Here is a 112,251-nt window from a genome sequence, read left to right as displayed (position 1 = left end):
GGTGCTGGAAGGCGTCGCCAAGTCGGGCAAGCCGCTGCTGATCGTGGCTGAAGAAGTCGAAGGCGAAGCGCTGGCGACCCTGGTGGTCAACACCATCCGCGGCATCGTCAAGGTCGTGGCCGTGAAGGCTCCGGGCTTCGGCGACCGTCGCAAGGCGATGCTGGAAGACATGGCCGTGCTGACCGGCGGCACCGTGATCTCCGAAGAAGTGGGCCTGTCGCTGGAGAAGGCCACCATCACCGACCTGGGCCGCGCCAAGAAGGTGCAGGTTTCCAAGGAAAACACCATCATCATCGACGGTGCCGGCGACGCTGCAGGCATCCAGGCGCGCGTGACCCAGATCAAGACCCAGATCGAAGACACCTCGTCCGATTACGACCGTGAGAAGCTGCAGGAGCGCGTGGCCAAGCTGGCCGGTGGCGTTGCAGTGATCAAGGTCGGCGCATCGACCGAAATCGAAATGAAGGAAAAGAAGGCCCGCGTTGAAGACGCCCTGCACGCAACCCGCGCAGCCGTCGAAGAAGGCGTGGTCCCGGGCGGCGGTGTGGCCCTGGTGCGTGCGCTGGTCGCCGTTGGCGATCTGAAGGGTGCCAACGAAGACCAGACCCACGGCATCCAGATCGCCCTGCGCGCCATGGAAGCCCCGCTGCGCGAGATCGTGTCCAACGCCGGTGAAGAGCCGTCGGTCATCCTGAACAAGGTGAAGGAAGGTACCGGCAACTACGGCTACAACGCCGGCAACGGCGAGTTCGGCGACATGGTCGAGTTCGGCATCCTGGATCCGACCAAGGTGACCCGTTCGGCCCTGCAGAACGCCGCTTCCATCGCTGGCCTGATGATCACCACCGAAGCCATGGTGGCCGAAGCCCCGCGCAAGGAAGAAGCTGCCGGCGGCGCCGGTGGTGGCATGGGCGGCATGGGTGGCATGGGCGGCATGGACTTCTAAGTCCAGCGCGTCCCGTAGCACCTGCATCATCAAGAACCCCGCCGGAAACGGCGGGGTTTTTTTGTGGGCGCTACATGCCTCGGTGGGTGACGACCGTTGGTCATCACGCTGTCGACTCCCGTTCCGGCACCGCGATGCCGGGCACACGCCGCGCTCCGCGCTCGCCGAGCACGGCTCGGCGCTACCACGCTGCGGTTTTCCAGCAGGGTGGATCAAGCCCGCGAACCCGCCTGAACCTTTCCCGCAGTTGCCGATGTAACAGTTGGCAGGCCTGAAACCCTGTGTTATCAATACTCCCCAATGAACGCACGCCACGCCAACTCGTACTTTTGGTATTACTTTCCGAAGCCACCGGCGGAGGAAGGACTGCGTTCACCCTGAAGAAACCCTTCAGCCGCATTCCCGAAAGCCGCCAGCGACCCTGGCGGCTTTTTTGTTGCCGCCACGCTGGGGACCCCCACACGTTCGAGAGACCCCCGCCATGCCCCCCCATACCGACGACCTCCGCATCCGCAAGATCGAACCCCTGACCCCGCCGGCGCAGCTGCTGGCGATGCTGCCCTGCGACGATGAAGCGTCCGCTACGGTCACTGCCTCGCGCGCGGCGCTGCACGCCATCCTGCACGGGGCCGATGACCGCCTGGCCGTGGTGGTCGGGCCGTGTTCGATCCACGACCCGGCCGCGGCCATCGAGTACGCCCAGAAGCTGAAGCCCCTGCGCGATGCGCTGGCCGGCGAACTGGAGATCGTCATGCGCGTGTACTTCGAAAAGCCGCGCACCACGGTGGGCTGGAAGGGCCTGATCAACGATCCGGACCTGGATGGCAGCTTCAACATCAACAAGGGCCTGCGCATCGCGCGTGGCCTGCTGCGCGACATCAACAAGCTGGGCCTGCCGGCCGGCGTCGAGTTCCTCGATGTGATCTCGCCGCAGTACATCGCCGACCTGGTGGCCTGGGGCGCGATCGGTGCGCGTACCACCGAAAGCCAGGTGCATCGCGAACTGGCCTCGGGCCTGTCGTGCCCGGTAGGCTTCAAGAACGGTACCGACGGCAACATCAAGATCGCCGCCGATGCGGTGGGCGCGGCGACCAACCCGCATCATTTCCTGTCGGTGACCAAGCAGGGCGACACGGCCATCGTGGCCACCGCCGGCAACCCGGATTGCCATGTGATCCTGCGCGGCGGCAAGCAGCCGAACTACGATGCGGCCAGCATTGCCGATGCCTGCCAGGTGCTGGCCAAGGCCAGGCTGCCGACGCGCCTGATGGTCGATGCCAGCCATGCCAACAGCCTGAAGAATCCGGACAACCAGCCGAAGGTGGTCCAGGACATCGCCGTGCAGATGGAAGGCGGCGAGCAGCGCATCGTCGGGGTGATGATCGAAAGCAACCTGGTCGGCGGACGCCAGGAACTGGTGGAAGGCCAGCCGCTGGTGCATGGCCAGAGCATCACCGATGGCTGCATCGACTGGGCGACCACCGAAGTCGTGCTGGAACGCTTGGCGGCTGCCGTGCGCGCACGCCGCGAAGCGATCGCGGTGATCGCCGAACAAGTGGAAACCGAAGCCGCCTGAGCGGTGCAACGGGTGTGGGTGACGGCTGCTGCCTGCGGGGGCGCGCCGTCATCAGCGGTGGCTGGCGGAGTTGGCAGCCACCGCAGCCGCACCGGCGATGCGCCTGGCGCTGGGCAATGACCCGGCGCCAGGTCCATCGCCGGGGTGGGGCCGGTCCGTGTTGCCCGGGTAATGCAATCGCATTACCATGCGGGTATCCCGTATGGTGGCCCGCCATGATCGCTCCCCTGGATGTCGAATCCACCCTGACCGACCGCTACCAGACCACCGTGCCGGAAACCGTGCGGCGCGCGCTTCGCCTCGGCAAGCGCGACCGCATTCATTACTCGATCCGCGCGGATGGCCAAGTGGTGCTCACCCGTGCGGCCGATCAGGTGACCGATGATCCCTCGCTGCTGCCGTTCCTGGCCTTGCTGGCACAGGACATCGCCCAGCACCCGCAGCACCTGCAGGCGCTTGATGCCGGGCTTGCGCAGCGGCTGCAGAAGCTGGTGGGTGAGGCCGAGATCGACCTGGATGCCGCGCTTGCCGCGGATGATGAATGACGATCACCCCGCCGTTGACCTTGCACGGCTGGACGATCTTCGCCCATCCCTTGTTCCTGGCGCAGCTGGAATCACTGACCGCGCAGGTGGAAGCCCTGAGGGCCAGGGATCCGGCCGGCTACCTGAAGAAGAACGCGAGCAAGCGGCTGGCGGCGATCGTGCGGTTGGCCTTCGACATCATTCCGCAGGACCCGACGCGCGCGGAGTATCGACAGGGCACCACGCTGGGCGATGAGCACAAGCACTGGTTCAGGGCGAAGTTCTTCCAGCAGTACCGGCTGTTCTTCCGCTACCACGCAGCCAGCCGGATCATCGTGCTGGTGTGGGTCAACGATGAACACAGCAAACGCGCCTATGACCGCCATGACGACGCTTACCGGGTATTCCGTCGCATGCTGGACAGCGGCCATCCCCCAGACGTATGGGCTGCCCTGCTGGCAGAAGCGCGTGCGGAAGCGGAGCGGCTTGGGCAGGTGACGCGTCCGCTTACGCTGCATGAGGCCCCCCGATGAGGCCGCTGCATGCGCACGAACGCCTGCTGATCGAGGCGGTCGCCGCCGTGTTGCCTGCCGAACCTGCAGCGCAGCTGCGCGCTGATGTGGGCGTTGCGATGGCGGTGGATGAAAGCGCCTTGCTGGTGGGCTTCGTGCTGGCCGACCATGCGCGTCCAAGACCGCACGGCGATCATCCCTATCCGGTGGAAATCGAGGTGCCCGACGCCGATGGCGAGGCGCTGAGCATCATCCTGTTCGCCGATGAAGATGGCCGGCTGCTGCAGCTGGAGATCATCCGCTGGGACGACGAAGCGGTGACGGCGCCGAAGTGGGATGAGGCCACGTTCGCGGCATAGGCCTGTACGGATGGGGTCAGCGAACCCGGGTCAGCGCGGATTCCGGCGCAGCCTGGCCAGCGCCAGGTACATCGCCGGCGTGGTGTACAGGGTCAGCAGCTGGCTGACCAGCAGCCCGCCGACGATGGCGATGCCGAGCGGGCGCCGCAGCTCCCAGCCTTCGCCGCCACCCAGCATCAAGGGCAGCGTGCCCAGCAGCGCGGCGACGGAGGTCATCAGGATCGGCCGCAGGCGCAGCCGCGCAGCCTCCAGCACCGCCTCGTGGGCGCTCAATCCACGCCGCTCGCCGGCCAGTGCGAAGTCGACCAGCAGGATGGTGTTCTTCATCACCACGCCCACCAGCAGGAACAGGCCGAGCAGCGAGATCAGGTTCAATTCGTTGTTGAACAGCAGCAGCGCCAGCAGCGCCCCCACGCCGGCCGACGGCAGCGTGGACAGGATCACCAGCGGCTGCAGGAAGCTTTCGTACAGCACGCCCAGCACCAGGTACACCGCCAGCGTGGCGCCGAGCAGCAGCCACAGCTGGCGTGCGCGCATCTGCTCCAGCCCGGCGGCTTCGCCGGACAGCTTGGCCTGCACCGTGCGCGGCAGCATCAAGGCCGCCATCGCGCCGTTGATGGCGGTCACCGCCTGCTCCAGCCCGACCCCCGGTGCCAGCGCGAACTCGATCCAGATCGAAGCGAACTGCTGGCTGTGCGAGACACGGTCCGAGGCCATGCCGTAACGCCAGCTGGCGATGCTGGACAACGGAATGCGCCGGCCTTCGCCATCCAGCACCTGCAGTTGCTGCAGGGTGGTCGGGTCCTGGGTATGCCGCGGATCCAGTTCCATCACCACCCGGTACTGGTTGAGGTTGTCGTACAGCGTGGCGACCTGGCGCTGGCTGAAGGAATTGTTGAGCACGGTGGCGATCGTGCGCAGGTCCACGCCATGCCGCGCGGCGGCTTCGCGGTCGATGTCCAGCACCACCTGGCGCATGCCGGCTTCGCCCTGCGCTTCCACGTCGACCAGCTCCGGCAGCGCCTTCAGGGCCGCACTGACCTTGGGCGCCCACTCGCGCAGCGGCGCCAGGTCGGCAGCCATCAGCTGCAGTTCCTGGTTGCCGCTGTCACCGGCGCCTTCCAGGCGGATGTCCTGGTCCACCCACAGGTACAGGTTGCCGCCCGGCAGCGGCGGCAGGTTCGCACGCAGCCGGTCGATGACCTGTTGGCTGGAGACCCTGCGCTCGGCCAGCGGCTTCATCTTGATCATGATGAAGGCGTTGTTGACCCCCATGCCACCCCCGATGTACCCGATGATGTCCTCGATCGCCGGATCGTCCAGCAGCAGCTGGCGGTAGGCGCTGATCTTGGGCTGCATGGCCTGGAACGAAAGACCATCATCGCCGCGGGCAAAGCCGCGCAGCTGCGCGGTGTCCTGCTGCGGCACCATGCCCTTGGGCACTTTCTGGAACAGCCAGGCGTTCAGCGCGATCACCGCGACGAAGGCCAGCAGCGGCCAGCGCAGGCGCAGCAGGCCCTTGTCCAGGGTGCGCAGGTATGCCTCGCGCACACGTTCGAACAGCGCATTGCTGGCACGCTGCCACCGCGACGGTGCGTGGTCTGCATCGGTGAACAGACGCGCGCACAGCATCGGCACCAGGCTCAGCGCCACCACCACCGATACCGCCATCGCCGCCACCAGGGTCAGCGAGAATTCGCGGAACAGGCGTTCGACGAAGTCATCCATGAACAGGATCGAGACGAACACCACCGCCAACGCAAGATTCATCGAGATCAGCGTCGCGCCGACTTCGCCGGCGCCGCGGATCGCCGCCTGCCAGCGGTCCGCGCCCAGCTCGCGATGGCGGGCGATGTTTTCCAGCACCACGATCGCATCGTCCACCACCAGTACGGCGGCCACGATCAACGCCATCAGCGAAAGCGTATTGAGCGAAAAACCGAGCAACGCGATCAACGCCAGCGTGCCGAACAGCACCACCGGGATCGCCACGCTGGGCACCAGCGCTGCGCGCCAGTGGCCGAGGAAGCCGAGCACCACCAGCACCACCAGCACGATCGCCAGCAGCAGGGTCAGTTCGGCTTCGTGCAGGGTGGCGCGGATCACCGGCGATCGGTCCATCACCAGCTGCATGTCCACGTTGGCCGGCAGCAGCGCATGCAGTTGCGGCAGCTGCTGCTGGATGGCATCCACGGTGGCGATGATGTTGGCGCCGGGTTGCCGGCTGACGATCAGCAGCACCGCCGGGCGTTCGTTGTGGAAGCCGCTGGAATAGCGGTCTTCCACGCCGTCGGCGACCTGTGCGACATCGCCCAGCCGCAGCGGGCGGCCCTCCTTGATGGCCAGCGCCAGGTCGCGGTACTGCGCGGCCTCGCGCAGTTGCAGGGGCGCTTCCAGCTGCCACTGCCGCGCATCGCTGCCAACAGCGCCCAGCGGGCGCAGCGCATTGGCACGCGCGATCGCCTGGGCCACGTCATCCAGCGCCAGCCCGGCATGGTTCAGTGCATTGGGGTCCAGCGACACGCGCACGGCGGGCAATGCGCTGCCACCGACCTGCACTTCGCCCACGCCCGGGACCTGCGACAGCTTCTGCGCCAGTACGGTGGAACCGATGTCATACAGCTGGCCGGGCGACAGTACGTCCGAGGTCAGTGCCAGTGCCAGGATCGGCGCCTGCGAGGGATTGACCTTGCGGTACTCGGGCATGCCCGGCATGCCGCTGGGCAGCTGTCCGCGCGCGGCGTTGATGGCGGCCTGCACTTCGCGGGCGGCTTCGTCGATGTTGCGGTCGAGCACGAACTCCAGTTCGATCTCGGTCTGGCCCTGCGAGCTGGACGACTCCAGGTTGGTGATGCCGGGGATGCTGCCGAGGGCGCGTTCCAGCGGCGTGGCCACCGTGGAGGCCATCGATTCCGGCGATGCACCGGGCAGGCTGGCACTGATTTCGATGGCCGGATAATCCACCTGCGGCAGCGGTGCCACCGGCAGCAGGCGCAGCGCCATCAGGCCGGCCAGCACCAGTGCCACGGCCAGCAGCAGGGTCGCCACCGGCCGCTGCACGCAGGCCTGGGCGATGCGCGCGGCCAGGTTCATGCGCCGGCCCCGTCGCCTGCGCTGCGGGTGTCCACGCGGGCAGCCGGACGGCGCCGCTGCAGGCGGTCGAACGCCAGGTAGATCACCGGCGTGGTGAACAGGGTCAGCACCTGGCTGACCAGCAGCCCGCCGACCATCACCCAGCCCAGCGGCTGGCGCAGCTCAGCACCCGAGCCGGTGGCCAGCATCAGCGGCACCGCACCGAACAGGGCGGCCAGGGTGGTCATCAGAATCGGCCTGAAGCGCAGCAGCGCGGCCTGGTGGATGGCCTCGCGCGGGGCCATGCCGCGCGTCCGCTGCGCGTCCAGCGCGAAGTCGATCATCATGATCGCGTTCTTCTTGACCAGCCCGATCAGCAGGATGATGCCGATCACCGCGATCAGGTCCAGGCTGCGCCCACTGAGCCACAACGCGGCCAGGGCGCCCACCGTCGCAGAGGGCAGGGTGGACAGGATGGTGATCGGGTGGATGAAGCTCTCATAGAGCACGCCCAGCACGATGTACATCACCACCACCGCGGCCAGGATCAGCCACAGCGTGCTCGACAGCGAGCCGTTGAACGCGGCTGCCGCGCCCTGCAGGCGCAGGTCGATGCTGGCGGGCAGCTTGATCGTGGTGCGCGCCGCCTCCACCGCGGCCACCGCCTCGCCCAACGATGCACCGGGGGCCAGGTTGAACGACAGCGTGGCCGCCGGGAACTGCCCGACATGGTTGCGCAGCAGCGGCGCCGGGCCCTGTTCGATGCGCGCTACCGCGCCCAGCGGCACCGCCTGTTCCTGCGCATTGCGCACGCGCAGCCCGGCGATCGCTTCCGGTCCGGGTTGCCGGGCCGGGTCGGCCTCCAGCACCACGCGGTACTGGCTGGCCTGGGTGAAGATGGTGGAGATCTGGCGCTGGCCGTAGGCGTCGTACAACGCATCGGCCACCGCCTCCACGGACACGCCCAGGCGCGCGGCGGCATCGCGGTCGATCACCACGCGCGCCTGCCGTCCCTGCATCTGCAGGTCACTGGCCACCTCACGCAGGGCCGGCGAACGACGCAGCTCCTCCAGCAGGATCGGCGTCCATTGCTGCAGGGTGTCCACGTCGGGGCTGGTCAGGGTGAACTGGTACTGGCTGCGGCTGATGCGGTCCTCGATGCCCAGCTCCTGCACCGGTTGCAGGTACAGGGTGATGCCGGGGATGCCGGCCACGCGCTGTTGCAGGCGCGCCATGACGCTGGCGATGTCACCGGCGTCGCCGCCCCGCTCGCCGTGTGGCTTGAGTTCGATCAGCAGCCGGCCGGTGTTGAGCGCAGCGTTGTTGCCGTCCACGCCGATGTACGAGGACAGGCTGGCCACCGCCGGGTCCTGTTCGATCGCCGCGGCCAGGGCGAGCTGGCGCTGGCGCATGGCCTGGAAGGAAATGGCCTGCGGCGCTTCGCTGATGCCCTGCACCAGGCCGGCATCCTGCACCGGGAAGAAGCCCTTCGGCACCGCCAGGTACAGCGCCACGGTGAGCAGCAGCGTCGCCACGGTGGCGACCAGCATCAACGGTTGGCGCTGCAGCACCCAGTGCAGCTGGCGGTCGTAGAGGGCGATGATGCGGTCGAAGATGTCGCCCTTCTGCCCACCGACGCCTTCGTGCCGGTGCGCGCCCGGCCGCAGGAAGCGTGCGCACAGCATCGGGGTCAGTGTCAGCGACACCAGCAACGAGATCCCGATGGCGACCGCTAGGGTGATCGCGAACTCGTGGAACAGCGCACCGACCAGGTCGGCCATGAACAACAGCGGTATCAATACCGCGATCAGCGAAACGGTCAGCGAGATCAGCGTGAATCCGATTTCCTGCGCGCCCTTCAGCGCGGCGCTCATCGGTGTCTGGCCTTCCTCCAGGTGCCGGGCGATGTTTTCCAGCATCACGATGGCATCGTCCACCACGAAGCCGGTGGCGATGGTCAGGGCCATCAAGGTGAGGTTGTTGAGCGAGAAGCCGGCCAGCAGCATCACCGCGAAAGTGCCCACCAGCGACAGCGGCACGGCGATGCTGGGGATCAGCGTGGCCGACAGGCTGCGCAGGAACACGAAGGTCACCAGCACCACCAGCCCGATCGCCAGCACCAGTTCCTTCTGCACGCCACGCACCGAGGCACGGATCGATTCGGTGCGGTCGCTCAGCACCTCCAGTTTCACCCCGGCCGGCATCGACGCCTGCAGCTGCGGCAGCAGCAGGCGGACCTGTTCCACCACCGCGATGACATTGGCGCCGGGCTGGCGCTGGATGTTCACCAGCACCGCCGGGGTGGTGCCCGACCAGGCCGCGAGCTGGCGGTTTTCGGCCCCGTCGGTGATGTTGGCCACGTCGCCCAGCCGCAGCGGCGCGCCGTCGCGCCAGCTCAGCACCAGCGCGCGGTATTCGTCCACGCTGCGCATCTGGTCGTTGGCATCGAGCATCACCGCGCGGATCGGGCCGTCGAAGCTGCCCTTGGGCAGGTTGACGTTGGCCGCGGCGATGGCGGTACGGATGTGGTCCATGCCCAACCCGTTGGCGGCCAGCGCCGACGGGTTGACCTGGATGCGCACGGCAGGGCGCTGGCCACCGGCCAGGCTGACCAGACCGACGCCGGGCAGCTGCGCCAACCGCTGCGCCACGCGGGTGTCCACCAGGTCATGCACCTGCGGCAGGGCCATGCCCTGCGAGGTCACCGCCAGGGTCAGGATCGGGGTGTCGGCCGGATTGACCTTGCGGTACACCGGCGGCACCGGCAGGTCATCGGGCAGGAATCCGCCGGCCGCGTTGATCGCCGCCTGCACGTCCTGTTCGGCGACGCCCAGCGATACCGCCAGGTCGAACTGCAGGGTCACCACCGATGCCCCGCCGGAGCTGGTGGAGGACATCTGCTTCAGCCCGGGAATCTGCCCCAGCTGTTTTTCCAGCGGCGCGGTGACCATCCGCGTGGTCAGTTCCGGGCTGGCCCCGGGATACAGCGTGGTGACCTGGATGATCGGGTAGTCGACCTGCGGCAGGGCAGCCACCGGCAAGAGCCGGTAGGCCAGCACGCCGGCCAGCAGCAGCGCCACCATCAGCAGCGTGGTCGCCACCGGACGCAGGATGAAGGCGCGCGACAGGTTCATGCGCCGGCCTGCGCAGCGTCCTCGCTGATGATGCGCACGGCGCTGCCGTCTTCGAGCCCGTCGATGCCTTCCACCACCACTTTCTCGCCGGCCTTCAGGCCGCTGCGCACGGAGACGCGCGTGCCGTCGGCCGGGCCCAGCACCACGTCGCGGCGCTGGGCCTTGTCGTCCTTGTCGATGACGTGCACGTAGTTGCCCTTGCTGCCGAACTGCACCGCGGCATCGGGGATCACCACCGCGTCCTGCGCACCCAGCTGCAGGCGGATGTTGACGAACTGGTTGGGGAACAGCGCGTCGTCGGCATTGGCGAACTGTGCACGCAGCTTCAGCGTGCCGGTGGCGGTGTCGATCACGTTGTCCACGCTGGACAGTTCGCCGCTGCCCAGCGCAGCGCGTTCTTCGCGGGCCCAGGCCTGCACCGCCAGGGCGGGCTGGCTGCGCACGGCGTCCAGCAGGGCCGGCAGCTCCGGTTCGGGCACGGTGAACAGCACGCTGATCGGCGCAGTCTGCGCCAGCGTCACCAGGCCGTCGGCATCGCTGCTGCGGATCAGGTTGCCGACGTCCACGCGGCGCAGGCCGACGCGGCCACTGACCGGTGCGGTGATGCGGGTGTACTGCAGCTGCAGCTTCGCTTCATCCACCGTCGCCTGGTCGCTCATGCGGCGGCCCTGCAACTGGCGCACCTTGCTCTGCTGGTCGCTCAGTTCCTGCCCGGAGACGTAGTTCTGCGCATGCAGTTCGCCGAAGCGCCGCAGCTGGCGTTCGGCGTTTTCCAGTTCGGCCAGGTTCTGCTGCTGGGTGCCCTGCGCCTGTGCCAGCCGGACCTCGTACGGACGCGGATCGATCTGCGCCAGCAGGTCGCCGGCCTTCACGTGCTGGCCTTCGTTGAAATGCAGTTTCAGCAGTTCGCCATCCACGCGGCTGCGCACCACCACGCTGTGCAACGGGGTCACCGTGCCGATCGCCTTCAGCCGCAGCTGCAGCGGTTCAGCGCTGGCACGGGCGATGCGGACCGGGGTCGGCTTGCGCCCGCCGGCATCGTCTGCCGCCACGTCGGCGCGCGGCCACGCCCACCATGCCAGCAGCGCGGCAAGCATCACGAAGGAAGCTGCCAGCAGCAGCGTGCGGTTACGGCGGGGGCGCGACGGTGGGTCAAGCGGCATGGGGCATCCTGCACCCTGCGATGGCGCAGGGAAGTGCTGCGCCAGGATCCGTCACTGCAGGCCTGGCAACGTGGGGAGGGTTGTCTGGCGGGGCCGCCGAAGCAGCGTGGCTGGATGCCGCCGCTTGCGCGACGGGGCCGCCATGGTAGCCAATTGCGCGACAGGTTTCCGCATGACCTTGGTCATGGGCGCACGCATCCCGGTAGTGACGGCCGCTGGCCGTCAACCGCAATCCGGTAGTGACGGCCGCTGGCCGTCAACGTAGATCCGTCAATGCACTTCGTCGTGGTACACGAACTTCGGCATTTCCCAGCGGTAGTGGATTGCCAGCAGGCGCAGCGCGAAGCCCCCGGCCAGGCAGCACAGGATGGCGGTGTTGTCGGCCACGTTCCAGCGCAGCAGCAGCAGGTAGGCCGCACCGGTCAGCAGCGAAATGATCGCGTACAGCTCCTTCTGGAAGATCAGCGGCACTTCGTTGCACAGGATGTCGCGCAGCACCCCACCGAAGGCGCCGGTCAGCATGCCGGCGATCAGCACGATCGGCGTGGCGTGGCCACCATCGCGGGCGATCGCACAGCCGATCAGGGTGAAGGCGATCAGGCCCAGCCCGTCCAGCACCAGGAAGGTGCGGCGGAAATGGTGCATCCAGCGCGCGACCCAGGTGGCGATCAGCGCGGCGCACACGGTGAATCCGAGGTATTCGGGATGCTTCACCCAGGCCAGCGGATAGTGGCCGAGGATGATGTCGCGCAGCGATCCACCGCCGAGGGCGGTGACGCAGGCGATCATCACCACGCCGAACAGGTCCATGCGGCGGCGGCCGGCGGACAGCGCACCGGTCATGGCTTCGGCGGAAATGGCGATCAGGTAGATGATGGACAGCAACATGGGCAGGCTCCGGACGCGGTGGGGCCGGCCACGCAGCACGCAGCGCCGATGCCGGGGCAGCGACGTACGAAGGTGACCGGTGCCGCTCCCGCTGTCCTTTTGCCTGAGAGTTCAGCGGACGAGTCCGCGTGCCCCTTCGGCGGATCCCTGCGGATCTCTCTCCAGCTCGGCGATTCGGATACATGGTTGGTGGAATGCCATTCCACCGGCCTGAGCGATCATGGGAGCCTGCGCCTTCGGCGGGTGCCAGCGTGGCACCACTCTCCTGCATCCGGCGCGTAGTGTAGCCGCTGGCGGCGGTTGGGCGATAATCGCAGCATGGCCCGCCCCGACACGCCCTGGTTCCTGTACCTGCTCGAATGCCGGGACGGCAGCTATTACGCAGGCATCAGCACGGATGTGCAGGCACGGTTCGCCGCCCACCTGGCCGGCAAGGGCGCGCGCTACACCCGGGCGCGCCCGCCGCTGCAGATCCTCGCGGTGCGCCAGTACCCGGACCGCGCCGAAGCCTCGCGCGCGGAGTGGCAGCTGAAGCAGCAGCCCCGCGCGCGCAAGCTGGCGTGGCTGAGCGAGGCGTTGTAGCGCCAGCGTCCGTCCGCCGAGCCTGGCTCGGCGCTACCGGCATCGCTCTCTAGCGCCGACCCATGGTCGGCGGGCGCCGCTCACCCGCGCGGCGGGTCCTTGGGCGGTTTCACGTCGCCGAAGATGATCCGCGCGCTGCGCTGGTAGCTCCAGTACGCAACCGCCCAGTTCAACAGCACCACCATGCGGTTGCGGAAGCCGATCAGGAAGAACACGTGGGCGGCCAGCCAGAACCACCACGCGAGCAGCCCGGACAACTGCAGTTTTCCCAGGTGCACGATCGCGGCCATGCGCCCGATGGTGGCCAGGTTGCCGTAGTCGGCGTACTTGAACGGACCCGGCGCCGGCTTGCCGTGCAGGCGCGCACGAATGGTGTCGGCCACGTGCTTGCCCATCTGCTTGGCGGCGGGCGCCACGCCGGGCACCGGCCGGCCATCGGCCTGGGTCAGGGCGGCCAGGTCGCCGGCCACGAACAGTTCCGGGTGGCCGGGCAGGGTCAGGTCGGGCTGCACCAGTACGCGTCCGGCGCGGTCCAGCGGCGTTTCCAGCGTGGCGCCGAGCGGCGATGCCGCCACGCCGGCGGCCCAGACCACGGTTCGCGCGGGGACGAACTGCTCGCCCAGCTGGAAGCCCAGGCTGTCGATGGCCGTCACCGGCGTACCGGTCAGTACCTCCACGCCGAGCTTTTCCAGTTGGCGACGCGCCTTCAGCGAAAGCACGTCCGGGAAGGTGGACAGCACGCGCGGCCCGGCTTCCACCAGCCGCACCCGGGCCGAGGCCGGGTCGATGTGGCGGAACTCGTTGCGCAGGGTGTGGCGGGCGATCTCGGCCAGGGTGCCGGCCAGTTCGACACCGGTGGGGCCGCCGCCGACCACCGCGAAACTGAGCCAGGCGGCTTTCTTTTCCGGGTCCGGCTCGGCCTCTGCACGCTCGAAGGCGAGCAGCAGCTTGCGGCGCAGGGCAATGGCGTCGTCCAGTGTTTTCAGGCCCGGCGCATCCTTGGCCCATTCGTCGTGACCGAAGTAGGCGTGGGTGGCACCGCTGGCCAGCAGCAGGGTGTCGTACTCCAGCGATGTGCCATCGACCAACTGCACGCTGCGCGCCTGCTTGTCGATGCGGGTGACTTCGCCCAGGCGCACTTCCACGTTGCGCTGGTGGCCAAGGATATGCCGCAGCGGGGCGGCGATGTCCGGGGCGGACAACCCGGCGGTGGCCACCTGGTAAAGCAGCGGTTGGAACAGATGGTGGTTGCGGCGATCGACCAGGGTGATACGGATGCGCTCGCTGGCCAGGGCGCGGGTCGCCCAGAGGCCGGCGAAACCACCGCCGACGATGACCAGGTGGGGGGTGCGCTCGCGCGTCATTCGCGTGGCTCCAGTAGGGGGGCGTTGGGATGATCGCATGTCACACGGCGCGCTGCCGGTGTGGAACATACTGTCCGAACACCATCGTCAGCCTGGAGCAGGTATGTCCGAGCCGGAAAAGCGCATTGCCCTGTTGATCGACGCCGACAACGCGCCCGCATCGAAGATCGAGGAGGTGCTGGCCGAAGTGGCCCGGCACGGCGTGGCCAACGTCCGTCGCGCCTACGGCAACTGGAAGAGCCCGAGCCTCAAAGGCTGGGAAGCGGTGCTGCACGAGTACGCGATCCGTCCGATCCAGCAGTTCGCCTACAGCCGCGGCAAGAACGCGTCGGACATGGCGATGGTGATCGATGCCATGGACCTGCTGTACGCACGCAACCTGGATGGTTTCGCGATCGTGTCCAGCGATGCCGACTTCACGCCGCTGGTGATGCGACTGCTCACCGACGGGGTCAAGGTGTATGGCTTCGGCGAGAAGAAGACCCCGGATCCGTTCGTCAACGCGTGTTCGAAATTCACCTACCTGGAAGCCTTGGGGCAGGCCCACGCCAGTCCGCCGGATGCCCATCCGGAAGGCGCGACCACCGGCGAGGCGGGCGAGGCCGGCAGCGAGGCACGACCGCGCAAGACCGGTGCGGAAATGCGCAGCGATACCAAGCTGGTCAACCTGCTGCGCCGTGCGGTGGCCTCGGCCGAAGGCGAGGACGGCTGGTCGCACCTGGGGCCGGTGGGCAGCCAGATCGGCAACCAGGCCTCGTTCGATCCGCGCAACTACGGCTACGGCAAGCTCAGCGACCTGCTGGCGGCGATCGGCCTGTTCGAGATGAAGAAGGACGGCAAATCGTCGTACGTGCGGGCACTGGCGAAGAAGCCGGTGGCCACGCAGGCAACCAAAAGGGCCGCCAAGACCGGCAACACCACGCCAGCCTGACCGGCGTATCGTAGCGGTCCCGCGCCACGCCGGCGCACGTTTGCCTGCAAGGAAAACCACATGCTGAAGATCTGGGGCCGCCGCAATTCCAGCAACGTGCGCAAGGTGCTGTGGTGTGCCGAGGAAATCGGGCTGGCGTATGAGTCGATCGAAGTCGGCGGCAGTTTCGGCGGCACCCAGGCCGCCGAGTACCAAGCCATGAATCCCAACGGGCTGGTGCCGGCGATCGAAGACAACGGCCTGCCGTTGTGGGAATCCAATGCGATCGTGCGCTATCTGTCGGCGCGTTATGCGCTGGGCACGCTGTACCTGGAAGATGCGGCCGAGCGCGCGCACGGCGAGAAGTGGATGGACTGGACCACCTCGCGCATGGCACCGCTGTACAGCGAGCTGATCTGGGGCGTGATGCGGACCGCACCGGCGGATCGCGATGAGGTCCGCATCAACGCGGCGCTGGTCAAGGCCGGCGACCTGCTGGCGATGGCCGATACCGCGTTGTCCAGGCAGCCGTGGCTGTCCGGCGACCGCTTCGCGATGGGCGATATTCCGTTGGGCGCGCTGGTGTATGCGTGGTTCGAGATGCCTATCCAGCGCCCTGACCTTCCGCACCTGGCGGACTGGTATGCACGCCTGCGCGAACGTCCGGCGTACCAGCGCGGCGTGATGACCGGGATGAGCTGACGGCGGGTAGTGCCGAAGGCAGCGGCAGGAGCCGCTGCCAATGTCGCTTGCGACGGCCCGCAGGGTGCCGGTCAGGACGACCGGCATAGCCATGCGCGGCGAGCGCAGCGGGAACAGCTTGACGGCCAGCGGCCGTCACTACCAACGGCCGTCAGTACAGGTCCACCGGATCCACGTCCAGCGACCAGCGCACCTTGCGTGCCTCCGGCAGGCCCTGCAGCAAGGGTGCCACGTGGTCCAGCACGGCATGCAGCGCGGGGCGCTGCGCGCTGGACAGCAGCAACTGCGTGCGCTGGTAGCCTGCCCGCCGTGGCATCGGTGCGGGCATCGGCCCGAAGGCTTCCAGGTGCGGCTGTTCGCCCACCAGCGCACGCACGGCCAGCAGGAACGCATTGGCATGTTCGACCTGCTGCGCTTCGGCGCGCAGCAGCGCCAGATGGGCGAACGGCGGGAAGCCGGCGGCCTGGCGCTGGTTGAGTTCGGCCGCAGCGAACGGGTGGTAGCCGCCGTTGACCAGGGTTTCCAGCAGCGGGTGGCCCGGATGGTGGGTCTGCAGCCAGACCTCGCCGGGATCGCGCGCGCGCCCGGCGCGGCCGGCCACCTGGATCAACTGCTGGGCCAGCTTCTCCGTCGCGCGGAAGTCGGAAGAAAACAGGCCTTCGTCGATGCCCACCACCACCACCAGCGTCAGCTTGGGCAGGTCGTGGCCCTTGGCCAGGATCTGCGTGCCGACCAGGATGCCGGGCTGGTCACCGAGCCGGGCCAACTGTTGTTCCAGTGCATCGCGGCGCGAAGTGGTGCTGCGGTCGATGCGCAGCACCGGCACGTCCGGGAAGGCCTGCACCAGGTGTTCCTCCAGCCGTTCGGTGCCGATGCCCTGCGGCTGCAGCGCCAGGCTGGCGCAGGCCGGGCACGCCAACGGGGCGGCCTGCCGCGCACCGCAGTGGTGGCACTGCAGGCGCCGGCCCGCGCCGTGCACGGTCATCGGCGCATCACAGCGCTGGCAGGGCGCGGTCCAGCCGCAGTCGTGGCACAACAGCACCGGCGCATAGCCGCGGCGGTTCTTGAACACCAGCACCTGCTGGCCGTTGCGCAGGTGCTCGGCGATGCCTTCCAGCACCTGCGGTGACAGGCCATCGCGAAGCGGACGCTTGCGCACATCCAGGATGCGGACGCGCGGCGGCATGGCATCGCCGGCACGCACCTTCAACCGCAGGTGGGTGAAGCGGCCGGCATGCGCGTTGTGCAGGGTTTCCATCGCCGGGGTGGCGCTGCCCAGCACCACCGGAATGCCGAGCGCCTTGGCCCGCACCAGGGCGAAATCGCGGGCGTGGTAGCGGATGCCGTCCTGCTGCTTGTAGCTGTTGTCGTGTTCCTCATCCACGATCAGCAGGCCTGCTTCGGGCAGCGGCATGAAGATCGCCGAGCGCGTACCCACGATCACCCGCGCTTCGCCACGCGAGGCCGCCGCCCAGACCCGCGCGCGTTCGTTGTCGTTGAGGCCGGAGTGGAAGGCGTGCACGGCAATCCCGAGGCGGCCGCGGAAGCGTGCCAGGGTCTGCGGGGTAAGGCCGATTTCCGGCACCAGCACCAGCGCCTGCCGGCCCTGCGCCAGGCACTGGATGATCGCCTGCAGGTAGACCTCGGTCTTGCCGCTGCCGGTGACCCCGTCCAGCAGGAACGGCGCGAAGCCCTGCGCGGCGGTGATCGCCTGCACCGCGGTGGCCTGCTCCGGGTTCAGGGTCGGGCCGCCCAGCGGACTGGCCTGCAACGGCGCCACCGCCAACGCCACGCGCTCGGCAAGACCGCGCTTGGCCAGGCTGCGTGCCGCTGTGCGCCAATCGTCCATCCGCGCGGCGATCACGTCTTCATCGACCACCGCATCGGCCAGCAGTTCGGCCAGTTGGCGCGGTCGGCTGCCGGCGCGCAGGCTGCCCCGCTGTTCGCGCCCATCGGTAGAAAGCTGCCAGCCCCAGTGGTGGGTTTCCGGCATCGGCTCGCCATGCCGCAGCGGGCCGGGCAGGGCGGTGGACAGCACTTCCCCCAGCGGCGCGTGGGTGTAACGGGCCAGCCATTGCAGGCTGTGCCACAACTCGGCCTGCAGCAGCGGCGCCGGGTCCAGCCAGGTGAGGGCCTGGCGCAGGCTGGCCGCTGGATCGGCGCTGCCCTGTTCCACCACCACGCCCACCAGTTCGCGCGGGCCGAACGGCACCCGGATCCGGCAGCCGACGACCACGTCCGGTGCCGCGCCCTCCGGTGGCAGGTAGTCGAACAGCTGCGGCAACGGGACCGGCAGGGCAATGCGCAGGGTGGGCAGGGGAGCATCCATCTGGGCAGTGTACCGACCCGCTGAACGTCCCCGCAGAGCGCATTCAGGGGCGTCACTCCTCAGTGAAGAGACCCTAAACACGAGGTAAATATCGGAGTCCATTGGAGATTCAGGGTTATCCACATCTTTTGTGGATAAGTCTGTGCGTTAGCTTGGGTGGAAGGCGGCAAGTGCCGATGCCGACAGCCTTGATCTTGTCATGGTCAAAAATTAGCCACACAATATTAATATTCAAAATCAATGGCTTATGTGTTAAATGCCGCTGAAACATAAGGTCCGGGCGGCATGGGCATCAGCGGACGACCGATTTCTTGACGCTGTGCACAACGTGCAGCACGAACGCCCGTGACTAGCAAGCCCTCGGCGTCGCTGGTTGGGAGCAGCTATCATTCCGCGTGAATTCCTGGAGTCCCTGATGACGGCAGCGTCCGCCTCTTTATCCCCTACTGCGGCCGGTGCGTTGTCGGCATTTCTTCGTGGCGTTGAACGTCGTGCGCTGGTGGTCGCCGAACTGCAGACCGGTGATGCCGCACGCGCTGAACAGGCGTTGGTCGCGGTCATGCGCGCGTTTGCCGCGGTCGCCAGCGATCTGCCGATGGCACAGTGGCCGCCGCGCTTCTGGGCGCTGCTGGCGGCCCGCCAGGCGCTGCGCGAAACACCTACCGGCCGCTGGGAGGGCACCCTGGCCCACCTGGGCAGCCTGCAGCCGCTGGTCCGCCTGGCCCTGCTGCTGCGGATCGGCGCAGGTTTGGACGAAGATACCGCCGCGCGCCTGCTGGATACCGATGTAGACGGTTACCAGGAAGCGTTGGCTGCCGCCTGTCCGCGCGATGCACACGGCAACCCGGACGCGCAGGCGTGGCGGGTGCTGGCCGAACAGGTGCAGCAGCAGATCCGCGAACTGCCTGCCCAGCGCCTGAAGGAACTGCAGCAGCCGGTGGCGGCGGGCAGGAAAGAGGAGGCGCCCAAGACCTGGCGTGCCCCGGCGGCCGAGCCGCGCACGTCTGCAACGCCACCACGGCGGCGGTCGTCGCAGCAGCGCCGCTGGCGCGGGCCGGCGATCCTGCTGGGCACCGTGCTGGTGCTGTTGCTGGCCGGGCTCGGCTGGCGCGCCTGGCAGTCACATGTGCCCGATGCGCCCGCGGTGGTCCCCGACGGCGCGGTAGGCGAGGCCGGTCCGGTCACGGTCGAAGCCCTGGAGGGTGACCCGCCGAAGGTGGCCGCCGCCGCTGCCGATCCGATGGCGACCGAAGATGCGGCGATGCTCGCCGACCGTGATTTCCCGCTGCTGGCCGATGCCGACCTGCATGCCTGGTCGGCCGCGGGCGGCCCGCTGCCGGTCGACGAATCGCAGGCCAGGCCGACCCGACCCGAACCGGTCGCGGCCGCGCTGGAAACGGCGGCCGCCGATGAGTAAGCGTCACTGCCTGCTGGTGTTGCTGGGCGCCGCCGGGCTGGTACACGCCGCTCCGGACCGCACCGCGCTGCCGCTGTCGGTGCCTGCAGGGCCCGGCGCCATCGGCAGTCCCGCTGCCCCGGCGGCGATGCCGTGGCAGCAGCTCGGTGCGGAGCAGAAGCGCCAGCGCCGCAGCGAATACGCCGCGTGGCGGGCGATGAGCGAGTCCGAACGGGCGCGCGTGCGCCAGGCCGCCGAGCGTTTTGCCGCCCTTCCATTGGCCAAGCAACAGGAGCTGCGTGACCAGTTCAACGCACAGGACCAGGCGTTCCGCGATGGTTGGCGCCTGGGGCCGCTGCTGGGCGAGCATTTCAGCCGGCTGCAGGGCATGTTCGGCTACGTGCCGGAAAACCAGCGCGATGCCACCCTGGCGATGCTGCGGCAGCTGACCCCGGCACAGGTGTCGCAATTGACGCTGGTCGCGCAGCGCACGCCGCCGCAGCAGCGCGATACGGTGCGGACCGAATTCCTGTCCGTGGCGCCGGCCCAGCGCGATGCGTGGCTGGCCCGTCAGGTGGGGCGCTGATCCTTCGCGCCGCCTGATGGCGGGCGCGGGAGGGGCGTGACGACCAACGGTCGTCACCCACTGGGGAGGTGTTCACCCACCGGGGGGCGTCACCCACCGGGGCAGTAGTCACCCACCGGGGCGGTCATCACCTGCCAGCAATCGGTCATCCGCCGGCAGGCACCATCGCCGTCTCCACGGAACGGGTAAGATGTCGGCCCGCAACCCGGTGTCTGTGCCCTTCGCGCGCAGCCGTAGTCGCCGACCCTCTGCAGCACCATGTCCATCGCATCCCCCGCCCCGCGCTTCAGCCGAGAAGTGCGCGCCACCGGCATCCTCGCGTTGCCGCTGGTCCTCGGCCACGTCTCCACCGGCCTGATCTCCTTCGTCGACAACGTGATCGCCGGCCACCATGGCACCCACACGCTGGCTGCGGTGACCATCGGTACCGCGTTGCTGTGGCTGCCGATGCTGATCCCGATCGGCACGCTGATTTCGCTGACCGCCTCGGTATCGCAGCTGCACGGCGCCGGCCGCGAGCGTGAAATCGGCCCGCTGTTCCGCCAGGCCCTGTGGCTGGCGCTGGGCCTGGGCCTGATCATGTTCACCTTCCTCAGCGTGGTGCCCCCGCTGCTGCCTGCCTTCGGCATCGCAGCGGACATCGTGCCGGGCGCCACCGCCTTCCTGCATGCGGTGCGCTGGGGCGGGCCGGCGCTGACCCTGTACTTCTGCATGCGCTACCTCAGCGAAGGCATGCACTGGACCCTGCCGACCATGCTGATCGGTTTCGGCGGACTGCTGGTGCTGGCGCCGATGGGCTACGTCCTGGCCAATGGCAGGCTGGGTTTCCCGGAGCTGGGCGCCGAAGGCCTCGGGATCGCGTCGGCGATCATGATGTGGCTGCAGGCGCTGTGCTTCGGCGCCTATCTATGGAAAACCAAGCGCTTCGCACACCTGCAGTTGTTCAGCCATTTCGAGGGCCCGCGCTGGCGCGCGATCTGGGACCTGCTGCGTACCGGCCTGCCGATCGGCATCACCGTGCTGATGGAGGGCGGTCTGTTCATCGTCACTGCGCTGCTGATCGGGCGGCTGGGCGCCAACGAGGCCGCCGCGCACCAGATCGCCATCAACGTCGCCCAGCTGTGCTTCATGATCCCGATGGGCGTGGCCGAGGCGACCACGGTGCGGGTGGGGCACTCGGTCGGGCGCGGCGATGGCCACGGCGTCCGGCGCGCGGCATGGGCCGGCTACGCGATCATCATGGGCACCCAGACCGTGTCCGCGCTGGCACTGCTGTTCGGCCACGATGCCATCGTCGGGGTGTACACCAATGACCTGGCGGTCGCCGGGTTGGCCTCCACGCTGCTGCTGTACGCGGCCGCCTTCCAGTTCCCGGATGGCATCCAGGTGTTGTCGGCCGGCGCGCTGCGTGGCCTGAAGGACACCCGCGTGCCGATGTTCATCGCCATGTTCGCGTACTGGGGGCTGGGCATGCCGCTGGGCGCCGGGCTCGGCCTGGCGCTGGGCATGGGGCCGCAGGGCATGTGGATCGGGCTGATCGTCGGGCTCACCGCTGCCGCCATCCTGATGGGCTGGCGCCTGCACCGCAGCGGCGCCCGCGTGGGGCAGTCCGCGCTGTCCTGAATGCCGGCACTGCGCGCGCCACTTCACGGTGGCCCCCTTACTTGTGTCCGATGCTGCGCGCAACCACACCCGTTATGCTGACCCCGCAATTTCCACGGCAAGACGCCAACCGGAGCAATCCATGAACCAAACCGTGCCACCGCTGCCCCCCGCGCGACGCAATCCCATCGCGGCGTTCTTCGTCGGGCTGTGGGACGTGATGAACTTCACGCGGCGGCTGATCCTCAACGTGCTGTTCTTCGGCCTGCTGTTCTTCATCCTGGTCGCGCTGGTCGTGGCGGCCGGCATGGGCGCGGGCGCAAGCAAATCGCTGCAGGACCGCACCACCCTGGTGATCGCACCGGAAGGCCGGCTGGTCGAACAGTTCAGCGCCGATCCGGTCAGCCGCGCCTTTGCCAAGGCGATGGGCGATACCAGTGCCGAAGAGATCCAGCTGCGCGACCTGATCCGTGCGATCGATGCGGCGCGCGAAGACAAGAAGATCGAGCGGGTGGTGCTGGAACTGGACAAGCTGCAGCCGTCCGGCTTCGCTTCGCTGCGTGAAGTCGCCGCTTCGCTGCAGCAGCTGCGTGCGTCCGGCAAGCAGCTGGTGGCCTACAGCGAAAGCATGGGCCAGTCGCAGTACCTGCTGGCCGCACAGGCCGACGAGGTCTACCTTGACCCGATGGGCGCGGTACTGCTGGAAGGCCTCGGCCGTTATCGCCAGTACTTCCGCACCGGCCTGCAGGACAAGCTGGGCGTGGACGTGCACCTGTTCAAGGTGGGCGAATACAAGTCCGCCGCCGAACCGTACGTACTGGACGCGGCATCGCCGCAGGCCAAGGAAGCGGACCTGTACTGGATGAACGATGTCTGGCAGCGCTACCTCGGTGACATCGCCAAGGCACGTCGCCTGGATCCGGCCCAGCTGGCTGCCGGCATCGATACGTTGCCGGAAGGCGTGGCCGCCGCCGGCGGCGACCTGGCCAAGTTCGCGCTGCAGCAGAAGCTGGTCACCGCGCTGAAGACCCGCGAAGAATTCGACGACCTGATGGTCGAACGCGGCGTGGCCGACGGCGATGCCGATGGCGGCTTCCGCAACATCAACCTGGGGGCTTACCTGGGCCAGATCGACGCACGTCGCAGCCCGGTGGATTCGCGTCCGCAGGTGGCGGTGGTGGTGGCGTCGGGCGAGATCAGCGGCGGTGACCTGCCGGCCGGTCGCATCGGCGGCGAGTCGACCTCCGCGCTGCTGCGCGAAGCCCGCGACGACAACGATGTGAAGGCCGTGGTGCTGCGCGTGGACTCCCCGGGCGGCGAAGTGTTCGCTTCCGAGCAGATCCGCCGCGAAGTGGTGGCCCTGCAGGCCGCCGGCAAGCCGGTGGTGGTGTCGATGGGTGACCTGGCCGCATCCGGTGGCTACTGGATCAGCATGAATGCCGACCGCATCTATGCCGATGCCTCGACCATCACCGGTTCGATCGGCATCTTCGGCATGGTGCCGAACGTGGCGCGCGCGCTGGACAAGATCGGCGTGCATACCGACGGCGTGGGCACCACCCGTTTCGCCGGCGCGTTCGACATGACCAAGCCGCTGGACCCGGCCGTGGGCCAGGTGATCCAGTCGGTGATCGACAAGGGGTACGCGGACTTCACCGGCCGCGTGGCCGATGCGCGCAAGAAGCCGGTCGAGGCCGTGGACGAAGTGGCGCGTGGCCGCGTCTGGTCCGGTGCCCAGGCCAAGGAGCGCGGCCTGGTCGATGCCTTCGGTGGCCTGAAGGATGCCGTGGCCGATGCCGCCGGCCGGGCCAAGCTCGGTGCGGACGACAAGTACCGCGTGCGCTACATCGAAAAGCCCGCCACCCCGTTTGCCCAGTTCCTTGGCGGTTTCGCCGGCAGCCACGCCGGTGCCTGGATGCTGGCCGAATCCGGCGTGGGCCGGATGGTGCTGGCGCGGACGATGCCGGAAGTGGATACCCAGCTGCGCTTCGTGCAGAACGCCGCGCGCGAGCAGGGCAAGGGCACCCCGGTGAAGGCGCTGGCCTACTGCTTCTGCGGCTTCTGACCGCCGCCCGACGGTAGCAGCCGACCGGGGTCGGCTCTACCTGGCACCGCGTTATTCCTTCTCGGCGCGCTCTTCCTGGGCGCGCCGTTGTTTTTCCGCATCATCCAGCGTCTGCTGCACGCCACGGGCTTTCTCCAGTGGCGCCTGCACGCTGCGCGCCAGTGCCTTGGGCTCCGGCGGCTTGTCCTGCGGCGGTACCGCCGGGCGCTGGCAGGCGGCCAGCGCGGCCAGCGTGATGATCAGGGCGATGGTTTTCATGCGGTGCATCGAAGATCTCCCGGCGACGGCGCTATGCTTGCCGCATCGTTACACGGGCAGCGCCCGGATGGGAGTTCAAGATCGTGACTGCGCAGCGCTGGCGGCTGGATGGACAGACCGCCCTCATCACCGGGGCCAGTGCCGGCATCGGCCTGGCCATCGCGCGTGAACTACTCGGCTTCGGTGCCGATGTGATGATCGTGGGCCGCGACATCGACATGCTGGAGAGTGCCCGCGACGACCTCGCCGATGAGTACCCGGCCCAGGCGATCCATGCCCTGGCCGCCGATGTATCCGACGACGAGGACCGGCGCGAGATCCTGGACTGGGTGGAAGACCACGCCGACGGCCTGCACATCCTGGTCAACAATGCCGGCGGCAACATCACCCGTCCGGCCATTGATTACACCGAAGACGAATGGCGCAACATCTTCGAGACCAACCTGTTTTCGGCCTTTGAACTGTCGCGCTATGCGCATCCGCTGCTGGCGCGGCATGCGGCATCGGCCATCGTCAACGTGGGCAGCGTGTCCGGCCTGACCCATGTGCGCAGCGGCGCGGTGTATGGCATGACCAAGGCGGCCATGCACCAGATGACCCGCAACCTGGCCGTGGAATGGGCCGAAGACGGTATCCGGGTGAATGCCGTGGCGCCGTGGTACATCCGCACCCGGCGCACCTCCGGGCCGCTGTCCGATCCGGATTACTACGAGCAGGTGATCGAGCGCACGCCGATGCGCCGGATCGGCGAGCCGGAAGAGGTCGCCTCCGCGGTGGGCTTCCTGTGCCTGCCTGCCGCCAGCTATGTCACCGGTGAGTGCATCGCGGTGGACGGCGGCTTCCTGCGTTACGGGTTCTGAGCGCTCAGGGCACCGGGCAGCTGCTGGCTTCCAGCACCGCCTGCACGCGCAGGCGCTCGGCGTGGGCCTGTGGCTGGGTGTCCGGCGTGGCAAAGCTTTCGCGCCCGCGTGCATCGCGCAGCCGTTGCTGCCAGGCACCGCAGCGCTGTGCCAGCTCCACTTCGCTGCAGGCATCGCGCACCATTTCGCAGCTGGCCGCGGTACCGGGCGCGATGCTGCCCCCCAGCCCGCTGATCGACATCACCACGCAGCGCGGCGGGGCCGCTTCGTATTCGTGGAAATACTGGCCGCCACCGCCACCGCCACCGCTGGCGGTGCAGCGGAAGATGACCGGCGGCGCAGGCCGGTCCGGTCCGGCGGCGGCGCTGGCCTGGGCATCGGCGGCGGCGCGTGCGCGGATCACGTCGCTGTCCAGGATGGCATCGCCACTGCCTGCGGCGGCGCCGGGCTGCGGGGCGGTGAGCAGGTCGCTGTCGAGCACGGCGGGCGCCGGCGCCGGCGAGTCGCCCAACGCGGTGGAGGCCGTGGATGCGCTGGACGCGCCGCGCCGCTGGATGATCTGCGCGGTGCCGGACGGGCACGGTGCATCCTGCACGCTCACCTTGCCGTTGGCATCGGTGCAGCGGAACACGATGTCTTCGTTGGCGAACGCCGGCAGGGCGGTCGGCAGCAGCGCCGCCAGGCAGATCCAGGTCTTCATCCGCCGATTGTAGCGGTGCACGCTGCTGTCAGCGTCCGCCGCAGTCCTGCCCCAGCCGCGCATCGATGCCGCGCTGTTCGCGGGTGATCGCCTGGCGCTCGCCCTGCAGGGCACTGTTGTAGCGTCGGTCCAGGTCCCAGCGCTGGTCACGCAGGCGCGCACAGACCTCCTGCGGGGGCAATGCGTTGCAGGTGTCGCGCACCAGGATGTTGCCGGCCGGGAAACTGATGCCGTGGCCGATGCCATGTGGCGGCCGCTGTCCGGGGCCCGCGTTGCCGCGGCCCTCCGCGCGGATCGGCGGCAGTCCAGGTTGACCCGGGCCGTTCCATGCACGGTGCCCGCCGCCGACCCACGCGCTGGTCCACAGGGGCACCCAGCGCGGATTGCCCTCGTTGCTGTCACTGAGGTAGCGCCGCCCCTCTTCGGTCACGCATTCGTACATCGGCTGCGGCGGCTGCACGTAGACATGGCGGACTTCGCGCTGCACCTGCGCGCTGGGGGCCGCTGGCGTGGCGACGTCGTCGGTGCTGGCGCGGCGCGGCGGCGGATCCTGCGGTCGCTGCATCTGCCGCACTTCCTGCCGGCCGCTGGTGCACGGGCTGTCCTGCAGCGTGACCGCCCCACTGCTGCCGACACAGCGGTAGATCCGCACGCTGTCAGCGGCAGGTCGTGCCGGGGCTGCCAAGGCAAGCACCGGCAGCAGGAACAGAGGCAGGGCAGGGGATGCGCGCATGGCCCATCGTGCGGTATCGGGCGCGACGGCGCCAGCGGATCAGAAGCGCAGCACGTTGCCGCTCAGGCCATCGCGGATCGGGGTGGGCTGGGCCAGCCCGCCGGTATCGCCATCCAGCAGGCCGTCGAGCAGCGACAGCAGCCGTGGGTCCAGGTCGGCACGGGTGCGTGCCGGCGGCTCACCGGCCAGGTTGGCGCTGGTGGACACCAGCGGGCCGCCCCATGCCCGGCACAGCGCCGCCACCAGGGGGTGGGCGCTGATGCGCACGGCCAGCCCGCTGTGTTCCCCGGTGACCCACTTCGGGGCGCGCGGGCCTGCGGGCAGGATCCAGGTGTTGGCGCCCGGCCAGCTGGCCAGCACTTCGCGCTGTCGTTCGTCCGGCAAGGCGTCCAGCACGGCCCAGCCCTGCAGTTGCTCCAGTTCGGCGGCGACCAGGATCATGCCTTTCTCCACCGGCCGCTGTTTCAGCTTGAGCAGCGCATGCACCGCCATCTGGTGGCCCGGATCGCAGCCCAGGCCCCACACCGCTTCGGTGGGATAGGCGATGACACCCCCCGCCCGCAGGCTGGCGACCGCACTGATCAGGTTGAGCTCTTTCATGGGAGAAGTATCCCCCTGCCGCGCGCAAAGAGGTAGCGCCGAGCAGGCGATCCTGGGTGACGACCGTTGGTCCTGGTCCTGGTGGGTGACGACCGTTGGTCGTCACGCTTGCGCTCCCCGCCGAGCATGGCCCGGCGCTACCACGACCTTCCGGGTCAGCCGGCGGTCTTCTTCGCCGCGGCCTTCTTGGCGACCTTCTTCACCGCTTTCTTGGCGGTCTTCTTGGTCGCTTTCTTGGTGGCCTTCTTCACCGGAATCTTCTTGGCGGCGACCTTTTTCGGCGCGGCCTCCTTCTTCACGGTTTTCTTGGCGGCTTTCTTGCCGAAGCCCTTGCGCACCGGCTTGCCGGTTTCTTCCATGAACTGCTGCGCTTCAGCCAGGGTCAGCGAGGCCGGCTCGCGATCCTTGGGGATCTTGCCGTTGAACTTGCCATCACTCAGGTAGGGGCCGAAGCGGCCGTTCAGCACCTGGATCTCGCTGCCGTCGAATTCCTTGATGATCCGGTTGCGCGCGATCTCTTCCTTTTCCTCGATCAGGAAGACCGCACGGTCCAGGTCGATCGTGTACGGATCGTCTTCCTTCTTCAGCGAGGCGTAGGTGCTGCCGCGCTTGGCGAACGGACCAAAGCGACCGATGCCGACGCTGACGTCCTCGCCCTTGTCTTGGCCCAGCGCGCGCGGCATCAGGAACAGCTCCAGCGCGTCTTCCAGGCTGATGGTGTGCATGCTCTGGCCGGGACGCAGCGAAGCGAACTTCGGCTTGTCTTCGGCGTCTTCGGCAGTGCTGCCGATGGCCGCATAGGGCCCGAACCGGCCCAGCCGCACGCTGACCGGCTTGCCGGTCTTGGGGTCGGTGCCGAGCTCACGCGCGCCACTGGCCTCGGCACGGTCGACCGATTCGTTCTTTTCCAGCACCAGCTTGTTGAACGGTTCCCAGAAGCGGGCCATCAACGGGATCCAGTCCTCTTCGCCACGCGACACCGCATCCAGCTCGTCCTCGAGCTTGGCGGTGAAGTCGTAATCGACGTACTGGGTGAAGTGGCTGGACAGGAACTTGGAGACCGCGCGGCCGACGTCGGACGGGCGGAAGCTGCGGCCTTCCATTTCCACGTACTTGCGGAACTGCAGGGTCTGGATGATCGAGGCGTAGGTCGACGGGCGGCCGATGCCATATTCTTCCAGCGCCTTCACCAGCGCCGCTTCGGTGAAGCGCGGCGGCGGCTGGGTGAAGTGCTGGTCGGCCACGATGCGGTCCAGCGGCACGCGGTCGCCGGGCTTCATCAGCGGCAGCTTGCGGCCTTCGTCTTCGTCGTCGGCGCTCTTGGTGTCCTTGCCTTCTTCGTACACGGCCAGGAAGCCGGCGACCACCACGGTGGTGCCGCTGGCGCGGAACACGTGTTCGCTGCCGGCCGACAGGTCCACGCTGACGGTGTTGAGCGTGGCCGGGATCATCTGGCAGGCCACCGAACGCTTCCAGATCAACTCATACAGCTTGCGCTCGTCGTCGGTCAGGAAGCGCGCCACCTGCGCCGGGGTCCGCAGCGCAGAGGTCGGGCGCACCGCTTCGTGGGCTTCCTGGGCGTTCTTGGACTTGGTCTGGTAGGTGTTGGGCTGGTCCGGCAGCGAGGCGATGCCGTAGTCGCGGGCGATCACGTCGCGGATTTCGGCCAGTGCGTCCTGCGACAGGTTGACCGAGTCGGTACGCATGTAGGAAATCAGGCCGACCGTGCCTTCCTCGCCGATCGCCACGCCTTCGTACAGCTTCTGCGCGACCTGCATGGTCTTGCGCGTGGTGAAGCCCAGCTTGCGCGAGGCTTCCTGCTGCAGCGTGGAGGTGGTGAAGGGCGGTGCCGGGCGGCGCTTGCGCTCCTTGCTGGCCACGTCGGTGACATGCAGGCTGCCCTGGGCGGCCTGCTGGATGCGCAGCCGCGCAGCTTCGGCGGTGTCGCCGTCGGTGACGGTGAACTGTTCGAACTTCTGCCCGTCCAGCTTGATCAGCTTGGCGTTGAACGGCTGCGAAGGATGCGCGCAGGCCGCGGCGATGGACCAGTACTCGCGGGCGATGAAGGCTTCGATCTCTTCCTCGCGCTCCACGATCATGCGCAGCGCCGGGCTCTGCACGCGGCCGGCGGACAGGCCGCGCTGCACCTTGCGCCACAGCACCGGGGACAGGTTGAAGCCGACCAGGTAGTCCAGCGCGCGGCGGGCCTGCTGCGCATCGACCAGGTCGGCGGCAATGGCGCGCGGCTGGTTCATGGCCTCCTTGATGGCCCGCGGGGTGATCTCGGTGAACACCACCCGCTGCATCGGCTTGTCGCCGACCAGGCCGCGTTCCTTCAGGATCTCGGCGATATGCCAGCTGATCGCTTCACCCTCGCGATCCGGATCGGTCGCCAGGAAGATGTCGTCGGCGCCCTTTGCGGCTTTGGCGATGGCATCGACGTGCTTTTCGTTCTTGTCGATGACGTCGTAACGCATCGCGAAGTTGTTGTCCGGGTCGACCGCGCCTTCCTTGGGTATCAGGTCGCGCACATGCCCATACGAGGCCAGGACGGTGTAGTCCTTGCCGAGGTATTTGTTGATCGTCTTGGCCTTGGCGGGCGATTCGACGATGAGCAGGTGCTTGGGCATGAGGTCGCTTTTGTGTGCGCACGGCCGGGAAGGGCCGCTAGGGTGGAGCAAATGGCCGCATTAGTGAAGCGGCACTCTCGATTTCCATAAACTGAACGCCCGGGGATGAGCCGGGCGTTCAGCTTTTACCTTATTAGAGGAATCACGTCGTGAGCGCTCTGTCAAGCGCCCGCGCCGTATCCGCCAGTATTCAGCCGGCCATCCCGGCGATCGCCCCAACAGCTACCACCATCGCGATGATCAGGCCGATGAACAGGATGCCGGTCAGCACCAGCACCACCACGCCCACCGCGCCGAGCTGCGGACGCTGCAGGTGCGGCTGGTCGGTGAAGGCCCATTTATCCACGACGACGGTGTCGCAGATCATGTCGTGCAGGGCCTGCTTGCGCTCGGTGAAGGCGGCCATGATGTAGCCGATCAGCAGGGTCAGGCTGCTCAGCAGGGTCGCGAAATAGCGCCCGACCGAACGCGCGCCGGAGATCCGGTCGCCATCGCTGCGCACCACCTTGATGCCCAGCGCCATCTTGCCCGGCGTCGCACCGCCCACGGAGGCGTGGAACCAGCCGTAGTAAGCCAGGCTGATGCCGAAGCCGATCAGCGCGCCGAGCAGCTGGCTGAGTACGCCGGCCGTGGTCGAACCGCCGCCGGCCAGGCTGGCCGCGCCCCCGATGCCCAGTCCCACGATCGCGCCGATGATCATCGAGCTGGCGGTCAGGATGACGTAGTCGATCATGTAAGCGGCAAACCGCTTCCAGAAGCCCGCGTACAGCACCTCGGCACCGTGTACCGGCACGGCACTGCCATAGGCCACCGATGCGGCGGATGCGCCGTACGGCGATGCGCTGAGCGGGCCACTGCCGGGCAGCGGCGCGGTGCCGTTGTCGATGGCGGCATAGTCGCCGCGCAGGTCGAAACCGGTGCTCGGCTCGGCGGCCACCGTGGCCAAGGTCTGCAGCTGCAGCTCATCGACCACCGTGCGCAGCGCGGCCCATTGCCCCATGCCCTCGCGCCATACCAGCGTGTCCAGGCTGATCTGGCTGCGCTGGAACAGCTGGCGGATCTCCTGCTCGCCTACCGGGCCCTGGCGTTGCTGGCCTTCGGCGTAATACCACTCACTCATCATCGTCCCCTGTGGGTCTTCCTTGGAAATCGGTTCCATCCCCGCGCGCCGGCTCAGTCGCGGCAGTTCACGGGCAGGTATTTATCGGTGCTGTCGCCGCTGCATTCCCAACGGGACGTGGCCGGATCGTACTCCTGCCAGAGCAGGTCGCCATCGACGCGTGACTCGCCCACCGCCAACGTCGCTTCGATACCGCAGTGATCGTTCTCGAACTGGCCCAACTGCACGCTCGACAGACCGTGTGCAGTGTAGTGGTCGTGGGCTGGAAAATCGGGATCGGCGCTGGTCGGGCAGCGGCCTTCGCTGTTGGCGAACTCCGCCACCTGCGCCTTGAGCGGCTGCAGCGCGCTGATGGACTCGGCCACCTTGGCGCGGATGGTGTAGTCCTTGTAGGCCGGCAGCGCGATGGCGGCCAGGATGGCGCACACCGGCACCAGCACCAGCAACGCCGCACCGCCGATGACCGCGGTCATCGCACAGCCGGACAGCGGTTTCTTCGCGGCCTGCATCGGCAGGGCCGTGCCCGGGCCGGCATACGGCGCGGTGGACGGCGGGGGAGCCGGCGGAAGGCCTGGCGGCAGCGGCGGGACGACGACCGGACCGGCCGCGGGAACGGCGGTCAGGCCCAGTTCGTCCACCACCGTGCGCAGCGGCTGCCAGGTCGGCAGACCCTCGCGCCACACCAGCGTGTCCAACCCGATCCGGTGGCCCCGGAACAGCTCCCCCATGTCTTCAGCCGAAACCGGGCCAACCTGACGGCTGCCCTCGGCATGGAACCACTCGCTCACGTGAACGCCCCCTGTATGCGCAAGGCATGCAGTGTACGGTCAGTGAAGGGGTTCTGGCTCGTCCATGAACATCTGCGTTTCCATCCAGGCGTAGGCCGCTTCCGAGCCCGGCTGGTTGAACAGCACCATCAGCACGACCCACTTGAGGTCATCCAGGTCCAGTTCGTCCTGGTCGAGGGCCATGGCACGGTCCAGCACCAGCTCGCGCTGGTCGGCGTCCAGGATGCCGTGCTGTTCCAGATAAAGGATGAAGCCGCGGCATTCCACGTCCAGCTTGTCCAGCTCCGGACCGTGGTAGACGCGCACCGGGCCGTCGACCCGGGCCTGCGACACGGTGGGGCGCTGGGCGGCCAGCGCATCCAGCCAATCGAAGGCCTTGGCGGTTTCGGCCGGGCTGAAGCCGGCCTGGATCAGGCCGTTCTGAAGCGAGTCGCGGTCACGGATGAGATCAGCGTCTTCGCTGAAATAGTGTTCGAACAGGTACAGCAGCACATCGAGAATGCTCTCTTTCATTGCCCCTCGGCCTGCGTCATCTGGACGCTGTGGAGGTTGGGAAACCAGGGTTTCGACAGTAGCGGCCGTGTTCGCACACCACGATACCCGCCAGTTCCATGGCCAGCAGCATGGAGGACAGCCGGGCGGCCGTCAATCCACAGTGCATGATCAATGAATCCATAGGGATTGGGTCGTGGTCGAGCGCTTTCCACAAGGTCTGGTAGTCCGGTTCGGACGCCAGGTGTGCGGGAAGGTGGGCTCGCCGTCCCTGTTCAGTGGGGGCCTGGAGGCGACTTTGCAAGTCGGGCAGGGCCCTGGCCAGCAGCGGGGCGACCAGGGCCATCACCTCGGCCGGGGCTTCCACCAGCGCGGCGCCGTCGCGGATCAGGCGGTGGCAGCCGGCCGCCCGTGGATTGCGCACCGAACCGGGGAGGGCGCAGACCTCGCGTCCGGCCTCTGCGGCCAGCCGTGCGGTGATCAGCGCGCCGGAGCGGTTGGCTGCCTCGATCACCACCGTCGCCATCGTCAGGCCGGCGACCAGCCGGTTGCGCGCCGGGAAGTGCGCCGGCCGGGCCGGTGTACCTGGCGGGTACTCGCTGACCACGGCGCCGCGTGTGGCAATTTCGCGCTGGAGCGCGACGTGGTGCGAGGGGAAGACCAGGTCCGGTCCGTTGCCGATCACCGCGACGGTGATGCCACCGGCGGCCAGCGCAGCCTGGTGGGCCGCGGCATCCACGCCGGCGGCGAGCCCGCTGGTCACCGCCAGGCCCGCCTGGCAGAACCCCGTACTGAATTCCGCCGCCAGCGCGCGCCCACCCGGTGTCGGCGAACGGCTGCCGACCACTGCGATCGCCGGGTGCCATGCGGTGGCAGGGTCGCCGTGCACGAACAGCGCCAGCGGCGGCTCCGGGATGCTGCGCAGCAGGGCCGGGAAGCGTTCGTCGCTGGCCGCCACCAGGTGGTGGTCGGCCTGCTGCAGCCAGCGCATGGCGTCGTCCAGTGCGCCGGCATCGGGTGCGGCCAGGCGGCGTTGCTGGCCGGGCGAACAGCCCGCCTGCCGCCACGCCACCGGCCCGGCGTCCAGCGCGGCGGCCACGCAGGGGCGGGCGCAGGCCAGTGCGCGCCGCGCCGCCAAGCCGCCGCCGGCAAGGACCAGGGTCAACAGTGCTCGGGTTTCCTCATCCATGGCCCAGCCTGCCGCGCAGATGACAACGGCGCCCTAGGGCGCCGCTGCGGTCTGCTGTCAGTGGGTGGCGGCCGTCGGCCGCCGGTCCCCTTATTCCGTCGCGTCGGGGTGGCGGGCGTTGTAGCCCACCAGGACCGGCTTGATGCCTTCCATCACCAGCGCATAGCTGACGTTGTCGAAGGTGCGGAACACCATGGCATGGGCGGCATATTCATCCGGCATGGTCAGGCGGTTGTAGCCGTCGACGCGCGAATCGTCCATCTGCGACGAATTCGGCACCTTCATCACATGCTTCACGTGGCTGCCCTGGCGCCACAGCGAGAACACCGTGCCGTTGTCCACGCCCTGCGCGCTGCCAGCCGACAAGGCGATGACATCGCGCGCGCCACCGGACAGCAGCATGTCCGCTACCGCCAGCACCCGGACATCCAGCCCATCGGTGCCCGGCGCCGGGACGTGCGGGAAGAACTGCAGGTCGTACGGGGTGGCTTCCACCGGGACCAGGCGGTCACCGACGCGTACTTCGCGGCCGTCGCCGGTGCCCTGCAGGGCCAGCGTGGCCACATCCACCTTGCCCGAGGGCAGGCGCAGGATGGTGCCGACGTTGACCTTGGCCAGCTCATAGCCCAACTGCTGGTGCGGACGCTTGTTCGGGACGGTGAAGTCCTTCCACAGGTTGCCGCTGCCCGGCGTGGTGCGGCCGCTGGCATCCAGGTCCTCGGAGGGCTTGGGCAGGGCATAGCGCACGGTCGGACGGACCACGGCGTAGCGCTGGCCGACGGCGGCACCGTCCAGCCCGTGCACGTAGGCCAGCTGGCCGGCGGTGGCACGCAGGCGGTTGTCTTCCAGCCCCGCCACGTAAGGCAGGTGATCGATGCGATCGACCACGCTCAGCTCTTTCAGGAAGGGCTCGACCTGGGACAGCGGAATGCCGGTGATCGGCGCTTCCTGGCGCGGTCCGGCGTCCTGTCGCGCAACGACGCGGTCCAGGTAGGCCAGGCTGAGCACATCGCCCGGGTAAATCAGGTGCGGGTTCGCCACCTGGGGATTCGCCTGCCAGATTTCCGGCCAAAGCCAAGGCTTTTTCAGGAAGCGCGCAGAGATATCCCACAGCGTGTCGCCCTTCTGGACGACATAGGTGGTCGGGTGCCCGTTCATTTCAACGGCGGTAGCATAGGCGGCAACGGTCAACATCGCCGCGGCGACGACCGTGCGGATTCGTAGCAACATAGGAGTGGTCAGCCCGGTTCCCCAACAGGTTGGCGCACTATAGTCCAGAAACCGGGGCGCAGGGCAAGCGTTGGCGATAGAATTACAACGCAGGCCGGCGTTGACCGGCCCCCACCCAGACGATTACTGCCATGGCACTGCTCCCAATTCTCGAGTTTCCCGATCCGCGCCTGCGCACCAAGGCCGCGTTGATCGACGCCGCCGAGGTCACCACGCCGGCCTTCCAGACGCTGCTGACCGACATGTTCGAGACCATGTACGACGCCCCCGGCATCGGCCTGGCCGCCAGCCAGGTGGACGTGCACAAGCGCTTCATGGTCATCGACGTGAGTGAAGAAAAGAACCAGCCGATGGTCTTCATCAACCCGGAAATCGTCCAGCAGGACGGTGGCCAGGTGTACCAGGAAGGCTGTCTGTCGGTTCCCGGCATCTTTGCCGACGTGACCCGTGCCGACCAGATCACCGTGCGTTACCTGGACCGCCAGGGACAACCGCAGGAACTGGCCACCGACGGCCTGCTGGCGGTCTGCGTGCAGCACGAGATGGACCACCTGGACGGCAAGCTGTTCATTGACTACCTGTCGCCGCTCAAGCGCGAGATGGTGCGCAAGAAGCTGGCCAAGGCGCGCAAGCACGTCGCCTGATCCATCACCCGGCGCGGCCGCTGCCGTGCCGACCGTCCGCGCCTGCGCGGACCCTGCGGCACCGGAGCGCGGTGCCGTTTTCTGACCTGCAGGCCGCTGGCCTGCGCAATGGGGTGACCATGAGGATTGTCTTTGCCGGTACGCCGGAGTTCGCGGTGTCGTCGCTGCGCGCGGCTGCGCGCCATCACGAAGTGGTGGCCGTCTACACCCAGCCGGACCGTCCGGCCGGGCGCGGACGCGGCCTGGCGCCGTCGCCGGTGAAGCTGGAAGCGGTCGCCCGCGGGATCCCGGTCTTCCAGCCGGAAAACCTGAAGGATGAGGCCGCCCAGCAGCAGCTGCGCGCGCTGCAGCCGGACCTGATGGTGGTGGTGGCCTACGGCCTGATCCTGCCGCGTGCGGTGCTGGCCATTCCCACCCACGGCTGCTGGAACGTGCATGCCTCGCTGTTGCCACGCTGGCGCGGTGCGGCGCCGATCCAGCGTGCCATCCAGGCCGGTGACGCGCAGACCGGCGTGTGCCTGATGCAGATGGAAGCCGGCCTGGATACCGGCCCGGTCCTGCTGCAGCAGGCGCTGCCGATCCTGCCCACCGATACCGGCGGACAACTGCACGACAAGCTGGCCGAACTGGGCGCGCAGGTGCTGGCCGATGGCCTGGGCCTGCTGCGCGCCGGCCTCAAGCCGGTGGTGCAGCCGCAGCCGGTTGAAGGGGTGACCTATGCGCACAAGCTGGACAAGGCCGAAGCACGGCTGGACTGGAGCCGGGATGCCGCAGCGCTGGCGCGTACCGTGCTGGCCTTCAATCCGTGGCCGATCGCCGAAGCGCAGCTGGCCGGCGAACGCGTGCGCATCCATGGCGCGGTAGCGCTGGAGGACAACGGCGGGCATGCACCGGGCACGGTGATCGGCGCTGCCCGCGAGGGCATCGACATCGCCTGCGGGCAGGGCGCGTTGCGCCTGCGCGTGCTGCAGCGTGAGGGCGGCAAGGCGATCACCGCGGCCGACTACCTCAACGCGCGCCGCGACCTGCGCGTGGGAGCCTGAGCCGGTGAGCAAGCAGGATGACCTCAAGATTTCCCACGCCGCGCCGGGTGCCGCCACGCGCATGCTGGCCGCGCGCGTGCTGGCCCAGGTGTTCACCCGCGGGCGTTCGCTGAAGGCCGAATTGGCCTGGGCGCTGCCCAAGCTGGCCGACACCCGCGACCGCGCGCTGCTGGAAGCGCTGTGCTTTGCAGTGCTGCGCCGGCGCAGCACCTACGACGCGGCGCTGGCCAGCTGGATGCAGAAGCCGTTGTCGGCGCGCGATGCCGACCTGCGCACGCTGCTGATGGTCGGCTTCGCGCAGCTGGACGTACTGGAACTGCCGGCCCATGCCGCGCTGTCGGCTACCGTCGACGCCGCCCGCGCGCTGGGGCGTGAGCGCCAGGCAGGCCTGGTCAACGCGATCCTGCGCCGGGCGCAGCGCGAAGGATTCCCCGTGCAGCCGCCGCGTGATGCGTTCCCGGCCTGGCTGGCCGAAAGCATCGAGCGCGACTGGCCGGGCCAGGCCGAGGCGATCTTCGCCGCCAGCCTGCAGCCCGCGCCGTTGTGGCTGCGCGTCAACCGCCAGCACGGGGAACGTGCGGCGTCGCTGGCCGCGCTGGAGGCCGCCGGCATCAGCGCCGAGGCCGGCCCGGTCTGTGCCGATGCGATCCGCCTGGCATCTTCGGCGGCGGTCAACCAGCTGCCCGGCTTCAACGACGGCGCGCTGTCGGTGCAGGACCTGTCGGCGCAGTGCGCCGCCGATGCGCTGTCACCGCCGCCGGGTGCGCGCGTGCTCGACGCCTGTGCGGCCCCGGGCGGCAAATCCGCGCACCTGCTGGAACGTGATCCGTCGCTGCGGCTGCTGGCGCTGGACATCGATGCGCGCCGGCTGGCGCGGGTCAAGGACACCTTCTCGCGCACCGGCGTGGGCGCCGATGCGCAGATCAAGGTGGCCGATGCGAGTGATCCGGGCGCGTGGTGGGACGGGGTGCCGTTCGACGCGATCCTGCTGGATGCCCCGTGTTCGGCGACCGGCATCATCCGCCGCCAGCCTGATGTGATGTTCCACCGTCGCGCCGAGGACGTGGAGGCGCTGGTCGGCGTCCAGGCGCGGTTGCTGGAAGCGTGCTGGTCGATGCTGCGTCCGGGTGGCGTGCTGCTGTATGCCACCTGTTCGATCCTGCGTGCGGAAAACATCGACCAGGTGCAGGCCTTCCTGAAATGGCATCCGGATGCGTCCGCCGACGCGCTCGATGTCGGATTCGGCATTGATTGCGCAGGGGTGGCACGTCAGCGCCTGCCCGGCGATGATGGTGGTGACGGCTTTTTCTACGCGCGTCTGGTAAAAAGCGCCTGATCCCTTTTCCGTTGCAGCGGTGCACATGCTGACCACACGCGCTTCCCGTGAGACCTGGCTGCTGGTTCTGATGGCCCTGCTGGTGCTGGGCGCCGGGTTGGGCCTGCGCGATCCCTGGCCATCGGACGAACCGCGTTTCGCGCTGGTCGCCAAGCAGATGGTGACCAGCGGCGACTGGCTGTTCCCGCACCGCGGCCTGGAGCTGTATTCGGACAAGCCGCCGATGCTGATGTGGCTGCAGGCCACGCTGTACTCGATCATCGGCAACTGGCGTATCGCCTTCCTGCTGCCGTCGATGCTGGCGGCGTTGGGCACCCTGTGGTGCGTGCATGACCTCGGACGGCGGCTGTGGACGCGGCGGGTAGGCCTGTACGCGGCCTGGATGCTGCTGTTCGCGCTGCACTTCACCTTCCAGGCGAAGAAGGCGCAGATCGATCCGTTGATCGTGTTCTTCATCACCCTGGCCAACTACGGGCTGATCCGGCACCTGCTGCTGGGGCCGGCGTGGCGCTGGTGGTGGTTCGGCTGGTTCGCCGCCGGGCTGGGGGTGATCACCAAGGGCGTCGGCGTGGTCGCGCTGCTGATGATCGTCCCGGCCGCGCTGGCCTCGCTGTGGGGCTGGCGCAGGGTGGGGCTGAGCGTGCGCCATTGGCAGTTCTGGGTGGCGCCGCTGATGTTCCTGCTGGCCATCGCGCTGTGGCTGGTGCCGATGGTCGTGACCGCGCTGTCGACCGGTTCGGTTGAATACCGCGCCTACATGGACGACATCCTGTTCCGGCAGACCGCCGGGCGCTATACGAAGTCCTGGGACCACCACCAGCCGTGGTGGTACTTCCTGGCGACGATGCCGTCGATGTGGCTTCCCGCCTTCCTGGCCATTCCGTGGGCGATCCCGGCCTGGTGGCGACGCCTGCGCCGGCGCGATCCGCGTTACCTGGTGCTGCTGGGCTGGTGGGCGCTGATCGTGCTGTTCTTCTCCATCCCCGATGGCAAGCGCGACGTCTACATCCTGCCGTCGCTGCCGATGTTCTGCCTGGCGTTGGCGCCGCTGATCCCCGGACTGCTGCGCAAGCGCGCATTCCAGTGGCTGCTGGCCGCCTTCACCGCGGCGCTGGTGCTGTTCACCCTCGGCGCGGGCACGGCGCTGCTGACCGGCCAGGGGGACTTCGACGCCAGGCTGATGGATTCGCGTGGCCTGGACCAGGCCGCGATTGCCGCACTGGCGTGGGCGGCGGTGGCGATGGGCTGCTGGGGTGTGATCAGCCTGCTGGCCTGGGGGCATCGCCGCGCCCACCTGGGCGTGGTGTCCACGCTGACGGTGGTGTGGCTGCTGTACAGCCTGGTCGGCTACCCGCTGTTGAACAGTGCCAGTTCGGCCAGTGGGCTGATGCAGACGGTCGGCCAGCGGATCGGGCCGGACGCCGAACTGGGGCTGGTGGCGTGGAAGGAACAGAACCTGCTGATGGCCGACCGCCCGGCGGCGACCTTCGGGTTCCAGAAGGGCTGGGACGCACAGCTGCAGGACGGGGTGGCATGGCAGGCACAGGCGCCGGCCACGCGCTGGCTGCTGGTGCAGCAGGATGCCGTGCTGCCCTGCGTGGACCGCAGCCGTGCCGAGCTGGCCGGAATATCCAACCGCCGTCGTTGGTGGTTGGTGCCGGCTGGGGCAGTGCAGGGTCCCTGCGAGCTTCCCGCGGACCAGCGCGAGCGTGAGCGTGCGCTGCAGGCGCGGCAGTTCGAGGAGTGAACCTGCGTCGTGCCTTGCCATCCTTCGGACAGCGCACGTTGTGTGTCGGCTGGCCAGAATCCTGCCCGTCGCCGACCTGACCTGATGACCGCCCCGTGAGTGTGCCTGCCTTCCGTTCTCCTTCTGATCCCGGCGAGTCGCTGACGCCGCAGGGCACGCGCGCGCGCATTGCCCGCGGCATGGGTCAGCTGGGACTGGTGGTGATGCCGGCGCTGGTGGTGTCCGCGCCGGTCAACCTGCTGCCGTTCGGCCTGCTGCTGCTGGCCAGTACGCTGCTGGTGCCCGGTTTGTTGTGGGGTGCCCGCCACGATGCGCGGCCGACGCTGCGGGTACTGGGGCTGCTGATGCTGGCGGTGCTGGTCGGCGGGGTGGTGTCGGTGCTGCTGTTCGAACACGGACTGCGCGATGTGGACAACCGTTCGCGGTTCTTTGTGATGCCCTGGATCGCACTGTGGGTATGCGCGCTGGACCTGCGGTTGCGCTGGCTGTGGCGCGGCGCCCTGCTGGGATTGACGCTGGTCTTCGCGCTGTCGCTGCGGCAGGTGCTGGGCGGTGCGCCGCGTGCCGAGCTGTTCACCAATGCCATCGTGCTCGCCGACATGGTGGTCATGCTGCTGGTGCTGGCGCTGTTCTGCCGGCCACACGGTGTGCGCGGCTGGGCCTGGGGCCTGCCAGCGGTTGCGCTGGGCTGTGCGACGCTGGTGCTGACCGGCAGCCGCGGCGCGCTGCTGGCCTTGCTGGCGGTATTCCTGGTGATGGCGCTGAGCCTGCGCTGGCGGACGTTGCGCCTGCGCCTTCTGTTGCTGGCAGCGCTGCTTGGCGTGGCCGGCGTGGCGGTGATCAGTGTGCCGGAGCTGCGCCACCAGGTGCGGCTGACCGAGCTGCACAGCGATGTGCAGCGGCTTGAACACGGCGATACCGATTCGTCCGCAGGGGCCCGCGTAGAGCGCCTGCAGGTCGCCTGGGAGACCTTCGTCGACCATCCGCTGACCGGCGTCGGCGTGGGGCATTTCGACAACGCCATGCAGCGCCTGCCCGAGTGCCGTGCCAACCCGTTGGAGCCGCGTTGCCACCTGGGCCACGCGCACAATGACCTGGCCGAATGGGGCGCCACCCAGGGCGCGCCGGGCGTGCTGCTGCTGCTGGCCGTGTACGGCGTGCCGTTGTGGCTGTTCCTGTGGCTGCATCGCCGCAGTGGCCGTGCAACCTTCCGTGGACCGGCCGCTGCCGGTGTACTGATCGTGGTCAGCTACATCCTGTGCGGGCTGACCCAGTCGATGTTCGCCCACCAGATCACCGCCAGTTTCTACGCCACCATCGTCGGCGTGCTGGCCGGGCTGTCGCGGCTGGAGGCCCTGCGCCACCAGCGTCGGCTGTCCACCGCGGCGGCGACCGGCGCGGCCTGAACGGCGTTACTTGCCGCCGACCGGCTGCCCGTTCTGCAGCAGCCACAGCATGATCGTCTTCTGCCGCACGTAGTTGGCGCTGACGAAGGATTCGATCAGGCCCGGCCACCCATCCAGCATGCCCCCGCGCAGCACGTAGCCGCGGAAGAACCGCCACGCCGGGGCCAGCACCAGCTTGGCCAGAGTGGCCCTGCGACCACGGGCGAACTCATGTTCGGCCATCATCCGCGCGTACTTCTGCTTCTTGTCCAGCAGCTGCATGAAGTTGCGGAACGGGTGGTGCAGCAGGTCGCCTGCCAGCAGCGCGGCCGGACCGTCCAGCGACACCGCTTCGTGGATCTCGCGGTCGCCGCGCCAGCCGCCACGACGGCGGTCGAACAGGCGCAGCACGCGGTCGGGATAGGCGGTGCCGTGCTTGAGGAACCGTCCGTAGTATTCCGAACACCGCGCGAAGCGATAGCCGGCGACGCTGCCGAAGCCGGCCGCGCGCACCGATTCGATGCTCTGGCGCAGCGCTGCGGAGACGCGCTCGTCGGCGTCCAGGCACAGCACCCAGTCATGCGCGGCCTGCTGCACGCAGAAGTCCTTCTGGCTGCGGAAGCCATCGAAGTGCCGCTGCAGCACGCGGGCGCCGGCGGCACGGGCGACTTCCACGGTGGCATCGGTGGAAAACGAATCAACCACCACGATGTCATCGCAGAACGACAGCGAGGCCAGGCAGTCGGCCAGTCGGTCGGCTTCGTTGAAGGTGATGATGCAGGCCGACAAGGGCGCGCGCGGTTCGGGTCGGGGAGAGGTCATGCAACCGGGCCTTGGGCGTGTTCGTCGCAGAGCCTAGCAGCGACACCGCCGATTGGCGATGCGATACTAGCCGCCGGCCATCGAAGAGGAGCAGACCGACGTGCCACGCCACTACCTGTTATACGGATCGGAACGTTACGCGCTGGCCATCCTGCGGCCCGTGCAGGCGGCGATCCGGGCGCGCGGCGACGAAACGGCCTGGTTTTTCGATGGCCCCGGCGCGGAAGACCTCGCCGCGGACGAGACCCTGCTGACGGTGGAACAGGTACGTGCCTGGGACCCCTATGCGGTGATCACCTCGTCCAATGCGGTGCCGCACTTCTTCCCCGGCGTGAAGGTGGAGACCTTCCACGGTTTCGACGCAGGCAAGCCGCGGCACATCTACGTGCGTGGATTCTTCGACCTGTACTGCACCACCGGCCCGCGTGACACGGCCGCGTTTTCGGCATTGGCCGAGGCGCAGGGCCACTTTGCGGTGGTGGAGACCGGATTCCCGAAGATCGACCCGTTCATGAGCCAGCTGCCGGCGCAGCCCGAACCGGTGCGCGAGCCCCCGGTGGTGCTGTACCACTCGACGTTCTCGCCGTCCTGGAGCGCGGCCGGCGTGCTGTACGACGAGATCGCGCGGCTGTCGCGCACCGGCGAGTGGCGCTGGATCGTCACCTTCCACCCGAAGATGGACCCGGAGATCGTGGCGCGTTACCGCGCGCTGGAAAGCCAGTACCTGCGGTTCGCCGACAACGACAACATCCTGGACCTGTTCCCGCAGGTCGACCTGATGTGTTCGGACACCTCTTCGGCCTTGAACGAGTTCCTGCTCACCTACAAGCCGGTGGTCACCTTCAAGAACCGTCGGCCCGGTCCGCAGCTCATCGACATCGATGATCCGGCCGCGTTCGAGGGCGCGATCCGGCGCGCGCTGGCACGGCCGCCGGAGCTGATGGCGGCCATCCGTGAGTTCGCCGATACGCTGCATCCCTACCGCGACGGGCGTTCCAGCGAGCGCATCCTGCAGGCGATCGATGATTTCGTCGCCAAGGGCGGGCGCAACCGCAAGCCCAAGCCGCTGAACTTCTGGCGCAAGATCAAGCTGCGCCGGCGCATCGGCTACTGGGGCCCGGCGCGCACCCGCTGACCCGGCGTGCCGCGCTGGTTCACCAGCGCAGCTTGCGCCTTGCGAGGGCGGCACCGAGTGTCTGCAGGACCTCCGCGGCCTGCGCCTGCGGCAGATAGCGCAGGCACAGCGCGACGTCGCCACGTGCACCGGCGGTATCCAGCCAGACGCTGCTGGTGCCCAGCAGCCGGTCCAGCGGTGAACGTGAAAGGCGCAGCGCCTGCAGCTTGTCCAGTTCCGCCCAGCGCCACCACCGGCGCCACCAGCCGCCGCGCAGTGCGACGTGCTGGCCGTCCAGGTGCCAGCCGATGCGCGCCATCTGCAGGCGCGCGGTCCACAGCGCCCCCGGCAGCCAGGCCAGCACCAGCAGGCCGAGGTAGCCCCAGCGCCAGGTCAAGCCTGCCGCCAGCAGCGGGGTCAGCCACAGGCTGGTGATGCACAACCGCCAGCTGCCGCGCAGCGGCACTGCCTGCCAGTGCGCGGGTGGCCACTGCACCTGTGGCAGCAGGTGGCGCACCAGCGCATCGCAGGCCTGGGGCGTGGCGAGCGGGGCCAGCTCGCGCAGTCCGCGCTGCTGGTTTTCATCATGGGTCTGGCTGGCAGCACTGTCGATGCGCAGCTGGCGCCGACCGGCCCAGCGCTGCAACAGGGTTTCACTGAGCGTCCAGGCCTGGATGCGGCGCAGCGCCACGCTGCTGCGCACCTTGCTCAGCAGGCCGCTGCTGACGGTCAGCCGCCGCTGCTGTTCGCTCAGTTCGAAGCCGTAGTAGCGCAGCAGGGCCAGCAGCACCGACAGCGCGCGCAGCGCCAGCCAGCCGACGATCAACACGGCCGCTGCCACCAGCAGCAGGCCGCTGATCCCGGGCTGCAGGCCGCTGGCATAGCCGAAGGCCTGGCGCCCTCCCTGCTCCACGAACGCATCCATGCTGCGCCGGGGCACCACCTGCACCAACGCCGCCAGCGCCGCGGCCACCATCACCCAGCCGCGGTTGGACAGCAGGCCCAGTTTCACGACTTCGCCGGGCGGCATGCGCAGCAGCAGGTGGCGCTCGTCGGTTTCCGGCAGCGGGGGAGGCGTGCCGGCATCGGTACGGCCAGCGTCCACCTGCGGCGCCGGGCCGCGGTGGCGGACGCGCTGTTCCAGCGCCAGTGCCTCATCCAGCCGCAGCACGCGCATTTCGGCTTCAGGACGGTTGCCACCGGCTGATTCCAGTCGCAGTTCGGCCACCCCGAACAGCCGGTGCAGCAGGTTCTGGTGCACCACCACGTTGTGGATGCGCGCGAACGGGATTTCGCGCCGGTTGCGTGCCAACACACCACTGCGGATGCTGATGCCGTCTTCGCCGATCCGGTAACGGTTGCTCAGGTACTGCAGGACCGAGGCCAGCACCAGCACCGCGATGACGATCAGCGGGCCCAGCTGGGCCCACAGCGGATCACGGTCGCCGCGCTGGCCGAACACCAGCAGCGCCACCAGCGGCAGCAGGTACTGGCGCAGCTGCAGCAGGAGCACGAACAACCAGGACCACGGATGCAGCCGGCGCTCGTGGTCGGCGCTGGGCAGGGGCGGGGGGGCAGTACTCACAGGGCGTCGGCGTCCTGGTCCAGCTGGCGCGCGAGGGTGTCGCGCAGGTGCTCTGCGTCGGCTTCGTCCAGGCCGTCCAGCACCACCGCGCTGAAGCGGCTGCCGGCGGTGTGGACCACCAGCGTGGCCAGCCGCGCGCGGCGCTGCAGCGGCCCACGGCGGACATCCAGGTGCTGCACGCGCGAGGTCGGCACGCGGGTATCGCGCTGCCACCACAGGTCGCGGCGCAGGCCCAGCCCGGTCGCATCCAGCCGCCACCAGGTGCGGCGCATGCGCCGCCAGCCGATCCGCGCCCCCAGCAGGGCACCGGCCAGCAGCCAGGCAATGGCTACGGCAATGCCGCCCGGCAGGTCCAGCAGCCACCACGCCGCGGCGGCGGGCAGCCCGGGGAATACCGCACCGGCCGGCAGACCGCCGAGCGCGGCCAGGCGTGCCGCGCGCAGCGGCAGCAGCTGCCAGCCGTCGGGCGTGTCAGTGGGGGTCGAAAGTGAGGTCACGCAGGCTCCCGATGCAGGCAATGGCGACAACGTTAGCAGGGCCGGGCCTGCGCCATGCTACTGGGCGGCCTGGATCAGTGCGTCCACGTCCAGCAGGTGGCCGGCGCGCTCGGCCTTGGTGCGCAGGTAGTGCTCGTTCTCGGTGGTGATGTCACCGGTCACCGGGATGCACTCGACCACGTCCATGCCCGCATTGCGCAGGCGCTGCGCCTTGGTCGGGTTGTTGCTGAGCAGCGCGATCCGCGCGATGCCCAGCCCGCGCAGCATCGCCACGGCGCTGCCATAGCGGCGTTCGTCGGCGCCGAAGCCGAGCTGCGCATCGGCATCGATGGTGTCCAGCCCGTCGTGCTGGTAACCGTAAGCGCGCATCTTGGCGGCGATGCCGGTGCCACGGCCTTCCTGGTCCAGGTACAGCAGCACACCGCCGCCGAGTTCCTTGAGTTTGTGCAGGCCGCGCCGCAACTGGTCGCCGCAGTCACACTTCAACGAGCCGAACAGGTCGCCGGTCAGGCAGGACGAATGCACGCGCACCGGCACCACGGCGCTGAGGTCCGGTTGGCCGACGATGATCGCGACCTGGTCGCGCTGCGCTACGCCGCCGCGGAACACCGCGAAGGTGGTCATGCCGATGTCGCGCAACGGCACCGGCGAGCGCGCCACCAGTTCGTAATCGTGTGCGGCGTGGGCAGCGCCTTCGGCCAGGTCGCACAGTGCCACCTGGGCGGCCGCATCGAAGCGCGAATCGGCCGGATCCAGTGGCAGGCCCACCATTGCCGGCAGCAGCAGGCCGAGGCGTGCCAGCTCCACCGCACCTGCATCCAGCGCATCGCCGGCGCTGCAGCCTGCCGGCATCGGGCCGGGTTCGCGCAGGTAACCCAGCGAGGGCAGGGCGTCGAACTGCACCCCGCGCAACGGCAGGCGGACGCCGTGCGGCGCTTCCATGCCCAGCACGCGGGCACGGGTTTCGGTCAGGAACAGGTAATGGCGGCCGTCGGCCAGGCCGGCAAACGCATCGAAGCTGCGCGCCGTGGCGCTGTCCAGCGCGATCACCGCCAACCGCTGCTGGGCCTCGCCGGTGATCAGCACCGGGCGTCCTGATCGCAGCTCGGCGACCGCGCGTTCGCAACGGATCGCCGCCGGGTCACCGAACAGGGAGGAGAAGGCAGCAGGCATGGCAGGACCGGGCAGGGGGGGCAACTCAGCGATAAATGGGGATTGCGGCGTCGGAATCAACCGTCAGTGCGGATGCCGGGCGGTTGCATAGGGGTTGGGTTCGTCCGCGTCCGGGCGCAGGGTATAGCGCTTGTAGGTCCACTGGTACTGCGCCGGGTCACGCCGTGCGATGCGCTCGATGCCGGCGTTCAGCGCGGCGGCGGCCACGTGCAGGTCCGGGTCGGCGACCGCCGGATCGGCAGCTTCCAGGTGCAGGGCGAACTGCATGTCCGGGCCGGTCCGTTCGCACCACCCGTACAGCACGGTGGCGCCGGTGCGCTCGGCCAGCCGGTTGACCAGGGTCATGGTCAGGGCGGGCATGCCGAAGAACGGCACGAACACGCCGTCGCCGGCCTTGGGCTGCTGGTCGGGCAGGATCCCGGTAGCGCCGCCGTCCTTGAGCACCTTGAACAACTGGCGCACCGCAGGGCCTTCGGCGCGGACCTGGCGCACGCCGTCGCCGCCGCGCACGATCTGCAGGAAGGCATCGCCGGCCGGATCGTCCGGTGCCTTGTAGACGATGGCGATCTGCCCACGCGAGGCCAGCCACTGGTTCAACAGCTCCCAGTTGCCGAAGTGCGGGGCGGCCACGATCACGCCCTTGCCGGACGCCAGCGCGGCGTCGTACAGCGCCTCGCCGTGGCGTTCCTTCAGGTGCCCGCGCAGGTTGCTGGCGGGGGCTCGGGTCCACAGCCAGAGCGTTTCAACGGCCTGCAGGGCGGTCGAGCGCAGCACATCGCGGTGCATCCGCGCGCGCTGTGCGCTGTCCAGTTCCGGGTAGGCCAGTTCCAGGTTGCGCCGGGTCACCCGGCTTTCCCGCGCGTTGCCGCGGATCCATGCCCAGGCCAAGGCGTGGGCGAAGCCGCGCAGGACCGGCCACGGCAGGCGGGTGAACAGGGTGGCGGCCCGGTAGGCCAGCCGGGCTTTGCGTTCCGGATTCATCCGGCCAAGTTTACCGTGGCCGCTGCTAAGGTGGCGGGCTGTCCCTGCTTGGAGCTCCGCATGCTTGTCCTGATCCAGCGCGTCAGCCAGGCCGCCGTCCATGTCGACGCGCACGTCGTGGGGCAGATCGGCCCGGGGCTCCTGGCCCTGGTCGGCATGGAGCCCGGCGATTCAGAGGCGCAGCTGCAGCGGATGGCCGATCGGCTGCTCGGCTACCGTGTATTCGCTGACGAGGCGGGAAAAATGAACCGGTCGCTTCGCGACACCGGGGGTGGCTTGCTGCTGGTCAGCCAGTTCACCCTGGTCGCCGACACCGCCTCGGGCATGCGTCCCAGCTTCACCACGGCGGCGGCGCCGGCCGAGGCTGAACGCGGGTTCAACCGTTTTGTGGAGATATGTCGTGAAAAGCATGCCTACGGGGTGGAAACGGGACGCTTTGGCGCCCATATGGTCGTCAGCCTGGTCAACGACGGTCCCGTGACCTTCCTGCTCAGGCCCTGACCCCCCGGGACCACCGCCCGGGCAGGCCGGGCGAGGGGCTGGTATAATGCTACGTTCCCTTTTCCTACTCCAGCCGGTGGCGCGAGCATCCATGGCCAACGAACGTCCTGCCCAATCCGAAATCAAGCAACTGATCAGCAAGGGCCTGGAACAGGGCTACCTGACCTATGCCGAAGTCAACGATCACCTGCCCGACGACATGGTCGATCCGGAGCAGATCGAAGACATCATCGGCATGATCAACGGCATGGGCATTGATGTCCATGAAGTGGCCCCTGATGCTGAAACCCTGCTGCTCAATGATGGCAACACCGGCAACCGCGAGGTCGATGACACCGCCGCTGAAGAAGCCGCTGCCGCACTGACCGCACTCGACACCGAAGGTGGCCGCACCACCGACCCGGTGCGCATGTACATGCGCGAAATGGGTACCGTCGAACTGCTGACCCGCGAAGGCGAAATCGCCATCGCCAAGCGCATCGAAGAAGGCCTGGGTCAGGTCCAGGCCGCACTCGGCCTGTTCCCGGTGTCGGTCGAATCGCTGCTGTCCGATTACGAAGCGCACAAGGAAGGCAAGAAGCGCCTGGCCGAAGTGATCGTCGGCTTCAACGACCTGTCCGAAGAAGTGCCGGCCCCGGCCGTCGTCGAAGACACCAGCGATGACGCTGATGCCGATGAGGACGAGGACGAGGAAGAAGACGGCGACGACGCCGAGGAAGAAGCCGGCCCGACCGGTCCGGACCCGGAAGAAGTCGCCGCGCGCATGCAGGCGCTGGCCGATGCCTTCAACGCCTTCAAGAAGGCGGCCGCCAAGGGCGATGGCAAGAACCTGCTGAAGCTCCGCGAGGAGATGTCGGCGGTGTTCGTCACCCTGAAGCTGCCGCTGCCGCTGACCGACGTGCTGACCAAGCAGCTGCGCGACACCATGGCCGGCATCAAGTCGCATGAGCGTCGCGTGCTGAACCTGGCCACGGTCACCGCGCGCATGCCGCGCAAGGACTTCATCCGTTCGTGGGAAGGAAACCAGACCAACCTTGAGTGGGTGGAAGACGCACTGAAGCGCAAGCAGAAGTGGTCCTCGGCCCTGCGTGACGTCAAGGACCAGATCATCTCCGAACAGCAGGCCACGATCGATATCGAAAAGGGCACCCTGCTGAGCCTGGATGACCTGAAGGAAATCAGCCGTGCGATGGCCTACGGCGAAGCCCGTGCGCGCAAGGCCAAGAAGGAAATGGTCGAGGCCAACCTGCGCCTGGTCATCTCCATCGCCAAGAAGTACACCAACCGCGGCCTGCAGTTCCTCGACCTGATCCAGGAAGGCAACATCGGCCTGATGAAGGCCGTGGACAAGTTTGAATACCGTCGCGGTTACAAGTTCTCCACGTATGCCACCTGGTGGATCCGCCAGGCCATCACCCGTTCGATCGCCGACCAGGCGCGCACCATCCGTATCCCGGTGCACATGATCGAAACGATCAACAAGTTGAACCGCATTTCCCGCCAGATGCTCCAGCAGTACGGCCGCGAGGCCACGCCGGAGGAGCTGGCCAAGGAAATGGACATGCCGGAAGACAAGATCCGCAAGGTGATGAAGATCGCCAAGGAGCCGATCTCGATGGAAACCCCGATCGGCGACGACGAGGATTCCCATCTGGGCGACTTCATCGAGGACACCAACGTGGAGTCCCCGATCGAGAACACCACCAACATCAACCTGTCTGAAACCGTGCGCGACGTGCTGGCCGGCCTCACCCCGAGGGAAGCCAAGGTGCTGCGCATGCGCTTCGGCATCGACATGAACACCGATCACACGCTGGAAGAAGTCGGCAAGCAGTTCGACGTCACCCGCGAGCGCATCCGTCAGATCGAGGCGAAGGCGCTGCGCAAGCTGCGTCACCCGAGCCGCTCCGAGCAGCTGCGCAGCTTCCTGGATATCGACTGATTTTCGTCGGTGCCTGAAGTCGCTTGAAGAACCCCGCTCCGGCGGGGTTTTTTTGTTGATCATGATTCTATTTACGTAACAGATTACGTAACATCCGCCGCCTTGGGCGCGTTTGGAACAAGGGCTCAGTGGTTCCTGGATGTGGGAATTACGTAACAAAGCATGTAACACTGAGCGCATGCCGACACGCCGGTCTCCTGACGTCCCGACGCTTCTAGCCCAATTGTCTACGGGCGAGCCGATCATGGCCGGTGAACTGGCCGGGCGCCTGGGGATCAATCGCATGGCATTGAGCCGGCTGGTCGCGCAGGCAGGCAGCCAGGTGATCCGGCTGGGTCGTACCCGCGCTACCGCCTATGCGGCGCGGCAGAACACCGCCGCCGGCAGCCAATGGCCGCTCTACCGCCTGCGTGCCGATGCCACCTTGGAAGATCTGGGCCAACTGCACGCGCTCAGCGGCGGTGCGTTCCACTTCGAGGCGAACCGTCCGCGGCCGAACCTGCAGCGATCGCCGGACAGCGACGTGGATGCCTGCTTCCGTGGCCTGCCGTGGTTCCTTGACGATCAGCGTCCGCAGGGCTTCCTGGGTCGCAATTTCGCCCACCGGCACGCATCGGCGCTGGGTGTGCCGGCTGACCTGAATCGCTGGCAGTTGGGTGATGTGCTGCTGGCGCTGGTCCATTCCGGTGGTACCGAAGCCGGCGACCTGCTGCTGGGAGGGGCGGCCGTACAGCACGCCCTCGCCGGCATCGACGAGCCACCGGACCGGGTTGCCGCCGATGACCGCCTCCGGCACTACCCGCAGCGCGCATTGGCTGCGGTGGAGGGCGAAGACATCGGGTCGTCACCTGGCGGCGAGCAACCGAAGTTCACCGCGACCGTCGAGCACCCTGAAGGTCGTTGCGCGGTGCTGGTGAAGTTCGCCCAGCCCGCGGCAGGGGAGGCCGCAGAGCGCTGGTCGGATCTGCTGGCATGCGAGCATCTGGCGCTGGACACCCTGCGCGACGCCGGCGTCGAGGCGGCGCGCTCCTCGCTGCTGCAGTCCGACACCCACACCTTCCTGGAAGTAGAGCGTTTCGACCGCACCCCCGACCTGTTGGGACGCCGTGGCTTGGTGTCCCTGCTTGCCCTGTCAGCGGCCTTCACCGGCGAAGCGACGGCGGACTGGGCCACGGCGGGGGAGCAGTTGCGGGCGCAGAACTGGCTGAGCGCGGCCACGGTGCAGGCCATGGCACGGCTGCACGCGTTTGGCCGTCTGATCGGTAACACGGACATGCACCAGGGAAACATAGGCTTCCATCTTCAGGACGCCGGAGCACTGCCCCTGGCCCCCGCCTACGACATGCTGCCGATGTCGCTGGCGCCTTCGCGGACCGGCGTACTGCGTGCGGCGGCGCCCCTCGCACCGGTGGCGCCCACGGGCAACGGGGACCTGCTTCATCTGGCATGGGCGGCACCGTTGGCAGTACGCTTCTGGGAGCGGGTAGCGGCCTCGCCGGCCATCCGATCCGATGTGCTGAAAGGGCTGGCGGCGGAGAACGCAAAGCGGGTAGCGGTGATGGGGTACCGCTACGGTGGCTGAGCGCATTCAGGTTGTTCAGGTGTTGGCGGCAAATTTGCCTAAAACGTGTGCTCCACGTCACAGATCACGGGTAATCTGGACATGCCATCCATGACGGATGCAGTCCACAGGGGGACTTCAATGTTGGCTCGCTTCACCGGTGACGAGGGTCGCCGCAACCTGCTGTACACGCTGTCCGAACAGAAACTGGTACGCGGCGACAAGGTACTCGCCGAAGCACTCGCCAGCAGCGTGACCTTGTTGGAGGCACAGACCGGTGCCGCCGTCATTCACCAGGGTGGAGTGGACAATGACGTCTACTTCATCGTGACCGGATCCTTCGACGTATTCGTCAATGGCAAGCGCGTCGCACGACGCCATGCCGGCGAGCACGTGGGAGAAATGGCCGCCGTACAGCCGACGCAGATCCGCTCGGCCACCGTGGTCGCGGCAGAGCCGAGTGTCGTCGCGCGCGTCAGTGCGGCCCGCCTGGAAGACCTTGCCGAACAGTTCCCGCAGATCCACCGCTACGTGGCGCAGGAGCTGGCGCGCAGGCTGTACCAGCGCAATGACCACATCGGCAGTGCCCGCGACCGCACCAAGGTGCTGGTGCTGGCCTCGCCACAGGCGACTGCCGCCGCGCAGGTGGTGCAGGAAACCTTGGCCTGCGAAGGCTTCACCGTGCGCCAGTGGCAGGACGGCCTGGCCCGCAGTGGAGGGTTGTCCGTGCAGCGTCTGCAGGAACTGGCGGCAGGCGTGGATTTCGCGGTGGTCATCTCCGGTGACGACAAGGCACCGGCATCGGCCGATGCCTGGCCGGCCACGCGCGATGCGCTGCTGATGGAAACCGGCGTGCTGCTGGGCGTGCTGGGCAGCGACCGTACCGTGCTGCTGGAAGCGCGTGGCGAGCATGCCGGCGTGGAAGACCTGCCGGGCGTGGTCAACGTGGCGTGGCAGCCGGACCCCAGCGACGACCTTGAGGCGGTGCTCGCGTCCGCCTGCACCCGCCTGCGTCGTTACTTCGAGCGGCAGGGACCGTTCGCGGTGGCGTGACCGGTGGCAACGTGCCGGCCTTCGGTGGTCGGCACGTTGCGTGCACCGCACGGTGACGCATGGGTGTCTGGAGTGCGGCTACCGCCTTGCATTAGACTGGGCGGCCGCAAGCGGGCCTATAGCTCAACGGTTAGAGCAGAGGACTCATAATCCTTTGGTTCCAGGTTCGAATCCTGGTGGGCCCACCAGATGGATCAGGCACTTCCAAGTTGCCCCACGCGGCCGTCCACGAGCGGCGGAGTTTCATCTCATCCCGCGCGGGCGACAGGCCCCGTCGTGCCCTTCCGCCGCTTGCTGTGCGGTTGCTTCGCCGGCACGAGGTCAACGAGAATCCGATAGCCCGACGCGGTGGCTGCGCGGCTGAGCGTATAGAAGGTGTCAAAAAGTCGTCAAAGCGCGATCCAACGTGCTGGTTCCAGCCCTTTTGATCACCTCATTCCTGCGCTTCTTCGCCAATGCCAGATCGGCCTTGGGCGTCTTTACAGACTTCGTCACAGACTCCCCCGCGCTGCGCGATACCCCGCGCGCTGGACAGATCCAGAACTCCCGCCTCCCGCCACGCGCCCTCCGGCCGCACGACACACAGCGCGGGACTGTCCATGCTGATGGCGTCGCTGGCGGGCATGAGCTCCTTGATGACCTCCATGTACTCTCGGTCCGAGTAATGGAAGCGCGGCCGACCTTGCCGCGGCTGGAATCCGTAGCGCAGGTAATATTCCACCAGGCTGGGTTCGATATGCAGCAGCATGCGCCGATACCCCTTGGCCTCAGCCAGCGAAAACGCCGATTGCAGCAGTGCCCTGCTGACCATGCCGCCACGGTATCGCCGACGCACCGCCACGCGTTCGACCTTGGCGAAATCGGCGAACCAGCGGATGCGGAGGACGCCTGCAGCTTCCGCGTCGATTGTGGCCAGCAGGTGGGTGGAGCCGGCCACGTCGTTTCCATCGAACTCTTCGTGAAGCGGACAGTGTTGTTCTTCGACATAGACGATGGAGCGCACGGCAATGACGTCCGTGAGATCGTGCAGCGTGCGCGCAACGCGGATGCTGATCGGTGTCGGTGTCGGTGTCGGTGTCGGTGTCGGTGTCGGCATGTCGGTTTCCTCGGTCGTCATCGCGGCGTTCAAAGCCGGAAGCCCTGCAGCGGCGCATCCAGCGGCGGAAGCTCCATGTACCCCACGGGGCCAGCGGCGGATTGGAAGCCGAACGAGGTCAGAACGCGCGCGCCGTCAGCAGTGACAGCGCGCGCGCACGCCACCAGGCGCCAGGTGAGCAGCGAATGGATGGCGGCCAGGCCCTGTACCAGCGCTTTTGCACTGGTCCGCGACGACGCTGCGACGATCCACGTATACGACGCTGCAGCGGGCTGGTGCGGCTTCAGCAGTTGGCCCGGCGCGGGGTTGCGGGTATCCAGTGCGCCGGCGCGAAGCCGTGCCAGCGCCTCGCCATCCAGTGGCAGGGTGGCCAGCAGGCCGGTGACCCTGCCATGCGGCCGATGCACCAGGATCGCCGCCGGCGCCATGGCCTGCACTGCCGTAAAGGTGGCTGACGAAGCGAGTGGCGCCTCCACCCGGCTGCGGGCCAAGGCCAGCCCGTCGACGATGTCCGTCGCAGACGCCTGCTGCAGGTCGAAAAGCGCGGCGACTTCGAGGATCGCGGCCGGGTTTGTGCAGCGACCTTCTGGATCGGCACGCTGCCGCAGAATCTCCAGGGTGAGGGGCGGGCAGGGACGTAGCATGATCTGGATCCTCGAGCGGCGAAGGGTGGATTGCGTTGCAGGCGTGCTGTTTGCCCGCGTCATCGGTCAACGCCGGAGCAGCGTGCCTGTCAGCTTCAGATCCTCCGGGATTGCAAGCGTGGACAACCGTCGTTTCTTTCAATGGCCGGTAATCGGGTCGATGCGCGATGCACCTCCGGCATCAGTTGTGCACGTATGAGGCGTGACCGTCGCAAACAGGTCGACACCTGTGTCCTAACGGCGCCCTGGCTGCCGCAATCTGCGGCCTGAAGACGACATGCCGTGACCCGCGGGAACGCGGTCGATGCTGATCAAATACGTTTTGCAATTTCGCCCATGTACGCGTGAGCCATCAGCTGGTGCTATGGACGGGCTGGCGACGAAGAGCGCCAGTCGGGATTAGCATCCTGATAGCGGATGTACTTTTTGGCTCTGTTTTGCCCTTTGGGCACGGCGGAGAATGCACTGCATTGCCCATCGGTTATACGGCGGGCGATGCGTGGGGATCCTTGATCCGCCGGCCATTTTTTGTACATCCGCCCGGTATGCTAACCCGCATCGCCCGCCACCCAGCGCCTTGGCGCGGGTGGCCTCAAGCTTTGTGAGGCATGCAATGGACCCGCACTATCCCCTGAGCGCGAAGCGCTTGTACGCCCTGATGGGCGAGCGGATGCAGGACTTCCCGCCGCACTTCATCGAACGCCTCGAGCGGCGGCTGGAAGAATTCGAAACCTCGCGCAACAACCAGCATCGTGTGATGCATCTGCGGCTTCTTTCAGGGGAGGCAGTCGATGCATCGCGCACCGGAACGGGCTGCCATCCCGACCTTAAAGGCACCGCGCACGTCGCCGTGTCCATCCGTACCTTGCAGGCGCTGGCGTCTATTTTCGAGGTCCTGCACGCGGTTCAGCTGGGCCAGCAGGAGGCGTTGCCGCAGCCAGGCTTCCACGGCTTCATGATCGAAGAGCTCATCGTCTCCGGACGCGAACTGGTGCGCTCTTCGGCCGATGCCATGTGGAGGCAGGCATGACGCCCTACGAATCCGCCAATGCCCATCTGGAAAACCGGCGTGCCGCCGACATGGCCGACTACCTGGACCATCGCCTGCACATGTTCCACTACGATCAGAAGACCTTCGCGCGCTCGCTGTTACTGGTGTCCGAACTGCATGGCATCAGCCACGTGGCGCGCGAATGCGGACTGAGCGACGATGCCATGCGAAAGCAGTTGAGCGGCACGCGTCCGTTGTACTTCGACAACGTGCTGGGCGTGATGCGCGCGCTGGGTATCCAGCTGCGCGTGGAGGTGAGATGAGCGTTTCTGCTCGCCGATATTCGCGCGGATGCCGTAGGTGATGGCACCCTTGTGCTTGACGTGCGCCAGCGCCGCCGGATGGCCGCGTTTGGTGATGCGGGCGGCACGCTGATCAGTCCACGTCCTCCACATCCGCCGCGCTCTCACATTTCTTCTTCGGCGCACACAGCCGATCCAGCAGCGCCAGGGTCACCCCGTTGCTCCAACCGAAGCCATCCTGCAGCGGGTACTCGCCACCGCCGCCACCGCCGGCGGATCCATCCACCACGTACTTCTCCACCAGCTTCTGCTCGCGGTCATACACCGATTGCACGGTACGCAGGAAGCGCGTGCCGAGCTGGCGTGCCAGCCGGTCCTGGCCATAACGCTGCAGGCCGTCCACGGCGACCCATTGCAGGGGCGCCCAGCCGTTGGGCGCATCCCACTGCTGGCCAGTGGTGAGCGTGGTGGTCAGCAGGCCGCCCTGCTTCACCAGCTGCGCTTCAACCGCATCGGCCGTGCGTCGCGCCTGTGGCTTGCCGGCGATGTCCAGCCACAGCGGGAACAGCGCAGCCGCGGTGAGCGCGGGACGGGTATGCCCGGTCTGCAGGTCACGATCCACGTACCAGCCCTGCGACGGGTCCCACAGCAGGGTGTTGATCGCGCGCTGTCGCGCCTGCGCCTGTCGGTTGAACTCCCGGCGTGCCCGCGTGTTCTTGGTCACTCCGCTGGCATGGGCCAGCGTGCGCTCCAGGTGGAACAGCAGGCTGTTCAGATCCACCGGCAGGATGTCGGTCGTACGGATGCTGGACAGCGCGGCCGGATCATCCAGCCAACGCGAACTGAAATCCCAGCCGGATTCGGCGCCCGCACGCAGGTCGCGGTACACCTGCGATGGTGCGCGTTGCGGGGCCTGCGCGGACGTGGCCAGGTCATCGGTCCAGGATTCGGTGCGGGGCACCGCGCGAGCATCGTAATAGCGGTTCAGCACGCTGCCGTCGGCCAGCCGCACTACGCGCGCATGCGCCTGTCCCGGTGGCAGCCCGTCGACGCCGTCCATCCAGAACGCATGTTCGGCACGCAGCTGGGGCAGGTAGCGTCGATACGCCTCATCGCCTTCATGCGTTGCCAGCAGGTCCACCATCAGGCTGAAGAACGGCGGTTGCGAGCGGCTGAGGTAATAGCTGCGGTTGCCGTTGGGAATGTGGCCGTGGGTGTCGATCTGGTAGGCGAAGTTGTCCACCATGTCGCGCACCCGTTGCCATTGTCCGCTGGACGCCAGGCCCAGCAGGGTGAAGTAGCTGTCCCAGTAATACACTTCGCGGAAGCGTCCGCCGGGCACCACGTAGGGCTTTGGCAGCGGCAGCAGAGAACCGTTCGGATCGACCGTGCCGGTCTGGCGGGTCAGCACCGGCCACAGGCCTTCGATATGCGCGCGCAGGGTCTCGCCCGCGGGCGGTACATACGCGGCTGCGTCGCCGGGAACATCGAAGTTGTCGTTGACGAAGGACTGCAGCGAGAACCCTGCCTGCGTGTGCTCGCGCTGCCAGGCCTGCACGATCGCCTCGGGTGCGCGGCGCGGCACCGCGTCGGCAAAGGTCTTCTGGTCCGGGAACAGGTGCGCGCCCTGTACCTGCTGGAACAGCGGCTGCAGGCGCTGGTCAGGTGGCGCGGGGTCCGCGGCGACGGCCGCCGAACTCCACAACATCGGTGCCAGCAGCAGGCTGGCAAGGCAGGGCCGTGCGCGCATGAGAGAGCCTCAGGGTGAGCGTGGGCTCAACTCTAGTCATCGGTCTGCCTCGGGGAGGTGATGGTGGTTGTTCGCTGCGGTTTCCGCACTAGAATCCAGCTACGGGGAACTTACAAGGAAGCAGGTTGGCCAAGGATCGCGCAAGGCTCCGGAACCCACGTCGCGTAATGATCGTCTTGATGGTTGCCGTCGTACTGGCGGCCATCGTGTTCCTGCTGTGGCCCAGGCTTGCAGGCACGCATGGGGGGGCTGCTGCGCCTGCTGCCGGAGCCCCCGCTCAGCCGGATGCGCTGGTGCCCGGCACCCTCGTAGCCGCCATTGGAGCCGCGCCCACGGAGACCGCAGCGGCACATGTGCTGGCACTGCGCCGCGATGCGGCGGCGGGCGATCCAGTGGCGATGCGCGATCTTGCCGAGTTGATCCTGCGCTGTGGTTTCGGCACCTCGTACGGTGCGGGGCTGTGGAGACAGGTCGAGTCCATGAGCGGGTACCTGAAGTCCGAACAGGTGCCGTTTCTGCGTGCCGCCGCTTCCCGGCGTGGCGCCCTGTGCGAGAACATCCCCGGAGAGCGCAACGCGCTGGCATTGCAGTACCGCCAACTGCTGCAGGACGCAGCGGAGCAGGGTGATCTGTTGGCCCGCCTGCGCCAGCGCAGCAGGGCCTGGGGTGCAGAGCGCGAAGCCGCGCTGCCCGACGATGCTGAGGAGCTGGTGGAGGATGCGCTTGTTTCGGATGATCCGCGTGCGCTGCATGAAATAGCGTTTCTGTACACCGCGTGGCCGCGTGCACCGGTGCACGCGGGTATCGGATCCAGTCGACACGATCACACTGCTTTGCTCCTGCTCGCGTGCGAGCGCGGGCTGGACTGCGGTGTAGGGTCGGAGCATGCAGACGATATGTGCATCCTTGGCGGCACCTGTGCAGAAGGTTTCGACGCGATGATCTGGCACTCGATCCAGGCCGAGGGCGTGACCAGGGACGTGCAGGCGCGCATGCAGTGGCTGCGCACGGTGCTTGATGAAGTGGATCGCGCGCGCTGAGCAGCGTGGGTGAGTCCGCCGGGCGTGGCTTGGCGCTACTGCGAATCGACGCCCACGTCGCGGTCCAGGCTCATTGCGCCAACACGATGTGCCTGTGGCTGGGTTCGTAGTGTCCTGTCGGGGTGAAGTCCGTCTCACCGTCAGGTCACTGCGGGGCTGTCAGGGTGGGAAGCCTCTTTCAACGCAGGAGGACTACCCATGAACTTCAACGCCAAGACCGTGATCGTCACCGGCGCAGGCTCGGGTATCGGCGCCGCCACCGCGCGGGCATTTTCCAAGGCGGGCGCGAACGTGGTGCTCGCAGATCGCGATCATCCTGACGTCGCGGCGCTGGCCGGTGAACTCGCCGCAGAACGCACGTTGGTGCATGACGTGGATGTCAGTGATGAAGCGCAGGTGCAGGCATTGGTCGATGCCACCGTGAAGCGCTTCGGTGGACTGGATGTCATCTTCAACAATGCCGGCATCCTGGTGGAGGGCCCGGCAGAGGACACCTCGCTGGAGGACTGGAACCGCATCGTCGCGGTCAACCTGACCGGTGTGTTCCTGGGCTGCCGCGCGGCGCTGCCGGAACTGCGCAAGCGCAAAGGCTGCATCGTCAACACGGCCTCGGTCTCCGGGCTGGCTGCTGATCGCAACATGCCTGCCTACAACGCGGTGAAGGGCGCGGTGGCGAACCTGACTCGTGCGCTGGCGATCGATAACGGCCGCCATGGCGTGCGCGTCAACGCGGTCTGCCCGACTTTCACCCGCACGTCGATGACGGCGGAAAAGGAAAAGGACAAGGCGCTGGTCACCAACTTCCTCAACCGCATCCCGATGGGCCGCCTGGGCGAGCCGGAAGACATCGCCAATGCGGTGCTGCTGCTGGCCAGCGACCACGCCGGTTTCATCACCGGGGTCAACCTGCCGGTGGATGGCGGGGTGAGCGCCTCCAACGGCCAGCCGCTGTTCGAGTAAGTCAGCGCACCCGCATCCCTTCAATGCCCGGAATGCTTTCGCGGATCGCATCCAGGAACAGCTGCAGGCGTGCGGGCCGATGGCGCCCGGCGGGGAACACCAGGTGCACCGGCAGTGGCGCGGCTTCCCAGCCGGGCAGCAACTGCACCAGCCGGCCGCTGCGCAGGTCGTCGGTCATCATCCAGGCCGATCCGATGCCCACGCCCAGGCCTTCGCGCACGGCCTGGTGGAGCACGAACAGGTTGTCGGTGAGCAGGCGCGGCTGGATCGCGATGCGCTCCTGGGTCTTGCCGACGCCGGCGCCCTGACAGCGCTGCAGCTGGACGCTTTCACGATAGAAACTGGTCAGTGACACCCACGGCAGCAGCGCCAGCGCGGCCGGCGTGGTGGGCAGTGGATCCGGTGCCGCCGCCGCGGCGCAGACCACGATGCGCGGCACGTCGGCCACGTGCACGGCCACCACGTCCTGCTGTTCCAGCGGGCCCACGCGGATGGCGCAGTCGATGCCTTCTGCCACCAGGTCGGACAGGCCATCGTGCAGGCGCCATTCCAGGCTGATCTGCGGGTAACGGCGCAGGAAGGCCAGCATCGGGGCCATCAGCTGGCCCTGGCCGAAGGCGTGCGGCACCAGCACGCGTAGCCGCCCGCTGGGCTGCTGGGCCGCGCCGCGCAGGTCCTGCTCGATGCCTTCCCAGCTGTCCAGCAGGTCGCGCGCGTGCTGCAGGCAGCGTTCGCCATCGTGGGTCAGCTGCATGCCATGGGTGGAGCGCTGCAGCAGGCGCAGGCCGAAGTGTTTTTCCAGCGCCTGCAGGCGGCGGCTGATGGTCGGCTGGGTGGTGCCCAGCTGCGCGGCGGCGGCTGACAGGCTGCCGGCATCGACGATACGCACGAAGGTCCGCAGCAGGTCGATACGGTCGGCGTTGACGGGCGCGGAGGATGTGGTCATGCGTGTGGCGTATGGGGCTGATGCGACCGAGCCTACTACACCTGCCATCGAGGCAGGAGGACACTCCGCGGCATCCCCCCGATGAGTTTCCTCCCATGTCTGCCGCGCATGATGCAACCCTTCCGCTCTCCCCTCCGGCCTTGCCCGGCCTGCTGGTCCCGGTCATGGCGGCCGGCGCCGGCTTCAGCGTGGCCTCGCTGTACTACGCGCAGCCGATGCTGGGCGCGATGGGGGCGTCGCTGGGCGCCAGCGATTCCGCCATCGGCCTGGTCCCGACCCTGACCCAGCTGGGCTACGCGGCGGGGATCGCCTTGCTGGCCCCGCTCGGTGACCGCTTCGAACGCCGGCGCATCATCCTGGTCAAGTCGCTGCTGCTGGGCGTGGCGCTGCTGGCGGCCGGCCTGGCCGGACACCTGCCGGGGGTGCTGCTGGCCAGCCTGCTGGTGGGCCTGATGGCCACCGTGGCGCAGGACGTGGTGCCGGCCGCGGCCACGCTGGCACCGCCCGAACACCGCGGCGCGCTGGTCGGCAAGGTGATGACCGGCCTGCTGCTGGGCATCCTGCTGTCACGCGTGGTCAGTGGCGTGGTGGCCGAACAGTTCGGCTGGCGCGCGATGTTCATCGCCGCCGCGGTGTCGGTGCTGCTGATGGGCGTGCTGCTGCGTGCCACGCTGCCTCGCTTCGCGCCCACCACCACGCTGGGTTATGGCGCGCTGCTGCGTTCAATGGGCGCGTTGTGGATGCAGCTGCCGCCGCTGCGCCGCGCGGTGCTGGCGCAGGCGCTGCTGGCGATGGGCTTCAGTGCGTTCTGGTCGACACTGGCGTTGATGCTGCATGCCCGCTTCGGCATCGGCAGTGCCGGCGCCGGGGCGTTCGGCATCGCCGGCGCGGCCGGTGCACTGGCGGCCCCGCTGGCGGGGCGTTTTTCCGACCGCATCGGCACCCAGCGGGTGGCGCGGCTGGCCATCGGCATCGCCCTGCTGGGCTTTGCCAGCCTGCTGCTGGATGGCCTGCTGCCGGCGTCGCTGCAGCTGGTGTTGCTGGCGGTCAGTGCGGTGATCTTCGACTTCGGCTTCCAGGCAGCGCTGGTTTCGCACCAGACGCTGGTCTACGGCCTGCAGCCGGAAGCGCGCAGCCGCCTGAATGCCCTGCTGTTCACCGGCGTGTTCATGGGCATGGCCGCCGGCGGTGGCTTGGGCGCGATGGCGCTGGCCCAGGGCGGCTGGCATGCGGTGGTGCTGATGGCCTGTGCCACCAGCGCGGCAGCGCTGTGGGTGAGGCGCGGGAAACCCAAGGGGTAACCGAAGGGGGTCCCCACCACGTTCCAACTCCGTTCCAACCGGGCTCAGCGCGCGAACTGGCCGCGTTGCAGCTGTCCGGCGCTGTTGCCGGATGCATCCTGCAGTTCCAGATCGGCGCCCTTGGCGGCGAGCTGTTGCAGGATCTCGCGGCGCTGGAACAGGGCGGCATACATGGCCGCGGTCTGGCCGGCCTTGTTGCGTTGGTCGGGCGCGCAGCCGGCGGCCATCAATCGCCGGGCTATGCGCAGTTCCCCCTTGAAGATCGCGCCCATCAACGCGGTGTTGCCGCGCTTGTCCTGCGCGCAGGCATCGGCACCTGCCGCCAGCAGCTGGTCCACTGCGCCTGCGTGCCCGTGATAGGCCGCCAGGATAAGCGCGGTGTAGCCCTTTTCATCGCGGGTCTGCAGGTCGTAGCCGGCGTTGATGAACTCGGCGAGCATCGCCTGCTGGCCGCTGCGAGCGGCATCGAAGTAGTACATGCGCAACTGTGCCTGGGCATCGGCTGCCGATGGCGTGGCCGCCGGCGGGGCGGCCCATGCAGGGATGGCCAGCAGCACGGCCAGCAGCGCGGTGAAGGAGATATGCATTCCGGTTTCCCTGCGGTCGGAAGTCAGTCCTGCAACTGGCTGGCAAGCTGCTTCACCCGGGCCAGGTCACCGCCGGCCACGCGTGCGACCCGTGTGCCGTAGTCCGCATCGGCCTTGTACAGGAACGACAGCATGATGTGCTTGCTGTCACTGTCCGCACCGGCCAGCGACTGGCCGAAGCTGTGCACCAGGTCCAGCTGTTCGCGCCGGCTGTAGGAGCGGTACAGCTCACCGGCCTGCCTGAAGTTCTGCTCGCGTGCGATGCGCTCCTGCTGGGTGGTGCCCGACAGGGGCAGCCTGCTGTAGCGCGCATGCGTACGCTGCGGACGCGGCTGCAGGCGACTGGGCTCGTAGTTGACGCCGCTGCTGCTGTGGCCGGCATCCAGGGCGCCATCCTGGTTGCCGTTGCTGATGGCCACGCGTGGGCGGTTTACCGGCAACTGCAGGGCATTGGCCCCGATGCGATACATCTGCGTATCGGCATACGAGAACACACGCCCCTGCAGCAGGCGGTCTTCGGACGGTTCGATCCCCGGCACCAGGTTGGACGGGGCCATCGCCACCTGTTCGGTTTCCTGGAAGAAGTTGTCGACGTTCTGGTTCAGCACCATCTGGCCGATCTTCTGCTCAGGTACGTCCGGCCAGATCTTGGTGGCATCCAGGGGATCGAAATCAAACGAGGCCAGCTGCTCTGGTGCCAGCACCTGGATGTACAGGTCCCAGCGCGGATGGTCGCCGCGCTTGATCGCCTGCACCAGGTCTTCGGTCATGTGGCTGTAGTTCCTGCCCTGCATCGCTTCGACCTGGGTGGGGTCCAGGTTGCGTGTGCCCTGCAGGCTTTTCCAGTTGAACTTGACGTAGTGCACGTCACCGGCGGCATTGACCAGCTTGTAGGCATGCACGCCATTGCCGTCCATGAAGCGGTAGCCGGCCGGTGTTCCTTCGTTGGAATACAGCTGGGTCAGCGTGCGGGTGGCTTCGGGCACGTGCGAGAAAAAATCGAAGCGACGTGCATCGTCATCCAGGTTGGTGCGCGGATCGGGCTTGAACGCATGCACCATGTCCGGGAACTTGATCGCATCGCGGATGAAGAAGGTCGGGAAGTTGTTGCCTACCAGGTCCCAGTTGCCTTCGCGGGTATAGAACTTGGTGGCGAAGCCACGTGGATCACGCAGGGTTTCCGGCGAATGGTTGCCGTGCACCACGGAGGAGAAACGGACGAACACCGGGGTGGTTTCGCCCGGGGTGAACAGCAGTGCACGGGTCAGCGCGGAAAGGTCGGCACTGGCAGTGAACTGCCCGCGCACGCCGGTACCGCGGGCATGCACGACGCGTTCGGGGATGCGCTCGCGGTCGAAGCGCTGCAGTTTCTGGATCAGCTGCACGTCCTGCAGCAGCGCCGGGCCGTTGGCCCCTGCCGTCTGTGAGCTCTGGTTGTCGCCCACCGGCGCGCCGTTGTCACGCGTCAGCGTCGTCTGGGCCAGCACGGAGGTGGCGGGGATGAGCAGGGCGGCTACCAGCAGGCAGGCATGGCGCATGGGGAGGAACTCCTGGAAATGAAGCAGGATGATCCCGGTGAAAGCATTCGGTTGAACAATACTTTTTTATAATTTAATCAATAGGTTGTATGCATGGTGCGTCACGCGTCTGCAAAGCAGGTTGATAGCGACAGCGCCCGTCGGCCTGAATCGTAGAGATGTCGCTTTTCTGAAAGCGAGGGTGTACAAATGTACACCATGGATCCCATCGAACTCCCTCCCCAACGTGCGGCCGTGCTGGCCTGGCTGCGACAGGCGCTGGTTGCCGGCCAGTCGCCCAGCCTGGCCGATATCGCCGCCGCCTTCGGTTTTGCCTCGCGCAATGCCGCGCAGAAGCACGTGCAGGCGCTGGTCGAGGCCGGTCTGCTGGACCAGGCGCCGGGCCGCAAACGCGGGCTGGCCCTGCCCGGTGGGCCGGCTGAGCTGCTGCCGCTGGCGGTGCTGGGCCGGGTGGCGGCCGGCCAGCCGATCGGCGCGGATATCGGCCTGGACCAGCAGCTGTGGCTGGACCGCCGGATGTTCTCCCCGCGCCCGGATTACCTGCTGAAAGTGCAGGGCGATTCAATGATCGACGACGGCATCCTCGATGGTGACCTGGTCGGCGTGCACCGCACCCCCAGCGCCCGCGATGGGCAGACCGTGGTGGCGCGCATCGATGGCGAACTCACCATCAAACGCCTGCAGCAGAGCGCCGATGGCGTGCGCCTGCTGCCGCGCAATCCGGCGCATGCCCCGATCGTGGTCGAAGCCGGGCAGGACTTCGCCGTGGAAGGCGTTTACTGCGGCCTGGTACGGCAGGGCTGAGATGAACACCGCGCCCGAACTGCAGCAGCTGCTGTCCGCTCAGACCCTCTGGCATGCGGGGCGGGGCAGTGCGAAGGAGGGCGTGGAAGGCCAGTCCACCGGGCATCCGGCACTGGATGGATTGCTGCCGCAGCGTGGCTGGCCGCGTCGCGCGCTGACCGAACTGCTGCTGCCCGCCGATGGCGTGGGCGAACTGCAGTTGCTGCTGCCCACGCTGGCGCGGCTCAGCCAGGCCGGCGCGGCGGTGGCGGTGATCGCCCCGCCCTACCTGCCGTATGCGCCCGCGTGGCAGGCCGCCGGCGTTTCGCTGCAGCACCTGCAGCTGATCGACGCGGCCCCGCGTGATGCGCTGTGGGCGTTCGAACAGTGCCTGCGCAGTGGTGCGTGCGCGGCGGTGCTGGGCTGGCCGAAGCAGGCCGATGCCCAGGCCCTGCGCCGGCTGCAGGTGGCCGCCGATACCGGCCAGTGCCTGGGCTTTGCGCTGCGTGACCGCAAGCATGCGGCCAATCCCTCGCCGGCCGCGCTGCGGCTGGAAGCGGTCGGCCACGGCCGGTCCACCCAGTGGCAGGTACGCAAGTGCCGCGGCGGCCCTGCGCCATCGCAGCTGTTTGCCTTGAGGGCCGGGTGAGGCACGCCGATGCTCTGGGCCTGTGTACTGCTGCCGCAGCTGGCGCTGGACGCCGTCCTTCGCCGCCACCCTGATCCGGATACGCCGCTGGCGCTGGTCGGTGGGGCGGCGCAGCTGCGCACCCTGCATGCGGTGAATGCCGCTGCCGCGCAGGCGGGCCTGCAGGCCGGCATGCGGCTGACGGCTGCGCTGGCGCTGCTGCCGGACTTCCAGATGGTGGAACACGATGCGCAGTCCGATGCGCGCTGGCAGCGCTTCCTGGCGGCCTGGGCCTATCGGCACAGTTCGCTGGTGAGCGCGCAGTGGCCGGGCTGCATCGTGCTGGAAGTGCGCGCCAGCTTCCAGCTGCTGGGGCCGTGGCCGGTGCTGCAGGCGCGCCTGCGCGAGGAACTGCAGGCACTGGGATTCCAGCACCGCATCGCGCTGGCGCCGACGCCGCGTGCGGCGATGGTGCTGGCCGGCATCCGCGATGGCCTGGACGTGCAGGACATCGCGGCGATGCAGGCCCTGCTGGACCGCGTTCCGGTGCGCCGTGCGCGGCTGCCCGATGAGGGCGGTACGCGCCTGAAGCAGATGGGCATCGGCAGCCTGCAGGCGCTGCGTGCGCTGCCGCGCGATGGGCTGCGCCGGCGCTTCGGATTGCCGCTGCTGGAACACCTGGACCGGCTGTACGGGCAGGCCGATGAGCCGCTGGCCTGGTATGCGCCGCCGGACCATTTCGATTCGCGGGTGGAACTGGGCTATGAGGTGGAAAACCACATGGCCCTGCTGTTCCCGTTGCGCCGCCTGATCGGCGATCTGTGTACCTGCCTGTCGATCCGCGATGGCGGCGTGCAGCGCTTCGTGCTGCGGCTGGAACATGAAGAAGGCCATACCGACGTGGAGGTCGGCCTGCTGGCCGCCGAACGCGATGCCACGCTGCTGTTCGAACTCACCCGCAACCGGTTGGAGCGCGCCAGCATCGACCGGCCGGTGGTTGCCGTGCGCCTGCTGGCGCGCGAACTGCCGACCTTCGTGCCGGCCAGCCGCGATCTGTTCGATACCCGCAACCAGCAGCAGCTGCCGTGGCCGCAGCTGCGCGAACGCCTGCGTGCGCGGCTCGGTGATGGTTCGGTCTATCGCGTGGGGCCGGCCGGTGACCCGCGCCCGGAACGTGCCTGGCAGCGCGTGGAAGGCGATGGCACGGCCATTGCGCAAGCCCCGCTGCGGCCACCGCGTCCGTGTTGGCTGCTGCCCACGCCGGTGCCGTTGCGCGATCCGCGCGCGCGCATCGTCTCCGGTCCGGAGCGGCTGGAAAGCGGCTGGTGGGATGGCCAGGAAGCGCGTCGCGACTATTACGTGCTGGAAACGTCGCAGGGCCAGCAGGCCTGGGCCTTCGCCATGCCGGGCCAGCAGGGCGACTGGATGCTGCACGGCTGGTTCGCATGAGCCGCATCGAAGAACGTGACGATGCCCCGTGCAAGCGCATGCCGCGTGCGTGGGAAACCCGCGAACGGCTGGCGGCGGCCAACGACGATATCCAGCACGAAGACGCGCTGCCGGCGTATGCCGAGCTGCACTGCCTGTCCGATTTTTCGTTCCTGCGCGGTGCGGCCAGTGCCGAGGAACTGTTCACCCGTGCGCATCAGTGCGGCTACGAGGCCCTGGCGATCACCGATGAGTGCTCGCTGGCCGGCATCGTGCGCGGGCTGGAAGCATCGCGCGCCACCGGCGTGCCGCTGATCGTCGGCAGCGAGTTCGTGCTGGAGTGCGGGTTGAAACTGGTGCTGCTGGTGGAAAACCAGCGCGGCTACGTGCGCCTGTGCGAACTGATCACCGCCGGGCGGCGTGCGGCAGGCAAGGGCAGTTACCGGCTTGCCCGGCAGGATGTGGAGCGGGTGCTGGGCGGGGTGGCGGGCGAGGCGCTGGGCCTGTTCGCGCTGTGGGTGCCAGGTGCGCAGCCCGATACCGCTCAGGCGCGCTGGCTGCAGCAGGTGTTCGTGCAGCGCACCTGGCTGGCCGTGCACCTGCACCGCGAACGCGATGACGCCGCGCGTCTGTCGCAGCTGCTGGAGTTGGCCGTGCAGTTGGGCATCGATGCGCTGGCCTGCGGCGACGTCCACATGGATGTACGCCGCCGACGCGTCCTGCAGGACACCATGACCGCCATCCGCCACGTGCTGCCATTGTCCGAATGTGGCGCGTTCCTGTTCCGCAATGGCGAGCACCATCTGCGCACCCGTCGTGCGCTGGGCAACATCCATCCGCATGCGCTGCTGCACAACGCGGTCGCGCTGGCGCGGCGCTGCCATTTCCGGCTGGACGATGTGCGCTACCAGTACCCCGCCGAGCTGGTGCCCGACGGCCATACCCCCAGCAGCTGGCTGCGCGAGCTGACCCTGCGCGGCATGCGCGAGCGCTGGCCGGAAGGCGTGCCGGAAGCGGTGGCCGCCCAGATCGACAGCGAGCTGCTGTTGATCACCGACATGAAGTACGAAGCCTTCTTCCTTACCGTGGAGGACATCGTGCGCTTCGCCCGCTCACGCGAAATCCTGTGCCAGGGACGCGGGTCCTCAGCGAACTCGGCGGTGTGCTTCGCATTGGGCATCACCGTGGTCAACCCGGCCGAAAGCCGGTTGTTGATGGCGCGCTTCCTGTCCAGGGAGCGCGACGAACCGCCGGATATCGACGTGGATTTCGAACACGAGCGGCGCGAGGAAGTGCTGCAGTACGTGTATGGAAAATACGGGCGCGAACGCGCGGCGCTGGCCGCCACGGTGATCCGTTACCGTGGGAAAAGTGCAGTGCGCGACGTGGCCAAGGCGTTCGGGCTTCCGCCGGACCAGGTGGCGCTGCTGGCCGAATGCTTCGGCTGGGGCAACGGCGAAACCCCGATGCAGCAGCGGCTGGCAGAGGCCGGTTTCGATGCGGACAATCCCCTGCTGCAGCAGGTGATGGCGGTGACCGAACAGCTGCGCGACCACCCGCGGCATCTGTCCCAGCACGTCGGTGGCTTCGTCATCAGCGATGCGCCGCTGAGCACGGTGGTGCCGGTGGAGAACGCGGCGATGGCCGACCGCACCATCATCCAGTGGGACAAGGATGACCTTGAAACCATGAAGATGCTCAAGGTGGACTGCCTGGCGCTGGGCATGCTGACCTGCATCCGCAAGGCGGTGGAACTGGTGGAAAGACACCGTGGCCACCGCATCGACCTGGCACGCCTGCCGGTGGATGATCCACCGACCTTCGCGATGATCCAGGCGGCCGACACCGTCGGGGTGTTCCAGATTGAATCGCGTGCGCAGATGAGCATGCTGCCGCGACTGAAACCCACGTGCTTCTATGACCTGGTGATCCAGGTGGCGATCGTGCGGCCCGGGCCGATCCAGGGCGGCATGGTGCATCCGTTCCTGCGCCGCCGGCAGGGCCACGAAGCGGTGACGTACCCCTCCGATGGGATCCAGGACATCCTGGGCATGACCCTGGGCATTCCGTTGTTCCAGGAGCAGGTGATGGAGCTGGTGATCCATGCCGGCTACGAGCCGCACGAGGCCGACCAGCTGCGTCGTTCGATGGCCGCCTGGCGCAGCGGTGGCGACATGAACCCGCATCGCGAGCGCATCCGCGGGCTGATGGAAGAAAAAAATTACAGCTCGGAATTCATCGACCAGATCTTCGAGCAGATCAAGGGCTTTGGGGCCTACGGTTTCCCGCAGAGCCATGCCGCCTCGTTCGCCAAGCTGGTGTACATCAGCTGTTTCCTGAAACGGCATGAGCCGGCCGCATTCGCCTGCGCGCTGCTCAATGCGCAGCCGATGGGCTTCTATTCGGCCAGCCAGATCGTGCAGGACGCGCGTCGTGGCAGTGCGCAGCGCGGTGGCGTGGCCGTGCTGCCGGTGGATGTGTGCATCAGTGATTGGGACAACACCCTGGAAGGCGGCGATGCACGCACCCAGCCGGCCATCCGGTTGGGGCTGCGGCAGTTGGCCGGCTGCAGCGAAGCGGCCGCACGGGCGGTGATGACGGCACGCGCGCAACGACCGTTCGCCGACGTGGCCGACCTGTGCCGCCGCGCGCGGCTGGATGGCAAGGCCCGCCAGGTGCTGGCCGATGGCGGGGCGCTGGCCGCCCTGGCCGGCAACCGCAATGCCGCACGCTGGGCGGTGGCCGGCATCGAACGCGCGATGCCGCTGCTGGACGGCAGTCCGGACGAGCCGGACATCGTGCTGCCGGCGCCCGGCGTAGCCGAGGAAATGCTGTCCGACTACCGTGCCAGCGGCTTGACCCTGGGCGCGCATCCGCTGGCCCTGCTGCGGCCGCGGCTGCGCCAGGAGCGCGCGCTGGATTCGCACCAGCTGCGGGCCAGCGCGCATGGGCGCGGGGTGCACACCATCGGCCTGGTGACCCAGCGGCAGAAGCCCGGCACGGCCAACGGCACCGTGTTCGTCACCCTGGAAGACGAGCACGGCATGGTCAATGTGGTGGTCTGGTCGCACCTGGCGCTGCGCCGCCGCAAGGCGTTGCTGGGGTCGCGATTGCTGGGGGTGCGCGGGCGCTGGGAATGCGTGGACGGGGTACGCCACCTGATCGCCGGCGACCTGCATGACTACAGCCACCTGCTGGCTGGCCTGAACGCGCCATCGCGCGATTTCCGGTAGCACGGCCGGTCGTGGCGTCCGGTAGTGACGGACTCTGCCCCGGTAGTGACGGCCGCTGGCCGTCAGCAAGGCGATTGACGGCCAGCGGCCGTCACTACCCCCCTTGTTACCGCCTACACGCAACGGTCACGGTTTTAAGGTAGGGTGCGCAATCCGCCGGTCCTGCGCCCCGCAGCCCAGGTCCGCCGGATTGTCCTTGGAGGATGCATGAGCAAGTCCGCTTCAGTGGAAACCACGCCCGGTCCGGTGCTTCTGCCGACCCCGGAAGTCCAGCAGGCCCAGCACCTGCTTGCCCGCCAGCAGATCGCGGTGGCGATGGAGCGCGCGCGGCGCGCGGCCGACGCCGACATCGCCGAACGCCAGGCGGTGGTGTCGCGTTGATCGGCAGGTGAGGGAGGCGGTGACGACCAACGGTCGTCAACCACCCGAGCGTCGTCACCCACCGCGAAGGTCGTCACCCACCGGGTAGATCCTCACCCGCCGCGGCCTGCGATCAGAACCGCGCGGTGACGCTGAAGAACACGCTGCGACCTGCGACGAAATAGTCCGTGGCGCCTTCGGCGTACAGCTTCTTGTCCAGCAGGTTGCTGATGCCGCCGCGCAGGGTCAGTACATCGTTGACGTTCCAGGCAGCGGTCAGGTCGTACAGCGTGTAGGCCTTGATGAAGCTGCTGGCGATGCCGCTCTGCTTGCCGGTGTACTGGGCCGACAACGTGCTGGAGAAGATCGCATCCGGCGTCCAGTCCAGCGCCGAATACGCCGAGTATTCCGGCGTGTCGATCAGGTTCTCCCCGGTGGTCAGGTTCCTGGCTTCCTTCATCCAGGTGGCCGACGTGCGCCAGCGCCAGTGATCACCGAAGCGCAGGTTGAGCGTGCCTTCCATGCCGCTGGTGCGTGCACGGTCGACGTTGCTCATCCGCGTCCACCAGTAGTTGTTGTAGTAGCCCAGCGCTTCGTACTCGATCTTGTTCTTGAAGTCGGTATGGAAGTAGGTCAGGCCGACATCCAGCAGGTCGTTTTCAAACGAAAAACCGATCTCGCGGTTGGTGCTGGTTTCCGGATCCAGCTCCGGATTGCCGGCCATGTAGCAGCCACCGCTGATATAGCCCAGCGGATACAGCGAGGTGCAGCCGCGGCCGCCGGACTGGGTCGCCGCCGTCGGCGAATTCTCGGTCAGGCTGGGCGCGCGGAAGCCCTTGGAGATACCGCCGCGCAACGTCCACTGTTCGGCCGGGTGCCATACCAGGTAGGCACGCGGACTGACGTGGCTGCCGAACTGTTCGTGGTGGTCCAGCCGCGCGCCGAGGGTCAGCGCCAGCGTCCGGTGCAGCTTCAGTTCGTCTTCCAGGAACAGCGCCCACGTATCCACCTGCAGGGTGGAACCGGCTACCGCGTTGCCGTCGTAGTCCACCGGCGCCTGGCCGATGGTGTCGGTGTTGGTCAGCTGCTGGCGCTTCCACTGCCCGCCGACGGTGAACTGGTGCTCCACGCCCAGGGTGAAGGGTGAGCTGATGCTGCCCTCCACGATGCGGTCGGTCGCTTCGGAGCGGCCGGTTGGGCCGATATCGTTGCGGTACTCGGTCCAGTACGCGCTCAGCCGGGAGCTGCCGAAATCCCACTGGCCGTCATGGTTCAGGGCCAGGCTGCTGCGCTTCAGTTCGCTGGCGCCCCACGCACCATCGCCTTCGGCTTCCAGTGCCTGGCTGGCGAAGGACTGCTGCACGCCATGGCCGGCTTCGACGGAAATTTTCTGCGCATCGCTCAGCGTCCAGCTCAGCAGGGCGTCGACAGTGCGATCCTTCTCGCCGGCGTACGCGTTGCCGTACACGCCGCCATTGGAGCGGTCCGAGTCGCGGCGCATGCTGTTGGCGCCGATGCGCAGGCCGACGCGCTCGCCCAGCGGCCCGGAGAAGGTGGCGCCGATCTGCTGCGTATCACCGCGCTTGTCGTCGCTCGGGCGCGTGTAACTGTGGGTGGCGCTGCCGCCCCAGGTATCGCCGATGCGCTTGGTGATGATGTTGATGACCCCGCCCATGGCATCGGAACCGTACAGCGATGACATCGGCCCGCGCACCACTTCGATGCGCTCGATCTGGTCCGGTGCGATCCAGTTGAGGTCCTGCCGGCCCAGGTCGGGGCGGTAATTGGTGGAGGCCGAACTGCCCATGCGCTTGCCGTCCACCAGCACCAGCGTGTAATTGGACGGCATGCCGCGCAGCTTGATCTTGGACTGTTCGCCACTGGCGCTGAGGCCACCGGTGACGCCGGGCACGCGGCTCAGCAGGCTGGCCAGGTCGTGCACAGGCTGGCGTTCGATGTCCTCGCGGCTGATCACGCTGATGCTGGCCGGCGCGTCCTTGATCCACTGCTGGTTGCCCGAGGCGGTGACCACCACGGTGTCCAGGTCACGGGTGGCAGGATCGCCGGTGGCATCGGCCAGCGCGGGCAACGGCAGCAGGCAGGCGAAGACCAGCGCGCTGGACAGCGCGGTGCGGCCGGGGTGGGGGGTGTGGGACATGCGGGCTTCCGTAGGGGAGTGATGCCCAGGACGGAAGTCGTGCAGTGCCGGAGCAGCCGGTTCACATCCCATCCTTGGGCGACGGGCGCACGGCGGGCGCCGGCGCGTCTGCGGGTGGGTGAACGGGACTGCCGAAACCTGCCTCTGTGTCAAATGATAACAGTTCGTATTATCATTTATCTACATGGCAGGTGCGCCACGGCGTGGCGCGGTTTATCCTGAATGGGGGAAAACGCCGGCTGCACCCTTCGCGCTCGGCTTACACGCAGCGCCCTAGACTGAGGCGCAATTTTTTGAATCTACCGGGTGAGCAATTCGTGGGCTCCTGTAATGAGAGAGATCGGTTGCGGGCCCTGAAGCGCGATGTGCGGAACGGGGAAGCGTGGGATGGATCGTGTTGCGCAGGCAGCACGGCAGGCCTGCGCGTTGACGCGAGGTAACCTGGATGACTGAGACCCCCTCCCGCGTCCGGCTTGATGCAGGCGTGGCGATGCTGCCCGATGGCGGCTCGCCGCTGCCCATGCCCGAACAGGAACTGCACCAGGGCGAGCTGAAGATCCGCCGCCACCGCACCTCGCCGCGCCTGATCGGGCTGCGCCGTGCCTACCTGTTCGGTGGCACCGCGCTGATGACCGCCGCGGCCACCGTCATGATGTGGCGGGTGCTGTCGCCGAACGGGGTCAGCGTGCTGGAGGCCTGCCTGCTGGTGCTGTTCGTCGGCCTGTTCGGCTGGATCGCGCTGGCCTTCGCCAGTGCCGTGGCCGGCTTCCTGACCGCCGTGTTCGACCGCGGCTACCGGCTCGGCATCGACCCGGACGAGCCGCTGCCCCAGCTGCACACGCGTACTGCGTTGCTGATGCCTACCTACAACGAAGACCCGCGGCGGCTGCTGGCCGGCCTGCAGGCGATCTACGAATCGGTGGCGGCCACCGGCCAGCTGGCCAACTTTGATTTCTACGTGCTCAGCGATACGCGCCGCGAAGACATCTCGCAGGCCGAAGAGCAGGTATTTGCCGAACTGCGCGAAACGCTGGATGCGCACGACCACCTGTTCTATCGCCGCCGCGCCGACAACGGCGGGCGCAAGGCCGGCAACATCGCCGACTGGGTGCGCCGTTTCGGGGGCGACTATCCGCAGATGCTGATCCTGGATGCCGACAGCCTGATGACCGGCGACACCATCGTCCGGCTCGCCGCCGGCATGGAACACAACCCGGACGTGGGCATCATCCAGACCCTGCCGGTGGTGGTCGGTGGCCGTACGCTGTTCTCGCGCATGCAGCAGTTCGGCGGCCGCGTGTACGGCCCGGTGATCGCCCGCGGCGTGGCCTGGTGGCACGGCGCGGAGAGCAATTACTGGGGCCACAACGCGATCATCCGCACCGTGGCCTTCGCCGAGAATGCCGGCCTGCCCGCGCTGCCCGGGCATGAGCCGTTCGGTGGCCACGTGCTCAGCCACGACTTCGTCGAAGCGGCGCTGATGCGTCGCGGTGGCTGGGCCGCGCACATGGTGCCCTACCTGAAAGGCAGCTACGAAGAGGGCCCGCCGACGCTGACGGACATGATGGTGCGCGACCGCCGCTGGTGCCAGGGCAACCTGCAGCACGGCAAGATCGTCGGCAGCCGCGGCCTGCACTGGATCAGCCGGGTGCACATGCTGATCGGCATCGGCCACTACTTCACCGCCCCGATGTGGGCGATGCTGATGCTGATCGGCATCGCCATTCCGCTGTTCCAGGAAGGCATCGACCTCAACGGCATCCTGCACCTTTCGCCCAGCGTGTACTGGCGGACCCAGGATGAAATCCACGTGGTGCGGCTGTTCGCGATCACCATGGGCGTGCTGTTGATGCCGAAGGTGCTCGGCTACCTGGCCACCCTGCTGGAGCCGGCCTGCCGGCGTGGCTGCGGCGGGGCGGTGCGCATGTTCATCGCCATGCTGCTGGAAACCGTGCTGGCCGCGCTGATGGCGCCGGTGGTGATGTATGTCCAGTCGCGTGGCGTGGCCGAAGTGCTGGCCGGCCGGGATTCGGGCTGGGACGCGCAGCAGCGCGACGATGGCGGCGTGGACTGGTTCGCGCTGGTCAAGGCCTACGGTGGCCTGAGCCTGTTCGGCGCCTTCATGGGCGTGCTGGCGTGGGCGGTATCGCCGGCGCTGGCGGCCTGGATGGCCCCGGTGGTGATCGGCATGATGCTGTCCATCCCGGTGGTGGCGCTGACCTCCTCGCGCGGCCCGGGCAGCTGGCTGCGCCGGTTGAAGCTGATGGACATTCCCGAAGAACGCGACCCGCCGCAGGTGCTGGTGCGTGCCGCGCAGCTGCGCCGCGAAGCGCTGGCAAAGCCGCCGCTGTACTGAGTCGCGCATAATGCGGCTTCGATATAGAGGAGCCGCAACATGCTGCAGACGGTGGAACAGGAAACCGGCGCATCGCCGCAATGGGCAGTCATCTGGCTGCATGGGCTGGGCGCGGATGGCAACGACTTCGCCCCGATCGTGCCCGAGCTGGTACGGCCGGGCTGGCCCGCGCTGCGCTTCGTGTTCCCGCATGCCCCGGTGCGTCCGATCACCATCAACAACGGCGTGCCGATGCGTGGCTGGTATGACATCGTCGGCATGGACTTCCGCTCGCGTGCGGACATGGACGGTGTGCGGCACTCGGTGGGTGAACTGGATGCGCTGATCCAGCGCGAGATCGATCGTGGCATTCCGGCCGAACGCATCTTCCTGGCGGGCTTCTCGCAGGGCGGCGCGGTGATCCTGACCGCCGCACTGCAGCGCAGCGCACCGTTGGCTGGGCTGATCGCCCTGTCGACCTACCTGCCGGAAGCCGAAACCGCTACGCGCATCGACGGCGCCGTGCAGGTGCCGGTGTTCATGGCGCACGGCACCCAGGATCCGGTGATTCCCCTGCAGGTGGCCGAACACACCGCCGCCACGCTGCGCACGCTGGGCGTGGAGGTCCAGTGGCAGTCCTATCCGATGGCCCACCAGGTGTGTGGCGAAGAGATCAGTGCACTCGCTGACTGGCTGCAGACCCGCCTGCAGGCAGGCTGACGCATGAGCACGCCCGCCGCCACGCCCTGGATGCCCGAGCTGTGCCGCCTGCCGCGGCTTGCCGCGATGTGCGGGCTGGCGTTGCTGGTGGTGGTGGTGCTGGCGCTGGCGCCGGACGATGGGCGCCACTGGAGCCTGGGGCGGTTGCTGTCGGCGAGTGGTTTCGCGCTGTGGCTGGCGCTGGCGGTCACCGTGGCGCTGTGCGCGTTGCGCAGGCTGCTTTCCACGCTGCCGCCGCTGCCGGGATCGCTGGCCGCCATCGCGCTGGCGGCGGTGATCGCGGTGATCGGCGCAGGCATCATCCATGCGTTGTATGCCGCCCTCGGCGATGATTTCGCCAATGGCATCGGCTTCTGGCGGTTCACCCTGGGCAGCGCGGCCACCACCGCGCTGATCAGCGCGGTGGCGCTGCGCTATTTCTACGTCAGTGATCGCTGGGCAGCGCAGGTGCAGGCACAGGCGCGCGCCGAGGCCGATGCCCTGCAGGCGCGCATCCGCCCGCATTTCCTGTTCAACAGCATGAACCTCATCGCCAGCCTGGTACGGCGCGATGCCGTGGTGGCCGAACGCGCGGTGCTCGACCTGTCCGACCTGTTCCGCGCGGCCCTGGGGGCGGGCGAGGGCGATTCGACGCTGCACGAAGAATGCGAGCTGGCCGAGCGTTACCTGTCCATTGAATCGCTGCGGCTGGGCGAACGCCTGCAGGTGCGCTGGCAGCGACCGGCCGAGCTGCCCTGGCAGCAGCCGATGCCGCGGCTGGTGCTGCAGCCCCTGGTCGAAAACGCGGTGCTGCACGGCATCTCGCGGCTGCCGGAAGGTGGCCTGATCGAACTGGAGCTGGCCTGCGCGGACGCAGTGCTGCAGATCCTGATCCGCAATCCTGCACCGGACCCCAGCGCGCCGGCCTTGTCGCTGTCGCGCGGTACCGGGCACGCCCTGCACAACATCGCCCACCGGCTGGCCTGGCGCTTCGGTCCGGCCGCGCGGATGACGGCAGGCTGGAGCGGGGGCTACTATGAATGCCGCATCGCCATACCGGTTCGATGAGGGGAGCGCCGTGAGGGTAGTGATCGCAGATGACGAACCGCTGGCGCGTGAGCGCCTGCAGTCGCTGCTGGCCGATCTTCCCGATGTCTCCGTGGTGGCCGAAGCGGCCAATGGTGAGCAGGCGCTGCACGCCTGTGCGGAGCTGCAGCCGGACCTGGTGCTGCTGGATATCGCCATGCCCGGGCTGGATGGGCTGGAGACGGCGCGGCATCTTGCGACCTTCGAACCGCGCCCGGCGGTGGTGTTCTGCACCGCCTACGATGCGCATGCGCTGTCGGCCTTTGAAGCGGCGGCGATCGATTACCTGATGAAGCCGGTGCGGCCGGAACGGCTGGCGGCGGCGATCGAGCGGGCGCGTGTTTTCCTGGCCGGGCGCGGGGACGCGCAGGGCAACGGCGATGGCCGTGCGCGCACCGTTTTATGCGCGCGCCTGCGCGGTGGCCTGCGGTTGATTCCGGTGGAAGACATCCACTACCTGCAGGCCGAAGAAAAGTACGTGGTGGTGCATCATGCGCGCGGCGAAGACCTGATCGAGGAATCGCTGAAGTCGCTGGAAGAAGAGTTTGCCGCCCGCTTCGTGCGCATCCACCGCAATTGCCTGGTGGCGCGGCACGAGCTGATCGAACTGCGCCGGGGCACGGCCGGGCAGGTGCAGGCGGTACTGCGGCATGGCAAGCAGCCGTTGGAGGTGAGTCGCCGCTGCGTGGCGACCCTGCGGCAGGATCTGCGTCACCTGTAAGAACATCAACGTCAACGTCAAAGGCTGCAGGGCTGTGTGTTGGCGGGGCGGGGTGGCTGTGCAGGACACGGGGACACGCCATCGCATTCGCGCTGCCGCTCCCACGCTTTGCTTCGCACACCATGGGCCCCTCCTCACCAGCACCCACACCCCGCCGCTCCGCGGCCCCTGCCTTTTTTTTATACGTGGCGGGCGGCCCCCGGAACCTGTCATGGCGACGGGCGGTGGGGCTGGGCGGGGGCGTTGAGCGCCATGGATGGCGCGAAACGAGGCCCGCATGGACGCAGTTTTTGCCGTCCCCCGATTAGTCCCACCGCCCGGCGCCCAAAACGCAGCCCGCTTTTCGCGGCAGCCCGCCACGAGGGGGTTCCACCCGTTCGCCCCCTATCCCGATGCGCGATAATGACCGCATGGATACCCTGCGCATCGCCACCCGCAAGAGCCCGCTCGCCCTCTGGCAGAGCGAATACGTCGCTGATCGACTTCGCCACGCCCACCCCGGCCTGCATGTCGAACTGATACCGATGAGCACCCGCGGCGACGAAGTGCTGGACCGCTCGCTGGCCGCCATCGGCGGCAAGGGCCTGTTCCTGAAGGAGCTGGAGCTGGCGATGCTGCGCGGCGAAGCGGACTGCGCGGTGCATTCGCTGAAGGACGTGCCGATGGAACTCGACGCGCCGTTCGTGCTGCCGGCGATCCTGCCGCGCCACGATCCCGCCGACGGCTTCGTTTCCAATCTGTACGCGTCGCTGGACGCGCTGCCGCTGGGTGCACGCGTGGGCACCTCGTCGCTGCGCCGCCAGGCCCAGTTGCGCGCGCTGCGCCCGGACCTGGAACTGCTGGACCTGCGTGGCAACGTCAATACCCGCCTGGCCAAGCTGGACAACGGTGGCTACGACGCCATCGTGCTGGCCGTGGCGGGACTGGAGCGGCTGGGACTGGGGCAGCGCATCGTCGCACGCCTGCAGCCGCCGGACTGGCTGCCGGCACCGGCGCAGGGGGCGGTGGCGGTGGAATGCGATGGCGGCAACGCGGAGCTGCTGCGCTTGTTCGCCGCGCTGGACGACGCGCGCACCCGCAGCTGCGTGGAGGCCGAGCGTGCCATGAATCGCACGTTGCATGGCAGCTGCCATGTGCCGGTGGCGGCGATCGCGCTGTGGCAGGGCGAGGACCTCCACCTGCAGGGGCTGGTGGGCGGCGTGGCCGATGGCAGTGCGGTGCGCGCCGAAGCCGTGGGCCCCGGCAGTGATCCCGAGGCGCTGGGCAGGACCGTGGCGCAGTTGCTGCTCGATGGGGGCGCGGGCGCCCTGCTGGCGGTCTGAAGGGCGCCCCGGAGCGTGCCGGCCGGGGCCGGCACTACGGCGGCTTACTTGAACTTGTAGACCACGTTCATGGTGGTCAGCGTGTCGGTCTTCTGCTTGTCGTCGGCCACGTCGCTGTTGTGGCGCGCCTGCCAGGCCGCCTTCAGCGCGAGATGTTCGTTCATGCTCACCGACACGCCGAAGTCGTTCTGCGCGAAGGTGTTGTACGAACCGGATTCGACCAGCAGCGTATTGACCAGGTCGGTGTTGGGGGTCAGCGAATACTTGATGTCGAAGAAGCCACGACCGATCAGGCCGGTACGGGTTTCATCGTCTTCGGTGCTGTGGGTGCGGCGCACACCGGGGCCGATCTGTGCATCCAGCGAGAAGCGGTCATTGCCCCACAGCCGGGTACCGTAACCGAGACCGAACGAGCTCTGGCGATCATACGTGGCGAAATCATCGCGCTCGTAACGGACCGTGGCGGTGATCTGGCGGTGCTCACCCAGCTGCAACGCGCTGCCGGCGCTGCCGGTGTAGCGGTTGGCGGTGGTGTTGCTGACCTTGCTTTCGGTGCCGTCGTCGTTGGTCTGGATGGATTCCGAACGCGAACGCAGGCCGAACAGATCCATGCTGTGCACCCAGTCGTCATCGGTGTAGCGCAGGCGCAGGCGACCGTTGGCGCTCTCGGTGGTGCTGTTGCCGCGTGCCGAAGCAAAGCCCAGTTCACCGCCGCTGCCGCTCCAGGGAGAGGTCATCGCCGCCAGTTCGGCGGGGTCCTGGGCGAATGCCGCAGGAGCGGCCAGCAACAACGGAACCAGCAAGGAAACACGCAGGGACATCAGGAATTCTCCGGGGGGCGGGGATCGAACGCAGTGCGTGATGATAGCGTTAACCCCTCGTCGCCTCGACCGCGAATGGCGCCCTGCTTCAGTCGGCGTTTCTACAAATCCCCATTCAGCACAGAGGGAACGGCGTCTCCGGGTGGCGGAACCTGCAGCGTTGGATCATTCAAGCGCGAATAGCGCAGGGTGATCCGGTAGGGCTGCTGCTTGTTGAAGCCATCGCGCTGGATCTGCCGCGGCAGACCGTCGCCGCCGATCCAGTACTGCAGCGTCTCGCCACTGCCGGCCGGCCCGTCCATCCGATACACGCGGGTGGCCGTGCCGTCGATGTCGGCCGGCCCACGATCGTCCACGCGCAGGTCCTGCAGGCTCGCTTCGGACGGCAGCGGGCTGCGCCATTGTTCCAGCGTGCCGGCCGGCAGTGGCACCTGCTGCATGCGGCCCTCTGCCTGCAGGAAGAAGGTGTCGCCGATGATTGTCTGCACGCCGGCCGGTGTATCCAGCCGATAACGGTCCGGGGCCACGAAGTCCATCCCGCTGCGGACGACCTGGCCGGCCTGTGCACCGTGCAGTGTCATCTCGGCGTGGAAGCTGCGCAGGCCGGCGAAACGTCGGCTGGCCTCCAGCACGGCCGCCGCCGGGTCTGCTGCCGGCGCCGCCGCCGGGTGCTGTGCATCGGCCAATGGCACGCTGGCCGGTGGCGGGGTGGGCTGTTCGCAGCCCGCCAGCAGCGCAGCCAGGGCCAGGGGGAAGCAGGGAAGCAGGCGCATGCGGGGCAGGCCGTGGCGTGGGGATCGACACGATAGCCGATCATGGCCGCCACAATGGCCACGAGTCGGACATAATCGGGGTCATGGACCGATACGAACGCATCACTGCCCTGCATCGTCTGCTCAAGTCTGCCCGCTATCCGGTCACGGTAGCGACGCTGCAGGACAAGCTTGGCTGTTCCCGCGCCACGGTCTACCGGGACCTGGCCTTCCTGCGTGATGCGCTGATGGCGCCGATCGAAGGCGATGGCGAGGCGGGTTTCCGCTACATGGCCGATGAAAGCGATCGCTTCGAGCTGCCCGGGCTGTGGCTGAGTTCGGAAGAACTGCACGCGCTGCTGGCCTCGCAGCACCTGCTCGCACGCACCGGCGGGGGTGTGCTGTCCTCGGTGCTGGCCCCGCTGCAGCAGCGCATCGAAGGCCTGCTGGCGGCCCAGGCCGGCGTTTCCAGCTGGCCGGTGGACCGGGTCCGGGTGATCCCGCACCGGGTGCGCAAGTTCGACGAGGGCAGTTTCCGCAGCGTGGCCTCGGCGGTGCTGGAGCGGCGCCAGCTGGCGTTCGAATATCGCGCGCGGTCCACCGACGAGGCGACCCGCCGCACGGTGTCGCCGCAGCGCCTGACCCACTACCGGGACAACTGGTACCTGGATGCCTGGGACCATGACCGTGACGCCCTGCGCAGCTTTGCCGTGGACCGCATCAACAAGGCCCGCGTGGTCGACGCACCGGCCACCGACGTCGATGACAACGTGCTGGACGCGCAGCTGGGCGCCAGCTATGGCATCTTCTCCGGTGCGCCCAAGGGCTGGGCGACGATCCTGTTCAGTGCCAAGGCCGCCCGTTGGGTGGCCGATGAACACTGGCACGCCAACCAGCAGGGCCGCTACCTGGCTGATGGGCGCTATGAACTGAAGGTGCCCTACAGTGTTTCCCGCGAACTGCTGATGGATGTGCTGCATTACGGTTCCGATGCCGAGATCATCGAACCGGTGATGCTGCGCGAGCAGGCCAAGAGCCTGCTGGCGCTGGCGCTCAGCAACTACGAATGACCCTCTCCCCCGAGACCCTCCCATGATGAAGAAGTCCCTGCTGTTGTCCTTGTTCGCTGCCGTGGCCCTGGCCGCCTGTGGCAGCTCCGGCGAACCCTCGCAGAAGCTGATCGTGGCCGCCACGGCGGTGCCGCACGCGGAGATCCTCGAGGTGGTCAAGCCGATGCTGAAGGAGCAGGGCGTGGACCTGGACGTGCGCGTGTTCAACGACTACGTGCAGCCCAACGACCAGCTGGTGCAGAAGCAGGTCGACGTCAATTACTTCCAGACCGAGCCCTACCTGGATGCGTACAACCGCGACCGCAAGTCCGACCTGGTGACCGTGGCCGGCGTGCACATCGAGCCCTTCGGTGCGTACTCGCGCAAGGTCAAGTCGCTGGACGAACTGCGCGAAGGCGCCGACGTGGTGATCCCCAACGATCCCAGCAACAACAGCCGCGCGCTGATCCTGCTGCACAACGCCGGGGTCATCCAGCTGCAGGATCCGAAGAACGCGCTGGCCACCCAGCGCGACATCATCGCCAACCCGAAGAACCTGAAGTTCCGCGAGCTGGATTCGGCGATGCTGCCGCGCGTGCTGGACCAGGTCGACCTGGCGCTGATCAACACCAACTATGCGCTGGATGCCGGCCTGAACCCGACGCAGGATGCGCTGGCGATCGAAAGCAAGGACTCGCCGTACGTGAACTTCCTGGTGGCGCGTCCGGACAACAAGGACGACCCGCGCGTGCAGAAGCTGGCCCAGGCGTTGACCAGCCCGCAGGTGAAGGAATTCATCGCGCAGAAGTACAAGGGCGCGGTGCTGCCTGCGTTCTGATCCAACGGTTCGCCGGGCACGGCCCGGCGCTGCCGGGATTCACCAGGCGAGGGCCGCGGCGACGGCCCGTTGCCAGCCCGCATACAAGGCCTCGCGCCGGTCGGCGGACATCGTCGGTTCAAAGCGCCGGTCCACGCCCCATTGGGCCGCGATCTGCGCACGGCTTTCCCAGAACCCGACGGCCAGCCCCGCCAGGTAGGCCGCGCCCAGTGCGGTGGTTTCGGCCACCTGCGGGCGCAGCACCGGCACGCCGAGCAGATCGCTCTGGAACTGGCCCATGAAGTCGTTGGCGATCGCCCCGCCGTCGGCGCGCAGTTCCTTCAGCTCGATGCCCGCGTCGGCCTGCATGGCCGCCAGCACGTCACGGGTCTGGTAGGCCATCGACTCCACCGCCGCGCGGATGAAGTGTTCCTTGCTGGTGCCACGGGTGACCCCGAACATCGCCCCGCGCACATCGCTGCGCCAGTACGGCGCGCCCAGGCCGACGAAAGCGGGGACCAGATAGACGCCGCCGGTATCGGGCACGCGCTCGGCATAGGCCTGGCAGTCGCTGGACTTGCCGAACATGCGCAGGCCGTCGCGCAGCCACTGCACCACCGACCCGGCGACGAAGATCGACCCTTCCAGCGCATATTCCACCTGGCCGTCGACATTCCAGGCGATGGTGGTCAGCAGGCCATTGGCTGAAGCGACCGCCTGGCTGCCGGTGTTCATCAGCATGAAACAGCCGGTGCCATAGGTGTTCTTGGCCATGCCGGGTTCGAAGCAGGCCTGCCCGAACAGGGCCGCCTGCTGGTCCCCGGCGATGCCGGCGATGGGAATCTGCCGGTCGAAGAAAAACTGCGGCCGCGTATGCCCGTACACCTCGCTGCTGCCGCGCACGTGCGGCAGCATCGCGCGCGGGATGTCCAGCAGCGCCAGCAGCTCGTCGTCCCAGGCCAGCGTATGGATGTTGAACAGCAGCGTGCGCGCGGCATTGGTCATGTCGGTCACGTGCACCGCGCCGCCGGTGAGGTTCCAGATCAGCCAGCTGTCGATGGTGCCGAACAGCAGCTCGCCGCGTTCGGCACGCGCCTGCGCGCCGTCCACATGGTCCAGGATCCAGCGGATCTTGGTGGCGGAGAAATAAGCATCCACCACCAGCCCGGTCCGGCTGCGGATCAGCGCCTCATGGCCGTCGGCCTGCAGCTGCTCACAGATCGCCTGGCTCTGCCGCGACTGCCAGACGATGGCGTTGTGGATCGGCTGGCCGGTCGCCCTGTCCCAGACCACCGTGGTTTCGCGCTGGTTGGTGATGCCGATGCCGGCGATGCGGCGCGGATCGACCTGCTGCTGGTTGAGCAGTTCGGTCAGGGTGGTATAGACGCTGGTCAGGATCTCGCGCGGATCGTGTTCCACCCAGCCGGGCTGGGGGAACAGCTGGGTGAACTCGCGCTGTGCGCTGCCTGCGATGCGACCATCACGGTCGAACAGGATGGCGCGGGAACTGGTGGTGCCCTGGTCGATGGCAAGGATGAATTCCGGTTCCATGGCGAAGGTGTCCTCGTCGGTTGTTGCGGATCCGCGGTCGGCAAGCGCGCGGTAGGGGCTCATTGTGCGCCGCGCTCGCTCGCGATGGCGGGGGCTGCTGACAGCGCCCGCTGGCGCGCCGGCAGGAACGGCAGGATGAGCCAGCGATACGCCGCCCCGCCGAGCGCGCCGCCGATCAGCGGGCCGACGATGGGGATCCACCAGTAATGGTGTTCTGCCGGCAGCGCGGCGCGGTCCCAGCCCGTGAGCCAGGCGAACACGCGCGGACCGAAATCGCGGGCGGGATTGATCGCCCAGCCTTCCAGGTAGCCCATCGACGCACCGATGCAGGCCACCAGCAGGCCGATCATCAGTGCCCCGCCGTTCGCCCCCGGTGCGGCTTCGTTGTACCGCTCGGTGATGGCGAAGATGCCGAACACCAGGAACCCGGTCAGGATGACCTGGTTGCGCAGCGCATGCAGCGGCGTGACCGCCAGTCCCGGCGCAGTGAAGAACACCCCGGCGCCGCCGCCTTCGGCGCGGGTCATCCCCTGCAGGTCGTTGTAATGATCGATGACCGGGCCATACAGCAGCAGCACGATCGCCGCGCCGACGAAGCCACCGAGCACCTGCGCCGCCCAGTAGGGCAGCACGCGTGACCACGGGAAACCGCGGTACAGCGCAAGTGCGAGGGTCACCGCCGGATTGGCGTGGGTGCCCGATACCGACGCGGTGGCGTATATCGCGACAGTGACCGCCAGTCCCCATGTGATGCACAGCCCCCAGTAGGCATGCTGGTACGGGCTGGGGTCGTACAGCAGGTACATGGCCGCTGCAGAGCAGCCGATGCTGATGATGATCGCCACCGCGACCGCCTCGGAAATCAGTTCGCCTGCAAGCTGCCGTCGTGACATGCCATGTTCCTCATCGTGCGATCAGGGAGCGCCCACAGCGCGGCCGCTGGCGGGTGCGTGGGTGTCCAGCCAGCAGGCCAGCCGATGCTGCTGCGCGGCGTCCAGCACCAGGCCAAGCCGGGTCCGTCGCCACAGCACGTCATCTGCCTGGCGCGCCCATTCGTGCGTGCACAGATAGCGCACTTCGGCTTCGTACAGATCGGCGCCGAAGTGCGTGCCAAGCGCGGCCAACGAATCGGCCTGGCCTAGGATCAACGTGGCCCGCGTGCCATAGGTGCGGGACCAGCGCGCCGCGAGCTTCGGCGGCAGCCATGGCCACTGCGTTGCCAGCCAGGCCGCGCCCTGCGCCGGCGTACCGCGTTCGGCCCCGGGCAGCAGCGCGCCGGTGGCCGTCCAGGCGGGTGCCGCCGTCCCGGCGTGGCCTGTCAGCAGGTCAACCGCCTCTTCGGCCAGGCGCCGATAGGTGGTCAGTTTGCCGCCAAGGATATTCAACAGCGGCGCACCCTCGGCATCCAGGTCCAGCCGGTAGTCACGGGTCACCGCGCTGGCCTCGGCTTCCGGATCGTCAAGCAGTGCACGCACGCCGCTGAATTCCCACACGATGTCGCGCGGGCTGGTCTGCTGGCGGAAGCTGCGATTGGCCGCCGCGCACAGGTAGTCACGCTGTGCATCGTCCACGTGCACCGCGCCGGGATCACCCTCGAAGTCCACGTCGGTGGTGCCGATGAGGGTGTAGTGGTCTTCGAAGGGAAGGGCGAACACGATGCGGCCATCGGGTTGCTGCAGCAGGTAGGCATGGTCATGCGCGTACAGCGCCGGCACCACGATGTGGCTGCCCTGAACCAGCCGCAGGGCCACGCCGCGGGTCAGGCTGATGTTGTCGACAAACCGCGGCGCCCAGGCGCCGGTCGCATTGACCAGCATGCGCGTACGCACGCTGCGCTGGGTGCCATCCGGCTCGCGCAGGTCGACCGACCAGCCATCCGCCTGCCGCCATGCCTGCTCGCAGAGGGTGCGCGTCCATATGTGGGCACCACGTTCGGCGGCATCGATGGCATTGACCACCACCAGCCGGGCATCCGGCGCCTGCGCGTCGGTGTAGGTGAACCCACGGCGCAGGTCCTCGCGCAACGGCGCCCCCAGCGGATGGCCACGCAGGCGCAGCGATCGCGAGCGAGGCAGCTGCGGCGAGCGCCCGCCGAGATGGTCGTACAGCCACAGACCCAGGTGGATCAGCCAGGCGGGTCGAAGGTGCGCTTCGTGCGGCAGCACGAAGGGCAACGGCTGCACCAGGTGCGGCGAGATCCGCATCAACACCGCGCGCTCCTGCAATGATTTGCGGACCATGCCGAACTCCCCGTGTTCGAGGTAGCGAAGCCCACCATGGATGAGCTTGGAACTGGCACTGGAGGTATGCGAGGCCAGGTCGTGCTGTTCGCACAATGCGACCGTCAGGCCGCGGCCCGCTGCATCGCGGGCGATGCCGGTTCCGTTGATCCCGCCTCCTACCACCAGCATGTCGAGCATCGGCCTTGGCCCTCCGGCAGGCTCCTGCCGTGTTCGTCCGAGCCTACCTCAGTGGCACTGGCGGAAACATGGCATGTGCACGCCTGCGCGCATCAGGCGAAACAACAACGGGCCCCGAAGGCCCCGTTGCAGCGAAATACGGTTGCTTGCGACGTGACTGGAAGCGCGCACCGATGCCGAAGCCGACGGTCCACGGCTCCAGCTTGGCACGCGCACCGATCTCCTTGCCGCCGATCGTGAGTTGCGGACGCGAGTGCAGGTAGCGCGCGTCGGCGCGGGCGAACCAGGTCGCATACGACAACGGGCCCCGAAGGGCCCGTTGCGTTCTACGTTGCGTCGTACCGATGCTTAGAAGCGCGCACCGATACCGAAGCCGACGGTCCACGGATCCAGCTTGGCGTCAGCGCCGGTGCCCTTCCCGCCAACCTTCACTTCCGGACGGGCGTGCATGTAGCGCGCATCGGCACGGGCGAACCAGGTCGAATTGATGTTCATGTCCACGCCGACGGTGCCGATGGCGCCCTTGGCGGTCTCAAGACCAATGTGCTCGGTCACGCCCGGCGCGACCAGGTCTTCATTGCTGAAGTTCGACTCGTAGTAACCGACACCGACGAACGGACGGAAGACGTTGTCTGCCTGGCCGAAGTGGTACTGGCCGCTCAGGGCGATCGGCTGCTGTTCCACGGTGCCCAGGCGCTCGTTGCCGACGCCACGCACGCGGTGATTGAACTTGTCGGCTGCGCCCCACAGTTCAACGGCCCAGTTGTCGTTGATGTAGTAGCTCAGGCTCAGGGTTGGCGCCGGGCCGCCATCGAACTTGCGGATGCCCTCGACCGGGTCATTCTTCGGCTGCAGCAGGGCAACGCCGCCGACCACGGCGAAGTGCTTGCCCGAGGCGGTATCGGTGGTGCTGTCGGTTGCCGAATAATCCTGCGCGAAGGCGCTCGGCGCGAAGGCAGCGGCGGTCAGCAGGGAAAGGCTCAGGATACGGATGGAGCGCATGGGGAATCTCCTCGGGTTTCTAGTTTTTTGATCCCCGGTAGCCGGGGCGAGGCCAACGTATGCCTTCAAACATGAATCCCATTCGACTATCGTTAAAAATTAGTTTTTCCGTTCAGCCGGATTTGCGTTGATGCAACGCGGACAAGGCTTCAGCGGGCAAACGGTATTCACGAATCTGCAATCGGTGTGAGCATGCGCGGAGGGGTCCGCGCATGCTCATGCCCGGATGTGCCTAGAAACGTGCGCCGACGCTGAAGCCGGCGACTGGCATGCTGCCCTTCATCGCTTGGTCCGGCGCCGCCGCGGTGTCCAGACGCATGTCGCTGGCGTACAGCAGGCGGGCGTCGAGGCGGGCAAACCAGGTTTCATTGATGTTCATGTCCAGGCCCGCAGTGACGATGTAGCCGGCGCCGCTCCTGCCACGGATGTTGGTCGCTGCCGGAGCCGCCGGCGCAGTGACCTGCACGTCGGAAATATGCGACTTGAAACCGCCCACGCCGAGGAACGGGCGGAACACCGCGTCAGCATTGCCGAAGTGGTACTGCACGCTCAGCGCGACCGGCTGATGCGCATAGGTGCCCACGCGCGGGCCGGACTTGATGCGCATGTTCTGCTGCAGTTTGTCTGCGGTACCCCAGATCTCGGCGGCCCAGTGGTCATTGAACAGGTAGCTGATGCTGGCGGTGGGCGCCGGGCCGGCATCGCCGACGGTAAAGCCGGCGGTCACGCCGATACGCTTCTTCGAAGCGGTGTCGGCGTCGTCGGCAGCGAACGCAGCAGGTGAAGCGAAAGCCAGCAGGCAGGTGGTCAGGAACAGGGAACGCATGGGAAGATCCTTTGGAAAGAGAGGGTGCGCTTGCCGCGCGGAATGCGACGCGGAATGCAGCAAGCGGCATTACAGGCCCGCCTGCACGCGCGGAAAATCGGACCGGTCCCATTAAAGGGTTACGTGGGCATTGCAGGAAGGCAGCGACGATGAGCGACAGCACGCGCGACGATCTGTGCACGGGGCTGCCGGCGCAGGCAGACGGCAGCGCCCGCGTGCTGGTGCTGGGCTCGATGCCGGGTGCGCTGTCGCTGCGTGAGGCCCGCTACTACGCCCACCCACGCAATCGTTTCTGGCCGCTGATGGGGCTGCTGTGCGGCGTTGATGCGGGGGCGCCCTACCCACAGCGGCTGCGAGCGTTGCGCGCTTCGGGCATTGCCCTGTGGGATGTGATCGGGCAGTGCCGCCGGCAGGGCAGCCTGGATGCGGCGATCGTGCGCGGCAGTGAGGTACCCAATCCGATTGCGGACCTGATCGACCGCCTGCCGCACCTGCGCCTGGTGGCCTGCAACGGGGCGGCGGCGCATCGCGCGTTCCAACGCTTCATCGTGCCCACCCTGCGGCAACCGCTATCGGCGCCGGTGCTGGCGCTTCCCTCGACCAGTCCGGCCAACGCGGCCGCATCGTTGCCGGCGCTGCACCAGGCCTGGCAGCCGCTGGCCGAGGCACTGCGGGGTCCCGGCCAGGGCCGTTGAAGGTGCGTGCGTGGATGACCGTGGCGGGACAATACGCCACCGACTGGAAGCGGCGTGCGGCGCTTCGTTGCTGCGCAAGTGCCCTGCCACAACAGCGTGTCCCGGGACAGTGCGGACTGAAAACGCCATCAACGGTTGGCGAGGGGGCCATGCTGGCCGCACAATAGAGGATTCCCTACACCAGATTGCCGGAGTTATCCCCATGGCCGAAATCAAGGAAGCCCTCGTCCCCGATATCGGTGACTACAGCGATATCCCGGTAATCGAGGTGCTGGTCGCCGTCGGCGACACGGTCAAGAAGGACCAGGGGCTGGTCACGCTGGAAAGCGACAAGGCGACGATGGAAGTGCCCTCGTCGGTCGCCGGCGTGGTCAAGGAAATCAAGGTGAAGGTCGGCGACAACCTGTCCGAAGGCAAGGTCGTGGCGCTGATCGAAGTGGCCGACGGCGAGGCACCGGCCGCCAAGCCGGCCGCCGCCGCCGCGCCTGCGCCGGCAAAGGTCGAGACCCCTGCGCCGGCCGCCGCGAGTGCGCCTGCTCCTGCTGCCCCGGCTGCGGCCGCCAGCGGTGGCGCGGTGGAAGCGCTGGTGCCGGACATCGGCGATTACAGCGACATCCCGGTCATCGAAATCCTGGTCGCCGTCGGCGATACGGTGAAGAAGGACCAGGGCCTGGTCACGCTGGAAAGCGACAAGGCGACGATGGAAGTGCCCTCGTCGGTCGCCGGCGTGGTCAAGGAGATCAAGGTCAAGGTCGGTGACACCCTGTCGCAGGGCAAGCTGGTGGCGATCATTGAAGCCGAAGGCGCTGCGGCCCCGGCCCCGGCCGCGGGCAACGCTGCTGCGGCTCCGGCTGCCGCCGAAACCGCCACCAAGGTGGAGCCGGTCGCGGTCCAGCAGCAGCCGGACAAGCTGGCCCAGCGCGAAATCGACAGTGCCCCGTCCGCCGGTGCCCCGACCAGCCCGCCGGTGCAGTTCAATGCCGACAGCGTGCTGCCGGCCAAGGTGCCCTATGCCACTCCGGCGGTGCGCGTGTTCGCCCGCGAACTGGGCGTGGACCTGCTGCAGATCAGCGGCACCGAGAAGGGCGGCCGCATCACCAAGGGCGACGTGCAGAAGTTCGTCAAGGCTGCACTCACCGGCGGCGCTGCCGCTGGCGCGCCTGCATCGGCCGCTGCCGGCGGTGGCCTGAACCTGCTGCCGTGGCCGAAGGTCGACTTCAGCAAGTTCGGTGAAGTCGAGGTCCAGCCGCTGTCGCGCATTAAGAAGATTTCCGGTGCGAACCTGGCGCGCAACTGGGCCATGATCCCGCACGTCACCCAGTTCGAACAGGCCGACATCACCGATCTGGAAGCCCTGCGCGTGGCGCTGAACAAGGAGAACGAGAAGGCCGGCATCAAGCTGACCATGCTCGCCTTCCTGGTCAAGGCCAGTGCCGCGGCGCTGAAGAGGTTCCCGGAGTTCAACGCCTCGCTGGATGCCAGCGGCGAGAACCTGACCCTGAAGAAGTACTTCAACATCGGCTTCGCCGCCGACACCCCGAACGGCCTGGTCGTTCCGGTGGTCCGCGACGTCGACAAGAAGGGCGTGGTGCAGATCGCGCAGGAAAGCGGCGAACTGGCCAAGAAGGCGCGTGACGGCAAGCTGGGTCCGGCTGACATGAGCGGCGGCTGCTTCTCGATCAGCTCGCTCGGCGGCATCGGTGGCACCGCGTTCACGCCGATCGTCAACGCGCCGGAAGTGGCGATCCTCGGCGTGTCCAAGTCGTCCATCCAGCCGGTCTGGAATGGCAAGGAATTCGCACCGAAGCTGATGCTGCCGCTGTCGCTGAGCTACGACCATCGGGTCATCGACGGCGCACTGGCCGCACGCTTCACCACCTACCTGTCGCAGGTACTGGCGGACATGCGCCGCGTGCTGCTCTGACCGAGCCGGCAAGCCCCCTCCGTGTGGCCGCCGCACTGCGTGCGGCCGCGTGACGAACTGCAGCAGACGCCCGCCGGCCTTCCCGCGCGGGCATGAAGGAAACCACCATGGCCACGATTGAAGTCAAGGTTCCCGACATCGGTGATTACAGCGATGTGCCGGTGATTGAACTACTGGTCGCCGTCGGCGACACGGTGAAGAAGGACCAGGGTCTGTTGACCCTGGAATCGGACAAGGCAACGCTGGAAGTGCCGTCCTCGGCCGCCGGCGTGGTCAAGGAAGTGAAGGTCAAGCTCGGCGATACGCTGTCCGAAGGCGCCGTCGTGGTGCTGCTGGAAGCGGAAGGCGAGGGCGCTGCACCGGCTGCGCCGGCCAAGGCCGCTGCGCCCGCGGCCGCTGCACCGAACAGCAAGCCGCCGGTTACCCCGTCGCACCGCGCGCCGGCTGAACCGGCCGCGCCGAAGCCGGCGCTGGCGTCGGGCAAGGCTGCCGACATCGAATGCGCGATGGTCGTGCTGGGCTCCGGCCCGGGCGGTTATACCGCGGCCTTCCGCGCCGCCGACGTCGGCCTGGACACCGTCATCGTGGAACGTTACGCCAGCCTGGGCGGCGTCTGCCTCAACGTCGGCTGCATCCCGTCCAAGGCGCTGCTGCATGCCGCGGCGGTGATCGATGAAGTCGCCCATGCCGGCGATTTCGGCGTCGAATTCGGTGCGCCGAAGATCACCCTGGACAAGCTGCGCCAGTACAAGGAAAAGGTGGTCGGCCAGCTGACCAAGGGCCTGGCCGGCATGGCCAAGCAGCGCAAGGTGCGCAGCGTGCAGGGCGTGGGCCGCTTCGTATCGGCCAATGAACTGGAAATCACCGCTGAAGACGGCAGCACCCAGCTGCTGCGCTTCCAGCAGTGCATCATCGCGGCCGGTTCGCAGGCGGTGAAGCTGCCGAACTTCCCGTGGGACGACCCGCGCGTGATGGACTCCACCGATGCGCTGGAACTGGCCGACGTGCCGGGTTCGCTGCTGGTCGTCGGTGGCGGCATCATCGGGCTGGAAATGGCCACCGTGTATGCCGCACTGGGCAGCAAGGTCACCGTGGTGGAGTTCATGGACCAGCTGATGCCGGGCGCCGACAAGGACCTGGTCAAGCCGCTGGCGGACCGCCTGAAGAAGCAGGGCGTGGACGTGCACCTGAAGACCAAGGCGTCCGGCGTCACTGCCGACGCCAAGGGCGTGACGGTCACCTTCGAAGCCGCCGCCGAAGGCGAGACGCCGGCCTTGCCGCAAGGCACGTTCGACCGCGTGCTGGTGGCCGTGGGCCGCTCGCCGAACGGTGCCAAGATCGGTGCGGAGAACGCCGGCGTACAGGTGTCCGATCGCGGTTTCATCCCGGTTGACCGCCAGATGCGGACCAACGTGCCGCACATCTTCGCGATCGGCGACATCGTGGGCAATCCGATGCTGGCCCACAAGGCCACCCATGAGGGCAAGCTGGCCGCTGAAGTGGCTGCGGGGCACAAGAAGGAATGGGTCGCACGGGTGATTCCGTCGGTGGCCTACACCAACCCGGAAATCGCCTGGGTCGGCGTGACCGAAACCGAGGCGAAGGCCAAGGGCCTGAAGGTCGGCGTGGCGAAGTTCCCGTGGGCGGCCAGTGGCCGTGCCATCGGCATCGGTCGCACCGAAGGTTTCACCAAGCTGATCTTCGACGAGGAAACCCATCGCATCATCGGTGGCGCCATCGTCGGCGTGCACGCGGGTGACCTGCTGGCGGAAATCGGCCTGGCCATCGAGATGGGGGCGGAAGCCGAAGATATCGGCCACACCATCCACGCCCATCCCACGCTGAGCGAATCGGTGGCGATGGCCTCGGAAATCTACGACGGCACGATCACCGACCTGTACATGCCGAAGAAGAAGTAAGCCGGCACGCGCCGGGGCACTGCCCGGCGCACTTGCCCGGCAACAAAAAAAACCCCAGGCAAGCCTGGGGTTTCTTCATTGCGCGGATCGAGGGATCAGAACGACAGGCTGACGCCGGCCACCGGGCCCTTGAACTCCTGCTTCAGGCCGATCACGCCGTCGCTGCCCTTCTGGTCGACGTCCAGCTTGAACCAGTCGTAGCCGGCGAAGAGGCCGAAGTTGTCGGTCAGGCGGTATTCGACGATCGCGTTGGCGCGGCTCAGGTCGCCTTCGTAATCATCGAAGCTGCCCCAGCTGGTGTTGAGGTACTGGCCCTGCAGGTTGATCATCCAGCGGTCGGCCGGGTTGAAGGTCAGGCGCGCGCCAACCACCGGCGCCACGCCGTTCTCCTTTTCATCCAGGAAGCGGCCGTTGTAGACGTTGCCCAGGTCGGCATAGCCCTTGGCGCTGATCTGAGCCCATTCGGCACCGATCTGCAGGCCCAGGTCGAACCGGTCGGTGTCGACCACCGAGTAGTCATACACCAGAGTGGCGACCTGATACTTCAGTTCAGCCTTGACGAAGCTGCCTTCCGGCACGTTGATGTCGCCGAAAGCGATGCCGTCGTTGAGCGTCTCACGGCGGTCCTTGTCCCACTTGAAATAATCGAAGATCAGGCGCTGGCGGTCGCTGAAGCGGAACACGCCATCCACGCGCGGCTCCCATTCCTTGCCGCCCATGCTGAAATCTTCGTTAAGGTTCACGTCCTGGCCCGCGATGTTCGTGCTGCCGCGGATGGTGTTGTCGGTATCGATGTTCATCGCACCCAGACGCAGCGTGAAGCGGTCATCGCCCTCGGCAGCATGCGCGGTGGAAGCAAAGCCGGCGCCGACGGCGACCAGCGACAAAGCGAGCAGGGTAGGAATGGGGCGCATCGGCAGGAATCCTTGCAGTGGTTCAACGAAAAGTTGCGCCACTATCGCTATGTCCGCGTCCACCATGCGTGAGCGTATTGTGCAGGCGGCGTCTTCACAGGGGGCCTGTAGCGCCGGGCCATGCCCGGCGAGCGCCAAGGCAGAACAAAAAAAGTCCCGCCTGGCAGCGGCGGGACCCCATGCAGACCTGCAGAACTGCGCCGACGAGGATGAGAGAGTGCAGGTCGGAAGCTTGGACACACCGTCGCGACGAAAGTTCAATGCTGCACCGCCGCAAGGGCGGGAGCCCCGCTGGGCCTGATTGTCCCGCCCCCGGCAGGAAAAATCCCGGTCATCCCGCAACTTGCATCGATCCGGGATGAACACGCAGCGGTTGTCTCGCAAATTGTCCCATTGCTATAATTTGGCGGCTCGACGAGGCACCACGCTGCTGCCTCATGCCTTTCACTCCAAATGTGCGGGACGTCTCTGTGCTGAATTCCGTTGATCCGGGTCGGCGACTGATGCTGCGCGCCGCGGTCTACCCGCTGGCCGCGGTGATTGTCCTGGCCCTTGGCTTCCTGCTGGTGAGTCCGAAACATGCGCTTGGCGCACTGCTTTCCGGTCTCGCTGTTGCGGCGGGTGGCTGGGTGGCGGCACGGATGGCGTTGGGCGGCGGGGTACAGGCAGCCGGCTCGGCAATGGCCAGGCTGATCATCGCCGTCGTTGCCAAGTGGGTCGTGGTGTTTGGCGTGTTGATCGTAGGCATCCTGGTGTTCAGGCTGCCGGCGGTGGCACTGCTGGCCGGTATCGCGGTCGGCTTGATGTTCCAGGTCCTGGCTCTGGCCAGGCGTTGATCGAATTTCTTAATAACTAAGGTTCCGGACACATGGCAGGCGAGGCGCTGACACCCACCTCCTATATCCAGCATCACCTGCACAACCTCACCGTTGGGCACGGCAGCCCGTGGGCGCTGCACCTGGATACCATCGCCACGTCGGTCCTGATGGGTCTGGTGATGGTTTTCGCCTTCTGGATGGCGACCCGCAATGCCACGGCCGGCGTGCCGGGCAAGTGGCAGGCCTTCGTGGAGATCTGCCTGGAGTTCGTTGACCGCCAGGCCAAGGACACCTACCACGGCACCAGCAAGCTGGTGACCCCGATCGCGATCACGATCTTCTTCTGGATCCTCCTGATGAACCTCATCAAGATGATCCCGGCCGACTTCATCGCCGTGCCGCTGGAAATGCTCGGCGTGCCGTACTGGAAGCCGGTGCCGACCGCCGACGTCAATGCCACCCTGGGCATGTCGATCAGCGTGTTCTTCCTGATGCTGTTCTTCGCGCTGCGCGCCAAGGGCATCGGCGGCTTCACCAAGGAATTCCTGACCGCCCCGTTCGGCAAGTGGATGATGCCGTTCAACCTGATCCTGAACATCGTGGAATGGCTGAGCAAGCCGATTTCGCTGGCAATGCGACTGTTCGGCAACATGTTCGGCGGTGAAATCGTGTTCCTGCTGATCTGGGTGCTGGGCGGTGCAGGTATCGCCGGCATCTTCGCAGGTGCGTTCGCCGGCTTCGGCTGGATGCTGTTCCACCTGCTGGTGATTCCGCTGCAGGCCTTCATCTTCATGATGCTGTCCATCGTGTACCTGAGCCTGTCGGAAGACGCTCACTGATTTTCGCTGCACCCTTCATCCGTTAGTTTCCAAATCCCTTAGCAATCACGTTCCCGGAGAAAACCATGTACTTCGCCGTCCTGACCAATCTCGCCCAGGTCCAGAGCTCCACCGTCCTCGCCGTCGGCATCATGATCGGCCTGGCCGCGCTGGGCGCAGGCCTGGGTCTGGCCATCATGGCTGGTAAGTTCCTGGAATCGGCCGCGCGCCAGCCGGAACTGATCCCGGTGCTGCAGGTCCGCATGTTCATCACCGCCGGCCTGATCGATGCCGCGTTCATCATCTCGGTCGCCGTGGGCCTGCTGTTCGCCTTCGCCAACCCGATGGTCGGCGAGTTCGTCGCCCGCCTGCCGGCAGTGGCTGGCTGATCCAGCCCCAAGTGAAACGACCGGGCGCTTCGGCGCCTGGTTGCGGATGAAGGTTCGGAGGTGCCGCCCGCAAGGCGGCACGTCCACCCCGTCACCACTGACTGAGCGAAAACAATGGATATCGGTTTTACCCTCATCGCCCAGGCCCTGGCCTTTGCTGCCCTGATCTGGATCATCGCGACCAAGATCTGGCCGCCCCTGATGAACGCGATCGAAGAGCGCCAGCAGAAGATCGCTGAAGGTCTCGCCGCTGCCGATCGCAGCCAGAAGGACCTCGCCCAGGCACAGGACAAGGTCAACGAAGCGCTGAAGGAAGCCCGCGGCAAGGCCAATGAAATCATTGACCAGGCCCACGCGCGCGCCAACCAGATCGTTGAAGCCGCCAAGAACGAAGCGATCACCGAAGCCAACCGCCAGAAAGAACTGGCCCAGGCTGAAATCGACCTCGCTGCCAACCGTGCCCGCGAAGAACTGCGCAAGCAGGTTTCCGCACTGGCCGTAAGCGGCGCGGAGAAGCTGCTCAAGCGCGAAATCGATGCCAACGCCCACAAGGCGCTGCTCGACGAGCTGGCTTCGGAGATCTGACATGAGCCAGGCCCTCACGCTTGCCCGTCCCTACGCCCGCGCCGCTTTTGCGACCGCGCGCGACGAAGGTGCGTTCGCGCCGTGGTCGGACGCGCTTGCGTTCTCCGCCCACGTCGCTGCCGACCCGCGCGTGTCGGCCCTGCTCGCCAACCCGGAGCTGGGTCGCGACGATGCCGTCGCCCTGCTGGCACCGGAACAGCGCAGCGAGACCTTCTCGCGTTTCCTGTCCATCCTGGCCGATGCCCACCGCCTGCCGCTGCTGCCGGAAATCGCCGGCATGTACGACCAGCTGCGTGCCGAAGCCGAACACGTGGTCAAGGCCACCGTGACCTCGGCCAACGAACTGGCCGCCGGTGAACTGGATGCGATCAAGGCTGCCCTGCGCAAGCGCTTCGGCCGCGACGTGGAAGTGTCCACCGCGGTGGATGCCTCGCTGATCGGCGGCGCCGTGATCGACGCCGGTGACGTGGTCATCGACGGTTCGCTGAAGGGCAAGCTTGCCCGCCTGCAGACCGCGCTCGCTAACTGAATTCAATTACCGTCCGGCCTCAACGCCGGCACTAGGACTCGACGATGGCAACCACGCTCAACCCCTCCGAAATCAGCGAACTGATCAAGAACCGCATCGAGAAGGTCAAGCTGGCCGCGGAATCGCGCAACGAAGGCACCGTGACCAGCGTGTCCGACGGCATCGTGCGCATCTTCGGCCTGGCCGACGTGATGCAGGGCGAAATGATCGAACTGCCGAACAACACCTTCGCCCTGGCCCTGAACCTGGAGCGCGACTCGGTCGGCGCCGTGGTGCTGGGTGAATACCAGAACCTGCGCGAAGGCGACGTGGCCAAGACCACCGGCCGCATCCTGGAAGTGCCGGTTGGTCCGGAACTGCTCGGCCGCGTGGTGAACGCGCTGGGCGAGCCGATCGACGGCAAGGGCCCGCTGGGCACCCAGCTGACCGCTCCGGTGGAGCGCGTCGCCCCGGGCGTGATCTGGCGCAAGTCGGTCGACCAGCCGGTGCAGACCGGTTACAAGTCGGTCGACTCGATGATCCCGATCGGCCGCGGCCAGCGCGAGCTGGTCATCGGTGACCGCCAGACCGGCAAGACCGCCCTGGCCATCGATGCGGTGATCAACCAGAAGGACACCGGCATCAAGTGCGTGTACGTCGCGATCGGCCAGAAGGCATCGACCGTGGCCAACATCGTGCGCAAGCTGGAAGAAAACGGCGCCCTGGCCCACACCGTGGTCGTGGCCGCCACCGCGTCAGAATCGGCCGCGATGCAGTACATCAGCGCCTACTCCGGCTGCACCATGGGCGAGTACTTCATGGACCGCGGCGAAGACGCGCTGATCGTGTACGACGATCTGTCCAAGCAGGCCGTTGCCTACCGCCAGATCTCGCTGCTGCTGAAGCGCCCGCCGGGCCGTGAAGCCTACCCGGGTGACGTGTTCTACCTGCACTCCCGCCTGCTCGAGCGCGCTGCCCGCGTGTCCGAAGAGTATGTGGAGAAGTTCACCAACGGTGCGGTGACCGGCAAGACCGGTTCGCTGACCGCGCTGCCGATCATCGAGACGCAGGCCGGCGACGTGTCCGCGTTCGTGCCGACCAACGTGATCTCGATCACCGACGGCCAGATCTTCCTGGAAACCGACCTGTTCAACGCCGGTATCCGTCCGGCCGTCAACGCCGGTATCTCGGTGTCGCGCGTGGGTGGTTCGGCCCAGACCAAGATCATCAAGAAGCTGTCCGGCGGCATCCGTATCTCGCTGGCGCAGTACCGCGAGCTGGCTGCGTTCGCGCAGTTCGCTTCGGACCTGGACGAAGCCACCCGCAAGCAGCTCGAGCGCGGCCAGCGCGTCACCGAACTGATGAAGCAGAAGCAGTACGCCCCGATGTCGATCGCCAACCAGGCGCTGTCGATCTACGCCGTCAACGAGGGTTACCTCGACGACGTGCCGGTCAACAAGCTGCTGGCGTTCGAAGAAGGCCTGCACGCGCACTTCGCCAACACCCAGGGCGAGCTGATCGGCAAGGTCAACGCCACCGGCGGCTGGGACAATGACATCGAAGGTGCCTTCAAGAAGGGCATCACCGAGTTCAAGACCACCGGCAGCTGGTAACAGCGCACGTGGAGCGGGGCAGGTCCCCGCTCTACCGTTGAACATACGGGAATAAGAGATGGCAAGCGGACGCGAAATCAAAACCAAGATCAAGAGCGTGCAGAACACCCGCAAGGTGACGCGCGCGCTCGAGATGGTCTCGGCCTCCAAGATCCGCAAGGCGCAGGAGCGGATGAAGACATCGCGTCCGTACGCGCAGGCGATGAAGCAGGTGATCGGCCACCTGGCCCAGGCCAGCACCGATTACCAGCATGCGTTCCTGGTCGAGCGTGAACAGGTCAAGCGCGTGGGCTACATCGTGATCTCGTCGGATCGCGGCCTGGCCGGCGGCCTGAACAACAACCTGTTCCGCAAGACGCTGGGCGAAGCCCGTGCCTGGCAGGAAAAGGGTGCCGAAGTGGACATGGTGACGATCGGCCAGAAGGCATCGACCTTCTTCCGTCGCATCAAGGTCAACATGGTCGGCAGCGTGACCCACCTGGGTGACGTGCCGCGCCTGGAATCGCTGATCGGCGTGATCAAGGTGATGCTCGATGCATTCACCGAGGGCAAGGTCGACCGCGTGTACCTGGTGTACAACCGCTTCGTCAACACCATGACCCAGACCGCCAGCTTCGACCAGCTGCTGCCGTTGCCGGCCGCTGAAAAGCAGGTCGCGCACCACGACTGGGACTACCTGTATGAACCCGATGCCGCGACCGTGCTGGAGCACGTGATGACGCGTTACATCGAGTCGCTGGTGTACCAGGCGGTGCTGGAAAACGTTGCTTCCGAGCATGCGGCACGCATGGTGGCGATGAAGGCGGCCAGCGACAACGCGAACAAGCTGATCGGAACCCTGCAGCTGGTCTACAACAAGGCCCGCCAGGCAGCGATCACCCAGGAAATCTCCGAAATCGTCGGCGGCGCAGCAGCAGTTTGACGCGCACGTCCAAAGCACAAAATCCAGAGGATGCAGCAATGAGTCAGGGCAAGATCGTTCAGATCATCGGCGCGGTCGTCGACGTCGAGTTCCCCCGTGAGTCGGTACCGAAGGTGTATGACGCACTGAAGGTCGACAACACCGAAATCACCCTCGAAGTCCAGCAGCAGCTGGGCGACGGCGTGGTCCGCTGCATCGCCCTCGGTTCCACCGATGGCCTGAAGCGCAACCTGGTCGCCACCAACACCGAGCGCGGCATCTCCGTGCCGGTCGGCCCGGGCACCCTGGGTCGCATCATGGACGTGCTGGGTCGCCCGATCGACGAAGCCGGCCCGGTGGCCGCCAGTGACACGTGGGAAATCCACCGTGCCGCGCCGTCGTACGAAGACCAGTCCCCGGCCACCGAGCTGCTGGAAACCGGCATCAAGGTCATCGACCTGATGTGCCCGTTCGCCAAGGGCGGCAAGGTCGGCCTGTTCGGCGGCGCCGGCGTCGGCAAGACCGTCAACATGATGGAACTGATCAACAACATCGCCAAGGCGCACAGCGGCCTGTCCGTGTTCGCCGGCGTGGGTGAGCGTACCCGTGAGGGCAACGACTTCTACCACGAGATGAAGGACTCCAACGTCCTGGACAAGGTCGCGATGGTGTACGGCCAGATGAACGAGCCGCCGGGCAACCGCCTGCGCGTCGCGCTGACCGGCCTGACCATGGCCGAGTACTTCCGCGACGAGAAGGACGCGTCGGGCAAGGGCAAGGACGTGCTGCTGTTCGTCGACAACATCTACCGCTACACCCTGGCCGGTACCGAAGTGTCGGCACTGCTGGGCCGCATGCCGTCGGCCGTGGGCTACCAGCCCACCCTGGCCGAGGAAATGGGTGTCCTGCAGGAGCGCATCACCTCCACCAAGAATGGCTCGATCACCTCGATCCAGGCCGTCTACGTGCCGGCCGATGACTTGACCGATCCGTCGCCGGCGACCACCTTCGCCCATCTGGATTCGACCGTGACCCTGTCGCGTTCGATCGCCTCGCTGGGTATCTACCCGGCCGTGGATCCGCTGGATTCCACCAGCCGCCAGATGGACCCGCTGGTCATCGGCCACGAGCATTACGACACCGCCCAGCGCGTCCAGCAGACCCTGCAGAAGTACAAGGAACTGAAGGACATCATCGCCATCCTGGGCATGGATGAACTGTCCGAAGAAGACAAGCAGGCCGTGACCCGCGCCCGCAAGATCGAGCGCTTCTTCAGCCAGCCGTTCCACGTGGCGGAAGTGTTCACCGGTTCGCCGGGCAAGTACGTGTCGCTGAAGGACACCATCCGTGGCTTCAAGGCCATCGTCGATGGTGAGTACGACCACCTGCCGGAGCAGGCGTTCTACATGGTCGGCGGCATCGAAGAAGCGGTCGAAAAGGCCAAGAAGATGGCCGAAAAGGCCTGATCCGGATCGGGCGGGAGCGATCCTGCCCGACCTGACACCGGCGCTGGACACCCGTCCGCGCCGTGGCTCCTCCCCGGTGGCATCGTGCCGCCGCGAACAGTGAAGAGATTTGCATGAGCACGATCCGTTGCGACATCGTCAGCGCCGAGCAGGAAATCTTCCGGGGTGAAGCGACCCTGGTCGTGGCCACCGGTGAGCTGGGCGAGCTGGGCATCGCGCCCAAGCACGCACCGCTGATCACCCGCCTCAAGCCGGGCAAGGTGGTGGTCACCCAGGCCAATGGCGAGCAGCTGGACTTCTTCATCTCCGGCGGCATCCTGGAAGTGCAGCCGCAGGTGGTTACCGTGCTGGCTGACACCGCGATCCGCGCGCAGGATATCGATGAAGCATCGGTACGCAAGGCCAAGGAAGAAGCCGAGCGCATGCTGGCCAACCGGGGTGAAGGCATGGAGATCGCCGAGGCCCAGCAGAAGCTGGCCGAAGTGACTGCCCAGCTGCAGGCGCTGGAGCGCCTGCGCAAGAACCTGAAGCACTGAACTTCCGGGCGGGTTCGGTGGGTGACGACCGCGGGTCGTCACGCGCCATCTCCGCTGGTTGGTCCGACGCCGGCCCTGGGCCGGCGTTTGTATTTTCCGCGCATTGCCGATGGTGCCGGCCGAACTGTGCGCCGGTTCCTCGTGCTGGCGACCACGGGTGTTCACCCTAGGGGCTCCTTCTACCGGAAGGCATGCCATGCCTGTCCTCTCTTACTGCCGGGCAGTGCTTCTCGCCACGTTACTGCCTGCAGCCGCGCAGGCCACTGCGTGGCATGATCGACGTGGTAGACGAAAAGCTGCCTGCGCCATGGCTTGGCATCGCCCGGCGGCGCGGCGGGCCGGGCTGCACGAAGACGGTTGCGGAAGCGGTGGATGACCGCATGCAGGAGGCCCTCGGGCATGCCGCGCTGGTGCGGGCTATGATTGATCTTTGCCGCCCCGAGGCTGGCGGCATGCGCTGATAAAGCAAGGAGAGCAGGGTGCAGCAGACTATCGGCGCGGTTTCGCTCATCAACCGCTGGACCCGTTCAACCGCGACGCCAGGTTTCGCGTGGTGCGTAATGTGGCTGGTGCTGTGCCTGCCGTGGCTGCTCGGCGTCTGGACAATTCCCTTCGATGCCGTCCAGCAGTTTTTTCCTGCGGTGAGCTTCACCGCCCAGCAGCTGCTGCTGGGGGACGTCGCGTGGTGGAATCCTTACCTGCACGGCGGTTATCCGCAGCTGGCCGACCCGCAGATGATGACCCTGCAGCCAACCGTGGTGCTGCCGATGCTGCTGGCGCCTGCCTCGCTGCACTGGTTCACGGTGGTGATCCTGCTGCATGTGATGGTAGCGGGGATGGGTGCGTTGAAACTTGCGGCAACCCAAGGGTTACAGCGGTTGCCGCAGCTGATGTTCGCACTGGTTTTCCTGTTCGGCGGGGTCGCGGCGGCGCGCCTGCAGCACACCCCGATGATCGTCAGTTACTGCCTGCTGCCTTGGTTGTGGCTGGCGCTGGACCAGCTGCGGCATCATCTGCGCTGGCGTCATGCCGTGCTGGCCGGCGTTGTCGGGGGGCTGTGTGCGCTACAGCTGACCCAGGTCACCTACCTGATCGTGCTGGCGTGTGCGGTGTATGCCATCGCTGCGATCGCCATGGCGCGCGCCCGGCGCATCCGCCTGTGCCTGCAGCTTGCGACGGTAGGCGCGATGGCAGCGGCGATCAGTGCCCCCCAATGGCTGTCCACGTTCGCATGGCTGGCCCATACCAACCGTGATGGGGTGTCATTGCAGGCCGCCCTGCCGGGCGCCATCCACTGGCAATCGCTGGTCACGTTGCTGTCCGGCAATGTGTTCGAACAGGGACGCGGTGACAGCTGGGCGTTCGGGGATATCACCACCGACTATCTGTACATGGGGGCTGTGCCGCTGGCGGTGTGGCTTGCATGGGGTGGCGCGGTGGTGCGCAGCGATCCGCGCGGCGCGCGCATCGCGCTGGCGGTCTTCGTGCTGGCCGTGCTGTTCGCGCTCGGCGGGGCCACGCCCTTGTTCCCGTGGCTGTTCGGCTGGCTGCCGGGGCTGGACCTGTTCCGTCGCCCGTCGGATGGATTGTTCCTCGCCGTCCCGGCGGCGGCATGGCTGTCCGCGCATGCGCTGCAGTCGGCCCTGCAGCGCGATCCGTTGCGCCCGCACCTGCCATCGCTGCTGGTGGTGGTCATGCTGGCCGTTGCCGGTGCGTGGCTGGTCCTGGGCAGTGGACGCCTGCAGGGGGGGGCGTGGCTGGCAATCAGCGTCGCCATCGGGGCGGTCGCGGTGCGTCAGTTGATACGTCACCGTTCGCCGTCGCGCTGGCTGCTGGGACTGATGCTGCTGGACCTGCTGATGTTCAACGTCAGTACCTCGTTCAACGCGCGCAGCGCCACCCGTCCGGTGCTGACCGCAACGCGGCCCGGGCCGGCGCAGAGCGCGTACCAGCTGCTGTCCGCGCAGCGCAGCGAAGGCCTGCCCGAACGCGCATTGGCCTTCGGCATCGGGCCGTTGACCAATGGCGCGGCCGTCCATGGGCTGGCATTGGCCAATGGCTACAATCCGTTGCTCGACCGCCGCGCCCTGCAGATGCTCGGCATGCCCGGTGATCCGCTCGACAGCGTGCAGCAGAAACCGGAAACGCCATGGACGCCGGACTTCGATGCGCCGCTGTACGATCTGATCGGCGTGCGCTGGGTGCTGGCACCGACCGCGTTCCCGGGTTCGCATGCCTACGACGCCGAACTGCAGGTGATGCAACGTGACAGCATGCTGCCGCGGATGCTCAATCCCACGGCAGTGCGTCGTCATGATGAAGACCTGCCGCCTGCCGCGGCATTCAACCGGACCGACTTCAGCACCACGGTCTGGCTGCCCGGCGATACGCAGGCGGCGTGTGCCGATGCCGATGCGGGCAAGCTGCAGGTGGGCGCGACGGTCTACCGGGCCAGTGGGCTGAGCGTGCAGGTGGACGCGGCCGCGCCGGCGTGGCTGGTGGTCAATGAGGTGACCGCTCCGGGCTGGCAGGCCAGCGTGGATGGGGCGGCAGCACCGCTGATGCGCGCCAACGGACTGTTCCGTGCGGTCTGCGTACCGGCCGGTCGCCATCAGGTTGCGTTCCGTTTCAGTCCGCTGCAGTTGTGGCGCGACGGACTGGGCCAGCGCCTCGGCCGCTGAGGCCCGTGTGGAGTGAATTTGCCGGTCATGAAGCGGTAGCGCCGAGCCATGCCCGGCGGCATCGTTCAGGCCACGGCCCGCCGTGCTCGCCGAGCATGGCACGGCGCTACCGATGTGCTGCGCGATGGGTCAGCGGAACACCAGGCGCCGCATCAGCAGGAACGACAGCCCGGCCAGCCCGCCTTCCACCAGCGGCTTGGCCAACCATGCGTACTCCAGCCCCAACGCCTGATCGGCAGCAGCGACCAGCACCGTACTCAACGCGGTGAATACGGCCCACACTGCGATGAAACGGCCAAAGCGCTTCCATCCCAGCCGTTGCCTGCCGGCATCGGCAAAGGTGTAGCGCCCGTTGAGCCAGAAACCCAACAGCATCCCGCAGGCGCGTGCGATCAGGTTGCCCGGTACCACCGGCACGCCCAACGCGGTCACGGCGACGAACACGCACCAGTCCAGCAGCAGCTGGAGCAGGCCGACGACGAGGTAGGAGCCACCTTGGCGGAGCAGGGTCATGGACGGTAGATGCAGGATGCGTGAGTCATGTTAACGGCGGCCGTTCTAGAATGTCGCGAAACCATCGCGGACCCTTTTTCCCATGACCCAAGCCCTGCACGTCATCATCCTCGCCGCCGGCGCCGGCAAGCGCATGAAGTCCGTATTGCCGAAGGTGCTCCAGCCGGTGGCGGGACAACCCATGCTGGCCCATGTGATCGCCACCGCACGCGAGCTGAAGCCGGATGCGATCCACATTGTGTACGGCCATGGCGGTGATGCCGTGCGCGCGCATTTTTCCAGCCAGCCCGACCTGCTGTGGGCCGAGCAGTCGCAGCAGCTGGGCACCGGCCATGCCGTGGCGCAGGCGATGCCGGAGGTGCCGGACGCCGCGCAGGTGCTGGTGTTGTACGGCGACGTGCCGTTGATCCGCGCGCAGACCCTGCGCGAGCTGCTGGACCAGCCGGGCCGACTGGCGGTGCTGGCGGCGGAGATGGACGACCCGACCGGTTACGGGCGCATCGTGCGCGATGCCGAAGGCAAGGTCGGCTCGATCGTGGAGCAGAAGGATGCCAGCGAGGAACAACGCCGCATCCGCACCATCAACACCGGCATCATCACCGCCGAGTCCACCGCGCTGCGGCGCTGGCTCTCGCAGCTGTCCAATGCCAATGCGCAGGGCGAGTACTATCTGACCGATGTGTTCGCCTTCGCCGCCAACGAATACACTGCAGCGGAGATGAGCCTGGTCGCCGATCCGCAGGATGCCGAGGGCGCCAACGATCCGTGGCAGCTGGCGCAGCTCGAACGTGCCTGGCAGCAGCGCGCGGTGCGTGCACTGTGCGTGCAGGGCGCGCGCGTGCTGGACCCTGCCCGGGTTGATATCCGCGGCGAGGTGATCGTCGGCCGTGACGTGCAGATCGACGTCAACGTGATCCTGGAAGGCCGCGTGGAACTCGGCGACGGGGTCAGCATTGGTCCGTTCACCCGACTCAAGGATGTCACCCTGGGACCGGGCACCACCGTGCTGGCGCACTGCGACGTGGAAGGCGTGGTGACCGAAGGCGCGGCGCAGATCGGGCCGTTCGCACGGCTGCGCCCGGGTACCGTGCTGGCCGATGGCGTGCACGTGGGCAACTTCGTGGAAACCAAGAAGATCCGCATGGGCGTGGGCAGCAAGGCCAACCACCTGAGCTACCTGGGTGATGCGGTCATCGGCAGCAAGGTCAACATCGGCGCCGGCACCATCACCTGCAACTACGACGGGGTGAACAAGTCGCAGACCACGATCGGCGACAACGCCTTCATCGGTTCCAACAGTTCGCTGGTGGCACCGGTGCTGGTGGGCGAGGGCGCGACCATCGCCGCCGGATCGGTGATCACCCGCACCGCGCCGGATGGCCAGCTGACCGTGGCGCGCAGCCGCCAGCAGGTGATCGAAGGCTGGCAGCGACCGCAGAAGAAGTCCTGACGTGCCCGACCCCCGGTAGCGCCGAGGCATGCCCGGCGTCGCGGATCAGTTCTGCGGCAACAGCAACGACACGCACAGCCCGCCTTCGGTGCGGTTCTGCAGCGCGATGCGACCGCCGTGCGCTTCCACGATCTCGCGGGTGAGCGCCAGCCCCAGGCCGGTGCCGTTGCGCTTGGTCGAATAGAACGGGGTCAGGGCGTTCTGCAGCACCGCTTCGTTCATGCCCTTGCCGCGATCCAGTACATCCAGCCGCAGCCACTGCGGCAGGCGCGTGACCTTGACCCGCACATCGTCATTGGGCGGGTCGGACTCGGCGCAGGCTTCGTGTGCGTTCTTGACCAGGTTCAACAACGCCTGTCCGAGCTGGGCGATGTCCACCCGGCTGTGCAGGTCTTCATCCAGCGCGTCCATCTGGAACGGAATCTGCTGCTGCAGGCTGGCCAGGAACGGGGCCCAGTGCACGGTCTGCAACTGCGGCTGCGGCAACTTGGCGAACCGCGCATAGCCCCGGATGAAGCCTTCCAGATGGCGTGCGCGGTCTTCGATGGTGGAGAAGATCTCCGGCAGGCGGTCGAAGCGCTCGCGCTTGACCAGTTCACCGCCGGAGTGCGCCAGGGACGCAATGGGAGCCAATGAATTATTGAGCTCGTGGCTGATGACGCGGATGACTTTTTTCCAGGTCTGTACTTCCTGCCGGCGCAGTTCGGCGGTGAGCAGGCGGATCAGCAGCAGGTCGTGCGGCCGTCCATTGAGATGGAAGGCGCGCCGCGAAAGATGATAGATCTGCTCATCTTCCTCGTCCTCGCTGTCCTCTTCGCGCACGGCGAACAGGCTGTCGCCGCCACGCGAAATGGCGTCGCGCAGGGCGATCGGCATCTGTTCCAGCAGTTCGGCCAGGCGCTGGCCTTCCAGCTTGAACCCACCGTGCAGCAGCTTGCGCGCGGCCAGGTTGGAGAACACCACGCGCTGCAGCCCATCGCCGCCGGCGGCCAGCAGCAGCATCGCCACCGGCGTGTTCTGCACCATGGTGTCCAGCAGCAGTTCGCGCTGCACCAGCGCTTGCCGCTGCTCCCGCAGCACGTCGCCCAGTTCGCGGTGCGCGTCCACCAGGTGCCCCAGTTCATCGCGTGCCGGCCAGTGCACGCTGAAGTTGAACTCGCCGTCCTTGTAGCTGCTGACCACGCCGGACAGGGCGCGCATCAGCGAACGCACCGGTGCGATGGCGCGGTTCAGGCTGAACCACATCAACGCCAGCAGCACGATGCCCGACAGGATCGCCACGCCCCAGCCGTGGTCCATCCAGTACGCCAGCAGCCACGGGAGTGCGGCCGCCAGGGCCAGCACCGGCAGCAGGCGCAGGAACAGCTGGAAAGTGAAGGAGCGCTGCCTCATTCGCGTGGAATGCCGAAGCGGTCCATGCGCCGATACAGGGCCTGCCGGCTCAGACCGAGTTCGGCGGCGGCCTGGGCAATGATGCCGTGGTTGCTGGCCAGCGCGGTTTCGATGCGCTGGCGGTCGGGGTCGACCGTCATGCCGGTGCCACGCGGGGCGGCCGGCGCGCGCGGCAGGTTGAGGTCGGCCACGTCGATGCGGTTGCCGATGGCCAGCAGTTCGGCGCGCTGGATCACGTTGCGCAGCTCGCGCACGTTGCCCGGCCACGGGTGGCGCTGCAATGCCGTGCTGGCTGCTGCGGACAGCGGCTTGTCGCCTGCCAGGAAATGTTCGGCCAGCGGCACGATATCGCCGGGCCGCTCGGCCAGCGGCGGCAGCGTCAGTTCGACCGTGTTGAGCCGGTAATACAGGTCCTCGCGGAAGCTGCCGTCGCGGATCATCGCGCCCAGGTCGGCATTGGTGGCACTGACCACGCGCACCTTGACCTGGCGTTCGCGGTTGGAGCCGAGCCGTTCGAAACGACCGGTTTCCAGCACGCGCAGCAGCTTCATCTGGCCGCCCAGCGGCAGGTTGCCGATCTCGTCCAGGAACAGCGTGCCGCCGTCGGCGGCTTCAAACTTGCCCTCGCGTGCCTTGTTGGCGCCGGTGTAGGCACCGGCTTCGGCACCGAACAGTTCCGCTTCGATCAGCTCGGCCGGCAGCGCGCCACAGTTGACCGTCACGAACGGGCCCTTGGCCACCGCCGAGTTGGCCTGGATGATCTGGGCGATCTTTTCCTTGCCGGCGCCGTTGGGACCGGTGATCAGCACCGGCAGCGTCGACCGCGCGACCTGGCAGGCCAGCGCGATCACCCGTTCGCTGGCCGGATCGGCGAATACCGCACCGCACAGGTCGTAGCGCTGTTCCAGGTCGCTGCGCTGGCGCTGCTCGCGCTGTCGGCGGCGATCCAGTTCACTGCGCGCTTCGGACAGTTCCAGCAGGTTGTTGACCGTGGTCAGCAGCTTGCGGTCGTCCCAGGGCTTGGGCAGGTAATCGGCCGCGCCGGCCTTCACCAGTTCCACCGCCGTGCCGAGGTGGGTCCACGCGGTCAGCAGGATCACCGGCAGGTCCGGGTGTGCTTCACGGATGCGGGCGAACAGTGCTTCACCTTCTTCGCCGGAGGTGGTGTCCTCGGTGAAGTTCATGTCCTGGATGACCAGGTCCACGGGATGTTCGCGCAGCAGGGCCAGGCCCTGTTCCGGCGACGTCGCCTGCAGGGTGTCGATGTCGTGCAGCGAGAACAGCACGTCCAGCGCGGTGGCCACGCTGGTGTTGTCGTCGATGATCAGGATCGCGGGCATGCGGCAGCTTCTGTTGGCGCCGAGCCGTGCTCGGCGGAACATGGGCGCCGGGCAGGGCACGGCGCCATGGACATCATGGGAGCAGGATATACAAGCCGGGGCGGGTACGCCTCAGCTGCCGCGGGTGGCCACCGCCGGCGGCACCGCCGCGGCGCGCCGGGCCGGGCCGAACACCGCCACCTGGCCCAGCAACCACAGCAGCACCGCGCCCACCGGCAGGTAGACCAGCGGCATGCGTGGCAGCTCGTAGGTATTCATCAGCGCCAGGTTGATCGCGTAGGCGGCCAGCATGCCCAGCACGATGCCGACCGTGGCGAGCAGGAAGTTCTCGGTCTGGAAGTAGCGCAGGATCTGCCCCCGCGTGGCCCCCAGGGCGCGGCGGATGCCGATCTGCTTGCTGCGCTGCTGCACCCAGAAGCTGGCCAGCCCGACGATGCCCAGTGCGGTCACCACCAGCAGGGCCACGCACACGGTGATCAGCAGGCCGACCATCGCCCGGTCGTTCTTGAAGTAGCTGTCACGCTGCTCTTCGTAGGTGAGTTTCTCGCGCACCAGCCGGTTCGGATCGTTGCGTTCCAGTGCCGCCAGCGCAGCGGCCAGCACCTCCTGGCGGCGCTGCGGATCGGTACGCAGCAGGTACGGGCCTTCGGTGAAGTCGGTCCGCATCGGCAGCAGCAACGACATGTCGGTGTTGTCATCCCAGCCGGTGGGCGTGGCCAGGTAGTCCACGATGCCGACCACGTGCACCGGCTGGTTGCCGATGTAGACCGTCTTGCCGACCGCGGACTGACCCGGGAACAGGCGGTTGGCGGCCGCCTGGCTGAAGATGCCTGAAATCGCCTTGGTACTGGGGAATTCCTTCATCGCCGCTTCGCGGTCGACGAATTCGCCCGGCTGGAAGTCACGTCCCGCCACCAGGTTCAGGCCGAGCGTGGGCAGGGCATTTTCGTTGACGTTGTACATGGTCGAATGGATGGTCGGCTTCTCCTGCTCCGGCGTCAGCGAGATGCCGCTGTTGGAGGAGCTGGTGCGGAACGGCAGCTGGCTGGCCCGGGTCACGCTGGTGACGCCGGGGATCGCACGCAGCGAGGCGATGTCTTCGCGGGTGCGTGCCATGGCATCGGTCTGCTTGCCGATGCCGCTCACCCGCACGACCACCAGTTCTTTTTCGGCCAGGCCGCTGGGCTGGCTGATCTTTTCGATGCGCTGGCTGACCAGGAACAGCGCGTTGCAGACGATGGCGCAGGTCAGCGCGACTTCAAGCACGATCAGCGAGGCGGCGGTCTTGTGCCGGCGCAGGGTGCTGAGGATGGGGCGGATGTCCATGATGATTCCTCGTTGACGTGCTTACTGCGACTTGAGCTGGATGGCCGGGGTGACCTGCATCGCGCGCCACGCCGGCAGCATGCCGGCGGCCAGGCTGGCGAACAGGGTCAGGCCGAGGGCGAGCAGCAGCATGCTGCCGTCCAGGTGGGCCAGCTTTGCGTACTCCACCGGCTGCTGGCGCACGGCGTACAGGCCGATCAACGCCAGCCCGATGCCCAGCACGCCGCCGGCCACGCCGACCGCGCCGGCTTCCACCACGCACTGCAGGAAGATCTGGCCACGGCTGGCGCCGAGTGCACGACGCACGCCGATTTCACCGCTGCGGCGCAGGAACTTGGCCAGCAGCAGGCCGACCGTGTTGATCAGGCACACCACCAGGAAGCCCAGTGCCAGCCAGACCTGCAGGCGCACGTCGCTGGGCACGGCCTTCTTGTAGTCCAGCCATTCCATCACTGTCGACAGGCGGGTGTTGGCCGGGCGCTGGAAGCGTCCCGCCGCGCGCTGCTGGTCGGAGTAGTTGACCAGGTACTGGCGGTAGTCATCGGCCTTGGCCGGGTCCAGTTCAACCCAGAACTGCAGCCACGTGCAGGGTGCGTTGAGGTCCGAACTGGAGCCGGTGGGCGCGGTATCCCCGAAACAGTTCATGTTGCCGGTGCTGCCCAGCTTGAGGTCGACCGAGGTGGAGAACGGCAGCAGCACGTCTTCTTCCTGGCCGTAGGCACTGAAGGACAGGTCGAAGAAGCGCGGTTCTGGCTGCCATGCCTTCAGCACGCCGACCACGCGCAGTGAATGCCCACTGATGGTCAGGTTGCGGCCGACACTGTTGGCCCCGTTGAACAGCTTGTCATTGAGCGCCTTGGACAACACCACGACACGACTGCGGCCTTCGTCGTCGGCGGCGGTCCACGGGTTTCCGTACTGGAACGGCACCTCGAACATCGGGAAGAAGTCGGCCGAGGTATAGCGCGAATCCACCGAGAACGGCTTCAGCGTGCTGCCGTCGGGCACGATGGTGGCGCCGCCGGCGGTCATCACCGCCTGGTGCTGTCCGCGCTTTTCGCGCAGCAGCGCTTCGGCATCGAAGCGGGTCATCTGCTCTTCGGGCTCTTCGCCGGGGACGTAGCCCGACTTCGGGCGCGGATCCAGCTGCACGTAGAACAGCCGATCGCTCTTGCCCGGGATCGGATCGCCGGACAGCACGTGGAAGACGGTCAGGGTGGTCATCGAAGCGCCAATGCCCAGCGCGATGGCCACCACCATCAACGCGGTCAGCACCTTGTTGCGGCGGAAGCTGCGCAGGGCGAGGCGGACGTAGTAGGCGAACATGGCGGGCCTCACTCGTTGACGGCGGCAATGCGCCGCGCGGTGGCCAGCACCGGCTCGCGCAGCAGGTCGGTGACCTGGCCGTCCACGATGTGCACGTTGCGCTGCGCACGGGCGGCCAGTTCGGGATCGTGGGTGACCATCACGATGGTGGTGCCGGCAGCGTTGATCTCCTCCAGCAGCTCCATCACCCCGCGCGCCATCGTGCTGTCCAGGTTGCCGGTCGGCTCATCGGCCAGCAGCAGGCGCGGGCTGCCGGCCAGTGCACGGGCGATGGCGGCACGCTGCTGCTGGCCACCGGACAACTCGCTGGGATAGTGCTTCATGCGCGAACCCAGGCCGACCTGGCTCAGCGCCTTCTCGATGCGTTCGCGGCGCTCGGCCGCGGACATGCCGCGGTAGCGCAGCGGTACGTCGACGTTGTCGAACAGATTGAGATCGGGGATCAGGTTGAAGCCCTGGAAGATGAAGCCGATCTTCTGGTTGCGCAGGCGGCTGCGCGCATCGTCGCCCAGCGTGCTCACATCCTGGCCATCGAGCAGGTAGGTGCCGCTGGTGAAGGTCTCCAGCAGGCCGGCGATATTGAGGAAGGTGGTCTTGCCCGAGCCGGACGGACCGGTCACGGCGACGAACTCGCCTTCGTTGACCAGCAGGTCCAGCGAACGCAGGGCATGGGTTTCGACCTGTTCGGTGCGGAACACTTTGGCGACAGCGCGCATCTCAAGCATGGTTCTCTCCAGATTCGGTAAGGGGGATGTCAGTTGATGGAAACGCGCTCGGCGTCCTTGAACAGGTCGCTGCCGGCGACCACGATGCGATCTCCCGGCTGCACGCCGGACAGGATCTCCACTTCGCCCAGGCTGCTCACGCCCAGCTGCACGGGTCGGCGCACGGCGGTGTTGCCGTCCATGACGTAGGCATTGCCGGTGCCCTGTTCGACGAACGGGCCACGCTCGACCTTCAGCACGTCCTTGCGCGTATCCAGCAGCACGCGCACGGACATGCGCTGGCTCTGGCGCAGACCGGCCGGCTGCTTGTCAGCGAAGCGCACGCGGGCAGTGACCTCGCCGTTGACCACCTCCGGCGACACCGCGCTGATCTCGCCGGCGAACGGCTGGCCACTGCCGCTGGTCAGCTGCGCGGGCATGCCGATCGCCAGGTCGCGGGCAAAGCTTTCCGGCACCTTGATCTCGATTTCGAAGTTGGACAGGTCGACCACGCCCAGCACCGGCGCATTGGCGACCAGGTTGGTGTGCTGCACGGCCTGCACCTGGCCGACCTGGCCGTCGAACGGGGCGCGCAGGGTCAGCGCGTCCACCTGGCGCTTGACCTCGGCCACCACCGCACGCTGGCGGTCGGCCAGCAGGCGCTTGTTGCGCGCATCCAGGTCCGCACCCTGGCCCTGCAGGCGGGTGTCGGCCTGGGCGTTCACCAGGTTGATGTCGGCCTTCTTCAACGCGTCCTGCGCGCGTGCCAGGTCGATCTGCGGCACCGCGCCGCCATCGAAACCGCGCTGGTAGCGCTGCAGGTCGCGTTCGGCGGCCACTTTCTCGATGCCGGCCTGGTCGGTGTCCTTGCGCGACTTGGCGCGGGTCAGGGTGGCATCCAGCGCGGCACGGCTGGATTCGGCTTCCAGCCCGGCCAGGGTGGCCTCTTCCTGGGCCAGCTTGCTGCGCAGTTCCGGGCTGTCGATCAGCGCCAGCTCCTGGCCCTTCTTGACCACGTCACCGGCCACCACCTTCAGGGTCACGGTGCCGGCCGAGATCGCATACAGCACCGGGCTGTTGGCCGCGATCACCCGGCCGTCGGCGGCGATGTCGCGCACCAGGTCGCCGCGCTCCACCTGCGCGATGCGCACCCGGCTGCTGTCGAAGGAACGGCTGGCGTTGAGCCAGCCATGCACGGCGAAGGCGATGCCGGCCAGTACCAGCAGCGCGGCGAGCGCGGGCCAGCGGTAACGGCGCCAGGTGCTGGCGGCCGAACCGGGCGTGGACGTGGACGTGGAAACGATCTGGTCCTGGGCGGAAGTGTCGCGGATCATCGAAGGGCCTGGGTGGTCGGACTGCCGGTAATGAAGCAGGGAGCGTGCCAACTTCCCATTCCTTTACGATCAAGCAGTTGCGTTGTCCCAACGGGTGTCCGAGTGTCCGCGGACACCCGTGCGGACACTTTCGTTAAGCGGCCAGACGGCCCGGGCGGACACTCACGCTAGAATGGCCACATCAACACCAAGGAATGCGGGTCTATGTGCGGAATCGTGGGTGCGATCGCTGATCGCGATGTGGTGCCGGTGCTCATCG

General features: G+C 67.4%; 98 protein-coding genes, 1 tRNA gene, 1 pseudogene and 2 riboswitches (1 of these 102 only partly in view). Of the genes and pseudogenes, 56 read left to right on the top strand and 44 right to left on the bottom strand.

Features of this window, described 5'->3' with window-relative positions:
* The 5 genes from groL to RTX79_RS08030 form a co-directional block, all read left to right on the top strand.
* Positions 1-946, top strand: partial view of a chaperonin GroEL gene (groL, locus tag RTX79_RS08050; RefSeq protein WP_312683099.1) — the 3' portion only. The gene continues 704 nt to the left of window position 1, outside the view; 946 of the gene's 1,650 nt are visible here — the last part of the coding sequence; its start codon lies off the left edge, out of view; its stop codon occupies positions 944-946.
* Positions 947-1,427: 481 nt separating this feature from the next.
* A complete protein-coding gene (locus tag RTX79_RS08045) occupies positions 1,428-2,522 on the top strand; it encodes a 3-deoxy-7-phosphoheptulonate synthase (RefSeq protein WP_057507456.1) in 1,095 nt (364 codons plus the stop codon).
* A 215-nt stretch (positions 2,523-2,737) separates the two neighbouring features.
* Entirely contained in the window at positions 2,738-3,067 is a 330-nt protein-coding gene (locus RTX79_RS08040) for a type II toxin-antitoxin system PrlF family antitoxin (protein ID WP_312683098.1), read from the top strand.
* Complete coding sequence (locus RTX79_RS08035) at positions 3,064-3,579, top strand: type II toxin-antitoxin system YhaV family toxin (RefSeq protein ID WP_312683097.1); 516 nt, start codon at positions 3,064-3,066, stop codon at positions 3,577-3,579. Before RTX79_RS08040 ends, RTX79_RS08035 begins: the two co-directional genes overlap by 4 nt.
* The gene (locus RTX79_RS08030; RefSeq protein WP_312683095.1) at positions 3,576-3,917 is read left to right on the top strand and encodes a DUF6984 family protein; all 342 of its coding nucleotides are present in this window, start codon (positions 3,576-3,578) and stop codon (positions 3,915-3,917) included. Before RTX79_RS08035 ends, RTX79_RS08030 begins: the two co-directional genes overlap by 4 nt.
* A 30-nt stretch (positions 3,918-3,947) precedes the next feature.
* Here the strand turns inward: RTX79_RS08030 and RTX79_RS08025 are convergent, their stop codons facing one another.
* The 4 genes from RTX79_RS08025 to RTX79_RS08010 form a co-directional block, all read right to left on the bottom strand.
* Positions 3,948-7,010 carry an efflux RND transporter permease subunit gene (locus RTX79_RS08025; protein ID WP_312683094.1) on the bottom strand — a complete coding sequence of 1,021 codons (3,063 nt, stop codon included), beginning with the start codon at positions 7,008-7,010 and terminating at the stop codon, positions 3,948-3,950.
* Positions 7,007-10,123, bottom strand: a complete 3,117-nt coding sequence (locus tag RTX79_RS08020) for a multidrug efflux RND transporter permease subunit (protein WP_312683092.1) — start codon at positions 10,121-10,123, stop codon at positions 7,007-7,009. The genes RTX79_RS08025 and RTX79_RS08020 overlap by 4 nt, the downstream gene beginning before the upstream one ends.
* Positions 10,120-11,286 (bottom strand): MdtA/MuxA family multidrug efflux RND transporter periplasmic adaptor subunit, encoded by a 1,167-nt coding sequence (locus RTX79_RS08015; protein WP_312683091.1) that lies wholly within the window; start codon positions 11,284-11,286, stop codon positions 10,120-10,122. The genes RTX79_RS08020 and RTX79_RS08015 overlap by 4 nt, the downstream gene beginning before the upstream one ends.
* A 270-nt stretch (positions 11,287-11,556) precedes the next feature.
* Positions 11,557-12,174, bottom strand: coding sequence for a trimeric intracellular cation channel family protein (locus RTX79_RS08010; protein WP_312683089.1), 618 nt, complete (start codon positions 12,172-12,174; stop codon positions 11,557-11,559).
* Positions 12,175-12,255: 81 nt separating this feature from the next.
* Positions 12,256-12,349: riboswitch (glycine riboswitch) on the bottom strand.
* A gap of 12 nt (positions 12,350-12,361) precedes the next feature.
* Positions 12,362-12,452, bottom strand: a riboswitch (glycine riboswitch).
* A 40-nt stretch (positions 12,453-12,492) separates the two neighbouring features.
* On the opposite strand from RTX79_RS08010, the gene RTX79_RS08005 reads away from it, so the two are divergent.
* Positions 12,493-12,756 (top strand): GIY-YIG nuclease family protein, encoded by a 264-nt coding sequence (locus RTX79_RS08005; protein WP_057507460.1) that lies wholly within the window; start codon positions 12,493-12,495, stop codon positions 12,754-12,756.
* Between the two features lie 80 nt (positions 12,757-12,836).
* Here the strand turns inward: RTX79_RS08005 and RTX79_RS08000 are convergent, their stop codons facing one another.
* Positions 12,837-14,120 (bottom strand): NAD(P)/FAD-dependent oxidoreductase, encoded by a 1,284-nt coding sequence (locus tag RTX79_RS08000; protein WP_057507461.1) that lies wholly within the window; start codon positions 14,118-14,120, stop codon positions 12,837-12,839.
* Between the two features lie 103 nt (positions 14,121-14,223).
* Between RTX79_RS08000 and RTX79_RS07995 the strand changes: the two genes are divergently transcribed.
* Both RTX79_RS07995 and RTX79_RS07990 read left to right on the top strand, forming a co-directional pair.
* Complete coding sequence (locus RTX79_RS07995; protein ID WP_312683087.1) at positions 14,224-15,051, top strand: NYN domain-containing protein; 828 nt, start codon at positions 14,224-14,226, stop codon at positions 15,049-15,051.
* A gap of 60 nt (positions 15,052-15,111) precedes the next feature.
* Positions 15,112-15,732, top strand: a complete 621-nt coding sequence (locus RTX79_RS07990) for a glutathione S-transferase family protein (protein ID WP_057507463.1) — start codon at positions 15,112-15,114, stop codon at positions 15,730-15,732.
* Positions 15,733-15,883: 151 nt separating this feature from the next.
* Here the strand turns inward: RTX79_RS07990 and RTX79_RS07985 are convergent, their stop codons facing one another.
* Complete coding sequence (locus RTX79_RS07985; RefSeq protein WP_312683086.1) at positions 15,884-18,061, bottom strand: primosomal protein N'; 2,178 nt, start codon at positions 18,059-18,061, stop codon at positions 15,884-15,886.
* A gap of 415 nt (positions 18,062-18,476) precedes the next feature.
* Here RTX79_RS07985 and RTX79_RS07980 point away from each other — a divergent pair, with 415 nt between their 5' ends.
* From RTX79_RS07980 to sppA, 4 genes are all read left to right on the top strand, one after another.
* Positions 18,477-19,478 carry a hypothetical protein gene (locus RTX79_RS07980; RefSeq protein ID WP_312683085.1) on the top strand — a complete coding sequence of 334 codons (1,002 nt, stop codon included), beginning with the start codon at positions 18,477-18,479 and terminating at the stop codon, positions 19,476-19,478.
* A complete protein-coding gene (locus tag RTX79_RS07975; RefSeq protein WP_312683084.1) occupies positions 19,471-20,043 on the top strand; it encodes a DUF3106 domain-containing protein in 573 nt (190 codons plus the stop codon). Before RTX79_RS07980 ends, RTX79_RS07975 begins: the two co-directional genes overlap by 8 nt.
* Before the next feature lie 258 nt (positions 20,044-20,301).
* The gene (locus tag RTX79_RS07970) at positions 20,302-21,666 is read left to right on the top strand and encodes an MATE family efflux transporter (protein WP_123698880.1); all 1,365 of its coding nucleotides are present in this window, start codon (positions 20,302-20,304) and stop codon (positions 21,664-21,666) included.
* Between the two features lie 121 nt (positions 21,667-21,787).
* Positions 21,788-23,710: a signal peptide peptidase SppA gene (gene sppA, locus RTX79_RS07965; protein ID WP_057507468.1), complete on the top strand. Its 1,923-nt coding sequence runs from the start codon at positions 21,788-21,790 to the stop codon at positions 23,708-23,710.
* Positions 23,711-23,761: 51 nt separating this feature from the next.
* On the opposite strand, the gene RTX79_RS07960 is transcribed toward sppA, so the two are convergent.
* A complete protein-coding gene (locus RTX79_RS07960; protein ID WP_312683082.1) occupies positions 23,762-23,968 on the bottom strand; it encodes a hypothetical protein in 207 nt (68 codons plus the stop codon).
* 83 nt (positions 23,969-24,051) lie between these two features.
* On the opposite strand from RTX79_RS07960, the gene RTX79_RS07955 reads away from it, so the two are divergent.
* Positions 24,052-24,828, top strand: a complete 777-nt coding sequence (locus RTX79_RS07955) for an SDR family oxidoreductase (RefSeq protein WP_057507470.1) — start codon at positions 24,052-24,054, stop codon at positions 24,826-24,828.
* 4 nt (positions 24,829-24,832) lie between these two features.
* Here RTX79_RS07955 and RTX79_RS07950 read toward each other — a convergent pair whose 3' ends face one another.
* The 9 genes from RTX79_RS07950 to RTX79_RS07910 form a co-directional block, all read right to left on the bottom strand.
* A complete protein-coding gene (locus tag RTX79_RS07950) occupies positions 24,833-25,528 on the bottom strand; it encodes a DUF4124 domain-containing protein (RefSeq protein WP_312683080.1) in 696 nt (231 codons plus the stop codon).
* A 28-nt stretch (positions 25,529-25,556) separates the two neighbouring features.
* Positions 25,557-26,261 (bottom strand): DUF4124 domain-containing protein, encoded by a 705-nt coding sequence (locus RTX79_RS07945; protein WP_312683079.1) that lies wholly within the window; start codon positions 26,259-26,261, stop codon positions 25,557-25,559.
* A gap of 39 nt (positions 26,262-26,300) precedes the next feature.
* The gene (locus RTX79_RS07940; protein ID WP_057507473.1) at positions 26,301-26,861 is read right to left on the bottom strand and encodes a Sua5/YciO/YrdC/YwlC family protein; all 561 of its coding nucleotides are present in this window, start codon (positions 26,859-26,861) and stop codon (positions 26,301-26,303) included.
* Between the two features lie 155 nt (positions 26,862-27,016).
* Positions 27,017-29,491 (bottom strand): DNA topoisomerase I, encoded by a 2,475-nt coding sequence (locus tag RTX79_RS07935; RefSeq protein ID WP_057507474.1) that lies wholly within the window; start codon positions 29,489-29,491, stop codon positions 27,017-27,019.
* 190 nt (positions 29,492-29,681) lie between these two features.
* Positions 29,682-30,611, bottom strand: a complete 930-nt coding sequence (locus RTX79_RS07930; RefSeq protein ID WP_123699259.1) for an RDD family protein — start codon at positions 30,609-30,611, stop codon at positions 29,682-29,684.
* Positions 30,612-30,664: 53 nt separating this feature from the next.
* A complete protein-coding gene (locus RTX79_RS07925) occupies positions 30,665-31,399 on the bottom strand; it encodes a pilin (protein WP_312683078.1) in 735 nt (244 codons plus the stop codon).
* Positions 31,400-31,438: 39 nt separating this feature from the next.
* A complete protein-coding gene (locus tag RTX79_RS07920; RefSeq protein ID WP_057507476.1) occupies positions 31,439-31,912 on the bottom strand; it encodes a DUF494 family protein in 474 nt (157 codons plus the stop codon).
* Positions 31,913-31,928: 16 nt separating this feature from the next.
* A complete protein-coding gene (gene dprA / locus RTX79_RS07915; RefSeq protein WP_312683076.1) occupies positions 31,929-33,080 on the bottom strand; it encodes a DNA-processing protein DprA in 1,152 nt (383 codons plus the stop codon).
* Positions 33,081-33,170: 90 nt separating this feature from the next.
* Entirely contained in the window at positions 33,171-34,310 is a 1,140-nt protein-coding gene (locus tag RTX79_RS07910) for a LysM peptidoglycan-binding domain-containing protein (protein ID WP_312683075.1), read from the bottom strand.
* 131 nt (positions 34,311-34,441) lie between these two features.
* Here RTX79_RS07910 and def point away from each other — a divergent pair, with 131 nt between their 5' ends.
* The 5 genes from def to RTX79_RS07885 all read left to right on the top strand — a co-directional run bounded on the left by def (position 34,442) and on the right by RTX79_RS07885 (position 40,486).
* A complete protein-coding gene (gene def, locus RTX79_RS07905) occupies positions 34,442-34,954 on the top strand; it encodes a peptide deformylase (RefSeq protein ID WP_057507479.1) in 513 nt (170 codons plus the stop codon).
* Positions 34,955-35,073: 119 nt separating this feature from the next.
* Complete coding sequence (gene fmt / locus RTX79_RS07900; protein WP_057507512.1) at positions 35,074-35,997, top strand: methionyl-tRNA formyltransferase; 924 nt, start codon at positions 35,074-35,076, stop codon at positions 35,995-35,997.
* Positions 35,998-36,001: 4 nt separating this feature from the next.
* Positions 36,002-37,333, top strand: coding sequence for a 16S rRNA (cytosine(967)-C(5))-methyltransferase RsmB (gene rsmB, locus RTX79_RS07895; RefSeq protein ID WP_312683074.1), 1,332 nt, complete (start codon positions 36,002-36,004; stop codon positions 37,331-37,333).
* Positions 37,334-37,358: 25 nt separating this feature from the next.
* On the top strand, positions 37,359-39,080 hold the full coding sequence (locus RTX79_RS07890; RefSeq protein WP_312683073.1) for a glycosyltransferase family 39 protein: 1,722 nt from the start codon (positions 37,359-37,361) through the stop codon (positions 39,078-39,080).
* A gap of 179 nt (positions 39,081-39,259) precedes the next feature.
* Entirely contained in the window at positions 39,260-40,486 is a 1,227-nt protein-coding gene (locus tag RTX79_RS07885; protein ID WP_312683176.1) for an O-antigen ligase family protein, read from the top strand.
* A gap of 6 nt (positions 40,487-40,492) precedes the next feature.
* On the opposite strand, the gene RTX79_RS07880 is transcribed toward RTX79_RS07885, so the two are convergent.
* The gene (locus RTX79_RS07880) at positions 40,493-41,287 is read right to left on the bottom strand and encodes a glycosyltransferase family 2 protein (RefSeq protein ID WP_312683072.1); all 795 of its coding nucleotides are present in this window, start codon (positions 41,285-41,287) and stop codon (positions 40,493-40,495) included.
* Between the two features lie 100 nt (positions 41,288-41,387).
* Here RTX79_RS07880 and RTX79_RS07875 point away from each other — a divergent pair, with 100 nt between their 5' ends.
* Positions 41,388-42,422 (top strand): CDP-glycerol glycerophosphotransferase family protein, encoded by a 1,035-nt coding sequence (locus RTX79_RS07875; RefSeq protein ID WP_312683071.1) that lies wholly within the window; start codon positions 41,388-41,390, stop codon positions 42,420-42,422.
* Positions 42,423-42,441: 19 nt separating this feature from the next.
* Here the strand turns inward: RTX79_RS07875 and RTX79_RS07870 are convergent, their stop codons facing one another.
* The 4 genes from RTX79_RS07870 to RTX79_RS07855 form a co-directional block, all read right to left on the bottom strand.
* Positions 42,442-43,986 carry a PH domain-containing protein gene (locus RTX79_RS07870; RefSeq protein WP_312683069.1) on the bottom strand — a complete coding sequence of 515 codons (1,545 nt, stop codon included), beginning with the start codon at positions 43,984-43,986 and terminating at the stop codon, positions 42,442-42,444.
* Positions 43,983-44,483 (bottom strand): PH domain-containing protein, encoded by a 501-nt coding sequence (locus RTX79_RS07865; RefSeq protein WP_057507485.1) that lies wholly within the window; start codon positions 44,481-44,483, stop codon positions 43,983-43,985. The genes RTX79_RS07870 and RTX79_RS07865 overlap by 4 nt, the downstream gene beginning before the upstream one ends.
* Positions 44,484-44,540: 57 nt before the next feature.
* Entirely contained in the window at positions 44,541-45,656 is a 1,116-nt protein-coding gene (ribA, locus tag RTX79_RS07860) for a GTP cyclohydrolase II RibA (RefSeq protein WP_312683068.1), read from the bottom strand.
* A 63-nt stretch (positions 45,657-45,719) separates the two neighbouring features.
* Positions 45,720-46,637: a lauroyl acyltransferase gene (locus RTX79_RS07855; RefSeq protein WP_312683067.1), complete on the bottom strand. Its 918-nt coding sequence runs from the start codon at positions 46,635-46,637 to the stop codon at positions 45,720-45,722.
* A gap of 60 nt (positions 46,638-46,697) precedes the next feature.
* Between RTX79_RS07855 and dtd the strand changes: the two genes are divergently transcribed.
* The 5 genes from dtd to RTX79_RS07830 all read left to right on the top strand — a co-directional run bounded on the left by dtd (position 46,698) and on the right by RTX79_RS07830 (position 51,882).
* Positions 46,698-47,138: a D-aminoacyl-tRNA deacylase gene (dtd, locus tag RTX79_RS07850; protein WP_312683066.1), complete on the top strand. Its 441-nt coding sequence runs from the start codon at positions 46,698-46,700 to the stop codon at positions 47,136-47,138.
* A gap of 91 nt (positions 47,139-47,229) precedes the next feature.
* Entirely contained in the window at positions 47,230-49,080 is a 1,851-nt protein-coding gene (gene rpoD / locus RTX79_RS07845; protein ID WP_042614468.1) for an RNA polymerase sigma factor RpoD, read from the top strand.
* 139 nt (positions 49,081-49,219) lie between these two features.
* Positions 49,220-50,662 (top strand): type II toxin-antitoxin system HipA family toxin YjjJ, encoded by a 1,443-nt coding sequence (gene yjjJ / locus RTX79_RS07840; RefSeq protein ID WP_428695975.1) that lies wholly within the window; start codon positions 49,220-49,222, stop codon positions 50,660-50,662.
* A gap of 120 nt (positions 50,663-50,782) precedes the next feature.
* Positions 50,783-51,694 (top strand): cyclic nucleotide-binding domain-containing protein, encoded by a 912-nt coding sequence (locus RTX79_RS07835; RefSeq protein ID WP_312683064.1) that lies wholly within the window; start codon positions 50,783-50,785, stop codon positions 51,692-51,694.
* A gap of 112 nt (positions 51,695-51,806) precedes the next feature.
* A tRNA-Ile gene (locus RTX79_RS07830) sits at positions 51,807-51,882 on the top strand.
* Between the two features lie 245 nt (positions 51,883-52,127).
* Here RTX79_RS07830 and RTX79_RS07825 read toward each other — a convergent pair.
* Complete coding sequence (locus RTX79_RS07825; RefSeq protein ID WP_312683063.1) at positions 52,128-52,811, bottom strand: GNAT family N-acetyltransferase; 684 nt, start codon at positions 52,809-52,811, stop codon at positions 52,128-52,130.
* An 8-nt stretch (positions 52,812-52,819) separates the two neighbouring features.
* Positions 52,820-53,434: a hypothetical protein gene (locus tag RTX79_RS07820; RefSeq protein WP_312683062.1), complete on the bottom strand. Its 615-nt coding sequence runs from the start codon at positions 53,432-53,434 to the stop codon at positions 52,820-52,822.
* A 613-nt stretch (positions 53,435-54,047) separates the two neighbouring features.
* On the opposite strand from RTX79_RS07820, the gene RTX79_RS07815 reads away from it, so the two are divergent.
* On the top strand, positions 54,048-54,464 hold the full coding sequence (locus tag RTX79_RS07815; protein WP_312683061.1) for a hypothetical protein: 417 nt from the start codon (positions 54,048-54,050) through the stop codon (positions 54,462-54,464).
* On the top strand, positions 54,461-54,748 hold the full coding sequence (locus RTX79_RS07810) for a DNA-binding protein (RefSeq protein ID WP_312683060.1): 288 nt from the start codon (positions 54,461-54,463) through the stop codon (positions 54,746-54,748). The genes RTX79_RS07815 and RTX79_RS07810 overlap by 4 nt, the downstream gene beginning before the upstream one ends.
* Before the next feature lie 112 nt (positions 54,749-54,860).
* Here RTX79_RS07810 and treA read toward each other — a convergent pair whose 3' ends face one another.
* Entirely contained in the window at positions 54,861-56,477 is a 1,617-nt protein-coding gene (gene treA / locus RTX79_RS07805; RefSeq protein ID WP_312683059.1) for an alpha,alpha-trehalase TreA, read from the bottom strand.
* 179 nt (positions 56,478-56,656) lie between these two features.
* Between treA and RTX79_RS07800 the strand changes: the two genes are divergently transcribed.
* Together RTX79_RS07800 and RTX79_RS07795 are read left to right on the top strand one after the other, a co-directional pair.
* Positions 56,657-57,517 carry a hypothetical protein gene (locus RTX79_RS07800; RefSeq protein ID WP_312683058.1) on the top strand — a complete coding sequence of 287 codons (861 nt, stop codon included), beginning with the start codon at positions 56,657-56,659 and terminating at the stop codon, positions 57,515-57,517.
* Between the two features lie 198 nt (positions 57,518-57,715).
* Positions 57,716-58,477 carry an SDR family NAD(P)-dependent oxidoreductase gene (locus RTX79_RS07795; RefSeq protein ID WP_312683057.1) on the top strand — a complete coding sequence of 254 codons (762 nt, stop codon included), beginning with the start codon at positions 57,716-57,718 and terminating at the stop codon, positions 58,475-58,477.
* Between the two features lies 1 nt (position 58,478).
* Here the strand turns inward: RTX79_RS07795 and RTX79_RS07790 are convergent, their stop codons facing one another.
* Positions 58,479-59,423 (bottom strand): LysR family transcriptional regulator, encoded by a 945-nt coding sequence (locus tag RTX79_RS07790; RefSeq protein WP_312683056.1) that lies wholly within the window; start codon positions 59,421-59,423, stop codon positions 58,479-58,481.
* A gap of 164 nt (positions 59,424-59,587) precedes the next feature.
* On the opposite strand from RTX79_RS07790, the gene RTX79_RS07785 reads away from it, so the two are divergent.
* The gene (locus tag RTX79_RS07785) at positions 59,588-60,724 is read left to right on the top strand and encodes an MFS transporter (RefSeq protein WP_428695978.1); all 1,137 of its coding nucleotides are present in this window, start codon (positions 59,588-59,590) and stop codon (positions 60,722-60,724) included.
* Positions 60,725-60,768: 44 nt separating this feature from the next.
* Here the strand turns inward: RTX79_RS07785 and RTX79_RS07780 are convergent, their stop codons facing one another.
* Together RTX79_RS07780 and RTX79_RS07775 are read right to left on the bottom strand one after the other, a co-directional pair.
* Positions 60,769-61,311, bottom strand: a complete 543-nt coding sequence (locus RTX79_RS07780) for an ankyrin repeat domain-containing protein (RefSeq protein WP_312683054.1) — start codon at positions 61,309-61,311, stop codon at positions 60,769-60,771.
* A gap of 23 nt (positions 61,312-61,334) precedes the next feature.
* Complete coding sequence (locus RTX79_RS07775; protein WP_428695974.1) at positions 61,335-62,849, bottom strand: catalase; 1,515 nt, start codon at positions 62,847-62,849, stop codon at positions 61,335-61,337.
* A 198-nt stretch (positions 62,850-63,047) separates the two neighbouring features.
* On the opposite strand from RTX79_RS07775, the gene lexA reads away from it, so the two are divergent.
* The 5 genes from lexA (at position 63,048) to RTX79_RS07750 (ending at position 69,302) form a co-directional block, all read left to right on the top strand.
* A complete protein-coding gene (gene lexA, locus RTX79_RS07770; RefSeq protein WP_057507515.1) occupies positions 63,048-63,653 on the top strand; it encodes a transcriptional repressor LexA in 606 nt (201 codons plus the stop codon).
* Between the two features lies 1 nt (position 63,654).
* Positions 63,655-64,281, top strand: coding sequence for a translesion DNA synthesis-associated protein ImuA (gene imuA, locus RTX79_RS07765; RefSeq protein ID WP_057507500.1), 627 nt, complete (start codon positions 63,655-63,657; stop codon positions 64,279-64,281).
* 9 nt (positions 64,282-64,290) lie between these two features.
* Complete coding sequence (locus tag RTX79_RS07760; protein ID WP_312683053.1) at positions 64,291-65,709, top strand: Y-family DNA polymerase; 1,419 nt, start codon at positions 64,291-64,293, stop codon at positions 65,707-65,709.
* On the top strand, positions 65,706-68,921 hold the full coding sequence (locus RTX79_RS07755; RefSeq protein ID WP_312683052.1) for an error-prone DNA polymerase: 3,216 nt from the start codon (positions 65,706-65,708) through the stop codon (positions 68,919-68,921). The genes RTX79_RS07760 and RTX79_RS07755 overlap by 4 nt, the downstream gene beginning before the upstream one ends.
* 207 nt (positions 68,922-69,128) lie before the next feature.
* Positions 69,129-69,302: a hypothetical protein gene (locus tag RTX79_RS07750; protein WP_170184000.1), complete on the top strand. Its 174-nt coding sequence runs from the start codon at positions 69,129-69,131 to the stop codon at positions 69,300-69,302.
* A gap of 112 nt (positions 69,303-69,414) precedes the next feature.
* On the opposite strand, the gene RTX79_RS07745 is transcribed toward RTX79_RS07750, so the two are convergent.
* On the bottom strand, positions 69,415-71,439 hold the full coding sequence (locus RTX79_RS07745; protein WP_312683051.1) for a TonB-dependent receptor domain-containing protein: 2,025 nt from the start codon (positions 71,437-71,439) through the stop codon (positions 69,415-69,417).
* 445 nt (positions 71,440-71,884) lie between these two features.
* On the opposite strand from RTX79_RS07745, the gene mdoH reads away from it, so the two are divergent.
* From mdoH to hemC, 5 genes are all read left to right on the top strand, one after another.
* Complete coding sequence (mdoH, locus tag RTX79_RS07740; protein ID WP_057507504.1) at positions 71,885-73,795, top strand: glucans biosynthesis glucosyltransferase MdoH; 1,911 nt, start codon at positions 71,885-71,887, stop codon at positions 73,793-73,795.
* A gap of 39 nt (positions 73,796-73,834) precedes the next feature.
* A complete protein-coding gene (locus tag RTX79_RS07735; protein WP_312683049.1) occupies positions 73,835-74,494 on the top strand; it encodes an alpha/beta hydrolase in 660 nt (219 codons plus the stop codon).
* A gap of 3 nt (positions 74,495-74,497) precedes the next feature.
* The gene (locus RTX79_RS07730) at positions 74,498-75,541 is read left to right on the top strand and encodes a sensor histidine kinase (RefSeq protein WP_312683048.1); all 1,044 of its coding nucleotides are present in this window, start codon (positions 74,498-74,500) and stop codon (positions 75,539-75,541) included.
* On the top strand, positions 75,510-76,280 hold the full coding sequence (locus RTX79_RS07725) for a LytR/AlgR family response regulator transcription factor (RefSeq protein ID WP_185000308.1): 771 nt from the start codon (positions 75,510-75,512) through the stop codon (positions 76,278-76,280). The genes RTX79_RS07730 and RTX79_RS07725 overlap by 32 nt, the downstream gene beginning before the upstream one ends.
* A 410-nt stretch (positions 76,281-76,690) precedes the next feature.
* The gene (gene hemC / locus RTX79_RS07720) at positions 76,691-77,602 is read left to right on the top strand and encodes a hydroxymethylbilane synthase (RefSeq protein ID WP_309689517.1); all 912 of its coding nucleotides are present in this window, start codon (positions 76,691-76,693) and stop codon (positions 77,600-77,602) included.
* Between the two features lie 44 nt (positions 77,603-77,646).
* Here the strand turns inward: hemC and RTX79_RS07715 are convergent, their stop codons facing one another.
* Positions 77,647-78,423, bottom strand: a complete 777-nt coding sequence (locus tag RTX79_RS07715) for a DUF481 domain-containing protein (RefSeq protein WP_057508103.1) — start codon at positions 78,421-78,423, stop codon at positions 77,647-77,649.
* A 101-nt stretch (positions 78,424-78,524) separates the two neighbouring features.
* On the bottom strand, positions 78,525-79,196 hold the full coding sequence (locus RTX79_RS07710) for a hypothetical protein (protein WP_312683047.1): 672 nt from the start codon (positions 79,194-79,196) through the stop codon (positions 78,525-78,527).
* Positions 79,197-79,279: 83 nt separating this feature from the next.
* On the opposite strand from RTX79_RS07710, the gene RTX79_RS07705 reads away from it, so the two are divergent.
* Together RTX79_RS07705 and RTX79_RS07700 are read left to right on the top strand one after the other, a co-directional pair.
* Positions 79,280-80,245, top strand: coding sequence for a helix-turn-helix transcriptional regulator (locus tag RTX79_RS07705; protein ID WP_057508101.1), 966 nt, complete (start codon positions 79,280-79,282; stop codon positions 80,243-80,245).
* Positions 80,246-80,270: 25 nt separating this feature from the next.
* A complete protein-coding gene (locus RTX79_RS07700) occupies positions 80,271-81,062 on the top strand; it encodes a MetQ/NlpA family ABC transporter substrate-binding protein (protein ID WP_057508107.1) in 792 nt (263 codons plus the stop codon).
* Positions 81,063-81,101: 39 nt separating this feature from the next.
* Here the strand turns inward: RTX79_RS07700 and glpK are convergent, their stop codons facing one another.
* The 6 genes and pseudogenes from glpK to RTX79_RS07670 form a co-directional block, all read right to left on the bottom strand.
* Positions 81,102-82,592 carry a glycerol kinase GlpK gene (gene glpK / locus RTX79_RS07695; RefSeq protein WP_312683173.1) on the bottom strand — a complete coding sequence of 497 codons (1,491 nt, stop codon included), beginning with the start codon at positions 82,590-82,592 and terminating at the stop codon, positions 81,102-81,104.
* Positions 82,593-82,651: 59 nt separating this feature from the next.
* Complete coding sequence (locus RTX79_RS07690) at positions 82,652-83,485, bottom strand: MIP/aquaporin family protein (protein WP_312683046.1); 834 nt, start codon at positions 83,483-83,485, stop codon at positions 82,652-82,654.
* 21 nt (positions 83,486-83,506) lie between these two features.
* Positions 83,507-85,012 carry a glycerol-3-phosphate dehydrogenase gene (gene glpD, locus RTX79_RS07685; RefSeq protein ID WP_312683045.1) on the bottom strand — a complete coding sequence of 502 codons (1,506 nt, stop codon included), beginning with the start codon at positions 85,010-85,012 and terminating at the stop codon, positions 83,507-83,509.
* 160 nt (positions 85,013-85,172) lie between these two features.
* A pseudogene (locus RTX79_RS07680) lies at positions 85,173-85,304 on the bottom strand (OmpW/AlkL family protein); the annotation flags it as partial.
* Between the two features lie 56 nt (positions 85,305-85,360).
* On the bottom strand, positions 85,361-86,014 hold the full coding sequence (locus RTX79_RS07675; protein WP_309683289.1) for an OmpW/AlkL family protein: 654 nt from the start codon (positions 86,012-86,014) through the stop codon (positions 85,361-85,363).
* A gap of 232 nt (positions 86,015-86,246) precedes the next feature.
* A complete protein-coding gene (locus RTX79_RS07670) occupies positions 86,247-86,840 on the bottom strand; it encodes an OmpW/AlkL family protein (protein WP_312683044.1) in 594 nt (197 codons plus the stop codon).
* Positions 86,841-86,989: 149 nt separating this feature from the next.
* Between RTX79_RS07670 and RTX79_RS07665 the strand changes: the two genes are divergently transcribed.
* From RTX79_RS07665 to lpdA, 3 genes are all read left to right on the top strand, one after another.
* Positions 86,990-87,535, top strand: a complete 546-nt coding sequence (locus RTX79_RS07665; protein WP_312683043.1) for a DNA-deoxyinosine glycosylase — start codon at positions 86,990-86,992, stop codon at positions 87,533-87,535.
* 202 nt (positions 87,536-87,737) lie between these two features.
* Positions 87,738-89,459, top strand: coding sequence for a dihydrolipoyllysine-residue acetyltransferase (gene aceF / locus RTX79_RS07660; protein WP_312683042.1), 1,722 nt, complete (start codon positions 87,738-87,740; stop codon positions 89,457-89,459).
* 107 nt (positions 89,460-89,566) lie between these two features.
* The gene (gene lpdA / locus RTX79_RS07655; RefSeq protein WP_312683041.1) at positions 89,567-91,378 is read left to right on the top strand and encodes a dihydrolipoyl dehydrogenase; all 1,812 of its coding nucleotides are present in this window, start codon (positions 89,567-89,569) and stop codon (positions 91,376-91,378) included.
* 95 nt (positions 91,379-91,473) lie between these two features.
* Here lpdA and RTX79_RS07650 read toward each other — a convergent pair whose 3' ends face one another.
* On the bottom strand, positions 91,474-92,283 hold the full coding sequence (locus tag RTX79_RS07650) for a hypothetical protein (RefSeq protein WP_312683171.1): 810 nt from the start codon (positions 92,281-92,283) through the stop codon (positions 91,474-91,476).
* A gap of 479 nt (positions 92,284-92,762) precedes the next feature.
* Here RTX79_RS07650 and RTX79_RS07645 point away from each other — a divergent pair, with 479 nt between their 5' ends.
* The 11 genes from RTX79_RS07645 (at position 92,763) to RTX79_RS07595 (ending at position 102,607) form a co-directional block, all read left to right on the top strand.
* On the top strand, positions 92,763-93,128 hold the full coding sequence (locus RTX79_RS07645) for a hypothetical protein (RefSeq protein WP_312683040.1): 366 nt from the start codon (positions 92,763-92,765) through the stop codon (positions 93,126-93,128).
* A gap of 32 nt (positions 93,129-93,160) precedes the next feature.
* Complete coding sequence (atpB, locus tag RTX79_RS07640) at positions 93,161-93,949, top strand: F0F1 ATP synthase subunit A (protein ID WP_057508092.1); 789 nt, start codon at positions 93,161-93,163, stop codon at positions 93,947-93,949.
* A gap of 65 nt (positions 93,950-94,014) precedes the next feature.
* Complete coding sequence (atpE, locus tag RTX79_RS07635) at positions 94,015-94,317, top strand: F0F1 ATP synthase subunit C (RefSeq protein ID WP_042614569.1); 303 nt, start codon at positions 94,015-94,017, stop codon at positions 94,315-94,317.
* Positions 94,318-94,431: 114 nt separating this feature from the next.
* On the top strand, positions 94,432-94,902 hold the full coding sequence (locus tag RTX79_RS07630; RefSeq protein ID WP_042614570.1) for a F0F1 ATP synthase subunit B: 471 nt from the start codon (positions 94,432-94,434) through the stop codon (positions 94,900-94,902).
* A gap of 1 nt (position 94,903) precedes the next feature.
* Positions 94,904-95,431, top strand: coding sequence for a F0F1 ATP synthase subunit delta (locus tag RTX79_RS07625; protein ID WP_057508091.1), 528 nt, complete (start codon positions 94,904-94,906; stop codon positions 95,429-95,431).
* 44 nt (positions 95,432-95,475) lie between these two features.
* Positions 95,476-97,023 (top strand): F0F1 ATP synthase subunit alpha, encoded by a 1,548-nt coding sequence (gene atpA / locus RTX79_RS07620; protein WP_101101212.1) that lies wholly within the window; start codon positions 95,476-95,478, stop codon positions 97,021-97,023.
* A gap of 58 nt (positions 97,024-97,081) precedes the next feature.
* Positions 97,082-97,945, top strand: coding sequence for a F0F1 ATP synthase subunit gamma (gene atpG, locus RTX79_RS07615; RefSeq protein ID WP_042614573.1), 864 nt, complete (start codon positions 97,082-97,084; stop codon positions 97,943-97,945).
* Between the two features lie 38 nt (positions 97,946-97,983).
* The gene (gene atpD / locus RTX79_RS07610) at positions 97,984-99,390 is read left to right on the top strand and encodes a F0F1 ATP synthase subunit beta (protein WP_042614574.1); all 1,407 of its coding nucleotides are present in this window, start codon (positions 97,984-97,986) and stop codon (positions 99,388-99,390) included.
* 113 nt (positions 99,391-99,503) lie between these two features.
* Positions 99,504-99,926: a F0F1 ATP synthase subunit epsilon gene (locus tag RTX79_RS07605; protein ID WP_309683312.1), complete on the top strand. Its 423-nt coding sequence runs from the start codon at positions 99,504-99,506 to the stop codon at positions 99,924-99,926.
* Positions 99,927-100,198: 272 nt separating this feature from the next.
* On the top strand, positions 100,199-100,387 hold the full coding sequence (locus RTX79_RS07600) for a hypothetical protein (protein WP_312683039.1): 189 nt from the start codon (positions 100,199-100,201) through the stop codon (positions 100,385-100,387).
* Between the two features lie 18 nt (positions 100,388-100,405).
* Entirely contained in the window at positions 100,406-102,607 is a 2,202-nt protein-coding gene (locus RTX79_RS07595; protein WP_312683038.1) for a hypothetical protein, read from the top strand.
* A 129-nt stretch (positions 102,608-102,736) separates the two neighbouring features.
* Here RTX79_RS07595 and RTX79_RS07590 read toward each other — a convergent pair whose 3' ends face one another.
* Positions 102,737-103,120 carry a GtrA family protein gene (locus tag RTX79_RS07590; protein WP_312683037.1) on the bottom strand — a complete coding sequence of 128 codons (384 nt, stop codon included), beginning with the start codon at positions 103,118-103,120 and terminating at the stop codon, positions 102,737-102,739.
* Between the two features lie 82 nt (positions 103,121-103,202).
* Here RTX79_RS07590 and glmU point away from each other — a divergent pair, with 82 nt between their 5' ends.
* Positions 103,203-104,570 (top strand): bifunctional UDP-N-acetylglucosamine diphosphorylase/glucosamine-1-phosphate N-acetyltransferase GlmU, encoded by a 1,368-nt coding sequence (glmU, locus tag RTX79_RS07585; protein WP_312683036.1) that lies wholly within the window; start codon positions 103,203-103,205, stop codon positions 104,568-104,570.
* Positions 104,571-104,615: 45 nt separating this feature from the next.
* Here glmU and RTX79_RS07580 read toward each other — a convergent pair whose 3' ends face one another.
* The 6 genes from RTX79_RS07580 to RTX79_RS07555 form a co-directional block, all read right to left on the bottom strand.
* Complete coding sequence (locus RTX79_RS07580; protein ID WP_123698909.1) at positions 104,616-105,962, bottom strand: sensor histidine kinase; 1,347 nt, start codon at positions 105,960-105,962, stop codon at positions 104,616-104,618.
* A complete protein-coding gene (locus tag RTX79_RS07575) occupies positions 105,959-107,302 on the bottom strand; it encodes a sigma-54-dependent transcriptional regulator (protein WP_312683035.1) in 1,344 nt (447 codons plus the stop codon). The genes RTX79_RS07580 and RTX79_RS07575 overlap by 4 nt, the downstream gene beginning before the upstream one ends.
* A 111-nt stretch (positions 107,303-107,413) precedes the next feature.
* On the bottom strand, positions 107,414-108,628 hold the full coding sequence (locus RTX79_RS07570; protein ID WP_312683034.1) for an ABC transporter permease: 1,215 nt from the start codon (positions 108,626-108,628) through the stop codon (positions 107,414-107,416).
* A 21-nt stretch (positions 108,629-108,649) separates the two neighbouring features.
* Positions 108,650-109,954: an ABC transporter permease gene (locus RTX79_RS07565; RefSeq protein WP_309683337.1), complete on the bottom strand. Its 1,305-nt coding sequence runs from the start codon at positions 109,952-109,954 to the stop codon at positions 108,650-108,652.
* A gap of 8 nt (positions 109,955-109,962) precedes the next feature.
* On the bottom strand, positions 109,963-110,679 hold the full coding sequence (locus RTX79_RS07560) for an ABC transporter ATP-binding protein (protein ID WP_057508082.1): 717 nt from the start codon (positions 110,677-110,679) through the stop codon (positions 109,963-109,965).
* Positions 110,680-110,708: 29 nt separating this feature from the next.
* Positions 110,709-111,992: an efflux RND transporter periplasmic adaptor subunit gene (locus RTX79_RS07555; protein ID WP_312683033.1), complete on the bottom strand. Its 1,284-nt coding sequence runs from the start codon at positions 111,990-111,992 to the stop codon at positions 110,709-110,711.
* Positions 111,993-112,251 lie beyond the last annotated feature (259 nt).

It is taken from the genome of Stenotrophomonas chelatiphaga (assembly GCF_032054965.1).
Classification (GTDB): domain Bacteria; phylum Pseudomonadota; class Gammaproteobacteria; order Xanthomonadales; family Xanthomonadaceae; genus Stenotrophomonas; species Stenotrophomonas chelatiphaga.
Note: the sequence above shows the minus strand (reverse complement) of the source record. Positions and strands in the feature narration are given on the sequence as shown.

What these genes read in the sequence shown, in the direction of transcription:
- RTX79_RS08045 (WP_057507456.1), top strand. Translation starts at nt 1,428, where the DNA reads ATGCCCCCCCATACCGACGACCTCCGCATCCGCAAGATCGAACCCCTG.
- RTX79_RS08040 (WP_312683098.1), top strand. Translation starts at nt 2,738, where the DNA reads ATGATCGCTCCCCTGGATGTCGAATCCACCCTGACCGACCGCTACCAG.
- RTX79_RS08035 (WP_312683097.1), top strand. Translation starts at nt 3,064, where the DNA reads ATGACGATCACCCCGCCGTTGACCTTGCACGGCTGGACGATCTTCGCC.
- RTX79_RS08030 (WP_312683095.1), top strand. Translation starts at nt 3,576, where the DNA reads ATGAGGCCGCTGCATGCGCACGAACGCCTGCTGATCGAGGCGGTCGCC.
- RTX79_RS08025 (WP_312683094.1), bottom strand. Translation starts at nt 7,010, where the DNA reads ATGAACCTGGCCGCGCGCATCGCCCAGGCCTGCGTGCAGCGGCCGGTG.
- RTX79_RS08020 (WP_312683092.1), bottom strand. Translation starts at nt 10,123, where the DNA reads ATGAACCTGTCGCGCGCCTTCATCCTGCGTCCGGTGGCGACCACGCTG.
- RTX79_RS08015 (WP_312683091.1), bottom strand. Translation starts at nt 11,286, where the DNA reads ATGCCGCTTGACCCACCGTCGCGCCCCCGCCGTAACCGCACGCTGCTG.
- RTX79_RS08010 (WP_312683089.1), bottom strand. Translation starts at nt 12,174, where the DNA reads ATGTTGCTGTCCATCATCTACCTGATCGCCATTTCCGCCGAAGCCATG.
- RTX79_RS08005 (WP_057507460.1), top strand. Translation starts at nt 12,493, where the DNA reads ATGGCCCGCCCCGACACGCCCTGGTTCCTGTACCTGCTCGAATGCCGG.
- RTX79_RS08000 (WP_057507461.1), bottom strand. Translation starts at nt 14,120, where the DNA reads ATGACGCGCGAGCGCACCCCCCACCTGGTCATCGTCGGCGGTGGTTTC.
- RTX79_RS07995 (WP_312683087.1), top strand. Translation starts at nt 14,224, where the DNA reads ATGTCCGAGCCGGAAAAGCGCATTGCCCTGTTGATCGACGCCGACAAC.
- RTX79_RS07990 (WP_057507463.1), top strand. Translation starts at nt 15,112, where the DNA reads ATGCTGAAGATCTGGGGCCGCCGCAATTCCAGCAACGTGCGCAAGGTG.
- RTX79_RS07985 (WP_312683086.1), bottom strand. Translation starts at nt 18,061, where the DNA reads ATGGATGCTCCCCTGCCCACCCTGCGCATTGCCCTGCCGGTCCCGTTG.
- RTX79_RS07980 (WP_312683085.1), top strand. Translation starts at nt 18,477, where the DNA reads ATGACGGCAGCGTCCGCCTCTTTATCCCCTACTGCGGCCGGTGCGTTG.
- RTX79_RS07975 (WP_312683084.1), top strand. Translation starts at nt 19,471, where the DNA reads ATGAGTAAGCGTCACTGCCTGCTGGTGTTGCTGGGCGCCGCCGGGCTG.
- RTX79_RS07970 (WP_123698880.1), top strand. Translation starts at nt 20,302, where the DNA reads ATGTCCATCGCATCCCCCGCCCCGCGCTTCAGCCGAGAAGTGCGCGCC.
- sppA (WP_057507468.1), top strand. Translation starts at nt 21,788, where the DNA reads ATGAACCAAACCGTGCCACCGCTGCCCCCCGCGCGACGCAATCCCATC.
- RTX79_RS07960 (WP_312683082.1), bottom strand. Translation starts at nt 23,968, where the DNA reads ATGAAAACCATCGCCCTGATCATCACGCTGGCCGCGCTGGCCGCCTGC.
- RTX79_RS07950 (WP_312683080.1), bottom strand. Translation starts at nt 25,528, where the DNA reads ATGAAGACCTGGATCTGCCTGGCGGCGCTGCTGCCGACCGCCCTGCCG.
- RTX79_RS07945 (WP_312683079.1), bottom strand. Translation starts at nt 26,261, where the DNA reads ATGCGCGCATCCCCTGCCCTGCCTCTGTTCCTGCTGCCGGTGCTTGCC.
- RTX79_RS07940 (WP_057507473.1), bottom strand. Translation starts at nt 26,861, where the DNA reads ATGAAAGAGCTCAACCTGATCAGTGCGGTCGCCAGCCTGCGGGCGGGG.
- RTX79_RS07935 (WP_057507474.1), bottom strand. Translation starts at nt 29,491, where the DNA reads ATGCCCAAGCACCTGCTCATCGTCGAATCGCCCGCCAAGGCCAAGACG.
- RTX79_RS07930 (WP_123699259.1), bottom strand. Translation starts at nt 30,611, where the DNA reads ATGAGTGAGTGGTATTACGCCGAAGGCCAGCAACGCCAGGGCCCGGTA.
- RTX79_RS07920 (WP_057507476.1), bottom strand. Translation starts at nt 31,912, where the DNA reads ATGAAAGAGAGCATTCTCGATGTGCTGCTGTACCTGTTCGAACACTAT.
- dprA (WP_312683076.1), bottom strand. Translation starts at nt 33,080, where the DNA reads ATGGATGAGGAAACCCGAGCACTGTTGACCCTGGTCCTTGCCGGCGGC.
- RTX79_RS07910 (WP_312683075.1), bottom strand. Translation starts at nt 34,310, where the DNA reads ATGTTGCTACGAATCCGCACGGTCGTCGCCGCGGCGATGTTGACCGTT.
- def (WP_057507479.1), top strand. Translation starts at nt 34,442, where the DNA reads ATGGCACTGCTCCCAATTCTCGAGTTTCCCGATCCGCGCCTGCGCACC.
- fmt (WP_057507512.1), top strand. Translation starts at nt 35,074, where the DNA reads ATGAGGATTGTCTTTGCCGGTACGCCGGAGTTCGCGGTGTCGTCGCTG.
- RTX79_RS07890 (WP_312683073.1), top strand. Translation starts at nt 37,359, where the DNA reads ATGCTGACCACACGCGCTTCCCGTGAGACCTGGCTGCTGGTTCTGATG.
- RTX79_RS07885 (WP_312683176.1), top strand. Translation starts at nt 39,260, where the DNA reads ATGGGTCAGCTGGGACTGGTGGTGATGCCGGCGCTGGTGGTGTCCGCG.
- RTX79_RS07880 (WP_312683072.1), bottom strand. Translation starts at nt 41,287, where the DNA reads ATGACCTCTCCCCGACCCGAACCGCGCGCGCCCTTGTCGGCCTGCATC.
- ribA (WP_312683068.1), bottom strand. Translation starts at nt 45,656, where the DNA reads ATGCCTGCTGCCTTCTCCTCCCTGTTCGGTGACCCGGCGGCGATCCGT.
- RTX79_RS07855 (WP_312683067.1), bottom strand. Translation starts at nt 46,637, where the DNA reads ATGAATCCGGAACGCAAAGCCCGGCTGGCCTACCGGGCCGCCACCCTG.
- dtd (WP_312683066.1), top strand. Translation starts at nt 46,698, where the DNA reads ATGCTTGTCCTGATCCAGCGCGTCAGCCAGGCCGCCGTCCATGTCGAC.
- rpoD (WP_042614468.1), top strand. Translation starts at nt 47,230, where the DNA reads ATGGCCAACGAACGTCCTGCCCAATCCGAAATCAAGCAACTGATCAGC.
- yjjJ (WP_428695975.1), top strand. Translation starts at nt 49,220, where the DNA reads ATGTGGGAATTACGTAACAAAGCATGTAACACTGAGCGCATGCCGACA.
- RTX79_RS07835 (WP_312683064.1), top strand. Translation starts at nt 50,783, where the DNA reads ATGTTGGCTCGCTTCACCGGTGACGAGGGTCGCCGCAACCTGCTGTAC.
- RTX79_RS07825 (WP_312683063.1), bottom strand. Translation starts at nt 52,811, where the DNA reads ATGACGACCGAGGAAACCGACATGCCGACACCGACACCGACACCGACA.
- RTX79_RS07820 (WP_312683062.1), bottom strand. Translation starts at nt 53,434, where the DNA reads ATGCTACGTCCCTGCCCGCCCCTCACCCTGGAGATTCTGCGGCAGCGT.
- RTX79_RS07815 (WP_312683061.1), top strand. Translation starts at nt 54,048, where the DNA reads ATGGACCCGCACTATCCCCTGAGCGCGAAGCGCTTGTACGCCCTGATG.
- RTX79_RS07810 (WP_312683060.1), top strand. Translation starts at nt 54,461, where the DNA reads ATGACGCCCTACGAATCCGCCAATGCCCATCTGGAAAACCGGCGTGCC.
- treA (WP_312683059.1), bottom strand. Translation starts at nt 56,477, where the DNA reads ATGCGCGCACGGCCCTGCCTTGCCAGCCTGCTGCTGGCACCGATGTTG.
- RTX79_RS07800 (WP_312683058.1), top strand. Translation starts at nt 56,657, where the DNA reads ATGGTTGCCGTCGTACTGGCGGCCATCGTGTTCCTGCTGTGGCCCAGG.
- RTX79_RS07795 (WP_312683057.1), top strand. Translation starts at nt 57,716, where the DNA reads ATGAACTTCAACGCCAAGACCGTGATCGTCACCGGCGCAGGCTCGGGT.
- RTX79_RS07790 (WP_312683056.1), bottom strand. Translation starts at nt 59,423, where the DNA reads ATGACCACATCCTCCGCGCCCGTCAACGCCGACCGTATCGACCTGCTG.
- RTX79_RS07785 (WP_428695978.1), top strand. Translation starts at nt 59,588, where the DNA reads ATGGCGGCCGGCGCCGGCTTCAGCGTGGCCTCGCTGTACTACGCGCAG.
- RTX79_RS07780 (WP_312683054.1), bottom strand. Translation starts at nt 61,311, where the DNA reads ATGCATATCTCCTTCACCGCGCTGCTGGCCGTGCTGCTGGCCATCCCT.
- RTX79_RS07775 (WP_428695974.1), bottom strand. Translation starts at nt 62,849, where the DNA reads ATGCGCCATGCCTGCCTGCTGGTAGCCGCCCTGCTCATCCCCGCCACC.
- lexA (WP_057507515.1), top strand. Translation starts at nt 63,048, where the DNA reads ATGGATCCCATCGAACTCCCTCCCCAACGTGCGGCCGTGCTGGCCTGG.
- imuA (WP_057507500.1), top strand. Translation starts at nt 63,655, where the DNA reads ATGAACACCGCGCCCGAACTGCAGCAGCTGCTGTCCGCTCAGACCCTC.
- RTX79_RS07760 (WP_312683053.1), top strand. Translation starts at nt 64,291, where the DNA reads ATGCTCTGGGCCTGTGTACTGCTGCCGCAGCTGGCGCTGGACGCCGTC.
- RTX79_RS07755 (WP_312683052.1), top strand. Translation starts at nt 65,706, where the DNA reads ATGAGCCGCATCGAAGAACGTGACGATGCCCCGTGCAAGCGCATGCCG.
- RTX79_RS07750 (WP_170184000.1), top strand. Translation starts at nt 69,129, where the DNA reads ATGAGCAAGTCCGCTTCAGTGGAAACCACGCCCGGTCCGGTGCTTCTG.
- RTX79_RS07745 (WP_312683051.1), bottom strand. Translation starts at nt 71,439, where the DNA reads ATGTCCCACACCCCCCACCCCGGCCGCACCGCGCTGTCCAGCGCGCTG.
- mdoH (WP_057507504.1), top strand. Translation starts at nt 71,885, where the DNA reads ATGACTGAGACCCCCTCCCGCGTCCGGCTTGATGCAGGCGTGGCGATG.
- RTX79_RS07735 (WP_312683049.1), top strand. Translation starts at nt 73,835, where the DNA reads ATGCTGCAGACGGTGGAACAGGAAACCGGCGCATCGCCGCAATGGGCA.
- RTX79_RS07730 (WP_312683048.1), top strand. Translation starts at nt 74,498, where the DNA reads ATGAGCACGCCCGCCGCCACGCCCTGGATGCCCGAGCTGTGCCGCCTG.
- RTX79_RS07725 (WP_185000308.1), top strand. Translation starts at nt 75,510, where the DNA reads ATGAATGCCGCATCGCCATACCGGTTCGATGAGGGGAGCGCCGTGAGG.
- hemC (WP_309689517.1), top strand. Translation starts at nt 76,691, where the DNA reads ATGGATACCCTGCGCATCGCCACCCGCAAGAGCCCGCTCGCCCTCTGG.
- RTX79_RS07715 (WP_057508103.1), bottom strand. Translation starts at nt 78,423, where the DNA reads ATGTCCCTGCGTGTTTCCTTGCTGGTTCCGTTGTTGCTGGCCGCTCCT.
- RTX79_RS07710 (WP_312683047.1), bottom strand. Translation starts at nt 79,196, where the DNA reads ATGCGCCTGCTTCCCTGCTTCCCCCTGGCCCTGGCTGCGCTGCTGGCG.
- RTX79_RS07705 (WP_057508101.1), top strand. Translation starts at nt 79,280, where the DNA reads ATGGACCGATACGAACGCATCACTGCCCTGCATCGTCTGCTCAAGTCT.
- RTX79_RS07700 (WP_057508107.1), top strand. Translation starts at nt 80,271, where the DNA reads ATGAAGAAGTCCCTGCTGTTGTCCTTGTTCGCTGCCGTGGCCCTGGCC.
- glpK (WP_312683173.1), bottom strand. Translation starts at nt 82,592, where the DNA reads ATGGAACCGGAATTCATCCTTGCCATCGACCAGGGCACCACCAGTTCC.
- RTX79_RS07690 (WP_312683046.1), bottom strand. Translation starts at nt 83,485, where the DNA reads ATGTCACGACGGCAGCTTGCAGGCGAACTGATTTCCGAGGCGGTCGCG.
- glpD (WP_312683045.1), bottom strand. Translation starts at nt 85,012, where the DNA reads ATGCTCGACATGCTGGTGGTAGGAGGCGGGATCAACGGAACCGGCATC.
- RTX79_RS07675 (WP_309683289.1), bottom strand. Translation starts at nt 86,014, where the DNA reads ATGCGCTCCATCCGTATCCTGAGCCTTTCCCTGCTGACCGCCGCTGCC.
- RTX79_RS07670 (WP_312683044.1), bottom strand. Translation starts at nt 86,840, where the DNA reads ATGCGTTCCCTGTTCCTGACCACCTGCCTGCTGGCTTTCGCTTCACCT.
- RTX79_RS07665 (WP_312683043.1), top strand. Translation starts at nt 86,990, where the DNA reads ATGAGCGACAGCACGCGCGACGATCTGTGCACGGGGCTGCCGGCGCAG.
- aceF (WP_312683042.1), top strand. Translation starts at nt 87,738, where the DNA reads ATGGCCGAAATCAAGGAAGCCCTCGTCCCCGATATCGGTGACTACAGC.
- lpdA (WP_312683041.1), top strand. Translation starts at nt 89,567, where the DNA reads ATGGCCACGATTGAAGTCAAGGTTCCCGACATCGGTGATTACAGCGAT.
- atpB (WP_057508092.1), top strand. Translation starts at nt 93,161, where the DNA reads ATGGCAGGCGAGGCGCTGACACCCACCTCCTATATCCAGCATCACCTG.
- atpE (WP_042614569.1), top strand. Translation starts at nt 94,015, where the DNA reads ATGTACTTCGCCGTCCTGACCAATCTCGCCCAGGTCCAGAGCTCCACC.
- RTX79_RS07630 (WP_042614570.1), top strand. Translation starts at nt 94,432, where the DNA reads ATGGATATCGGTTTTACCCTCATCGCCCAGGCCCTGGCCTTTGCTGCC.
- RTX79_RS07625 (WP_057508091.1), top strand. Translation starts at nt 94,904, where the DNA reads ATGAGCCAGGCCCTCACGCTTGCCCGTCCCTACGCCCGCGCCGCTTTT.
- atpA (WP_101101212.1), top strand. Translation starts at nt 95,476, where the DNA reads ATGGCAACCACGCTCAACCCCTCCGAAATCAGCGAACTGATCAAGAAC.
- atpG (WP_042614573.1), top strand. Translation starts at nt 97,082, where the DNA reads ATGGCAAGCGGACGCGAAATCAAAACCAAGATCAAGAGCGTGCAGAAC.
- atpD (WP_042614574.1), top strand. Translation starts at nt 97,984, where the DNA reads ATGAGTCAGGGCAAGATCGTTCAGATCATCGGCGCGGTCGTCGACGTC.
- RTX79_RS07605 (WP_309683312.1), top strand. Translation starts at nt 99,504, where the DNA reads ATGAGCACGATCCGTTGCGACATCGTCAGCGCCGAGCAGGAAATCTTC.
- RTX79_RS07600 (WP_312683039.1), top strand. Translation starts at nt 100,199, where the DNA reads ATGATCGACGTGGTAGACGAAAAGCTGCCTGCGCCATGGCTTGGCATC.
- RTX79_RS07590 (WP_312683037.1), bottom strand. Translation starts at nt 103,120, where the DNA reads ATGACCCTGCTCCGCCAAGGTGGCTCCTACCTCGTCGTCGGCCTGCTC.
- glmU (WP_312683036.1), top strand. Translation starts at nt 103,203, where the DNA reads ATGACCCAAGCCCTGCACGTCATCATCCTCGCCGCCGGCGCCGGCAAG.
- RTX79_RS07580 (WP_123698909.1), bottom strand. Translation starts at nt 105,962, where the DNA reads ATGAGGCAGCGCTCCTTCACTTTCCAGCTGTTCCTGCGCCTGCTGCCG.
- RTX79_RS07575 (WP_312683035.1), bottom strand. Translation starts at nt 107,302, where the DNA reads ATGCCCGCGATCCTGATCATCGACGACAACACCAGCGTGGCCACCGCG.
- RTX79_RS07570 (WP_312683034.1), bottom strand. Translation starts at nt 108,628, where the DNA reads ATGGACATCCGCCCCATCCTCAGCACCCTGCGCCGGCACAAGACCGCC.
- RTX79_RS07565 (WP_309683337.1), bottom strand. Translation starts at nt 109,954, where the DNA reads ATGTTCGCCTACTACGTCCGCCTCGCCCTGCGCAGCTTCCGCCGCAAC.
- RTX79_RS07560 (WP_057508082.1), bottom strand. Translation starts at nt 110,679, where the DNA reads ATGCTTGAGATGCGCGCTGTCGCCAAAGTGTTCCGCACCGAACAGGTC.
- RTX79_RS07555 (WP_312683033.1), bottom strand. Translation starts at nt 111,992, where the DNA reads ATGATCCGCGACACTTCCGCCCAGGACCAGATCGTTTCCACGTCCACG.